We start from the raw sequence: 115,343 nt of genomic DNA on the forward strand, positions 1-115,343 counted from the left end.
CGGTCCACGGCGAGCACCTGGAGGTGCGCACCACCGCCCCCGACGACGTCGCCCGCCTCCTGCTGACCACCACCCCCGCCGCCCACCTGGGCATCACGGCGCTCAGCCTGGAGGAGATCTTCGCCGAACTCGTCGGCGAGGAGCACGACGGCGCCGGCCCCGCCCGCGCCGCCTGAGCCGCCGCCGGCCGCTCCCGCCCCGGGCCGCCGGCCCGGACCGTCCGCCCCGCGCCCCCGTCCACCCGTCACCAGAATCGAGGAACCAGCCATGGCCACCACCGCCTTCGCCGCTCGCGACAATGCCCGCCCCGCCCGCGACCCTGAGCGCCCCGCTCCGGCCGGTCGTCCCGCCCCGGCCGGGCGCCGCCCGCGCCCGTGGGTCTACACGCGCATCGACGCCCTGACCACCCTGCTCCGCCCCGACATGCTCTTCTTCACCCTCATCATGCCGCTGGGCATGTACCTGTTCTGGGGCGCCATGCAGGACTTCTCCGCCCACGACGCCGGCCGGGGCAATGTCGCCTCCACGATCATGATCAACATGTCGGTCTTCTCCGTGGCCATCGCCGCCACCTGCACGGCCGCCGGCGCCGCCGTCGAGCAGGCCGGCGGGTGGGGCCGCCAGCTGGCGCTCACGGCGGGCGGCCTGCGCGCCTACATCACCACCAAGCTGCTGACCGCCCTCATCGTCTCGGTCTTCCCGGTCACCGTCATCTTCATCGCCGGGGCCCTCACGGGCGCGCAGATGGACGCCCCCTGGGTGTGGGCCACCAGCTACGCCCTGGCCCTGCTGACCGCCGTCCCCTTCGCCTGCTACGGCCTGGCCGTGGGGCTGTGGGTCCCGGCGCAGGCGGCGGTCGGCATCGCGGGCGCCTCGATCAGCATCTTCGCCTTCCTCGGCAACCTGTTCATGCCGCTGAGCGGGAGCCTGTTCGACTTCGCCCACTTCACCCCCATGTACGGGGTCGGCAACCTGGCCCTGCGCGCCCTCCAGGGCGACGTCGTGGCCACCATGAGCGCCACCGGCGAGAACAGGATCGTCCACGAGGCCCTGTGGCTGCCCCTCACTAGTATCGCGCTGTGGACTCTCATCTTCGTCATCGCGTGCCTGACCGCGCGGCGCCGGACGACGCGCCGCTGACCGCCGGCCCCGCAGCGACTGCCGGTGAGTGCCACGTGAGCGCAGGCAGCACCCGGGCTGCGGCCGCGTCGAACGCAGCAGACGCGGCCGCGACCCGCCCCTGGTACCGGCGGATCGAGCCGAACTCCGTCTGGACCCTCCTCCTTCTCGTCCCCCTCTTCTTCGTCCTCACCGCCGACATGCCGGTGCCCCTCAAGACGCTGGGCGTCGCCGGGATCGTCGGGTTCGCCTGCCTCTACAGCTGGGCCGTCTCCACCATGCCGACCTGGCTCGCCCTCCCGGCGGGGGCGGGCGCCGTCGGGCAGCTGCGCCCCATCGCCGGCAGGCTCGCCCTGCTGGCCGGCGCCGCCGCCGTCTCCGGCCCGGGTCTGGACTGGTGGTACACGGTCTTCTACCTGCCCTACTTCTGCGCGATCATCATGTACGCGACGACGCTGCGCGTGGGCCTGACCGTCTCCGGGTGCCTGTGCGTCCTAACCGCCCTCTTCTTCCTCCTCCTCGCCCCGAGGGCGAACATCGCGGGGATGGCCGCCGGCTGCTCCTTCTCCTCCGTCGCCATTGCGCTCGGCCGCATCGGGGCCGATGTCCAGGAGCGCCGTCAGGTCAAGGAGCGCGAGCTCGCCGCCGCTGCGGAGCGCGAGGAGATCGGCCGCGACGTCCACGACCTGCTCGGGCACTCCCTGACCGTCCTGACCCTCAAGGCGGAGGTGGCCCACCGGCTCGTGCGCCGCAGCCCCGAGGCGGCCGAGCGCGAGATGGCCGAGATCGTCGAGCTCTCCCGCGCCGCCCTGGCGGACGTGCGCGCCACCGTCACCCGCCTGCGGGCGCCCGACCTGGCCGGCCAGATGGAGGCCTCCCGCGCCGCCTTCGCCGCCGCCGACGTCGCCGCGGTCTTCTCGGGGCGGGCCGCCGACGTCCCCCTGCCCCAGCGCGAGCTGCTCGCCTGGGCCCTGCGGGAGGCGACGACGAACGTCCTGCGCCACGCCGGCGCCACCCGCGTGAGCGTCGAGCTCGCCCGGGGCCGGGTGCGCGTGGAGGACGACGGCGCCGGCACCGCCGGGCGACCTCCCGGCAACGGGCTGACCGGCCTGCGCGAGCGCGTCGAGGCCACCGGCGGCGCCCTGACACTGACCAGCCCCGCACCGGGCGGCACCGCGGCGCGCCCGGGCACCGTCCTGGAGGTCGTCCTGTGAGCACCCCGATCCGCGTCCTCATCGCCGACGACCAGGCCCTCGTCCGCGGGGCGCTGGCCACGCTGCTGGGCCTGGAGCCGGACATTGACGTCGTCGCCCAGGCGGGCACCGGCCGCCAGGCGCTGTCCCTGGCCCGGGAGCGCGCCGTCGACGTCGCCCTGCTGGACATCGACATGCCGGACATGGACGGCCTGGCCGCCGCGGCGGCGCTGACCGCCGCGGGCACGGGCTGCCGCAGCCTCATTGTCACCACCTTCGGGCGCCCCGGCTACCTGTCCCGCGCCCTGGAGGCCGGCGCCTCGGGGTTCCTGGTCAAGGACACCCCGCCCGAGGAGCTAGCGGAGGCGATCCGCAAGATCGCGGCGGGGCTGCGCGTCATCGACCCCACCCTCGCCCAGGAGTCGGTGATCGTGGGGCCCAACCCGCTGACGGACCGGGAGAAGGACGTGCTGCGGCTGGCGGCGCGCGGCGCGGACGCCCGCGATATCGCCGACTGTCTGCACCTGGGCTCCGGGACGGTGCGCAACTACCTGTCCAGCGCGATCAGCAAGACGCACGCGCGCAACCGCACCGAGGCGGCGCGCACCGCCGAGACCAACGGCTGGCTGTGACCGGCTGGCCCTCAGGGGCGAAGGGCCCGACGGATCCGGATGGGCCCGCCCGGTGCGTCCTGCTCCGCCGCCCGACTCTGACATGATCGGCACAACCGAGAGGAGCCCAGACACCATGCCCACCACCGAGAGCCCCGCCGAGTTCCTGTCCGCCTGCACCGTGGATCCCGCGGTGCTCGAGCTGCGACCGGACTACCGCACCATGCTGGTCGTGATCGACGGCCTCGCCCCCGCGACGGGCCCTGAGACCGGCAGCAGAGCCGACGAGCTCATCGCGGCGGCAGAGGCTCATGCCCGGGCCCTGCTCGCCGAGTCGCCGGTGGCCGAGCTGGCGCACATCGCGGCGTGGCGGGAGGCGTACCGGGCCTTCGGCGCGAAGCCACAGCGCACCCGCAACAGTCTCGAGGCCCTCACCCGGCGCGCGGAGAAGGGACTACCGCGGGTCAACACGCTCACCGACATCTACAACGCGATCTCGGTGCTGCACCAGATCCCCCTGGGCGGGGAAGACCTCCACCGCTACAGGGGCCCTGCCCGCCTGGTCCGCGCGACCGGGGACGAGCCGTTCGACACCACCGCCAACGGTGAACCGGTGATCGAGCACCCGGAGCCCGGCGAGGTCGTCTGGTGCGACGGGGCGGGGGTGACCTGCCGGCGGTGGAACTGGCGGCAGGGTCGGCGCACCGGCCTGTCCGAGCAGACGCGCGCGGCGCTGTTCATTCTTGACGCGCTGGCCCCGGTCGGCGACGAGCAGCTGACGGCCGCCGCCGACGCGCTCGTCGGCGCGTGCACCGGGCTGGGCGCCGAGGTGAGCGCGTCGACGCGCCTGATCAGCGCGCCGTGATCGGCCGGCGCACCGGCCCGCTGCCCGACCCGCCCCGTCGGGTCCCCCTATCTCCATGCGCAAGCCGCCTCCACGTCCCGTCCGTCGGGCAGGGACCGCTCCTTGCGGATCGGCCGGGGGCTCGCGGCGTGAACCGGACGGAGACGAGCACCCCCGAGCCGGTCATCCAGAGGGCGATGAGTCACCCGCCGGGTCTCATGAACTGATCTCGATGAGCAAGGGGAGGGGGAGACGGTCACCGGGTGGGCCCCGCCCCCTGCCACCGCAGATCGCCGTTCTGGTGTGCGGGCCGGAGCCGGTCGGTTCGCAGGAGGTCGCCCGCACTGACGCCAGACTCCCCCAGTGCGACACGGCCGGCTCCGTCCAGGGGGCCGACACGCGTGCCGTTGCCGGTGGCCCGCACCGCGAAGAGCTCCGAGGGCGCCACGCCCCCGTCGAGAAGATCGGGGCTGTGGGTGATGACGAAGACCTGGCGGCGCTCGGAGGCGTCGTGAACCGCGTCGAGAAGAACTCCGGCCGCAGCCGGGTGCAGGGCCGTCTCCGGTTCCTCGATGCAGACGGGCCAGGATGCGCCATTGATCTCTGAGGGGAACAGAGCGGTAAGCACACCGAGGGCCCGGAGTGTGCCGTCGCTCATGACCGCGGCGGAGAATGATCGATTCCTATCGCCCTTGACGGGCTCCTGCTCGAACTCAAGAACCTCCCAGTCCTCAACGCGCCGCACCACCGTTGAGGCGATCCCGGGGACGATCAGCCGGAGATACTCGTCAATCCTCTCCTTGAGGGCGGGGTCCAGTGACTGGAGCCGGGCGAGGACCGAGGCGATGTTCGCCGCGTCCTGCCACAGAACGGCTCGAGACTGGTGGATACCGATGGAACGCATCGCGTCAGCGTCGGGGCTGCTCGCCGAGATCGAGGTCAGGGCCCTGCGAGCCGCCGAGAAGGGCTCGTACCCCGACAGCACCGCGAGGAGGGAGGAGGGCTCATGCGGCGCGGGCAGCGGAAAAGCCAGTGCTCCCACCTCCGCATACCTCAGCTTTGAGTCGAAGCGCGCCACAATGTCTCCGTCGCGGGAGCGCACCGCACAAGCCTCTTCCGAGTGCAGGTGCAGATTGTCGGAGCCGCCCGTGAAGGACAGCTCGTACTCGCAGCTCCGTCCACCCGTCAAGCCATCGACGTCAAGCCTCACGCTGACGGCCGGGTGCGACGACTTCGACGACCCCTGAAATACGATCTGCTCGCCTCCCCGCGATTCCACCGCATCGGCGAGGCCGCCCGTAATCGCCTCCCGGACGAACAGCAGCGCATCAACGATATTCGACTTCCCGGAGCCATTGGGGCCCACGAGCACCACGAGGTCGCCGAACGCCAGGTCACAGAGGGCGACGCTGCGGTAGTTCGTCAGCCGGAGGCGCCGGATCCGGATACCGTTGGAGGGATCCATATCAGGAGCCTAACGCCACGGGGAAGACTGTGGTGCCAGAAGAGACGCCGCAGGACGCGCGACCGGGCGCTCACAGCCCGAGCCGGCGCTTCAGGTCCTCGGGCAGGGCGCTCATGGCGTCGGCGACCTCGTCGCCGCTCCCGGAGCCGGCAGGCCTCGCGGCCGCATCCCGGCCGGGCGTCACGCCGTAACCGCGTGAGCGGTCCGCAGCGGGCGCGTCCGCGCCCCCGCCCAGGCCGAAGGCGGAGCCCGGGGCGGGCGCGGCCCCCCCGGCCCCGGGCGCACCGTCGTCGGCCCCGGCCTGGGCGGCGGCCCTCCTCTCCCTGGCCTGCCGGGCGGCCTTGGCGGGGTTGCCGGAGCGCCCCTTCTTGCCGCCCTTGCGCCGTTTGCCCTTGGGGGCCTGCCGGGCCTTGGAACGCCTGCCCACGGACGGCAGCGAGCCCATGCCGGGCATGCCGCCCGCCCCGCCGTCGGGACCTCCGGCGGCCATGGCCTCCATCATCTTCTTGGCCTGACCGAAACGGTCCACCAGCTCGTTGACCGCGCGCACGGTGGTGCCCGAGCCCTTGGCGATGCGCGAGCGGCGCGAGCCGTTGAGGATGGACAGGTCCCGTCGCTCCGCCGGCGTCATGGAGCAGACGATCGCCTCAATACGATCCACCTCGCGCTCGTCGAAGGCCTCCAGGGCCTCGCGCATCTGCCCCATGCCCGGCATCATGCCCAGGAGCTTCTTCATCGATCCCATCTTGCGGATCTGCCGCAGCTGGTTCAGGAAGTCGTCGAGGGTGAACTCGCCGGAGGCGAGCTTGGCGGCGGCGTCCTCGGCCTCCTTCTCGTCGAGGGCCTTCTGCGCCTGCTCGATGAGGGTGAGCAGGTCGCCCATGTCCAGGATGCGGCTGGCCATGCGGTCGGCGTGGAAGCGCTCGAAGTCCCCCAGGCCCTCGCCGGTGGAGGAGAACAGGACCGGGGCGCCGGTGACCCCGCGCACGGACAGGGCGGCGCCGCCGCGGGCGTCGCCGTCGAGCTTGGAGAGCACGACGCCGGTGAAGCCGACGCCGTCGCGGAAGGCCACCGAGGTGTTGACGGCGTCCTGACCGACCATGGCGTCCAGGACGAAGAGGATCTCGTGGGGGCTCACGGCGTCGCGGATGCGGATCGCCTGGTCCATCATCTCGGCGTCCACGCCCAGGCGGCCGGCGGTGTCGACGACGACGACGTCGTAGCCGTGGGTGCGCGCCTGCTCCACGCCGGTGCGGGCGACCTGGACGGGGTCGCCGACGCCGTTGCCGGGCTCGGGGGCCCACACGTCCACCCCGGCGCGCTCGGCGACGACGCTCAGCTGGGTGACGGCGTTGGGGCGCTGCAGGTCGGAGGCGACCAGCAGGACGCGCTTGTTCTCCTCGCGCAGCCAGCGGCCGAGCTTGCCGGCCAGCGTCGTCTTGCCGGCGCCCTGGAGGCCGGCGAGCATAATGATGGTGGGGCCTTGGGGGGCCCAGCTGATCTCGCGGGACTGGCCGCCGAGGATCTCGATGAGCTCGTCGTTGACGATTCCCACCACCTGCTGGGCGGGGTTGAGGGCCTGGGAGCGGGCGGCGTCCTTGGCCTTCTCGCGCACTGCCGCGGTGAAGGCGCGGACCACCGGCAGGGCGACGTCGGCCTCCAGCAGGGCGCGACGGATCTCGGAGACGGTGGCGTCGATGTCCGCCTCGGTCAGGCGGCCCTTGCCGCGCAGGGAGCTGAACGAGGCTGTGAGCCGGTCGGAGAGGTTGCCGAACACGCGAAGGTCCTTCCTGGCGCTGGTGGGCGCGTCGTACGGGCAGTACGGGCAGTACGGGCAGCACGGGCACTGCGCAGACCGCGGGTAGAGCCTGCGCGGCTGCTCGGGCTGCATGGCTGGGCCCCACGATACCGGCAAGGGCGGCCCGGCCTCTCCCCCCGAGCCCGGACTCGGCCCCGCACGCGCCCGACGTTCGTCACGGGCGGGTCATGGCCGATCGCCTGGGAGCCGCGGCGGGGCGGGGCTTCGAGCACCCGCCGATCACGCCGCCGGAACGTGATCTTGGCTGAAGGCCGCCATGGTGGGTCCGAGCAGCACGATGGAACGACGTCAGAAGGTCGGACCTTGCTCGTGCGGCGGCGCATACGGGTTAATGAGGGCGGAAGAGCGAGTCGGACTAGCCGATCGCCACTCGCGCTCCCAGGCCCAGCAGCACGCCGCCGAGGAGCCGCTGCGTCCAGGCGGCGGCCCGGCCGCGCGCGAGGACCCGCCTCGCGCAGGACGCGAGTGCGGCGTACGCGGACAGACAGACGATCGCGATGGCGAACTCGATCGTCATCAGCGCCATCGACCAGGCGAGCACCGGCCCGCCCCTGGGGATGAACTGCGGGATCACCGCGAGGTAGAAGACCCCCATCTTCGGGTTCAGGAGGTCGGCGGCCAGCCCGGTCCAGAACGCTGTCGACACCGGCGTCGTCGCCCCCTCGGGGCCCGCCGGGACGTCCCATGTGCCGGCCGTGACGATCGACTGCACGCCGAGGACTCCCAGGTAGATCGCGCCCGCCCAGCGCAGGATCTCGAAGGCCGCCGGGACCCGGGCGACGAAGGCGGCCACGCCCACGGCCGCCGCGATCCCCCAGGCGAGCGAGCCCGTCGCCGCCCCCAGCGCCACGACGGTCCCGTGCCGGACGCCGTGGGCCAGCGAGCTGCGCAGCGCGAGCGCGGCATCGGGCCCGGGGGTGATGCCGAAGACGAGAGCCACCGGAACGTACGCCCAGATCGTGGTCATGCCACGACGCTACAGCCGGAGTAGCATTAAATGAAATCGTTTCTGCTTCTCTACTATAAGGAGTCCTGATGTTCAAGACCTCGCACCTCGAGGCTCTGAGCGCCGTCTGCGAGTCGGGGTCCTTCGAGATCGCGGCATCGACGCTGGGGATCACCCAGTCCGCCTTGAGCCAACGGATCGGAGCGCTGGAGCGCGAGGCGGGCCTGGTCCTCGTGGAGCGGTCGCGTCCCGTCAGGCCGACACGACCCGGCGCGATCGTCTTGGGTCTCGCCCGCCAGGTCATGCTCCTGAGCTCGGACGCCCAGCGCCTCCTGGCGGCGGACGGCTCGTCGCCCGATGCCTCCGGGATGACTCGCGTCTCACTGGCCATCAACGCGGACTCCATCTCCACGTGGTTCCAGCCCGTGATCGCCCGGATCGCGGCGGAGCGATCGGTCCTCCTCGACCTCCACATCGAGGATCAGGACCACACCGCCGCCCTGCTCGGGGAGGGCCGCGTGATGGCGGCGGTCACGACCTCCAGCGCACCCGCCCCTGGCTGCACGGTCGAGAGGCTCGGGACGATGGTGTACTGGCCGGCCTGCGCCCCGTCCCTGATCAAGGGCCTCAAGGAGGAAGATGTCGATCCGGGGAGGCTGCCGATGCTGCGCTTCGACCTCAAGGACGACCTCCAGCACTCCTACCTGCGGCAGACCGCGGTGAAGAGCCGGCCCCCTGTCCACTACATCCCGTCGAACCGCGAGTTCCTCATGGCCGCCCGACTCGGGCTCGGATGGGGCGTGCTCCCGGAGGGCCAGATCGCCGGAGACCTCGAGACCGGCAGACTGGTCAAGCTGCACCCGGGTCGCAGCGTGCGGGTGCCGCTGTACTGGCAGCGGTGGAGGCTCGACTCCCCGACCCTCGACTCGCTGACGACGATCGTGCAGCGCGCGGCGGCGCTCGAGCTCGCCCCCTGAGCCGCCGGCGGTGCCGGCGCGGGACCGTGCGGGTGCAGGCCCGGACGCGGCCGGCCCCCGCCGACCTCCGCGAGCCGCCGCGGCCCAGGGCGGGAAGGCGGCCGGTCAGCCGAGCAGGGCGTCCACGAAGCCCTCGGGGTCGAAGGGCGCCAGGTCGTCCGCCCCCTCCCCGAGCCCGACGAGCTTGACGGGCACGCCCAGCTCCTTCTGGACGGTGACCACGATGCCGCCCTTGGCGGTGCCGTCCATCTTGGTCAGCACGATCCCGGTGATGCCCACAGCCTCGGAGAAGACCTGCGCCTGACGCATGCCGTTCTGGCCGGTGGTGGCGTCCAGGACCAGCAGGACCTCGCCCACGGGGGCGATCTTGCCCATGACGCGCTTGATCTTGCCCAGCTCGTCCATGAGCCCGGCCTTGTTCTGCAGGCGCCCGGCGGTGTCCACCAGGACGACGTCGACGCCGGTGCGCGCGGCCTCCTGGGCGGCGTCGTAGGCCACCGAGGCCGGGTCGGCGCCCTCCTTGTCGGAGCGCACCACCTCCACGCCCACGCGCCGGCCCCAGGTGGTCAGCTGGTCGGCGGCCGCGGCGCGGAAGGTGTCGGCCGCGCCCATGAGGACCGTGCGGTCCTGGGCGAGCAGGACGCGGGCGAGCTTGCCGCAGGTGGTGGTCTTGCCGGTCCCGTTGACGCCCACCATGAGGACGGCGGCGGCCGGCTCGCCCCTGGCCGCGTCCCAGCCCTCGGCGGGGGCGGGGCGGGTCAGGGTCAGGGTGCGGTCCATGTCCGGGTCGACCAGGGCGAGCAGCTCGGCGCGCAGGACGGCGCGGACGGCGGCGGGGTCGGAGGTGTCCAGGACCTTGGCCTGGGTGCGCAGCTCGTCCATGAGGGCGGTGGTGACCTCGATGCCGAGGTCCGAGGTCAGCAGGGTGTCCTCGATCTCCTCCCAGTCGGCCTCGGTCAGGTCGCCGCGCGACAGGACCGACAGGACAGCGCGCCCGAAGCCGCCGGAGCCGGCCAGGCGCGCCCGCAGGCGCTGCATGCGCCCGGGGATGGACTCGGGCCGCTCGAGCGTCGCCACCCGGGGGGCCTCGACGCCCTCCTCCTGCTCGTCCGGCGGGGCGGGGAGGACATCGTCGACCGTGGTGGGCTTGTGGGCGCTGATCTCGGGGGGCGCCGGCTCGTCGCCACGGCGGCCCGCGACGAACCAGATGCCGCCTATCACGGCGACCACGACGATGACGGCGAGAACGATCATCCAGGGTTCCATGGCCCCATCATGCCCGATCGCGTCGGCGCGGGCAGCGACTTGCGCCCCGTGAGCCCGCCGGCAGGACGCCGCCGGGCCGGCGGCGGCAGACAGCCGGTACGCACGGCGCTGCGCCGGTCCGGGTGCTCCGGACCGGCGCAGCGCCGGCCCTCAGGACACCGAGAGCCGCCCGTTGGGCGCGGTCGATGACGCGGGCTTGTGGCCGGCGGACGCCTCGGCGCGCGCACGGCGCACCACCGCGGTGGTCCCCTCGGCCTTGGTCATCGCCTTCTCAACGGCGCCGACCAGGCCGGGGAAGGCGTCGGTGCGGGTGTAGACCGAGGGCCCGTCACGAGTCATGAGGTCGTCCAGGTGCACGTCCTGGGGGACGATCTCGACGGGCTCCTCCTTCTCGCGGGCCACCTCGCTGAGGTCACGAAGTCCGGCCCGCCAGGTGGACACGGGGTAGCGACTGACAATGAAGAATCCGATAACCGCCAAGGCGGCGATGACGACGACGAGTAGAGGAACGATCAGGTCACCCATGCGTTTAATTGTCCCCTACATACGTCGTACCTACACTGAGGTACCCGACACGTGTCGCGGGCCGGCGCGGCCGCGAGCGCCGCCGGGGCGCGGGATGGCGCCGGGTAGCGGCCGCGCCGCGCGTTTGTTCTGACTTTCGTCACACGCTCAGGCCGGCTCCGCCTCGTGGGCGAGCCGCTGGGAGACGGCCTTGGTGATGCCGTCGCGCATGCTGATGCCGTACAGGGCGTCGGCCACCTCCATGGTGCGCTTCTGGTGGGTGATGATGATGAGCTGGCTGGAGGCCCGCAGCTCGGTGAAGATCTCCAGCAGGCGCCCCAGGTTCGTGTCGTCCAGGGCCGCCTCGACCTCGTCCATGACGTAGAACGGCGAGGGCCTCGCCTTGAAGATCGCGATGAGCAGCGCCACCGCGGCCAGCGACCGCTCGCCGCCGGACAGCAGCGAGAGCCGCTTGACCTTCTTGCCCGCGGGCCGCGCCTCGATCTCGATGCCCGTGGTCAGCATGTCGCCGGGGTCGGTGAGCACCAGGCGCCCCTCGCCCCCGGGGAAGAGGCGGTCGAAGACCTCGGCGAACTGGCGGGCCGTGTCCTCGTAGGCCCGGGCGAAGACCTCCTGGACTCGGGCGTCGATCTCCTCGACGATGCGCAGCAGGTCGTTGCGCGACGCCTTGAGGTCCGCCAGCTGCTCAGCCAGGAACTTGTGGCGCTGCTCCAGGGCGGCGTGCTCCTCCAGGGCCAGCGGGTTGACCCTGCCCAGGCGCTTCAGGTCCCGGCCGGCCCGCGCCAGCCGCCTCTCCTGCTCGGCGCGCACGTACGGGCGGCCCCGGGCGGCGGCCCCCTCCCCCGCGGCGGCGCCGTCCTCGCCGGCCCCGCCCGCGCCCTCCTCGGTCACGGCGGGCACGAGCACGTGCGGACCGTAGTCCTCCACGAGCGGCTCCAGCTCCAGCCCGAGCTCGTTCATGGCCCGCTCGGCCAGGGACTGCAGGCGCATGCGCTGCTCGGCGCGGGCGACCTCGTCGCGGTGGGCGGCGTCGGTCAGGCGGGTCATCTGCGCGCCCAGGTCGTCCAGCTCGGCGCGGACCTCGCCGGTCGCCGCGCTCGCCTCCGCCCGCTCGGCCTCGATGCGGGTGCGCTCGCCCTGGGCCTCGCCGATCCAGGCGCGGGCGGTCTCGACCGCGGCGCGCGCCTGGTCGCGCACGTGGGCCGCAATGGTCAGCTGGGCGGCGCGGCGCGCCCGGGCCCGCTCGGCGGCGGCGCGCGCCTCGCGCTCGCGGCGGGCGGCGGCGCGCAGGGAGTCCGCGCGCCCTCGCCCCGAGCGCTCGCGCTCCTCGGCGGTGCGCAGCGCCAGACGGGCCTCGGTCTCGTCGGCGCGCGCCCGCCGGGCCGCGGCGACCGCCTCCTCTCTCCGCCCCCGGGCCGTCTCCACGGCGGCGTCGAGGTCGTCCCCCTCGCCCCCGCCCGACCGACCGGGCTCGATCTCGGCCAGGGCGGCGGCGGCCGCGGCGAGCTCGGTGGTGCGCCGGGCCGACTCGTCCTCGGCGCGCTCCAGCACGCGGCGGGCGCGCCCGGCCTCCTCCTCCGCGGCGTGGGCGGCGGAGGTCAGGCGGGCCAGCGCCTCGGCGGCGCGGGCGGCCTCGGCATCGGCCGCGCGCAGGGCCGACAGGGCCTCGCCGACGGCCCGGCGGGCGGCCTCCTCGCGGACGCGGGCCGCCTCCAGGGCGGCGTCGGCCCCGGTCTCGGCCTGCGCGGCGGCGTCGGCCTCGGCGGAGGCCTCCTCGTGGGCGGCCGCCAGCTCCAGGACGGAGGAGGTGCCGCGCCCGGCCGACGTCGCCCAGGCGGGTGCGAGGACCTCCCCGCCCCGGGTGGCGACGACGGCGCCCGGCAGCGCCTCGCGCACGGCGCGGGCCGTCTCCAGGTCCGGGGCGACCCGGGCGCCGGCGAGGATCCGTCCCAGCGCGGCGCCGAGTCCCGGCCCGTCGGCGGACACCAGGTCCGTGGCGGCGCGCACGCCGTCCAGGGGCGGGGCCGGGTCCTCAGCGCCTCCGGAGCGCCCGGCGCTCCCGGAGCCCTCGACAGCGTCCCCGCCCGCCTCCGGGTCCTGGAGGAGCACCAGGCGCAGGGCGCCGCCGTCGGTCTCGCGCACGTGGGTCATGGCGGCCAGGGCAGCCTCGGTCCCCTCCACCAGGGCGGCCCCGGCCAGCTCCCCGAGGAGGGCGGCGACGGCGTTCTCCCAGCCGCGCTCAATGCTCACGGCCTCGCTGAGGGGGCCGAGCACGCCGGGCAGGCCCGCCTCGCTCAGGGCGTCGGTGGCGTCCTGAGCGCTCAGGGACAGGGCCAGGGTGTCGCGGCGCGCCGTCCAGGTGGCGCGGTCGGAGGCGGCCTCGCGGCGGGCGTCGGTGGCAGCGGCGACGGCGTGGCGGGCGTCGGCCAGAGCGGCGGTGGCCCTCTCGTGGGCCGCGGCGGCCCGGGCCTGCCGCTCGTCCAGCCTCCCGGCGGCGGCGCCGGGCCCGTCGGGGCGGGCGCACCCGGCGGACTCGGCCGACTCAGGGGACTCGGCCAGGGCGGCCCTCGCGGCGTCGGCGCGCTTCTCGGCGGCCGCCAGCGCGGCGCGGGCCTGCTCGCGGGCGGCCAGGGCGGCCTCGTGGCGGGAGCGGGCGGAGGCCACCCGGCCGCCGGCGCGGGCCAGGGACTCGCGGCGGTCGGCGGCGCGGCGCTGGAGATGGGACAGGGCCCGCTCGGCGGTGGTCTCGGCGGCCTCGGCGTCGGCGCGCCCCCGGGTCGCCTCGTCCAGGGCGGAGCGGGCGGCCTCAATGGCGGCGGCCAGCTCGGCCTCCTCGACCGCGGCGGTCTCGGCGCGGCGGTCGAGCTCGTCGGGGTCGGCGCCCCGGGCGGGCTCGGGGGCGGAGGCGAGGCCGCGGACGCGCTCGGCGGCGACGTCGGCCAGTGCGCTCAGCGACTGGGCGGCGGCGGTGAGCTCCTCCCAGACGTCGGTGGCGCGCGCCAGGCGCTGGGCGGAGGTGGTCTCCACGGCGGCGAGCTCGGCCGCTCGGGCGCGGGCGGCGCGCTCGGCCTCCTCCACGGCTGCCCGGCGGCGCTCCAGGAGGGCCTTGTCCTCGTCGCCGGCCTGGAGGAGGGCCTGGGTCTGGACGACGTCGTCGGCCAGGAGGCGGGCGGTGGCGTCGCGGACCTCGACCTGGATGGTGCGGGCGCGGCGCGCCACGGCGGCCTGGCGGGCGAGCGGCCCGAGCTGGCGGCGCAGCTCGGTTGTCAGGTCCGTCAGGCGGGCGAGGTCGGCGGCCATGGAGTCGAGCTTGCGCAGGGCGCGCTCCTTGCGGCGGCGGTGCTTGAGGACCCCGGCGGCCTCCTCGATGAACCCGCGCCGGTCCTCCGGGGTGGCGCTCAGGACGGCGTCGAGCCGGCCCTGCCCGACGATGACGTGCATCTGGCGGCCCAGGCCGGTGTCGGAGAGCAGCTCCTGGACGTCCAGGAGGCGGCAGGCGGTGCCGTTGATCCGGTACTCCGAGCCGCCGCCGCGGAACAGGGTTCGGGAGATGGTGACCTCGGTGTAGTCGATGGGCAGGGCGCCGTCGGCGTTGTCAATGGTCAGGGAGACCTCGGCGCGCCCCAGGGCCGGGCGGGAGCCGGCCCCGGCGAAGATGACGTCGGCCATGGAGCCGCCGCGCAGGTTCTTGGCGCCCTGCTCCCCCATGACCCAGGTCAGGGCGTCCACCACGTTGGACTTGCCGCTGCCGTTGGGGCCGACCACCGCGGTGATGCCGGGCTCCAGGCGCAGGGTCGTCGACGAGGCGAAGGACTTGAAGCCCTTGAGCGTCAACGTCTTGAGGTGCACGGCGCCCACGATAGCGCCGCCGCCGGGCCCACCGGGGGCGGCGCACCCGCGCCGGCGGTGGGTGTGGCGGGCCCGGTCAGCCGAACAGCCGCCGGTAGGCGCGCTCGGCCGTGCCGCGGCCCCCGGTGACGTCGACGGTCTCGACCATGCGGCCGCGATCGAGCAGGACGACCCGGCTGCAGGACTCGTCGACCAGGTCGAGGACGTGGCTGGACAGCAGGACGGCGGCGCCGCGCTCCCGGCACCTGCGCAGCTCCTCCTTCAGGGTGATGACGGTGGCGACATCCAGGGCGTTGAGGGGCTCGTCGAGGACGACGACGTCCGGCTCGCCCAGCAGGGCCCGGGCGATGGCGGAGCGCTTGGCCATGCCCTGGGACAGGCGGCGGGTGGGCGTGTCGGCGAAGCCCGCCGCGCCCAGGCGCCCGAGCTGGGCGTCGATCTGGGCGTCGGTGAGCTCCAGGCCCCTCAGGGCGGCGTCGAGGCGGCAGGCCTGGCGGGGCGTGAGGCGGGGCAGGTCGGCGGCCTCCTCGGGCAGGAAGCCGAGGTCGGCGGCGGGCACGCGGCCGCCCACGGCCCCGCCCACGCGCACCGTCCCCGCCTGGGGGCGCTCCAGGCCGGCCAGGACGCGGAAGAGGGTCGTCTTGCCTGCGCCGTTGGGGCCGACGACGGCGACCGCCTCGCCGGCCCCGACGCCGAGGTCGACCGGCCCGACGCCGCCGCGGCCGCGGTAGCGGCGGGTCAGGCCCGTGATCTGGAGCAGCTCACGCACGCCGGGCCCTCCTGTCGGGGCGCCACGAGGGCAGGGCCGGCATGATGAGGCCGACCAGCGGCGCAATGGGGACGAAGGCGAGGAGGGCCAGGAGGATCTCCTCGGCCGCGAGCAGCCGGCGGGTCCCGGTCAGGCGCACGACCACGGCCTCGACGGCGACCTGGAGGACGGCGGCGTACAGGGCCGCGGCACCGGCCGCGAGCGCCTGCGCGCCGCTGGGCCGCTGCGCGGCTCCCAGCGCAAGAAGCGTCAGAACCAGCAGGCACGCCGCGAGAATGCCGGTGGCGACGACGGTCCTGGCCCGCAGGCGGTCCGCCCGGCCCACCTGGCCGACGGCGGCGATCCGCGCCCAGCCGGGCCCCTCCTCCACGCGGCACAGCTCCAGGGCGACGCCTGCCGCGAGCCAGCAGCCGGTGAGCCAGACGGCGGGGGCGGGGCCCGCGCCGGCCCGGACGAGGGCCGCGCCGCAGAAGGTGATCGCCGCCGTCCCGCCCCACAGGCGCAGCGGGCTCGACCCGGCCGCGTAGGCGAAGGCGAGGGCGCCGGTGCGGCCGGTCGGGCAGCGAAGCCGAGCGGCAGACAGCACCGTGAGGGCCGCGGAAGCCCTGCCCGAGCGCCCGACGCGCACCAGCGCGCCGCCGCTACGGCGCACGGTCTCCAGCAGGACCGCGAGGGCGGGCACAAGCAGCAGCTGGGCCGCCGCGCAGGCCGTGACGGGTCCGCCCAGGACGGCAGCCGTGCAGGCGGCGCCGCTGATCGCGGTGGGCGCCGCGGCCAGGGCCAGCATCCCGGCCTCGCCGGCGCGCGTGAGCCCCAGGACCCGCAGGTGCTCGCGCTCGCCCGTCGGGTGGTCGCGCCCGAACGCCTCCAGGACCGCCAGCGCGAGCGCGACGCCGGTCAGGACAAGGGCCGGGACCGTCAGCGACGCCGGGACCGCTGGCAGGCGCCCGGTCAGGACCGTGGCGCCGAGAAGGCCGAGCGGCAGGGCGGCCGCGATCACCAGGCTCCGGCGGCCCAGCAGGTCGAGCGCCAGACCCTGCCCGAGCGTCCCGCGCAGGTAGGCGGGCCACCAGCGCCCCTCGCGGCGAGGGCGGGGCGGGGCCGCCGCGTCCTGCGAGCCCCGCAGTGACCGGTGCGCCGCGGGCATCCGCCCACCCCCGTTTCCTCAAGCTCCTGCCACAGTCCGGGACGAACGCGCCCCAGGCGCCCCCCGGGGCGCCGGAGAACCGCTGGAATCGCACGGCTCCTCCAGGGGCGCGAGCGCGCCGGCCTCGTTCGTCCCGGATTGTGGCACAGTCTCCCTACACTTGGGGCCGGAAGTGCGCAGGCGGCCGGACAGGAGGCAGAGTCATGACGGACGACCGCAGCGGACCGTCCGCCGCGCGCACGGCCGGGGCCCGGATCACGGCCGCGGCGACCGACTGGCGCGCGGCCGCCCGGATGCTCGGCCCGCGCGACGCCGCCTGGTCCCTGCCGCTGACCGACGTCCTGCTGGGCGCCGCCTGCCTCCTCATCGCCTGGTCGGACCTGTCCTTCATCGACCGTTTCGGACTCCACGCGGTCTACGTCGCGAACCTCGCCCTGGCGCTCGTCGTCACCGCGGCCCAGCCGCTGCGGCGGCGCATGGTGCGCGTCTCCTTCACCGTCACCGCCGTCGCACTGGCCCTCTACGCGCTGCTGACCTGCCTGTCCCCCGTGCTGCTCGGCCTCTCGCCCCTGACACTGACCGCCCTGACGAGCCTGCACGCCGTCGCCCGCTGGTGCCCGGACCGCCGCTGGGGGCGGGCGGCCCTGGGCGCGGCCCTCGTGGGAGCAGTCGTCAACCCCGTCACCATGACCATGATCGGCCGCAGCCGCTCCGCCTGGGAGGTGGTCGTGCAGCCCCGGGACCCCATGGCGGCCCTGGCCGTGTGCACCGCGATCACGGCCCTCATCGTGCTCGCCGTGCTGCTGGTGGTCGGCGACGCGTGGCGCCGCCGCCGCCTGGCCGAGGAGCGTCTGCGCCAGCTCGCCCGGGAGCGGGCGGCCGCGGCGGCGTCCGAGCGACTCGAGCTGGCGCGCGAGCTCCACGATCTCCTGGGCCACAGCCTGACGTCGATCAAGGTGCAGGCCGCCACCGCCCTGGCTGTGGGACAGGCGCAGGCGCTGGCCGCGACGCTCTGCGCGATCGAGCGGACGGCCGCGGCCAGCCTGGAGGAGGTGCGCGACCTGGTGCGGGCGCTGCGGGGCAGCACCGGCGACGCCGTGCCGCCCGCCGACCTGGACGGCATCGACCGGGCCGTGGGCGCGGCCGTGGCCGCCGGACTGGCCCTGGAGGCCGACCTCCCGAACCCCACCGAACTGGCGCGCGCCAACGGCTCCTGGTCCCTCCTCCAGCGGCTGACCGTGCTGCGCGCCGTCCAGGAGGGGCTGACCAACGCCCTGCGCCACGGGGCCGGCGCCGCCGCCCTGCGCATGGAGATTGCCCGCGGCCGGTGCACCGTCCTCATCACCAACCCGGTGGCGCGCTCCGGCCGGGAGGAGGCCGCCGGCAGCGGGCTGGCGGGCCTGGGCGAGCGCATCCGCCTGACGGGCGGCACCATGGAGGCCGGGTCGCGCGAGCTCGACGGCGCCCCCGGCTTCCGCCTGGCGGTGAGCCTGCCGGTCGCCGCCAGCAGTGACGTTGATGCCGCGAACGCCGCTGATGCCGCTGAGAGCGAGAGGCAGGAGGACCGCCGTGAGCACCTCTGACCCGGGCGGGCGGGCCCCGTGGCGCGCCGTCGTCGTGGACGACCAGGCGCTGCTCGTCTCCGCCTTCGAGATGCTCCTGGGCGCTCAGCCGGACCTGGAGGTCACCGGGACCGCCGCCGACGGCGCCGCAGCCCTGGAGCTGCTGCGCTCGCGGGCGCGCGGCGGCGCACCCGCTGACGTCGTCCTGATGGACATCCGCATGCCGGTCATGGACGGCGTCGCCGCCATCCGCGCCATGCGCGGCCAGGAGGCGCTGCGGCGCATCCCGGTGCTGGTGCTGACCACCTTCGACGACGACGAGCTCGTCCTGGCCGCGCTGCGAGCGGGCGCCAACGGCTTCCTCCTCAAGGACGCCTCGCCCCGGGTCCTGCTCGAGGCCGTGCGCACGGTGGCGCGCGGAGGGGCCTGGCTCGACCCGGCCGTCACCGGCACGGTCCTGTCGCATCTCAGCGCCGCCGAGGAACAGGCCACGCCCAGTACCACAGTCGCTCCCGCGACGGGCCGGGAGCCGGAGGCGGGCGCCCCCGACGACGGCGGGGGACGGACGAGCGGCCTGTTCGAGCCGCTGACCGGCCGCGAGCGCGACGTGCTGTCGCTGGTGTGCGACGGTCTGCCCAACGCCGAGATCGGCAAGCGGCTGCACCTGGCGGAGTCGACCGTCAAGACCCACGTCAAGGCGCTCCTGGCCAAGACCGGCTGCCGCAACCGGGTCGAGCTCATCGTCCACGCCTTCCGCCACCGCCTGGCGGCACCGCGCTGAGCCCTGGTCGTTCCCTGCAGCCCGGCCGGCCTGGCTCCCCCCTGGGGAGGAGGGACGTCCTGAGGGGGCCCGGAGAGTCGGCCCGGCGGTGTCCCTGCGGGGGAAGCGCCGCGCGCCGCCGCCGCGAATGCTGAGACCATGACACGCACAGTCTCAGCTGCTACCCCTGCTCCACCCGCCGCGTCTCCGACCGGCCTGCGCATGACGGGCATCGTCAAGTCCTTCGGCCCCCAGAGGGTCCTGAACGGCCTGAGCCTGGCCGCCCGCCCGGGGCGCGTCTACGCCCTGCTGGGCCCCAACGGCGCCGGCAAGTCCACCACGCTGGCGATCGCGCTCGGCCTGACGCGCCCGGACGCCGGCGACGTCCAGATCCTGGACCGGCCGTGGACGCGCCAGTCCCTGGAGCACGTGGGCGCCTCGCTCAACGGCCCGGCGCTCTTCCCCCATCTGTCGGCCCGCCGCAACCTGCTCGTGCACGCCCGCCTGACCGGCACCGACCCGACCGCGATCGCCCAGCTCCTGGAACGCGTGGGCCTGGGCGGGGCCGGGCGCAAGCGCGCCGGGTCCTTCTCGACCGGCATGAAGGTGCGCCTGGCCCTGGCGATGGCGCTGCTGACCGACCCGGAGGTCCTCATCCTCGACGAGCCGCACAGCGGCCTGGACCCCCAGGGCATTGTCGAGCTGCGCGACCTGCTGCGAGCGCTGGCCGACGCCGGGCGCACGGTCGTCGTCTCCAGCCACCAGCTGGGCGAGATGGCGCGCATGGCCGACGACGTCGGCGTCCTGGTGGCGGGGCGCCTGGCCTACGAGGGGCCGCTGTCCGGGCTCGCGCACCCCGACGACGGCCCCGGTCTTGAGGCCGCCTACCTGGCGCTGGTCACCGGGCGGAGGGCCGTCGCATGAGCCCCGCGAGCAGCATGGGCACCGCAGCCTCCCCCGCCGCGCCCTGGGCCCGCCGCGCGGGCCGCCGCCCCCAGGCCGCCCGGCCCGCCCTCCTGCGCGCCGAGCTGCTCCGGTCGCGCCGGACCTTCACCTGGGGCGCCACCGGCGTCACCCTGTTCATCGCGGCCTGGTCGATCAACCTGTCCCACTCCCTGACGTCCGCCGGGCTGGTCACGGACGACGGGAGGTGGGCCGGCAACATCCTGGCCTGGCTCTCCTTCTACCCGGACTTCCTCGCCCTGACCCTCGGGGCGCTCGTCGGCGCCATGGCGCAGTGGCGCGAGCAGCGCCTCCGCGAGGGCGGGACCGCCTGGCGCGCGGTGTCCCCGCGCCGGGTGGCGGCGGCGCGCGCTGCGGTGGCGGCCCTGTCGGCGCTGGCGTGCCAGGCGGGCCTGCTCGTGCCCGTCGTCGGCTACGGGCTGGCCTCCGGGGCGGGCTGGGGACCGGTCGCGGACTACCTCCGCTTCGCAGTCCTCATGTGGGTCTCGGTGACCGGGGCGAGCCTGTGGGGGCTGGCGCTGGCCCGCCTGGCCGGCGGGGCCGCCGTCGGCCTGGCCCCGGTGGCCGGCGTCATCTGGTCGGTCGCCGGCGCTGTGCGCGCCGAGGCGCCGACATGGCTGGTCGAGCCCTGGACCTGGATGATCCGCACGACGCTCCCGCTGCTCGGCGTCCACGGCAACTCCGTCAACCTGGAGCCGGGCGACGCCGCCTGGTCCTACCCCTTCTGGCCCGGGATGGTCCTGCAGACCCTCATCGCGGCCGCCGGGCTCGCCGTCGTCCTCGCCACGGCCGGCGTGCGCCCCCGCCTGGCCCGGTCCACCCGGCGCGCAGGCGCCGGGCACCGGGCCCCCGACGACGTCACCGGCACGCGCACCGGGACCGCCGCATCCCCCGAGGCGCTCCCGGCGGCGGCCCGGCAGGCTCCGGGCCAGACCGCCGCACCGGCACGGCCCGCCCCCGGCCGCGCCGTCCCCCGGCCGGCGCAGGTGACCGCGGCCGGGGGCGGGCTCCGCAGCGCCGCGGGCGCCCTGGCGTCCGTCCTGCCGTGGAGGCTCTGGGCGGCGCTGACTCTTCCGCTGCTGGCCCTGGTCGCCCTGACCCGGGCCGCGTACTCCCCGTCCGCCGCCGTCTGGCTGGTCGCTCTGGCCGGGGTGCCGGTCACGGCCACCGTCGTCGGCGTGGCCGCCTGGACGAGCCTGCGCGGGGCGTGGCGGGGCCTGCTGATGCGCACCACGCCGGCCCGGGCGACGTGCGCGGCGCTCCTGCCCGCCTGGGGGTTCCTGACCGGGGTGCTCCTTCTCGCCTGGGGCGCGGCCGCCGCCGGGTCGGAGCTGTTCCCCGCCGGGGCTGATTCGGACCTGCCGGCCGTGGCCGGGGAGGTCTACGTCGCCGCGACCATTCCGTTCGTGGCCCTCATGCTCATGGCCGCCGCCTACGCCCTCGCCCAGGTCGTCGGCGTGGCCGCCTCGATCGCCGTGGCGGCGATCGGCCTGCTCGCGGGCCTGACGATCGCGGGCAACGAGATTCTCGTGAGCGCGCCCGGGCTGTGGCTGTCCGCCCCCTGGGGGTGGGCCTCGGTCGCCGGCTCGTGCCCCGGCCGGTGGGTGGGCGTCGTCGGGCTCAGCATGGTCCTCGCGCTCGCGGCGCTGGGGGCGGGCGCCGCAATGGGGCGACGGGTGGCCGTGCGCGAGTGAGCCGTCACCCCGGTCGTCGCCACGTCCCCTCGACGCCCTGGGCGCCGAGGGGACGTGCGGCGTGGCGGTGGACCTGCGGGGGAACAACGGCGACGGCACTGGCCCGACGCTCGCCGGGCTGTCCCCGCCGCTGCCCGACGAAGTGGTCACCTCCTTCGTGACCCCGGGCGCACCGGCGACGTCACCGTCAAGGACAGTGCGGTCGAGGGCGGCGGCACACCCACCTCGGCGGGGGCCCGCGACAGGCTCGACGCGGCCGCGTGGATCGCCTCCCGGTTCTGAGGCACTCGCCGGGAGCGGCTCCGACGCACACATGGAAAGTCTGCTTGACAAGGATGGGGCAGTCAAGCAGACTTTCCATGTCAGGGGAGCCTCGCTCCCGCCCGTCGCCCCCGGAGCCACTCATGCTGGAGATCAGTCGCCTGTCCAAACGCTTCGGGAGCCTGCAGGCTCTCGACTCCCTGTCCTTCGCCGTCGGCGACCGCGAGCTCGTCGGCTTCGTGGGGGTCAATGGCGCGGGCAAGTCGACCGCCATGCGCATCATTATGGGCGTGCTCGCCCCCGACGCGGGCGCGGTGCGCTGGGACGGGGTGCCGCTCGATGCCGACATGCGCCGCCGCATCGGGTACATGCCCGAGGAGCGCGGCCTGTACCCCAGGATGAGGGTCGGCGAGCAGCTGACCTACCTCGCCCGCCTGCACGGCATCGAGGCCGACGCCGCCCGCCGGGCCGGCCGGGAGTGGACCGAGCGCCTGGGCATCGCCGAGCGTCGCGGGGAGGAGGTCCTCAGGCTCTCCCTGGGCAACCAGCAGCGCGTCCAGCTCGCCGCCGCCCTCGTCGGCTCCCCCGACCTGCTCATCCTCGACGAGCCCTTCTCCGGGCTGGACCCGGTGGCGGTCGACGTCATGAGCGAGGTGCTGCGCGAGCGCGCCGCCGCGGGGGTCTCGACGCTCTTCTCCTCCCACCAGCTCGACGTCGTCGAGCGCCTGTGCGACCGCGTCGTCATTATCCGCTCCGGGCGGCTCGTCGCCGCCGGCACCATCGAAGAGCTGCGGGCCACCGCCGAGCCGCGCTGGCGGGCCGTGGTCGAGGTGGACGGCTCCCCCGGCGCCGCCGCCGGCGCAGCCCGCGCCATGCTCGCCGGGGTCCTCGGCCTGCGGGCCACCGCCGAGCCACGGGCCGCGGGGACCCGTCTGGAGCTCGTGGCCGGCGGCGCGGACGAGCAGCGCCTGCTCGAGGCCGCCGGACGCCTGGGCCGTCTGCGCGAGCTGGGGCCGGTGCGCCGCCCGCTGACCGAGATCTTCCGGGAGGCCCTCGCCGCCCCCGCCGAAGCCCCCGGGGCCGAGACGGCCGCCGGGACGGCCGAGCCGACCGGGGGTCCCGCCGAGGCCGCCCGGACCGCCGTGACCGGGCGGGAGGCCTGAGACATGCCGAAGATGTCAGAGACGCCGGCGGCACCGAAGGCGCCGGCCCGCGCCGCCCTGTCCCGCGGCGCCGAGATCCGCCTGGTCGCCGCACGCGAGCTGCGCGCCCAGCTGCTGAAGAAGTCCTCGCTCATCGCCACGGCCGTCCTGCTTGTCATCGCCGTCGTCGGGATCCTCGCCTACGGTCACTTCACCAGGGGCAGGGACGCCCCCTACCGCCTGGGCGTGCTGGCAGCCGATGCGGCCACCGCGACCGCGCTGGTCCCTGCCCTGGAGCAGGTCAGGGGCTCCAACAACGTGCCCGTCGAGGTTGTCGATCTTTCGGGCGAGGAGGCCGCCACGGCCCTGGGCGCGGCCGGCAGCTCCTCCAAGACTTCTGAAACACCCGAAGCCAGGGCCGACATGGTGCTCGATCTGACCGCGGGCTCCCCCAGGCTCCTCGTGTCCGAGTCCAGGAAGGCCGACACCGCCGTCGTGACCGCCGTCACCGGCATTCTGCAGCAGGCGGCGCTGTCCGACCAGATCGCCGCGCTCGGCGGCGACCCGTCCGCGGCGGCCGAGGCACTGGACCGGGCGGCGCCCCGGGTCGTGGCGCTCGACCCGCTCCAGCACGACGCCGCGGAGCTCGGCGCCCGCTACACGATCCTGGCGTTCATCGACATCCTGCTGATGATCGCCATTATGGGCGGCGGCCAGGCCATCGCCATGGGCGTGGTCGAGGAGAAGGCGAGCCGCATTGTGGAGATCCTCCTGGCCTGCGTGCGCCCCACCTCACTCCTGGCGGGCAAGGTCCTGGGCACGGGCACCGCCGTCATCCTCAGCTACGGGCTCATCGGGGTCGTCGCGGCCGCGACCGCCGAGCTGGCCGGCGTCCTGCCGCAGACGTCGATCCGTATCGACGCCGTGGTCGTCGCCATGATCGTGTGGATGATCGTGGGCTACGCGATCGCGGCGGCGGCCTACGGGGCGGCCGGGTCGCTGGTGAGCCGGCAGGAGGACACCGCCAGCGTCACCGTGCCGCTGACCGCGATCCTCATGATCCCCTACATGCTGTCCTTCGTCATGGTCACCGACCCCACCGGACCGGTGTTCCGGGTGCTGGCCTACTTCCCGCCCTTCTCGCCCTTCCTCATGCCGGCCCGCCTCGTGCTGGGCGTCTCCGGCTGGGTCGAGCAGCTGGTGGCGCTGGCGCTCGCACTGGCCTTCATCCCGCTGCTGGTGCGCCTGGCGGCCATTGTCTACACTCGGGCCGTCACCCGCACCGGCAGCCGGGTGCCCCTGAGGGAGGTCCTGGCCCGCCGGGCCGCCTGAGCCCCCGCCACCCGAGCCCCTTTTCGCCGAGATCGGTCGTATTCCGGCCCGAGATCGGTTCACTTCCGCGCCGAGATCGATTCGGACCGGCCGGGGCCGGCCAGGCGGAGAGCCGGGCGGGCCACCCGTAATCACGTGCGGGCGGCCCGCCGGCACGGTGTGAGCCGGGCAGGCCTACGGCCGGGCTCAGGAGGCGAGGTGGGGGAACCAGATGGAGATCTCGCGCTCGGCGGACTCCGGTGAGTCCGAGCCGTGGACGAGGTTCATCATCGACTCCCCGCCCCAGTCACGGCCCAGGTCGCCGCGGATGGTCCCGGGGGCCGCGGCGGTCGGGTCGGTGGCCCCGATGAGGGAGCGCAGCCCCTCGACCACCCGGTGCCCCTCGACGACGACGGAGACCAGCGGCCCGCTGGTCATGTACTCCACGACACTGGGGTAGAAGGGCTTGCCGACATGCTCGGCGTAGTGCTCGGCGAGCACGTCGGGGGTGGCCACCAGGCGGTCGAGCGCGACGATGTCGTAGCCCTTGGCCTCGATCCGGCGCAGGATCTCGCCGGTCAGGCGGCGTCGGACGGCGTCGGGCTTGATGAGGATGAGAATGCGGCCGGGGGCGTCGGTCATGGCGGGTCCTTTCGGCGGATCATGCAGAGGGCACGGCTGCTCGCACGGGCCCAGAACGCCAGCGTGACGGGGATCGCCTCAATTGGCAACCCCCGGCGCCCTCCGTCGTCTCCGCCCCGCCCAGGCGGCTAGCCGGCCGCCCCGCCGCCGGCGGCCAGCACGGCGGCCCCGAGGATGAGGGCGGTCGAGCGCGCACCGGGATCGCAGTGGCTCACCGAGCGCGCGCCGAGGTAGGAGGCGCGGCCCCTGCGCGCCCGCATCGGGCAGGTCGAGTCGGCGCCGTCGGCGGCGGCGACGGCCGCGGCCTGCAGGACCGCCATGGGGCTCGCCCCGGCGTCGGCGGCCTCGCGGGCGGCCCGGGCGGCCGGGTGCCAGGCGTCCAGCATCGTCTTGTCGCCGATCTCGGCCCGGCCGCGCCCCTGCACGCCCGCCGCCGCCGCGCTCAGGAGCGTGGCGACGTCCTGGGAGGACAGCACGGGGACGTCGCAGACCCGCGACGCCTTCAGGAAAGCCGTTCCCAGCAGCGGGCCGGCCGCACCGCCGACCGTGGCCAGCAGGGTGGTCGCCGTCGCCTTGAGCACGCCCGCGAGCGCCAGCGACACGTCACCGGCGTTCTCCTGGACATCGAGCTTGGCCACCACCGCATGCATGCCGCGGTCGAGATTAATGCCATGGTCGCCATCACCAATGGCGGTGTCCAGCGCCGTGAGCTCGTCACGGTGCTCAGCAACAACCGCGGCCGCACCGCGAATCCAGGCGGTGCTCCACGCGGCGTCAAGCGGCTTCTCGTGAGTCACGGTCCTCCTCGTCATCGTGCGCCTGATCCTGTGCCGGTCAGCGCCCGTCAGCGCCGGCCCGGGCGCCGTATCAATTCTCGCACCCCGCGCGCCGGCACGCCTGTCAGACGCCCCGGGGCCGGTCGTCGCGAGACCCGTCACAGGGCCTCAGGCCCGGCCGAACAGGGCGCGGGCCTCGGCCGCCAGCACCACCGAGCCGACAATGAGGACGCCTGAGGCGGTCAGGGGGTCCTCGAAGCCCTCGGAGAGGGCGACGGCCGTCTCAACGCCGAGCGCCAGGGTGTCGGCCGCCTCGACGCGGTCGGCCCCGAAGACCTCGCGCGCGGTGACGGCCAGGTCCTCGGCCTCCAGCGCGCGCGGGGAATCGATGGGCACGCACACCACGGCGTCGCAGGCCGGCTCGAGGACCGACAGGATCCCCTCGGCGTCCTTGTCCGCCATGACGCCGACGACGGCCACCAGGTGGCGGAAGCCGAAGGTCTCCTCCACGGCGGGCACGAGCGCGGCCAGCCCGTGGGGGTTGTGCCCGGCGTCGAGGACCACGGTGGGGCTGGAGCGAAGCACCTCCAGGCGGCCGGGGCTGGTGACCGAGGCGAAGCCGTCCTCGACGATCTTGGCCGGCAGGGCCCTCCCCCCGAAGACGGCCTCGACGGCGGCCAGCGCCAGCAGGGCGTTGCGGACCTGGTAGGCGCCGTGCAGCGGGATGAAGACGTCCTCGTAGACGGCGGCGGCGGTGCGCAGCGTCGCCATCTGCCCGCCGACCGCCAGGGTGCGGTCGACCACGCGCAGCACCCCCGCGTCCGGGGAGTCCGGGTCGTCCTCCGGGTCCAGCTCGCGGCGCCAGACGACGCCGTGGGCCGCCGCGGCTGCGGCGATGACCTCCTGCGCCGCCGGGGGCTGGACGGCCGTGATAAGGGTGGCGCCGTCCTTGATGATGCCGGCCTTGTTGGCGGCGACCTCCTCGATCGTGTCCCCCAGCCAGGCGGCGTGGTCCAGGCCGATGGGCGCGATCACCTCGACGTCGCCGGGCACGACGTTGGTGCAGTCCCAGGTCCCGCCCATGCCGACCTCCAGGACGGCGACGTCGACGGGGTGGTCGGCGAAAGCGGCCAGGGCCATGACGGTGAGGACCTCGAAGAAGCTCATGCGCGGCCCGCCGGCGGCCGCCGAGCGCTCGTCGACGAGGCCGACGTAGGGGGCGACGTCCTCCCAGGCGGCGATGAAGCCCGCCTCGCTGATGGGCTCGCCGTCCAGGGCGATGCGCTCGCGGATGGTGGCCAGGTGGGGGCTGGTGAAGCGGCCGGTGCGCATGCCGGTGGCGGCCAGGAGCCGCTCGGCCATGCGGGCGGTGGAGGTCTTGCCGTTGGTGCCGGTGATGTGGACGGTCCGGTAGGCGCGCTCGGGGTTGCCGAGCAGGTCGAGGACGGCCTCCACGCGCTCCAGGCTCGGCTGGACGCGGTGCTCGGGGGCGCGCGAGAGGATCTCGGCCTCCACCTCGCGCATGCGCCCGGAGACCTCGACGGAGCGGGCGGCGGCGAGCAGGTCGGCCCGGTGGCGCTCGGCCTCGTCGCCCGAGCCGGCGTCCGGTACGACGGCGGGCGAGTCGGGCAGCCGGGGCTCCCACTCCTCCCAGTCGTCGGTCTCGTCCTCGTCGACCTCGGACAGGAGGGCGTCGAGGCGCTCCAGGTCGCCCTCCGGGATCATGCTGGCGGCCACGAGCTCGCGCAGGGCCTCCAGGTCCTCCTCCTCGGCGGCCCGGCGCGCGGCCTCGGCAGCCTCGGCGGCCTCGGCGGAGCGGGCGTCGGCCGGCGTACTGCCGGTGCCGCCGGCCTCGTCAGGCCCGCCGTCGGCGGCCTCCAGGTAGGGCAGCAGCCCGGGGTCGATACCGCCCGGGCCGGCAGCGCCGGTGCCGTCGGCGCCCATGACGGCGTCGACGACGTCCTCCCCCGTGGCGCCCTCGGGAATCCCGAAGGCCGCCCCGGGGCGGTCGTCCTCACTCTTGGAGCGAGGCCTGTTTCCGCTCATGACAACGCCTTTCTGCACGTTCGACCGGGCAACCGCAGCAGACCTTACCGCAACTGTCAATAGGCAGGAGCGAAGTTATCAGGATCACCTATCGAAGCGTCGTCCACCACCGAGGAGCGACTGACGCCGCGAACGCGCTCATGCTCGCCGTCCTCGCCGCCAACGGCTGCGCAATCGAGTGAGGCGGGTCCAGGATCGTCCCGCCCGGTCGCCCCGGGTCGCAGCCCACCGGCGCGCTGGCGCCAGTGCTGGAAGAGCTCACAGGCACGACATATCCTGATTCCGATCGCTTTCGTCCGCTGAGTCGAGGAGACTGGCCCGCTCTGGTCTCCGACGCGTCGGCCCACCGATCCCCAGGTGATGAAAGTGACGAGAAGAAGACCGATCCTCTACGTCACGGCGGCCGGGACGCTCGTCTTCAGCGTCCTGGCCATCATCCTCGGTTTAAGAGGCATCATTGTCTCACTCGAAGGAAGTTCTTCCAGAACGTGGACCTCGTTCGGCTGCACCGCGGCTACGTGCGGCCTCATCTGCCTGGGCTTTCACATCCGCCTGCGCAGGCCGCGGCGCGACGGCGACTTCTCGAGACGCGGTAGAAAACGCTGACCGGACCGATCCCCGCCCAAGCTCAGCGCGACCCCCTCCACGTGCGCGCCCGCTCGGGCCCGGGCGCGCCCTCGCGACTCGACGACATATCCTTGGAGGTCGCTGACAGTCGCCCTGAAATGGCCTCATAAATAGCGAAAAAGCCTTGACCCCGCCCTTGGCGGTCACCATACTTGTCAATGGCTAGCCGTAGTCGGCAAGCCGGTCGGCACTCGTACCGAGGCATCACGCAACGAGGAGGAGACCGATATGAGCATGTGCACCAGGCTCAAGGCCGGGTCGCTGGGAGCGAGCCTCGCGCTGCTCCTGTCGGCAGCGGCTCCGGCAGCATTCGCCGCGTCCGCACCACAAGGCCGGCCGACCTCCCACGCAACCCGCATCCACACAGGCCGCCCCCACTCCGGACGCATCCTCGCAGGTTGAGTCCGACCCTGAGATGCAGGCGCTGGAGAATCACATCGCTGACGGCACTCTGGACTACCAGGCGGCCAAGGCCGATCCGGCAATCACAGATGCCGCGCTCGACGACTTCACCGCGGGTTACATCGCCGCAGGGGGCCGGCTGTCAGCCCCGGACTCAGCACCTCCGGAAGTTCGGGATCGAGCAGCGGACCTTGCACCTTATGCGGAGGAATTCGCCTCCTGTGAGGGGAGATCGGGATGGCGTGCAGTCTGGCCGACCATCTTCCTGGACAGCTGCCAAGCAAACGCACTATCAGCGACCCTTGAAACTGGCGCAGGAGTCGCAGTCCTCGCAGGACTGATCACCGCAGAGACAGGAGCGGGCCCGGCAGTCGCAGGAGCCATTGCCGCAGCACTGACCGTTTATGGAGGACTGACTGGCCTATGCAATTCATGGGGTAATGGGATCCAGATTATTTATGTTCCCAATGTTCCCGGTTCGTTGATCTGCTGGTCCCAATGATGCGAAGAAGACCGATCCTCTACGTCACGGCGGCCGGGACGCTCGTCTTCAGCGTCCTGGCCATCATCCTCAGTTTAAGAGGCATCATTGTCTCACTCGAAGGAAGTTCTTCCAGAACGTGGACCTCGTTCGGCTGCACCGCGGCTACGTGCGGCCTCATCTGCCTGGGCTTTCACATCCGCCTGCGCAGGCCCCAGCGCAACGGTGATTCCTCGAGACGCGGCAGAAAACGCTGACCGGATCGCTCCGCAGACCGGTGCCGGGGGTCAGGGGCGGCCGTTCTCACTCGGCGGCCAGCGTCGGGCCGATCGGCGCCCGGTAGGCGTGGCGCACGGGTGCCAGGAGCACCGCGGTCAGAGCCGCGAAGGACGCCAGCGCCACGAGTGCCAGCGTCCCGACGGCCGGCCTGGGAAGGAACGGCAGCCCGGCCCTGGCGAGGAAGAGCGCCTCGCCGACCGCGGTGACCGCGGCCGGGACGATGGAGATGATCAGCGCCGTCCCGACGTACAGGCCCGCCTCAATGACGACCTGGGCGCGCACGCGGCCGATAGTGGTCCCGGCGCAGCGGAGCACCGCGAGCTCGCGCTGCCTGGAGCGGGAGGCCATGGCCACGACGGCGATGGCGCCGAGCAGCGCCATGGCCCCCAGGATCGAGGCCAGCACCAGGGAGTCGGTCTGGTTGAGCACGGCGTGCAGGTGCGCCGCCCTGATCACCGCCCACTCCACCTCGAGATTGGTCACCAGGACCGCGGCGAAGGAGAAGGCGAGGGACAGCAGGGCGATGGCGCTCGCCGCCAGCGAGCTGCGCCAGAGCGCGGAGCGGCGGGCGATCAGCCATGATCCGCCGAGTCCCCCGAGGCTCCCGATCCGTCCCAGCGGCGCCGACCACGCCCGCAGCAGCCCGGGGACCAGCACGGGCGCGACCAGCACGGCAAGGACCGCCAGCAGGAAGGACGCCAGCGCCGCCTGCCCGCCGCCGGTCGGCAGCCCGTCGATGATCTCCCCGGGACGGACCAGCAGCGCCACGAGCAGCTGGCCGGCGCACATCAGCGCCCACGCTCCGGCCAGGACCCACCGGACGACGCCCATGCGTCGTCGGACCGGCACCGGGGAGGTGGTGCGGACCGCCTCGGTCGCCGGGGTGCGCACGGCGCTGCGCGCCGGCCCGATCGCCCCGATGACGGCGATGCCGACGACGGAGACGACGGTGAGCGCCACGGTCGCCGGCGTCTGGGCCACCTCGATCCGCCCCATGCGCTGCGCGGCCATGCGGGTGAGCACCTCGGCGAAGGGCTGGTCCACCGCCAGCCCGACCAGGATGCCGGGCACACAGGCCACCGCCCCGAGCACGGCGACGGTCGCAACCACGCTCGCCAGCACCTGACGGGGCAGCGCCCCGGCCAGGCGCCACCTGGCCCAGCTCGTGCGCAGGGCCTGCACGCAGGACTGCCCGACGACGGCCACCACCGGGATCGCCACCATCGCCGAGTAGACGTACACCGAGACGCCGGGTACGGCCAGCTCCCGCGGGCTGACGCCCGCATCCCGGGCCGCGGCCACGACGTCCGGGCGGGTGACGGTCATCCGGTGCGCCAGGCACACATCGACCAGCACCGCCGCGAAGGCCAGCACCACCACGGTTCCCGACCAGGCCCGCCACTGGGCGGCGAGGGCCCGCAGCGTGTAGCGCGTCATGACTCCTCCCCCGTCCGGTTCACCACAGCCAGCAGCTCGTCGGGGCCGGCCCCGCGGCGGCGGCCGATGATCACCCCGTCGCGCATAATGAGCACCGTCTCCGCCAGCGCCGCGGCCCCCAGGTCGTGCGTGACGAGCACGACGGCGGCGCCCGCGTCCGCGAGCCCGCGCAGCTCGGCCAGGACGAAGGATGCCGAGCGCGTGTCCAGGGCCCCGGTGGGCTCGTCGGCGAACACCACCGGCGGGCGCCGGTAGAGCACCCTCCCCAGGGCGGCCCGCTGCTGCTCTCCGCCGGAGAGCGTCGCCGTGACCGCGTCGGCGCGCGCCTCAAGGCCGAGCCCGGCCAGGATCTGCCGCGCGCGCGCCCGGTCGGGCCTGCGGCCCGCCAGGGTGTCGGAGATCGTCAGGTTCTCCCGCACACTCAGGTAGGGCACGAGGTTGTAGGCCTGGAAGACGAAGCCGACCTGGTCGCGGTACAGCTCCGCGACGCGCGCCGGGGGCAGCGCCCCCAGGTCGCGCCCCATGAGGACCACCCGGCCCGAGGTCGCCGGCTCGAGCCCGGCCAGGCACAGCAGGGCGGTGGACTTGCCCGACCCGCTGGGGCCGACCAGGGCCGTCATCCTGCCCGCCTCAATGGCGCAGGTGACGCCGTGCAGGATCTCGATCGGCCTCCCGCCGGGAGTTGGGAAGGATTTGCGCAGCTCATGGGCCTCGATCGCCCGGGTCGGTCTCATGCCCCCATGTCAGCCCAGTGCGTCCGCGAGCGCAGTGGGCCTGACGGCCGGATCGTGGTGGGGAAAACCCCACCGCCGGCTCCGCCTCGCGTTGCGCGTCTCCGGTACCGGCCGGGTTCAGGGCGTCCGGGTCAGGGATGGTCGAGGAAGGCCAGTACCGCCAGGACCCGCCGGTTGCCCTCGCGCCGGGACAGGCCCAGCTTGTCGAAGATGGCGCCGATGTGCTTGACGACCGCGCCGTCGGACAGGTGCAGCGCCTCGGCGATCCCGTGGTTGGTCTCCCCCGCCGAGACGTGCCGGAGCACCTCCCGCTCCCGCGGCGTCAGGCGCTCCAGGCGGTCCTCGCGGCGGCGCATGAGCGCGGTGATGACCTTGCGGTCGACGACGACCCCGCCGCAGGCCACGGTCTGCAGCGCCTGAGTGAGCTCCTGGACGTGGGCCACCCGGTCCTTGAGCAGGTAGCCGACGCCGCCCGAGCGCGGGTCGTCCTCGGCGGAGTCCAGGAGCCGCCGCAGGTACTCGTTGCCCAGGTACTGGGACAGGAGCAGGATCGGCAGGCGCGGGTGGTCGCGACGCAGCTCGATGGCGGCGCGCAGCCCGTCGTCGCTCCGCCCCGGGGGCATGCGCACGTCGGTGATGACAATGTCGGGCGGCGCCGCGGGGTCGGCTCGCCGCACCGCGTGAAGCAGCTCGGTGGCGGTCGAGACCGAGGCGACGACGTCGTGCCCGGCGTGCTCGAGCAGCACGCGCAGCCCCTCGCGCAGGAGCGCCTCGTCCTCTGCCAGGACTATTCTCATCGCCGTCCTCCCGTCGGAATGCGGACCGTGATGGCGGTCGGGCCGCCGGCGGGGCTGTCCGCCTCGAAGTCGCCTCCCAGACGGCGGGTGCGGGCCTCCATCGCGAGGATACCCTGCCCGCTCGGGACGGCCCCGCCCGCACCGTCGTCGCGCACCGCCAGCACGACGGCGTCGTCCTCCGCATCGTCCCCCGCGTCGGCGTGCTCCACGCGCACCTCGATGCGGCTGCAGCCGCTGTGCCGGATCGCGTTGGTGATCGCCTCGGAGGCGATGAGGTACAGGTTCTCGGCGACCTCGCCGCGGGGCGACGGCGCCCGCGCGCCCGTCCCGCCGCCCCAGACCACCTCGGTGGTGACGGGCAGGCCCGCGGCGAGCTCCTCCAGGGCGGCCCGCAGCCCCCGCTCGGCGAGGGTCCTCGGGGCGAGCCCGTGAGCGGCCTCCCGCACCGCGTCGGCGGCGGCGTCGATCTGGTCCCGCAGCTCGCCGAGGGCCTCGCGCGCGGCGGCGCCCTCGGGCCCCTCGACGTCGGCGAGCCGCAGCTCCAGGAGCCCCAGGCGGACCCCGGCCGCGCTCAGGTGCAGCTGGGCGCCGTCGTGGAGGCGCTGCTCCAGGAGCCTGCGCTCCAGGATGAGGCGGTCCTCGGCGTTCACCGCCCTGTCGACGAGGGCGTCGACCTGCTCCGCCAGCTGCTCGGGCCGTGGGGAGAGCAGTGCCGTGGACAGGCGCGCCAGGCCCGACGCCGCCATGACGGCGAGCCGCGGGAGCAGGCACGCGCCGAGGACGCCGACGAGGAGGGCCAGGCAGCGCCCCGCCGTCGATGCCGGTGAGCCGCCGTCCGCGCCGGCCTGCGCCCTGAGCGGCTCGACGAGCGTGATCCGCGCCCCGGCGTACAGCATGCCCGCCGCGACCGTTCCCAGGACCGCCACCACGGCGAGGACCAGGGCGAAGGCCGTCTCGCGCGCGCGGCCGGTCCAGCCCGCCGCCCGCGACCGGATCGGCGGAAGTCCGGTCAGCGCCACCAGGCGCCGCTCGGCGCCCGCCCACGCCGCCGCCCACACCGGCAGCAGCACGAGGGTGCTCGCGAACAGCCAGGTGAGCCAGCCCGCGGCGATCTCCGCCGCCAGGTAGGCCGCCGACGCCCCGGAGCGGCGCACCCAGAGCGACCACGGCGCCCGCTGCCTCGTCACCATCACTTCATCGCGTTGATCGCCCTGAGCGAGGCCCTGAGCGGTTTGAGATTGAGAGCCAGCACGGCGGCCGACACGGCGCACATGACAAGCGCCGCGACCGCCGGAGCCGGCAGGCCGAGGGTCACCAGGCCCCACCGCAGCCCATAGCCCGCCGCGGCCGCCGCGAGCGTGGTGAGGGTGTACGTGCCGACCGCCCTGGGGTCGAAGGCCGTCGCCAGGTCGCCGTCTATCTCCCTCAGGCTGAGCCGCACGAGGACCGCCGCCATGCCGACGTTGACCACGACCGACGCCAGCGCCGGGCCGACGAACCCGATGAGCGAGTACAGGACGATGCACAGGACCGCGTTGACCGCCACGGCCGCGAGGGAGACGACCATGAGGGCCTTCGTCCGACCCGACGCGCTCAGGATGAGGGACAGGCTCGCGAACCTGACCATGGCCGTGACCAGGTAGAGGCAGAAGACGGTGTATCCCGGAAGGTAGCGCGCGCCGTAGAGCACCTGGATGACCTCGGGGGCCACGACGAGGCAGGCCACTGAGAAGGTGACGGTCGTGAGGTACCCCACCGCGAGGTAGTGCTTGAAGACGACGCGCACCTGCTCCTTCTGCCCGGCGCCGATGTGCCGCGTCACGATCGGGATGATGACCGTCAGGAAGGACATGGAGACGACGTCGAGGGGGAGCACGGTCGCGCTGTTGGCGTAGATCGCGTACCTGTCTGTGCTCTCGTTCATGCCGATGACCAGCTGGCCGACCTGTCTCATCAGGGAGGCCGTCAGGACGTAGACGGCCATGGGCAGGGAGAATCCCAGGATCTCCCGGATCCTCCCCCAGCGCGGCCGGGTGAGGCGGATCATGTACTTCCACCGGCGGAAGCAGTCCCAGAACCACAGGACGGACAGGAGGTCGAGCACGAGCAGCATGGCGAACAGCGTCGCAATGCTGGAGGTCAGCAGCGCCGTCACGAGGACGGCCATGAGCTTCAGGGCCGAGAAGACGACGTTCCTGACCGCGATGGCCCGTGCGCGGCCGATGGAGACGATCAGCACCTGGAGCACGCTCGTCATATTGGTCAGCATCGGCCTGAAGGCCAGGAAGACCACGAGGGCCGTGAGCGCGGGGTTGGAGAAGTAGTCGCCGATCGCGCCCCGCAGCGCCACAAGCGCCGCGGCCGTCGCCACGCCGATGACGATCTGCAGGACGAAGACCGAGTTCACGTACTCCCGGGTGGCGGACTCCCTGCTGTCCCGGTTGAAGAAGAAGTTGACGGCGTCCGCCAGACCGAGGATGGTCGCGTCCGCGCACAGGGTCACCAGTAGGACCCCCTGGGCGTAGGTGCCGTAGGCCTCCAGCGACAGGCTGTGGGAGAGGATCATGGTGTTGGCCATGGTCGAGCCGAGCGTCACGAGCTTGACGCTGGCCAGCAGGAGGGAGTCGACGGCGCTTCCCGACCTCGGCCTGAGTCCCCTCATCACCGGAGCCGCTTGACCGTCTTCGCCGGGTTCCCGGCCGCGATCGTGTACGGCGGGACGTCCTTGGTCACCACGGAGTGCGCCGCGACCACGGACCCCTCCCCCACCGTCACGCCCTTGAGGATCATGCAGAACTCGCCGATCCAGACATTGTCCTCGACCACGACCGGCGCCGAGGCCGCCTCGGTCCACTCCCACAGCGGCCCGGCGAGCTCGCCCCGGGTCATGCGCCGCCGCGCGTCGGGGTCGGTCGGGTGGTTGTTGTTGTCGTAGATGTGCACGTGGTTGGAGATAATGACGCCGGAGCCGATCGTGACCGACTCGATGGCGCCGATCGCCGTCGAGCCCGCTCCTCCGAACCAGCAGTCGGAGCCGATCGCTATGCGCCCGCCACCCCTGGTGATGAGCGAGCAGTCGAGGAACACGTGGGAGCCGATCACGATCGAGGGCGCCGCCGTGGAGCGCGCCGAGCACCGTGCGAAAGGTCCGATGGAGAACCTGTCGCCGGTTCGCAGCTGCCCGTCCTTCCTCGCCCGGCCGTACTCGTACCTGCTCATGGACATGCGCACGGCATTGACCAGTCGCGAGGGAATGCTCATTGCTCCTCACTCTTTCTGCGCTCGTCGTCGCCCACCAGCTCATCGGCCCTGCTCGCCAGGAACGGGATGAGATAGAAGAGCGCCATGTTGTAGACGTAGATCTCACTGATGGCCATGACCGACATGGCGGCGTAGACGGAGACGAAGGCGGCCCTCGCACGAGGGTTGCAGCGTGAGGCGTCGGCGCGGGTGCTCGCCGTCCACAGCAGGGCGATGAACAGGCCGACGGCCGCCAGGCCGCCGTCGTAGGCGATCTGAAGGTACTGGTTGTGGGCCTGCCACAGCAGTCCCTCGGGGCCGGGGATGAAGTTGCCGAAGTCGGAGTTGATGCCGTAGCCGAACAGCGGCGAGTCCGCCAGGATCGGGAAGGCGGCGTCCCACAGGTCGGTGCGCCCCGTCAGGCTGACCGACTTGCCGAGGAGTTCCTCGATCTGTTCGGCGAAGAAGACCTGCACCCGCGCGAAGACGACGAGCAGCGTGGCGGCCGCGCCCATGACGGTTGCCCCCCGCATGGAGAACAGGCCGCCCCTGTGCGGGCGCAGGGTGACGGCGAGGTAGAAGGCCGCGGTCACCGCGAGGCCGACCCATGCCGTGGCGACCTGCAGCGTGGCGATCTGCACGATCCCGCTGGCGACCGCCACCACTGTTCGCCAGCCCCAGCGCCGGTGCGAGCCGGAGTCGTACAGGAGGGCGAGGAGGATCGCCGGGAAGATGCAGTCGGTCACGCGGGTGCGGATGCCCAGGAGGTAGGAGGGCTGGGCGAAGGCGCCGTCCCCCCAGGCCGCCACCCTTCCCCAGTCCATGAGGATCATGACGTAGTTGATCAGCAGGTAGATGAGCAGCAGGTCCGTCATGACCCGCAGGAGCCTTCTGCGCTCCTCCTGCCCGGCCGTGGCGTGCAGCTCGATGAGCATGAGGACGGAGAGCAGGCTGAGCGTGACGTAGCCCCAGTTGAGGAGGTCGCCATCCCGGTAGACCGTCGGCAGCAGAGAGGACACCCGGTAGAGGACGAAGAGGATGACGGTTGCGGACAGCGTCACCCGCCGCAGGAAGTAGAGGTTCACCAGCCATGCGAAGATCGCGGCCGTGAGGACCTTCATAATGGGTGCCAGGGACTCGGTCTGGCCGACCATGATGGGCCTCATGAGCACGAAGCACACCGCCATGAGCCGCAGGTAGCGCAGCGGGTAGCTCCTTCTGAGGACCTCCCGGTCCAGTGCGGCGGGCAGCGTTCTGCGCATCCCGCCCATGGCGTGCTCAGCGATAGAGGTCAACGTAGTTCTCCATCATCGCTCTGGCCGAGTGGGCCGCCGACGCCTTCACCGCAGCGGCGCTCAGCCGCTGATAGAGGGCATGGTCGTCGCAGATGGCGGCGATGGCCGCGGCGGCCGCGCCCGCATCGGCCTTGACGAGAGCGCCGTTGACGCCGTCCTTCACGATCTCGGGGACGCCCCCGGCGCGGGTGGCCACCACGGGCAGCCCGGCAGCCATCGCCTCGAGAATGCTCATCGGCATGCCCTCGTAGGTCGACAGCAGCACGAAGATGTCGGCCCGCCGGTAGAAGGCGGCGGTATCCCTCTGCCGGCCGGCGAAGCGGACGCAGTCCGACACGCCCAGTGCCTGGGCGTGCTCGACCAGCTGGCTTCTGAGGGGCCCGTCGCCGACCAGGGTCAGCGAGACCTCCCGTCCCGCCCCTCTCAGCCGCGCCATCGCCTCAAGCAGCAGAGCGTGGTTCTTGACCACGGCCAGGCGAGCAACGCACAGGAGGCGCACCGGCCTGTCGCGCAGGTCCTCCGGGTCCCGGCGACAGAGGAAGGCGTCGAGATCGATGCCATTGCCGACGACGGGGACCGCGGAGGCGGGGAGGGCGTACTTGCGGCAGACCGAGGCCCTCACCTCCTCGTTGAGGGCGACGGGAACGATGCCGTGGGAGAAGGCGTAGCGGTTGAGGCTCCTCAGGACGGAGCGCTGCGTCTCCTTGTGCGCGAGGTTGTGGACCGTGTGGATGATCTTGACCCGCTTGCCGTAGAGCCGTGCCGCGGGCAGCACGTACTCCAGCACGGGCAGGTGCGTGTGCAGGACTGTCGGGCAGAAGCTTCTCATCGCCGTGCGCAGCCGGAGCACCGTGCGAGGATCGGGGCCCTTCGCCTTGTTGAGGGCCACGACGTCAATGCCGGCCCGCCTCATGAGCTCCGCCACGTCCGTCTGATCGCCATGGAGGGAGACCACCTGGACCGGGTGGCCGGCCCCGGCGAGCTCGCGGGCGAGGTTGAGCACCATCATCTCGGCGCCGCCGGTCCCCAGCCCGTGGATGACGATCATGACGCGCGGTCCGCGCTGCGCAGGCGCCGCGGCGCGGCGGGTGAGCGTGCGGGCGATCTCGCCGAAGACGGCCTGGGGCGAGTAGGCGCGCGAGCGCGCGAAGACCGCGCGTCTCATCGACTCGACCTCCGCCTCAGGCAGTGCGATGAGCCGGCGGATCGTGCCCTCCAGGAGCGCAGGGGAATCGAAGTCGTAGCTCAGCCCGGTGACCCCGTCCTCAAGCATCTCGGAGTAGTGGCGCCACCTGCTCGCCACCACCGGAAGGCTCGCGTGCATGGCGTCGATGATCGTTCCCGGCACGCCCTCCGTGGTGAACTCGGTCGGGAAGAGGAGCGCGAAGTAGCCGGTGATCGTGGCCGCGGCCCGCTCGGGGGGCACACGGCCCGCGTAGCGCACCTCCGGGACGGAGCCGATGAGGCGGCGGAAGCGTTCCTCGTAGGAGTCCTCGATCGGACCGAAGACGTCGAGTGTCACGGTCGGTGCGGCTGCGCCCTCGTTGATCGCCGCGACTGCCCGCACCGCGTTGTCAATTCCCTTCTCCGGCATGACCCGGCTGAAGGTGCACAGGCGCCAGGGAGGGCCCGACGGGACGCTCGGACTGACCACGGCCTCGCCCATGTCCTTGAAGTTCGGCAGGTAGGAGGCGTTGCGCACGCCCAGAGCCCTGAGTCTGTCCTCCAGGCTGCGGGTCTCCACCCAGTTGACCTCGAAGGAGTTGAGGTACTTCAGGAGGCGGCCCGAGGAGTCCTCCACGACATCATCAGCCAGGGTTCCTCCGATGAGATCGTGGTAGACGCGCACGTGGAGCACCGTGGACGCGAGCCACAGGACGGGGAAGAGCGCCCTGCGGCCGCCGTTGGACAGGAGCACGACGACGACGTCGCAGGCGTGCAGGCACCTGATCAGCTCCCGGGTCACCCGGGCCGCCTCATGATGGTAGTTCAGCGTGTCCACGGCGCAGATATTGGCCGCGCCGAAGCACTCGACCATGTAGCGGTACAGGGTTCTGGTCTTGACGGTCTGACCATCGACCATCGTCTCTCCGAGATCGATCCGGCCGATGAACCCGATTCTTCCTCTGCGCCCCCTCACGGCACGTCCCCTTCGCTCATATCCCATACCTCAATGACCCGACATCACCCGACCAGCCCGCCGCACCTCCTCACAGCCGCCAGTACCGGTAGGAGGAGAAGTCCTCCTTGGACAGGATGCTCTTGACGTCAATGAGGACCCGCTCCTCGTCCCGGGAGGGGCGGAAGAGCCGCTTGTAGTCCGCGCTGGTCATCCGCTGGAACTGGTCGTGGGCCACGGCCACGACCAGGCAGTCCAGGTCGCCGAGGTCCTCCAGGGCGACAAGATCGACACCGTAGACGCGCCTGGCGTCCGCGGCGTCGGCCGCCGGGTCGCAGACCCGCGGCACGATCCCGTACTGCCCCAGGCGGCGGATGATGTCGGCGACCTTGGAGTTGCGCACGTCCGGGCAGTTCTCCTTGAAGGTGATGCCGAGGATCGCGACATTGGCCCGGCTCGGGGCGTGCCCGGCGCGGACCATCTCCCTGATGGCGGCGTCGGCGACGAACTCCCCCATGGCGTCGTTGACCTTGCGCCCGGACAGAATGATCTGGCTGTGGTAGCCGAGCTTCTCCGCCTCGTAGGTGAAGTAGTACGGGTCGACACCGATGCAGTGCCCGCCCACGAGTCCCGGCCGGAATCCCAGGGCGTTCCACTTGGTGTTCATGGCCTCGACCACCTCGCTGGTGTCGATCCCCATGAGGTCGAAGACGACGGCGAGCTCGTTCATGAAGGCGATGTTGATGTCCCGCTGGCTGTTCTCGACCACCTTCGCGGCCTCGGCGACCTTGATGGAGGACGCGCGGTGAATGCCGGCGTCGATGACCAGCGAGTAGACGTCCGCGATCTCGTCCAGGGCCCGGGAGTCGATTCCGGACACGATCTTCTTAATGCTCTCCAGACGGTGCACCCTGTCCCCCGGGTTGATCCGCTCGGGGGAGTAGCCGACCTTGAAGTCCTGCGGGCACCGCAGGCCCGAGACCCGCTCGAGGATCGGGATGCACACGTCCTCGGTGACCCCCGGGTAGACGGTTGACTCGTAGACGACCGTGTCGCCCTCCTTGAGATGCCGGCCCACTGTCTCGCTGACCGAGGTGACGGGCGTCAGGTCCGGGGTCTTGTCGAGGTTGACCGGGGTGGGGACGGCGACCACGAAGAAGGACGCCTCGTCCAGGCGCGCCGCGTCGGAGGTGAAGTCTACCGCGCACGCCCGCAGCGCCTCGTCGCCGACCTCCGCGGTGGGGTCAAGTCCGGACCGGTAGGCGCTCACCTTCGCCTCGTTCGAGTCGTACCCGATCACACGGGCCCTCCGGGAGAAGGCGACGGCCAGGGGCAGCCCCACGTAGCCGAGGCCGACGACGGCCAGCGCGGCCCCGCCGTCGAGCAGGCGGTCCGCCCGACTCCGTACCATCATGCGTTCCTTCTCCTTTTCAAAGCGGCGTGGAACAGCTGCCAGAACAGGCAGTAGGCGGCGTAGGGACGAGACAGCCCCTCGACATTGCGGTAGAGGTTCCAGGTCCGGCGGATGGCCTTGACCTTGCTGCTGGACAGCGAGCCCGACGTCTTGCGGTACTTGGCGAGGCACTCGTCCAGGCCGTACAGGAGGTGCCCGGCCTTCATGACCCCCAGCCAGGTAGCCGCGTCCTGGCCCCGCCTGAGATCCGGCATCCTGAGAAGGGCGCGGTCGACGACCTGCGTGTCGAACAGCAGCGTGTGGCTGCACGTCACCGTGTTCTTCAGGAAGTCCTTGTACCCGATTGAGGCGGGAACCCGCACGAAGTTGCGGTGGGCGCCGTTCTCCTCGATGGTCTCGTAGGAGGTGAAGCAGGCCCCCGCCCCCTTCTCGGTCATAAAGGCGATCTGGCGCTCGAGCTTCTGGGGCATCCACAGGTCGTCGGAGTCGAGGTAGGCGACGTACCGGCCCCTGGCGTGCGCGAGCCCCCGGTTCCTGGCCAGGGCGACTCCCTGGTTGGTGGGCTGCACGAGCACCCGCACCCGCGGGTCCCGCTCCGCGAGCGCCTGGATGAGCGAGCGCGTCCGGTCCTGCGAGGCGTCGTCCACCGCGAGCACCTCCAGGTCGCGCATCGTCTGGGACAGCACGCTCTGAAGCGTCTGGAGAACATGCGTCTCGCTGTTGTAGGAGGGGACGATCACGGATACGAGGGGGCGGTCGCCGGGCGTCTGCTGGTCGGGCCCTGCTTCGGTCACCACCTGCCCGCCTTCCGGGACGGAGCCGGATCATTCCAGGGCGGGCCGCCCTTCCAGGGCCGGCCGGCCGCCGCTCGGCGCGCCGAGGGGAGCGCGCAGACAGACAGCCATCGATGTGGATTCATGTAAACCATCGCTATTCCCCATGAGGAAGTACGATCTCGACCAAGGGAAGTCCTGTCAAGCGCAAGGGACTCATACGGTCATACAGGACGTCGAGCTGAGGAGACCCCAGAGTCAAGCTCTCTTCCGCGCCACCTTTCTTCGATGCATTCTGCTCGTCGGTCAGACGCTACATCACCGGGGCCGCGCTGACCAGCGGGACGCTCCGAGGACGCGCCCTGCCGCGCGCGCCGCCCGGCGCCTCAGCCCTCCGCCCTGACGACGACGGCTCCGGCCTGCTCGGCGGCCGGGTCGGCCACGACACTGGCGGACACGCACCCGGTCTCGCTCTTGATCAGGTCCAGGTGCGCCCCCGTCCAGGCGCCCTTGTCGGCTGGAACCGTGAGGGTCAGCTCGATGCGGTCGCCCACGTGCAGCCCGGCGGCCTTGCGCTCGTCCTGGACGAGCCGGATCAGGTCGCGGGCCCAGCCCTCGGCCTCCAGGGCGTCGTCCAGCGCCGTGTCCAGGACGACGAAGGCGCCCGAGCCGATCATGGTGGCGGCCAGGGAGTCGTCGGCGACCTCGATGCGGCTGGTCAGGGTGAACGACCCCTCCTCGGCCTCGAGCACCACGGGCGCGCCGCCGACCAGGACGCCGTCGAAGCGCACGTCCCCGTCCTCGGTCAGCTCCCACTCCCCCGCCTTGACGGCGGCGAAGAGCCTGCTCGTCACCCGGCGGATCTCGGGGTCCAGGGCGCGGGGGTTGAGGGTCAGCTGCTCGGTCACCTCGTAGCCGGCGTCGGCGGCGTCGAGGACCCGAACCTCCTTGACGTTGACCTCCTCGGCGATCAGGGCGCGGAAGGGCGCCAGGGCGGCGGGGTCGATCGTGGCGACGGTGAGCGAGCGCAGCGGCTGGCGCACGCGCAGCTTCTCGGCCTTGCGCAGGCTCAGCGCCGCCGAGACGGCGTCGCGGGCCTCGTCCATGGCGGCCACGAGGGCGGAGTCGGCCGCGTGCGCGGGCAGGACGGGCCAGTCGGTCAGGTGCACGGATCGCTCCCCCGTCAGGCCGCGGTAGATCTCCTCGCTGGTCAGCGGCGCCAGCGGCGCCATCACCTGGGTGAGGACCCGCAGCACTGTGGCCAGGGTGTCGAAGGCCGGGCGGCAGTCCGAGGCGGTGGCGCCGTCGGTGAAGCGGCTCCGCGAGGTGCGCAGGTACCAGTTGGTGAGCACGTCGAGGAACTCGCGCACGGCGGCGGTGGCGCCGGTGACGTCGTAGGCGCTCATCTGCGCGCCCACCGTGGCGGCCAGGTCCTTGGTGCGGGCCAGGATGTAGCGGTCCATGACGTGCAGGGAGCCCTTCCGCCCGAACAGGCCCGCGTCGCCGAGGTCCACCCCGCCGGTGACGTAGCCGCGCCCGTCGTCGGCCTGCCCGGCGTACAGGGCGAAGAAGTACCAGACGTTCCACAGCGGCAGCAGCACCTGGCGCACCGTGTCGCGGATGGCCCTGTCGGTGACCACGAGGTTCCCGCCGCGCACCACGGGGCTGGACAGCAGGAACCAGCGCATGGCGTCGGCGCCGTCGCGGTTGAAGACCATGGACACGTCGGGGTAGTTGCGCCGGGACTTGCTCATCTTCGCCCCGTCGTTGCCCAGGAGGATCCCGTGGGACACGCAGCTGGTGAAGGCGGGCCGGTCGAACAGGGCCGTGGCCAGCACGTGGAGGGTGTAGAACCAGCCGCGGGTCTGGCCGATGTACTCCACGATGAAGTCCCCCGGGTAGTGGGACTCGAACCACTCGACGTTCTCGAAGGGGTAGTGCACCTGGGCGAAGGGCATGGAGCCGGACTCGAACCAGCAGTCCAGGACGTCGGGGATGCGCCGCATCATGGACCGCCCCGTGGGGTCGTCCGGGTTGGGCCGCACCAGGGAGTCGATGAAGGGCCGGTGCAGGTCGGTGACCCTCACCCCGAAGTCGCGCTCGAGCTCGGCGAAGGACCCGTAGACGTCCTCGCGCGGCCAGCGGGGGTCGTCCGAGCGCCACACCGGGATGGGGGCGCCCCAGAAGCGGTTGCGGGAGATGGACCAGTCGCGGGCGCCGGCCAGCCACTTGCCGAAGATGCCGTCCTTGATGTGGCCGGGGAACCACTCGATGTCCCGGTTGAGCTCCACCATGCGGTCGCGGATGGCGGTCACGCGCACGAACCAGGAGGAGACGGCCTTGTAGATGAGCGGGTTGCGGCAGCGCCAGCAGTGCGGGTAGGAGTGCACGTAGGAGGCCTGGCGCACCAGGACCGCCCGCTGAGAGGCGTCCCGGCGGGCGAGCGGCCCGGCGGCGTCGCGCAGGTCGGCCACGATCGGCTTGTTGGCCTCGAAGACCTGCATGCCGGCGTAGTCGCCGACCTCCTCGGTCAGGCGGCCGCCGTCGTCCACCGGCACGACGGTCTCGATGCCGGCCTCGGTGCAGGCGACCATGTCGTCCTCGCCGAAGGCCGGGGCCAGGTGGACCAGGCCGGTGCCGTCGGAGGTGGTGACGAAGTCGGCGGTGATGACGCTCCACGCCTTCGGCCCGGGGGCGGCGCCGGCGGCCCGGTGGGCGTCGTCGTCGAAGTAGTCGAAGATGGGGTGGTAGCGCGCCCCCGCCAGGTCGGCCCCGGTGCATGTGGCCACGACCCGTGGGGCCTCGCCGAGCTCGCGGGCGTAGGCGCCCAGGAGGTCGGCGGCGATGACGACGTCCTCGCCCGCTACCGGGGAGTCGAGGCCCTCATCGACGTGCACGGTGACGTACTCGACGTCGGCGCCCACGGCGATGGCCAGGTTGGAGGGCAGGGTCCACGGCGTCGTCGTCCAGATGAGCAGCAGCTCGGGCCGCTCCGCCCCGGTCCGCAGCGGCTCCTGAAGACGCAGGCCCACTGTGACGGTGTTGTCCTGGCGGTCCTGGTAGATGTCGTCGTCCATCTTGAGCTCGTGGTTGCTCAAGGGGGTGCGGTCGTGCCAGCAGTAGGGCAGGACGCGGTAGCCCTGGTAGGCCAGGCCCTTGTCGTACAGGGACTTGAAGGCCCAGATGACGGACTCCATGTAGGTGGGGTCGAGGGTCTTGTAGTCGCCCTCGAAGTCCACCCAGCGGGCCTGACGGGTGACGTAGTCCTCCCACTCCTTGGTGTAGCGCAGCACGGAGGAGCGGCACTCGGCGTTGAAGGCCTCGATGCCGATGCCGCCGGGTCGGGTGATCTCGGTGACGTCGTCGATGCCGAGCAGGCGCTGGGCCTCGAGCTCGGCGGGCAGGCCGTGGGTGTCCCAGCCGAAGCGGCGCTCGACGCGCTTGCCCATCTGGGTCTGGAAGCGCCCGACGGCGTCCTTGACGTAGCCGGTCAGCAGGTGCCCGTAGTGGGGCAGGCCGTTGGCGAAGGGCGGGCCGTCGTAGAAGACGAACTCGTCGCAGGGCTCGGCGCGGTTGTCGACGGAGGCGGCGAAGGTGCCGTCGGCCTTCCAGTAGGCGAGGACGTCCTCCTCGATGGCGGGGAAGGACGGCGAGGGGACGACCTCCTGCCCCGGCCGGTGCAGGGGGTAGAAGGCGGCGCCCGTGCGGGCGGTGGTCTGGTCGGCGGTGTCAGCCATCGGGGTGCCTCGCGTCTCGCTCGTGAACGTCTGCGTCTTACGAGGACGACGCCGGTCCCGCCCGCGGCTCATGGCCGACGGCGTGGGGAGCGGCACCGCGGTACCACCTCGCTTGCCGCGCCCGCCGCCCCGGGGGCGGCGGGCGCGACCGCTCGCGCGGGGCTGTGCGGGCCCCTCCCGCCCGGGTCTAGTGGGGCGCGCGCCGACCTGGGCCGGCTGGGGCCGTCCGGGCCGGACTGGGCCGGACTGGGCCGGTCAGCAAGCGCCTGTTCTTCCGGGAGGCTCGCCGGTGATGCCCGGGGCGCCGCGCGGGCGACGTCCCGGCCGGGTCAGTGCCTGGATGCGGTGGAGTGTAGCCACAGGCGCCCGGCCCGGGCCAGCCGGCATCGGCGCAGCACCCCGTTGCGCTCGCCACAGCGACGCGTCGCCGGGATCGGTCCAGCTCCGCACCGGGATCGGTCCGAGGCACCGGTCTGATGCCGGCCTGACGCCAACCTGACCCCGCTGCGCGCCGGACGGTGGTCACTGATCGCCCTTCTCGTCCTCGCCTCCCCGCGCCGCCCGGCCCGCACCGCAGAACCGCGGGATCGCGCCGATCCCCGTGGCGCCCCGGGGCCGTTGAGCGCCGCCCTCCTGATCGTCGTGTCCGTGCGTGGCGGCTCCGGCGCCAGACCCCCTCGCCGCGGCGCCGACGGCATGAGCCCCGTGACCGCCCCCGGTCTCCCGATGACCGTCACGACACGTGAGCCGGTTCCGGTCGCCGCCCACCGCTACCGTGCGGCGACCGGCCGGTCGTCCCTGACCGCCTCTCTCAAACGATAAACTCGGCCCCGAATGGTCCACCGGTCCGCCGACGGCTGACCGCCCGATGAGGACCGGACGGGAGGGACGAGGCACGTGGCGAAGTACGAGGAGATCTACTCCGCGCTGCGCACAGGGATCGAGCGGGGCGACTACCCCTTCCTGTCCTTCCTGCCCTCGGAGAACTCCCTGGCCGGCGACTTCGGGATCTCGCGCAACACGGTGCGCAAGGCGCTGCAGTACCTGGCGAGCCAGGGGTACGTCCAGGCGATGCAGGGCAAGGGCATCCAGGTCATCTTCCGCCAGCACCGCAACTCCCACTTCCTGCTGGCGGGCATCGAGTCGCTGGCCGAGGCCGGGCGGCGCCTGGGCATTGAGGTGCGCACCCGGTTGCTGGACTCCCGCACGGTGAGCGTCGACGCGGGCCTGGCCGAGCACTCCGGCCTCCCCGAGGGCGCGAGTGCGCTCGCCCTGACGCGTCTGCGCTTCCTGGACGGGCGCGCCGCCATCGTGGACCACAACATGTTCCTCACCGGGGTCGTCCCGCAGATACCCGCGGAGGCCGCCGAGTCCTCGATCTACGACTACCTGGAGAACGAGCTCGGGGTGAGCATCGTCTCCTCCTCCCGCCTGGCCACCATTGAGCCGGCCGACGAGGAGGACCTGCGCTACCTGGACCTGGGGGGGCAGAACTGCGTGGGCGTGGTCGAGTCCTTCTCCTTCGACTCCGCGGGCGTCCCCTTCGAGTACACCCGGTCCCATCACGCGGCCAGGACCTTCAGCTTCATCTCCACCGCCCAGCGCCTGCCGTCGCAGCGCTGAGGAGCGCGTCGGAGGACCCTGAGGCCCTCGCACTCCCCCGGACACGGCGGTCGGGGGGGCACGAGGGCCTGGCGGGCGGGGACCGTCCGGACGGCTCCCGCCCGGGGTCACGCGCCGGCGGGCTCCCGGCGCCCCAGCCGGACCTTCTTGACGGTCCTGCCGCCCTCGAAGTCGGCTTCCTTGAAGCCGAAGAAGTAGGTGCAGGCGAAGGAGACCGCCAGGGCCGCGGCGGAGGCGATCCAGTAGCCGGTGAAGCCCGCGTCGATGCCGTCGGGGTTGACGAACGAGGGGAAGCCGACGAAGGCGCCGGTGAAGCCGTACATGTTGACGTCGAGCAGGCCGGTGAGGAGCCCGCCCACGGCGCCGCCGATCGAGGCGGTGATGAAGATGCGGCCGTACTTGAGGTTGAGGCCGTACATGGCGGGCTCGGTCACTCCGCAGAAGGCGGAGATGGTGGCGGGCGCGGCCATGCTCCTGATGCGGGCGGCCCTGACCTTGAGCCACACGGCCAGGGCGCCGCCGCCCTGGGCGATCATGGTGGCCGAGACGATGGCGTTCAGGTGCGAGCTCCCGGCCGAGGCCAGCTCGGAGGAGATGAGCGGGATGACGGCCCAGTGCAGGCCGAAGATGACCAGGCACTGGTAGAGGCCGCCGATAGCCAGGCCTGCGATCGGGTAGTTGAAGCCCAGGACCGCGTTGATGAGCGAGGCGAGGCCTCCGGAGACGAACATGACCGCGGGGCCGAACACCAGCAGGATGAGGGCGGAGACCACGAAGATCTCGATGAGGGGGCCGAAGATGGGGCGGATGACCGCGGGCAGGGCCTTCTTGAGCCAGGGCTCGATCTTGGCCGCCAGCCAGGCGCCCACGATGATGGGGAAGATCGAGTAGGCGTAGGCGTTGCCCTGCGGCAGGGTGACGGGGATGCCGAAGAAGTCGGCGTTGAAGACCGTCTGCCCGACCTGCGCGACGACGTGGTAGGTCGACTCGTATCCTGCGGCGTTGTCAGCCTTGACGACGTGGTCCGGGTTGGACAGGGCCGTGATGGAGGGGTAGCACAGGACGCCGCCGATAATGGCCACGACGATGGGGTTCGCGCCCAGGCGCCGGGCAGCGGTGAAGCCGACGATGATCGGCAGGAAGTAGAACATCGACGAGCTCATGGCGTCGATGATCTGGTAGGTGTCCGAGGCCTCGGCGACCACCTTGAACTGGGCCAGCAGGGCCAGCAGGCCCTTGAGGATTCCGGAGGCGGCCAGCATGCCGACGATCGGGATCATGGAGCCGGTGATGACGCCGATGAGCGAGGAGAAGCCGAACTTGACCCAGCCGATCAGGGTGGTGGGCCTGTCGACCTCCTCGACCTCGCCGTCCGCCTCGCCCTGGGAGGATCCGGGCAGCAGCTTGACGACGGCGTCGTAGACGTCCTCCACCTCGGGGCCGATGATGACCTGGTACTGGCCGCCGGCCTTGGCCACGTCGATGACCCCCTCGGTGTCGGCCACGGCCGCGTCGTCGGCCAGCGACTGGTCCTTGAGGTAGAAGCGCACGCGGGTGATGCAGTGGAGCACCGAGCGGACGTTGTCGGGGCCGCCGATGTTCTTGACGATGTCGGCGGCGGTGGCGTCGAAGCCGGTCAGGCCGTCGGCGCGCTCACCGGTCGTGGGGGCCGCGCCGGAGCCGGCGGCCGAGCCGGTCTCGCTCCCGGAGTCCTCGCTCTTGAGGGCGGCGACGGCGACGGCGGCGCCCGCCTCGGCCCGGCCGGTGGTCACGGACAGGGACTCCAGGCGGGTGGCGGTGTTGGTGAGGACCACGATGGCGGTGGCGGCCTTGCCCGCGGCGCGGATGGCCTCCAGGTCCATGGTGCCCAGCGCGTCGCCGGCCTCGACGGTGTCGCCGACGCTGACGGTGAGGTCGAAGGGCCTGCCCTCCAGCTCCACGGTGTCCACGCCCAGGTGGAGGAGGACCTCCAGGCCGGTGCCGGTCTTGAAGCCGATGGCGTGCCCGGTGCCGGCCACCAGGGTGACGGTCGCGTCCACCGGGGAGACGAGAGCGCCGTCGTCGGGCTCGACGCCGAGGCCGTCGCCGACGGCCTTGGAGGAGAAGACGGGGTCGGGGACATCGGCGAGGTCCATGACCCTCCCCGCCACCGGGGAGGCGATCTGCATCTCGCGATCTGTTGCCGGTTGGGACATGAGGGATTCCTTTCGGAGCGTTGGGATGACAGCGGGTCGGGGAGAGGCCGCGCGGGTGGCGGTACTCCGGGGCGGACAGGGTTGTGAACCGGGTCTGGGCGGCGGGCCGATGGCCCTCCTCTCTCGGGGCGATCCGCCGCCTCAGGCGAGCAGGGCGAAGGCCTCGTAGGGGCGCAGGCTCGCCCACGGGCGCAGCGGCCGGGCCGGGTAGTTGGAGACGAGCGCCTCGCCGCCCAGGAGACTCACTGGCAGGTCGATGCTGGTCTCATGGCCGCGGAAGCTGCAGACGACCAGCAGGCGGCGGTCCCCGTGGCGGCGGATGTAGGCCAGGACGTCCGGGTGGTCGGGCGCGTAGGGCTCGTAGGTTCCCTCGGAGACGACCGGCATGTCCTTGCGCAGGGCGATGAGCCGCCTGTAGTAGGGCAGGATGCGCCCGGCCGCCTCCTCACAGGCGACATTGATCTCGGCCTGGTTGGTGGGCCGCAGCCACGGGGTGCCGTCGGTGAACCCGGCGCCCGCGCCGGCGTCCCACTGCATGGGGGTGCGGGAGTTGTCGCGCGCCTTGGAGCGGACGATCCGGAACGCCTCCGCCGGGTCGCGCCCGGCCTCGACGAGCTCGGCGAAGGCGTTGCGCGCCTCGACGTCCGCATAGTCCTCGATGGTCGTGTAGCCGGGGTCGCTCATGCCGATCTCCTCACCCATGTAGATGTAGGGGGTTCCGCGCATGAGGTGGATGGCGGTGGCGAGCATGGTGGCCGACTCGTAGCGGAAGCGCTCGGCGTCACCGAATCGGTCCAGGGCGCGGGGCTGGTCGTGGTTGTTCCAGAACAGGGCGCCCCAGCCGCCGCCGGCCTGGAGCCCGAGGGCCCAGTCGTTGAGGATCCGCTTGAGGGCGAGGATGTCGGGGGCCATGAGCGTCCACTTGCGGCCCCGGGCGTAGTCGACCTTGAGGTGGTGGAAGTTGAACACCATGGACAGCTCGTGGTTCTCCGGCCGCGTGTACTCCACGCACGCACCGATGCTGGTGGAGGACATCTCCCCCACGGTCACCGAGTCGGGGTCGCGCCCGAAGCTGGCCTCGTTGAACTCGCGCAGGTAGGCGTGGACCAGGGGCCCGTCGGTGTAGGTGGGCCGGTCATCGACCCCCACCGGCGCGTCGTGGAGCGGCTCGGTCTTGCCGATGAGGTTGACGACGTCGAAGCGGAAGGCCCGCACGCCCCGGTCGCGCCAGAAGTTGACGACCTCGGCGGCGCGGGCGCGCACCTCGGGGTTGTGCCAGTCGAGGTCCGCCTGCCCGGGGTCGAACAGGTGGAGGTAGTACTCGCCCGAGCGCGGGCGCCCGTCCCGCCCGACCGGGCCGAAGGGGGCCCAGGCGGGCCCGCCGAACTTGGAGACCCAGTTGGTGGGCAGGGAGCCGTCCGGCCTGGGAGGGCGGATGTAGAAGTAGTCGCGGTAGCGCCGCTGGCCGGCCAGGGCCCGCTGGAACCACTCGTGCTCGGTGGAGACGTGGTTGAGGACCATGTCGAGCATGACCCCGACGCCGTGGGCGTCCAGAGCGGCGACGAGGTCGTCGAAGTCCTCCAGGGTGCCCATGGCGGGATCGACGGCGCAGTAGTCGGACACGTCGTAGCCGTTGTCCCGCCCCGGCGAGGGGAAGAAGGGGTTGAGCCAGACGTAGTCGACGCCGAGGGAGGCGATGTAGGGGACCTTCTCGACAATGCCGCGCAGGTCGCCGACGCCGTCGCCCGTGGAGTCGCGGAAGGAGCGCGGGTAGATCTGATAGACGACAGCGTCTTTGAAGGACATGGCTTCCTAGGGATCGGGCGGCGCCGGGGCAGCGCCGGCAACTTGTGCACATGAGTACTTGTGCATATAAGTAGACCCCGGAGAGGACCTTGATGGCAAGGAGAGCCGCCTCACACGTCTCCCGGCGCCTGGCGGGCGGCCCCTCCCCCGCCGACGCGCAGCGCTCGGCGCCCGCCCCGGCCGCTGGCGGCGCGCAGGCGGGCACGGCGATACTGGGTGGCCGCTGCCTGCCGGCGGCGCGGGCGGCTCGCGTCGCAGGCAGGCAGCGGCTCGCCGGAAGCACAGGAGCACAGCCATGACAGTCGAACCGCGTCGTCGCACGGCACCGGTCGAGGAGTCCGCCGTGGAGGCCGCCGTGGAGTCCGGCGCCGGGGCCGCGGAGTCCGGCGAGGAGCTCGACATCGGACTCGTCAATGCGCTCATCGACCTGCTGACCGACCTGCGCCTGCTCAGGCCCCCGGCGGAGGAGCAGCTGGACCGGGTCGGCGCCCTGCTGGCCGCCGCCGGGCCGCGCTGGAGACGCGAGAACGCCGTCAGCGCCCGGGCGGCGAGCGTCCTGTCCGACGTCGAGGCCTGGGTCCTCGGCTCGCAGAACCTCTATCCGCCGGGCCGGCTCGCCCCCCTGCGCACCCGGCTGCGCGACGAGGCGCTCAGCGCCCTGACGGGCGCTCCGACGACGCTGGAGAGCACCTGCAGCCGGCTCATCCACTGCGACCCGCGAGAGGCGGGGCACGGACCGCTGCGGGGGCCGCTCATCTGCCTCCTGCGGCACCTGGAGGACCCCGGGAGAAACCCGGATCCCGGCGGCCTCCTGCTCGCCGAGCTCCTCGTCGGCATGGTCCGCGAGCACGCGGGGCGGTGGAGCCGCACCGGCACGGTGCCGCCGGAGCACGTGGTCCGGCTCATCTGCGTGCGCAGTCGGCTGGCCGAGTCCGTGACGGAGGAGGGCGCCCGCCGCCGGGCCGCCGTCGACGACCTGCTCGACGCGCTCCTGGACGACGGCGAACCGGCATGAGGAAGCCCGCGGGCGAGCTCATCACCATCGGCGCCCCGGGCCCCGCCGGGAGCGCTCATCGAGGCCTACGACCCGGTGCGCGGCAAGCGCACCGGCGCTGCCGGCAACGACCCCGAGGGGCGCCGGCTCGGCCTCCTGGTCGATCCTGGCCGAGGCACTGCGACGGCGCGGTCCCTGAGCGGCTCAGTCGTCGTCATCGCTGTCATCGCTGTCATCGCTGTCATCGTCATACGCAGGGGGAAAGTCGTAGCCGGGGTCGTCGTCGGCACCCGCCCGGGAGACGGACGGCGCCGGCCGGGAGCGGGGGTCGTCCTGCTGGGAGCCTGACCGGTCGAGCCGCGGGGAGCGACGGCCGTCATCGCGACCGCCGTCCTGCCGCGCCGAGCCGTCGCCGTCGGACTGCGGAGCACTGTCGCCCGGGCCGGCGGTCGCCCGCTGCGCGGTCGCCTGCGGCGCAGGGGCCGGCGCCGCGGTGGCGTCCGCAGCCGGCGCCGCGGTGGTGTCCGCGGCCGGGGCATGCGACGCCGTCGGCACGGTCGTGGCGGCGCCGCCCTGGCCGAGCCGTCCGGTGATCGCGCCTGCCCCGAAGGCGACGGCGGCCAGGGCAACCGCTCCCACGGCCAGTGCGGCGGCTCGTCTCCCGCCGCGCGAAGGCCTCCCGCCTCCCGGGGCCGAGCCGGCGGCCGCGGGAGGGATGGCGACCGCGGGCGCCTCCGGCGCCAGCATGGGGGTCGAGGCGGTCGGCGGCCCGCCCGTCGGAGCGGAGGCGCTCGGCGGCACGGCGGCGGGCAGGGCGGCCGTCCTCATCGGGTCGCCGGCAGCGATCTCGGCGGTCGCGGCAGAGGGCGCGGGAGCGGTGGCGGCTGGGAAGACGGCGGTCGCCGACACCGGGGCGGGGAGCACCGAGGTGTTGACGGCTTCGGCGGTGCCGGCCGGGCCCGAGGCCCCGTCGGCCGGCCGGCCGACGGGGCGCCCGCGGTACGGGCCGATCGGAAGCGGGCCGGACTCGTCCATGGATGTTCCTTTCAACGACTCGGCCGGGCGCAGCGCCGCGGAGGATGACCGCGCAACGGATCGGGCGGGGGGGTCGGCGCTCCGACCGGGAGGGCGCGGCCGCGCCCGGGGTCAGGACGCGCGGAGAGGGTACTCGACGGCGTCCAGGCTACCGCAGGAGGGGGCGGTCCGTCAGGACGGACCGCCGTCGGGGCGCCCGTCCTCGCCCGCGGCCTCAGCCGCGCGCGACCACCGTGTTGGAGGCCTGGGCGCGCGGGCGCACGATCATGGAGTCGATATTGACGTGGGCGGGGCGCTGAAGGGCCCAGGCGATGCACTCGGCGATGTCCTCGGCGCGCAGCGGGGCCTCGACCCCGGCGTAGACGGCCTCGGCCCGGGACTGGTCCCCGTGGAAGCGGTTGAGTGAGAACTCGCTGGTGGCGACCATGCCCGGCGCGATCTCGATGACGCGCACCGGCTCCCCGACGAGCTCCAGGCGCAGGGTGTTCGCGATGATCCGCTCGCCGTGCTTGGCCGCCACGTAGCCGGCTCCGCCGGGGTAGGTGTCGTGGGCCGCGGTGGAGGTCAGGAAGACGACGTCGCCGCCGCGCTCGCGCATGCCGGGCAGGAAGGCCTGGGTGACGCGCAGCGCCGCCAGGACATTGCGCTCGTACATGGTCAGCCACTCCCGGGGGCTGCCGTCGGCGACCGGGTCGGCGCCGAGCGCGCCGCCGGCGTTGTTGACCACAGCGTCCACGTGTCCGGTGTCGAGCACCTCGGCGGCGAGCCGCTCGACGTCGTCGTGGCGCTGAAGGTCCGCGGCGGCCCAGGCGCAGCCGGTCCCGGCGGCGAGGGCCTTGAGGCGCTCGGTCCGGCGCGCGGTGGCGACCACGTCCCACCCGTGGGACCGGAGAAGACGGACGGTGGCCTCGCCGATGCCGGTGGAGGCCCCGGTGACGAGGGCTCGACGGGCGACGGGGGACGCGGGCGACTGGCTCTGCGACTGGCTCATGGCGCCATCCTCCCCCGAGCGCCCGGGACGCTCCCGGTCCCGGGCCGGGAGTGTCGGCCCGCGGGCGCCCGTCGAACTCCCAGCGATCACGCCGCCGCCGCGGTAGGTTTGTGCCATGCACGCCGACGCCGCTGCACCTGACACCTCCGCCCTCAAGCCGGCCGGCCCGGGCGAGCCGGACTGGGTCCGTCACGCCATCGCCTGGCACGTCTTCCCCCTCGGGGCCGCGGGCGCCCCGGCGCTGTGCCCTCCCGGGGACCCCGACGACCCCTCCTCGCCCGCCGGGGCGATGGCGGCCGAGCACCGCCTGCGACGCCTCATCCCCTGGCTCGACCGCCTGATCGAGCTCGGTTGCAACGTGCTCATGCTCGGCCCCGTCTTCCACTCCATGTCGCACGGCTACGACACGATCGACCACATGCGGCTCGATCCCCGCCTGGGTGCGAACGAGGACCTGCTCGCCCTCATCGACGCCGCCCACGCCCGGGGCGTGCGCGTCATGCTCGACGGCGTCTTCAACCACGTCGGCATCGACCACCCGGTCTTCGCGGCCCTGCCGCAGGCCGGCCCCCGCTCCCGCGAGGCCTCCATGTTCCGCCTGACATGGCCAGGCGGGCCGGAGGCGTGGACCCCGGGCACCGCACCGGACTATGAGCGCTTCGAGGGCCAGGACTGGCTGCCCGAGCTCAACCACTCCTGCGAGGCGGTGGCCGACCTGGTCACCGATGTCATGAGCCACTGGTGCGAGTGCGGCGTGGACGGCTGGCGGCTGGACGCGGCCTACGCCGTCGAGCCCTCCTTCTGGACGCGGGTGCTGCCCCGGGTGCGCCGCGCCCACCCGGGGGTCTACGTCGTCGGCGAGGTCATCCACGGGGACTACGCCGCCATCGTGGCCGCCTCGGGCATGGACTCCGTGACCCAGTACGAGTTGTGGCAGGCGACCTGGCACTCCCTGGCCGAGGCCAACTTCTACGAGCTGAGCTGGACCCTGGGGCGCAACGCCGAGCTGCTGAAGACCTTCGTGCCGTGGACCTTCGTCGGCAACCACGACACCACCAGGATCGCCTCCCAGCTGCCCGACGCGCGCCGCCTGCCCCACGCGCTGGCCCTGCTCATGACCCTGCCGGGCACGCCGGCGATCTACTACGGCGACGAGGACGGCCTGCGCGCCGTCAAGGAGGACCGGCTCGGCGGGGACGACGCCATCCGCCCCGAGCTGCCCGCCTCGCCCGAGGACAGGCCCGCCGGGCCGGTGCGCGCCCTGCACCAGGAGCTCATCGGCGTGCGCCGCCGCCTGCCCTGGCTGCACGACGCCGAGGTGGAGGCGCTGCACCTGGACAACACGGTGCTGTCGCTGCGCATGCGCGCACGCTCGTCCGAGAGCGCCGAGGCGGTGCTCGTCCTCAGCCTGGAGGACAGCGAGGTCTGGCTGCCCACGGCCAGCCGCAGCCACGTCCTGGCCTCGACCCACGACGCCCCGCCCCCGCGACCCGAGCGCGACGGCGTCGTCCTGCCGCCGCTGGGCTGGGCCGTCCTGACCTGAGGTGCGGCCCCGCCCCTACCGCGCCGAGATCGGTCCAGCTCCGCACCGAGATCGGTCCATGCGGGGCCGCGGAGCGCGGATAGGGTGGGGGCATGAGGACCTACGGATTCATCGGTGCGGGCAACATGGCGGGAGCGATCGTGGACGGCCTGGTCGCCTCCGGGCGCGGCGCCGACACGACGGTGTGGAGCGCGCACGGCTCGGCCGCGGCACTGGCGGCGCGCACCGGTGTGCGCCTCGCCTCCGGCCCCGAGGAGCTCGTGCGCGCCGGCGACGTCGTCGTCCTGGCGGTCAAGCCTCACGTCATCCCCGTCGCGCTGGCACCGCTGCATGAGGTCCTGGCCGAGCGGGCGCCCCTGGTCGTCTCCATCGCGGCGGGACTGACGACGGCGGACCTGGAGGCCCTGCTGCCGGACGGCGCCCGGGTGGTGCGGGCCATGCCCAACATGGCGGCGTCCGTGCGCGAGTCCATGACAGCGCTGACGGCGGGCGCGGCGGCGAGCGAGAACGACCTGGAGGCCGCCGCCTCCCTCATGGGCCTGGTCGGGCGCACGGTGGTCCTGGCGGAGAGGGACTTCCCGGCCTTCACGGCCCTGGCCGGCTCCTCCCCCGCCTTCATCCTCACCTTCGTCGAGGCGCTCGCCCGGGGCGGGGTGGAGGCGGGGCTGCCCAAGGCGCAGGCGCTCGAGATCATCACCCAGGCGCTGCTCGGCTCTGCGGCCATGGTCCGCCGCGAGGCGGGGCGCCGGGCTGCGGGCGGGACCGGCCGCACGCCGGCGGACCTGATCGACGCCGTGTGCTCCCCCGGCGGGACGACGGTGGCGGGCCTGGTCGCCATGGAGCGGCACGGCTTCTCGCCCGCCGTCGTCGAGGCGGTGCGGGCCACCGTCGCCCGCGACCGCACGCTCGGGGCCTGAGCGCGCCCCGGGCCGCGCGGCCGGTCGGGCCGCCTGCGCAGCACCCACCGTCGTCCGGTATCAGCCCCGGGCGAGGTGCCAGCGGGAGGCGGCCGTGGACGCCTCGACGAAGTCGCGGAAGGGGCCGGGGGCGGCGGCCAGGTCGGCCGGCGCGCCCCGCTGCGCCACCCGCGCGCCGCCGTCGGCGGGCTCCAGGAAGACGACCTCGTCGGCCCGCCGGACCGTGGACAGGCGGTGGGCCACCACGATGACGGTGCGCCCGTGGGACAGCTCGCGCACGACCTCGGTGATCGCCGACTCATTCTCCCCGTCCAGGGCGGAGGTGATCTCGTCGAGCAGGAGGATCGGGGCGTCCTTGACGAAGGCGCGGGCGATGGCCACGCGCTGGCGCTCGCCGCCGGACAGGCTCAGGCCGCCGGGGCCCACCCTCGTGTCCCACCCGTGCGGGAGCGCCTCAATGACCCGGTCCAGGCGGGCGCGGCGGGCCGCCTCAGCCAGCTCGGCGTCGGTGGCCCCGGGCCGGGCGACGCGCAGGTTCTCCCGGATGGTCGTGTCGAAGAGGTAGACGTCCTGGAAGACCATGGAGGTCAAGGCCATGACCTCGGCGGTGGGCAGGGCGCGCACGTCGGCGCCGCCGATGGTCACGGCCCCGGAGCCGACGTCCCAGAAGCGGGCGGCCAGGCGCAGGATCGTGGACTTGCCGGCGCCGGAGGGGCCCACCAGCGCGGTGACGCGCCCCTGCGGTGCGGTCAGGGACACGTCCTTCAGGACGGGGCGGCCCTCGTCGTAGGAGAAGGAGACGCTCTCCAGGGCGATCGTGGTGCCCTCGGGGCGGGCCCGCTCCTCAGGGGCGGGCTCGGGCAGGGGCTCGGCGTCGAGGATGGAGCTCATGGCGGTCAGGGCGACCCGGGCGCCATCGGCCTCGGTGGAGAACAGGGCGGCCCTGGTCAGCGGCATGAGCATGCGCGAGGTGACGGCCATGATCGCCAGGTAGGCGACCACGTCGAGCCGGTGGCCGCTGACCAGCGACAGGCCGGTGGCCATGACCAGGGCGAAGGCCGTATTGACCACGAGGTTGAAGGCCTGGGCGGGCCGGCTCTTGATGCGCAGGCTGTTCAGGGTGGCCTCGGAGTCGGCCTCGAGGACCGCGCGCACCGGCTCCCAGCCGGTCTCGGTGACACCGCTGGCGCGCAGCACCGGCTGGAGGCGGGCGAACTCGACCAGGCGGCCGGCCGCCGCCGCCGAGGCGGAGTCCTCCAGCTCGTTGGCGCGGGTGGTCGCCGCGGCCATGCGCCGCCAGATGAGGGCCAGGGGGATGATCGTGAGCGCCATGATCAGGGCCAGCGGCCACTCGACGAAGGCCGTGGCCACGAGCATGACCACCGGCACGATGAAGGCGTTGCACAGGTGGGGGATGACCAGGGAGGTCAGGTGCGACAGGGTGTTGACCTCCTTGGAGGTCGCGTTGACCACGGCGGCCTGCCGCTGGGCGCTGAACCAGCCCAGCGGCAGGGCGAGGACGTGCTCGGCGACCCGGTCGATCATGGTGTCGCAGACCTCGTAGACGCTCACCCGGTAGGAGCGGAACATGGCGAAGGCGTCCACGGCGAAGGTGATGACCCCCAGCGCCACGACGGCGGCGAGCCAGGGGGCCAGGGAGCTCGAGCGCCCGTAGAGGGCGCGCAGGAAGGGGACCATGAGCGCCAGGGTCACTCCCTGGAGGACCGCCGAGGCGACGAACCAGGCGAGCACCATCCGCATCTCGCGCGCGTTGACCAGGCGCAGCAGCATCGTCCACATCGTCCGCACGGTCATTCCCCCTCTCCGGCGGTGGCCGCGGCGGCTCCGGCGCGATCGCGGCCCTCGGGGTCGTCATCGCCGTCATCATCATCTGAGCCGCCGGGGCCGCCGGGGTCCAGGTCCTGGCTGCGCCACATGGAGGCGTAGCGGCCGTCCGCCACCACGAGCTCGTCATGGCGGCCGCGCTCGACGATCCGCCCGTCGTCGACGACGAGGATCTGGTCGGCGTCGCGCACGGTGGACAGGCGGTGGGCGATGACGATGACGGTGCGGCCGGCGGTCAGGCGGGACAGGGCCAGGTGGATGTCGCGCTCGGAGGCGGGGTCGGCCTGGGCGGTGGCCTCGTCCAGGACGAGGACGGGGGCGTCCTGGAGGTAGGCGCGGGCGAGAGTCACCCGCTGGCGCTCGCCGCCCGACAGGAAGCCGCCCTCCTCACCCAGGACGGTGTCGTAGCCGCGGGGCAGGCGCATGATGCGTTCGTGGATGCAGGCGGCCCGCGCCGCGGCCTCGATCTGCTCGCGGGTGGCCCCGGGGCGGCCCAGGGCGATGTTGTCGGCCACGGAGTCGTGCGACAGGTCCACGTCCTGCAGCACGATCGCGACCCTGGAGAGCAGCCAGGGGAAGGTCGCCTCGCGCACGTCGATGCCGGCCACGCGCACGGCGCCGTCGTCGACGTCGTAGAAGCGGGCGATGAGGCGGGCCAGGGTGGACTTCCCGCCGCCGGAGGGGCCGACGAGGGCGGTGACGGTGCCCGGCTCGGCGGTGAAGGACACGCCCCGCAGCACCGGGGAGCCGGCCTCGTAGGAGAAGGTGACGCCGTCGGCCTCGACGCGCCCCGGGGCCGGCCCCTCCCCCTCGTTGCGGGCGCCCTCGGGCATGGGCGCCTGGGACAGGAGCTCGGCGGTGGTCTGGGCGGCCATGCGGGACTCGTACATCTGCTGCATCATGCCGACCAGCGTCTGCAGCCCCTCGGGCAGGCCCAGCGCCAGGAGGAAGAAGGGCAGGGTGGCGGACGGCTGCGTCCATCCCCGGGCCACGAAGAGGACCGCCAGGGGCGCGACGGTGGCGAAGACGGTGGCGGGGCGCAGGAAGGCGCCCATGAGACTGATGGTCCTCCCGGAGGCGGAGACCCACTCGTAGGAGATGTCGGAGAAGTGCTCGCGGGCGGCGTTGAAGCGGGTGCGGGTGGCGTCGGCGGCCTGGAAGCTCTTGATCTCCTTGACGCCCTCGAGCATCTCGACGGTGGCGGCCGCCAGCCGGGTCTGGGCGACGCCGAAGCGGTCGGTGATGTCACCGAAGCCGCGCACGACAGGGACCGCGGCGGCGACCAGCACCAGGCACCACACGCCGAGCAGCGCCAGGGCGAGCCGCCAGTCCGCCCACAGGAGGTAGGCCATGCCCGCAACCGTGCCGACCGCGGCGTTGGTGACGTCCCCGGGCACGTGGGCCACCAGGGTGTGGATGGAGGAGGTGTCGTCGGCGACCATCTTGCGTATGGCGCCGTGGGGGATGGCGGCCACGCGCCCCAGCGGCAGGTGGCCGAGGGCGTCGACCACCTGCGTGCGCAGCAGGTGGCGCAGCCTGGCCTCGGCCAGGTGAGTGACGCCCAGGCCCATGAGGTAGAGCACCTGCGCGGCGAGCAGGGAGACGACGGCGACGGCCGCCCATGCCCACGGGCTGGCGGCCCATCCGCCCCGCTCCGACTCGCCCAGCCAGATGGCCGCCATATTGTGCAGCGCCGCGTACGGCACGACGCCGAGAACGGCCCCGGCGGCCGTGAGCAGGCCGGAGGCGACCATGGCTCTGCGCGCGGGACTGATGAGCGTGCCGATGGTGACCGCCATCCTGTTCCTCCTCATCTACCAGCGCAGTCGGCCCGGAGCGGGGATGCACCGCGCTAGATCAGGCGATCCTAATTCTCAATAGGGGCAGGGGCCAGGGCCCTTGTTCCCAGTTCCCGGGGGCGGCCGGAGCGCTCGGCGTCGGCTCCCGGACGGGCATGACGGCGGCCGCAGCCGCTGCGCGGAGTACTACCGGTCGCGCGGTCAGGGGGTGGTGGCGGAATCGGACGGCTGCGCGGGCGCCGTCGGCTGCGGAACGCCGGTCTCGGAGGCCAAGGAGTGCTGAGAGTGCTGCGGGTGGGGCGGCGCGGGGTCCTCGGACTGCTTCTCCGTCTCTGCGTCGGGCCGCTCGTCCGGCTCACCGGACCTGTCGGAGTCCGCAGCCTCGGGCGCGTCAGCACCACCGTAATCACGGTCATCGGCGTCGTACTGGCCGGCGTCGGGCTGGGCCGCGTCCGACGCGGAGGCCTCGGGTGTCGGCAGGCCGGCCCCGGAGGCGCCCGGAGCGGCGGGTCGGGCCGTCCTGGCGGGGGCGGTCCTGGTGGTCTGCGCCGTCGGCGACGGCTGCCCGGCCTCGGCGGTGCTGGTGACCGTAGGACGAGCGGCCCCCTGGCCGCTCTCCCGCCCCCCGGAGCCGGGCACGATGATGGCCAGGGCGGCGACGACCCCGAGACCGGCGACCACGGCGACGCCGATCTGGGCGCGGGCCAGCGAGGACAGCCGCTTGGTCGTCGAGGCCTTCACCGCGGGAATCGGAGCGACGGGCGTGCTCGGCGCCCGCTCGTCGGCCAGCGAGCCGGCCGGCCTGGCAATATCGGCGCTGACGGGCTCGACGGAGCCGGTATCCTCCTGCAGGCGCCGCTGCGCCTCCAGCTCGGCGGCGCCCGCGGGCGCAGAGGACGCCGAAGATGAAGCATGTACACGACCGGGTGCCGGGCGGGGGTCAGGGGATGTCCCGGACGGAGCCGTCTGAGAGCGCTCGTCCACGGGCTCTCCTCTCAGTGGTTTCGGGAAGTCGGGTGCTGGGCGGGTTGCTGGTCAGTGGGTTGCCTGCAACAGAACGATAAACGTCCGTGGGCTCAGTTTCATCCCGTCCCCGCATCCGCGTGCGCGGCACGTGCCCCGCACGCACCGCCCGGACCGCCCCGTAGCCCACTTCACACAGCGGTGCAGGGCGCCCGTTCAAGGCGCGCCTGCGCCCCGTGACAGAATCGGGCTCATGTCTGGTTCCCCCGCCGAGCGCTCCCCCCGCCTCCTGCCCTCCGAACCGCACAGCCCCCGCGTTCCCGCCAGGGTGAGCGCCGACGGCCTGGAGGCCGCGTGGGGCGAGCGCTGGCAGGCCGAGGGCACCTACGCCTTCGACCGCGGTGCTGAGCGGGCCGAGGTCTTCTCCATCGACACCCCGCCGCCCACGGTCTCCGGCTCTCTCCACGTGGGGCACGTCTTCTCCTACACCCACACCGACGCCGTCGCCCGCTTCCAGCGCATGCGCGGGAGGGCCGTGTTCTACCCCATGGGCTGGGACGACAACGGCCTGCCCACCGAGCGCCGCGTCCAGAACTACTTCGGCGTGCGCTGCGACCCGACCCTGCCCTACGACCCCGGCTTCGAGCCGCCCTTCGCCGGCGGGCAGGGCAGGTCGGACAGGGCCAGGGACCAGGTGCCGATCTCGCGGCGCAACTTCGTCGAGCTGTGCGAGCGCCTGACCGTGGAGGACGAGGCCCAGTTCGAGGCCCTGTGGCGCCGCCTGGGCCTGAGCGTGGACTGGTCGCAGACCTACCAGACCATCGGGAAGCGGGCCCGCAGGGTCGCCCAGGCCGCCTTCCTGCGCAACCTGGCGCGCGGGGAGGCCTACCAGAGCGCCGCCCCGGGCCTGTGGGACGTGACATTCCAGACGGCGGTCGCCCAGGCGGAGCTGGAGTCCCGGGAGTACCCGGGCTTCTACCACCGCATCGCCTTCCACATCGTCGACGCCGATGCCGCCGCGGCGGCCCGGGCGGCCGGCGCCCCGGTCGAGACGGGGCCGGCCGGCACCGCCGACATCTGCGTGGAGACCACCCGCCCCGAGCTGCTGCCCGCCTGCGCGGCTCTGGTGGCCCACCCTGACGACGAGCGCTTCAAGCCGCTGTTCGGCATGACGGTCGCCTCCCCCGCCTTCGGCGTCGAGGTGCCTGTGCTGCCCCACCCCGAGGCCGAGATGGGCAAGGGCGCGGGCATCGCCATGTGCTGCACCTTCGGCGACACCACCGACATCGCCTGGTGGCGCGACCTCGACCTGCCGCTGCGCGCGGTGCTGCGCAAGGACGGGCGCCTGGAGACCCAGACCCCCGGGTGGATCACCGACGCCCACGGCCGCGAGGTCTACGGGGCCATGGCCGGCAAGACCACCTACTCCGCCCGCGAGGCGGTCGTGAGCGAGCTGACCGCCACCGGCGAGATGCGCGGCGAGCCCGTCAGGACGGTGCGCCAGACCAGCTTCTTCGAGAAGGGCGACAAGCCCCTGGAGATCGTCACCTCCCGCCAGTGGTACATCCGCAACGGCGGCAGGGAGTGGACCAACCCGGCGAGCGGCGCCGACCTGCGCGCCGAGCTGCTTCAGCGGGGCCGCGAGCTGGCCTTCCACCCCGACTTCATGCGGGTGCGCTACGAGAACTGGGTGGGGGGCCTGAACAACGACTGGCTCGTCTCCCGCCAGCGCTTCTTCGGCGTGCCCTTCCCCCTGTGGTACCGGGTCGGCGCCGACGGCGAGGTCGACTACGACGCGGTCATCACCCCCGACGAGTCGGACCTGCCGGTCGACCCCTCCTCGGACGCGCCCGCCGGCTACACCGAGGCCCAGCGCGGGGCGCCCGGCGGCTTCGTCGGCGAGCTGGACATTATGGACACCTGGGCGACATCCTCCCTGTCCCCCGAGCTGGCCTGCGGGTGGCTGACCGACGACGACCTGTTCGCCCGCACCTACCCCATGGACCTGCGGCCCCAGGGCCAGGACATCATCCGCACCTGGCTGTTCTCCACCGTGGTGCGCGCCGACCTGGAGTTCGGCGCGCTGCCGTGGGCGCACGCGGGCATCTCCGGGTGGATCCTGGACCCGGACCACAAGAAGATGTCCAAGTCCAAGGGGAACGTCGTCACCCCCATGGACCTGCTGGAGAAGTACGGCTCCGACGCCGTGCGCTACTGGGCGGTCTCGGCCCGCCTGGGCCTGGACGCAACCTTCGACGAGGCGCAGATCAAGGTCGGGCGGCGCCTGGCCATCAAGGTCCTCAACGCCTCCAAGTTCGCCCTGTCCATGGGCCTCCCCTTCAACGCCGATGAGGCGGCCCTGGCCGCGGCACCGCCGCCGAGCCTGGAGGCGGGCGCCGTCACCGAGCCCATCGACCGCGCGGTGCTGGCCGCCCTCGCCGACGTCGTGGACACCGCGACGACCGCCCTGGACGGCTACGAGCACGCCCGCGCGCTGGAGGTCACCGAGTCGCTGTTCTGGACCTTCTGCGACGACTACATCGAGCTCGTCAAGGACCGCGCCAACGACTTCGAGGGCATCCACGACGCCGCCGCGGTCCGCAGCGCCCGCACCGCGCTGGCGATCGCGGTGGACACCTTCGTGCGCCTGCTGGCCCCGTTCCTGCCCTTCGTCACTGAGGAGGTGTGGAGCTGGTACCGCACCGGCAGCGTCCACCGCTCCGCCTGGCCCGAGGCGGCGGGCCTGCGAGCGGCCGCGGGCGACGCCGACGCCGGTCTGGTCGAGCGCGCGGGAACGGCCCTGGCGGCCCTGCGCAAGGTGAAGTCGGAGGCCAGGACGAGCCAGAAGACGCCGATCCTGTCGGTCGCCCTGGCGGTGGCGCCAGAGACCGCACCCGCCATCGAGGCCGTGCGCGCGGACCTGCTGGAGGCCGCCAAGGTCACCGGTCCCTTCACGGTCGAGATCGCGGAGCCTGCGGCCGGACGCGCCGACGACGGCGCCGAGGCGGCTGGCGCCCCGGTGAGCGTGACCGCCGTCGAGCTCGGCCAGGCCCCGCCCAGGCGCAAGAGGCCCTGACGCCGTCGGCCGGTGCGGGCTCGGGCCCCGGCGGCGTGGCGCGCGTAGAACGCCGGAAGCCTGCGCGTCCCGACGGGCCCGCCGGCGCAGCCGTGAAGCGTGCTCCAGGCCACGAGGCGCAGCGTGTCCGCCCGCCCGGGGCTGACGAGCCCCAGGGCCCCGATGAGGACGGCACGACGGCGAGCGGGACGGTGCTGACCTTCGCCGGCCGCCCCAGGGCGCAGAAGGCGCAAGACCCCGCCAGGTGAGGACCTGCGGCCACTCCGCGCGCCACGCGCCCTCCTGCCCGGCCATCAGGCGGTCGACGCAGGGCTGCGCGAGATCGGCGCCGTGAATGGGATTGATCCGGGCCTCCGGGCGGAGGAGGGGGCTCGCCTTCTGCCTGGTGACGCCCGGGCCCTGTTGTAAAAGCCGTCGGGGCCGGCGCCGGTGGTGTGCGGTGGCCTGGCCGAAAGGTGGGGGCTGCACGTGGGAGCGGGGGAGCCCGCCGGGGCTGGGGGGCATGGGCGGAGTAAGGCGGAGGGCATGGGCGGGGTAAGGCGGGCGGGAAGTCTCGCGGGGTGAGACGGGCGGTGCGCCCGCGGCGATGCCGGTGTTCCATGCCGGCCGCCGGCCCGCAACGCCGACGGCGCCGGCGCGGGAGGAGGGACAATGCCGTCATGGCGAACCCGTCCTCCCCCTCCCCGTCCCCCTCCTCCGGCGCCCCCGCCGGGCGCGGCGCGCTGGAGTGGCACGCCCCCACCCTGGTGCGCACCGACGAGCGGACGACGATCCCCGCACTGCTGCGGGCGCGCGTCTCCCGCTCGGCGGACCGCCCGCTCATCGCCCGCAAGCAGGAGATGAGCGAGGTGTGGCGCACCGTGACCGCCCGCGACTTCTCCGAGGAGGTCGAGGCCGTCGCCTCCGGACTTATCGGCATGGGGCTGGGCCCCGGCGAGCGGGTCGCCATCATGTCGCGCACCCGGTACGAGTGGACGCTGCTCGACTTCGCCTGCTGGGCCGCGGCCCTGGTCCCGGTCCCCATCTACGAGACGAGCTCGGCCGAGCAGATCGCCCACGTCCTGACCGACGCCGATGTCAGCCTCGTCGTCACCGAGACGATCACCATGGCCGAGCTAGTCCGCGCGGCCGCCGCCTCGGCGGGGCGGGAGAGCACCCGGGTGCTGTCCCTGGACACCGAGGCGATCCGCGCCATCACCGAGGCCGGCCGCAGCGCGCCCGGCTCCTCCCTGGCCGAGCGCGCCGACTCCCTGACGACGTCCTCCATCGCCACCATCGTCTACACCTCGGGCACCACCGGCGCGCCCAAGGGCACCGTCCTGTCCCACGGCAACTTCACCGACCTGTGCGTCAACTCCCACCAGTGGATGCCGGAGATCGCCATGGGGCGGGGCTCCAGGCTCCTGCTCTTCCTGCCCCTGGCCCACGTGTTCGCGCGCTTCCTGGAGCTGTTCCAGATCTCCGGGGAGGGCGTCATCGGCCATGCGCCCGACACGAAGAACCTCCTGTCCGACCTCGCCTCATTCCGCCCGTCCTACCTGCTGGTGGTGCCGCGGGTGCTTGAGAAGATCTACAACTCCGCCGACGCCCGGGCCGGCTCAGCCAGCGCCCGGAGGGTGTTCCGCTGGGCCGCCAGGATCGCCGTCGCCTACTCCCGGGCGCTGGACACCCCGGCCGGACCGTCCCGCGCGCTGCGCGCCCAGCGGGCCGTGGCCGACCGCCTGGTCTACCAGCGCATCCGCACCCTCGTGGGCGGGAGGGCGGACTGGATCATCTCCGGCGGAGCGCCCCTGTCCCAGCGCCTGGCCCACTTCTACCGGGGGCTCGGCATCCCCGTCCTGGAGGGCTACGGCCTGACCGAGACCGTGGGCCCGGTCTCGGTCAACACGCCGCAGCTGACGAAGATCGGCACCGTGGGGCCGCCCCTGCCGCCCATGGCCGTGCGCGTGGCAGAGGACGGCGAGATCCTCCTCAAGGGCCCCTCGGTCTTCCAGGGATATCACAACGACCCCGAGACGACGGCGGCCTCCTTCACGCCGGACGGCTGGTTCCGCACCGGGGACATCGGCTCCCTGGACCGGGACGGCTACGTGAGCATCACGGGCAGGGCCAAGGAGATCATTGTGACCGCCGGCGGCAAGAACGTCGCCCCGGCCGCCCTCGAGGACGCCCTGCGCGGGCACCCGCTCATCAGCCAGATCATCGTCGTCGGCGAGCAGCGGCCCTTCATCGCCGCGCTCATCACGCTCGACGCCGAGATGCTGCCCGGCTGGCTGCGCTCCCACGGCCTGCCCCCGATGACCGCCTCCGAGGCCGCATCCGACCCCCAGGTCCTGGCCGCCCTCGACAGGGCGGTGGCACGGGCCAACAAGCACGTCTCGCGGGCGGAGTCGATCCGCAAGATCGCGGTCCTCAGCGGGGACTTCACGGAGGCCAACGGGCTGCTCACTCCCTCGCTCAAGGTCAAGCGCGCCGTGGCGGTGGAGCGCTTCTCCGTCCGGATCGACGAGATCTACGGCGGCCCGGTGCGCGCCGAGCACTCCTGAGCCCGCACCTGTGAGAGCGCACGATCAGCAGAGGCCTCTTTAGCGGATTTCTCCAAGACAGAGTGTCAGATCTTGCGCTCCACGCGGGCCGCCGGCACTGACCGGCCTGACACAATGAGGCGGTGAATCCTCGCCCCACCTCCGGCCAGCCCACTGTGTCCGTCGCAGGCAAGCCCTACATCCGAGACGGCGCCGCCACCAGCGACGCCATCACCGAGCCGGACTCGTCCTGGACGGTCCCGTGGCTGCTGGCCGACCGCATCGCCCGCACCCCGGACTCGACGCTCATCGAGCGCAAGGCCGCGCTGGGCCACGCCTGGGTCAAGGTCACGGCGCACAGCTTCGGGGAGGACGTCGCCCGGGTCGCCTCCGGCCTGGTGGGGATGGGTCTGGAGCCCGGCCAGAGCGTGAGCATCATGGCTCACACCTCGTACGAGTGGACGCTGCTCGACATGGCCATCGCCCGCGCGGGCCTGGTCTCGGTGCCGATCTACGAGACCGACTCCGCCTCCCAGGTGCAGTGGATCCTCCAGGACGCCGACGTGCGGCTGGTGGTCACCGAGTCGGCCGCGCTGGCCGAGCTGGTGCGGGGCGCCGCGGCGGCGCGGGCCGCTGCCCACCCCGACGCCGCCGAGGTGCAGGTGCTGTCCCTGGACCGCGATGCCATCACGACCATCTCCGCCAAGGGCAGGACGGTCTCCCGCGCCGCCCTGGACGAGCGCTCCGAGGCGCTGCGGGCCGACGACGTCTTCTCGATCATCTACACCTCGGGGACCACCGGCAACCCCAAGGGCGTCGAGGTCACCCACCGCATGGCAGCGGGTCTGGCCTGGAACGGCGTGAGGTGGATCCCCGACCTGCTCTTCTCCCCCGACACGCGCCTGCTGCTGTTCCTGCCGCTGGCCCACTCCTACGCCCGGTGCCTGGAGCCGCTGTCCATCGCCGGCAACGGCGTGCTCGGGCACACCCCTGACGTCGCCACCCTGCTGCCCGACCTCAAGGGCTTCGGCCCCTCCTACGTCCTGGCCGTGCCCCGCGTCCTGGAGAAGATCTACAACGCGGCGGACGCGAGGGCCGGCGGCGGCTTCAGGCTCAAGACCTTCCGCTGGGCCGCGAAGGTCGCCATCGAGTACTCCCGCGCCCTGGACGCCCCTGAGGGCCCCTCCCGCGGGCTGACCGCCGCGCACGCCGTGGCGGACCGGCTCGTCTACCGCACCATCCGCGACCTGCTGGGCCCCAACGCCCGCTACGCGATCTCCGGCGGCGGGCCGCTGGGCGCGCGCCTGGGCCACTTCTACCGCGGCCTGGGCCTGGTCATCCTCGAGGGCTACGGCCTTACCGAGACGATCGGTCCCCTGAGCGTCAACCTCGACTGGTGCAACAAGATCGACACCGTGGGCCCGCCGGTGTGCGGCGCCCAGGCCCGAGTGGGCGCCGACGGCGAGATCGAGGTCCGCGGAATGAGCGTCTTCTCCCGCTACCACAACAATCCCGATGCCGACGCCGAGGCCTTCACGCCCGACGGCTGGTTCCGCACCGGGGACATCGGCTCGATCGACTCCGAGGGCTGGATCAGGATCACGGGCCGCAAGAAGGAGCTCATTGTGACCGCCGGCGGCAAGAACGTCGCCCCCGCCGTCCTGGAGGACCGGCTGCGCGGGCACCCGCTGGTCAGCCAGGTCCTGGTCATCGGTGACGGCGAGCCCTTCGTCTCCGCCCTGATCACCCTGGACCGCGAGATGCTGCCCGGCTGGCTGCGCAACCACGGCCTGCCGGAGATGGACGTCGTCGAGGCCTCGACCAACCCGCGGGTCCTGGCGGCCCTCGACCGGGCGGTGGCGCGCACGAACCGGGCGGTCTCGCGGGCCGAGTCCATCCGCACCTACCGGGTGCTGACCACCGACTTCACGGAGGCCAACGGCCTGCTGACCCCCTCGCTGAAGGTCAAGCGCAACCGGGTGATGCAGGAGTACGCCGACACGATCGCCGGCATCTACTCCACCACGAGGAAGGGCCCCCGGGAGTGAGCGCCGCCCGCGAGATCTCGACCCCGCTGCTCACGCCCGTCCACGACGGCATGACGTGCCCGTGGGCGCTGGCCGAGCGCGTGCGGACCAATCCCGACGCCCCGCTGATCGCGCGCAAGTCCTCCGTGGGCGGGCGCTGGCGGGAGATGTCCGCCCGGGCCTTCCGCGACCAGGTCCGCCAGGTCGCCTCCGGGCTCGCTGCTCACGGCCTGGGGCCCGGGGACGCCCTCGCCATTATGGCGCACACGAGCTATGAGTGGACGCTGCTCGACTTCGCCGCCTGGGAGGCGGGCCTGGTCGTCGTGCCCATCTACGAGACCTCCTCGGCCGAGCAGGCACGGTGGATCCTCACCGACGCCGCCGTGCGCCTGGCCGTCGTCGAGGACGCGGCCATGGAGACCATGCTGACCTCGCTCACGGCCACCGCCCCCGAGCTGGGCGGGCTGCGGGTGCTGTCCATCGCCGGGGGCGCGGTCACCGACCTCATGGCGGCGGGCCGGCACGCCGTCGCCGATCTCGACGCCCGCTCCACGGGCCTGAGGAGCACCGACCTGGCCACGATCGTCTACACCTCGGGCACGACGGGCCGCCCCAAGGGCGTCGAGCTCACCCACGGCAACCTCATCCACCTGAGCGTCAACACGGTCGCCCACGTCCCGGAGGTGCTCCAGGCCCCCGAGGTGCGCGCACTGCTGTTCCTCCCCCTGGCGCACGTGCTGGGCCGCTTCGTCGAGATCGCGATCATCTGCTCGCCGGCAGGCATTCTGGGGCACACGCCGGACGTGAGGAACCTGGTGACCGACCTGGCCTCATTCCGCCCGACCTTCGTCATCGCCGTGCCGCGCGTGTTCGAGAAGATCTACAACGCCGCCGACGCCCGCTCCGCAGGCGCCAGGCAGAAGGTCTTCCGCCTGGCCGCCAAGACCGCGATCGCCTACTCGCGGGCCCTGGACACCCCGGACGGACCGAGCCGGGGCCTGCGGGCGCAGCGGGCCGTCTTCGACCGCCTGGTCTTCTCCACCCTGCGGGGCCTGCTGGGGGGCCGCGTCGCCCACGTCATCTCCGGCGGCGGACCGCTGGGCGAGCGCCTGGGGCACTTCTACCGCGGCGCCGGGGTCACGGTCCTGGAGGGCTACGGCCTGACCGAGACGGCCGCCCCGTGCACGGTCAACCTGCCGGCGGCCGCGCGCATCGGCTCGGTCGGGCGGCCCCTGCCGGGCACCTCGGTGAGGCTGGGCGAGGACGGCGAGATCCTCATCAGGGGCATCGGCCTGTTCCGCGGCTACCGCAACAACCCGGCGGCCACCGCAGAGGCGCTCGACGACGGGTGGCTGCGCAGCGGGGACCTCGGCTCGCTCGACGACGACGGCTTCCTGCGGATCACGGGACGCAAGAAGGAGCTCATTGTGACCGCCGGCGGCAAGAACGTCGCCCCCGCCGTCCTGGAGGACCGGCTGCGCGGGCACCCGCTGGTCAGCCAGGTCCTCGTGGTGGGTGACGGGCGCCCCTGCATCGGCGCCCTGATCACCCTGGACGCGGAGATGCTGCCGCTGTGGCTGGCCGGCCACGGCCTGGAGGACATGGACCCGGTCCAGGCCGCGTCCGACCCGCGGGTGCGGGCCGCCCTGGAGCGGGCGGTGGCCCGGGCGAACGAGGCGGTCTCGCGGGCCGAGTCCATCCGGACCTTCACGGTGCTGCCCGGGGACTTCACGGTCGCCAACGGGCTGCTCACGCCCTCGCTGAAGGTGCGGCGGGCGCAGGCCCAGGAGCGCTTCGCCAAGGAGATCGACGCGCTCTACACGCGCACCCTCAGGTGAGCCGGGTCCGGCCTCTCAGGCCCGGCCACCACTCAGCCGGCCAGCTCGTCGCGGATCGCCTCGTGGTGGCGGATCACCTCGGCGACGATGAAGGCGAAGAACTTCTCGGCGAAGACCGGGTCGAGGCCGGAGTCCTGGGCGAGGGCCCGCAGCCGCGCCACCTGGCGCCTCTCCCGGGCGGGGTCCGACGGCGGCAGGTCGAGCTCGGCCTTGAGGACGCCGACCTGCTGGGTGCAGCGAAAGCGCTCGGCCAGCAGGTGGACCAGGGCGGCGTCCAGGTTGTCGATGGTCGCCCGGTAGGCCGCCAGCCGGGGCGGGACGCCCGGCAGGCTCCGCTCGACGGCCTCCGGCCCCGTCGTCGGGGCGGCGCCGGCCGTGCCGGCGCTCCCGGCGGCGGAGGCGCTCATGCCGTCCGGCTCCGCTCCCCCTTGTAGGCGGCCGCCAGGGTCCCCGACCCCACCTCGTAGCGGGGGCGCCCCGTGCCGTGCACGGCGTCGGCGTCGACGACGACCCGGCCGACCTCCGGCATGGAGGGCACCTCGAACATGGCGTTGCCCAGGACCTCCTCGGCGATGCTGGTCAGGCCCCGGGCGCCGGTCTTGCGCTCCAGGGCGAGGGTGGCGATAGCCTTGATGGCCTCGTCGGTGAAGACGAGCTCGACGCCGTCGAGGCTGAAGAGGTACTCGTACTGGGACACGAGCGCGTTCTTGGGCTCGGTCATCACCCGCACCAGCTCGGGCACGCCCAGGTCCTGGACGGTGGCGATGACGGGCAGGCGCCCGATGAACTCGGGGATGAGGCCGAACTTGTGGAGGTCCTCGGGGCGCACCGGCGAGGCGAACACGTCCCGGGCGGAGTCCCTGGCCAGGGTCGCGCCGAAGCCGACCAGCTGGGCGCCGACCTCCTTGCGCTGGCGCTGGCGGACGATCTCCTCGATGCCCGCGAAGGCCCCGGCCGCGATGAACAGGATGTTGGTGGTGTCGATCTCCAGGAACTCCTGGTGGGGGTGCTTGCGCCCCCCGCCGGGCGGGACCGAGGCGGTGGTGCCCTCGATGATCTTCAGGAGGGCCTGCTGGACGCCCTCGCCGGAGACGTCGCGCGTGATCGACGGGTTCTCGGCCTTGCGCCCGATCTTGTCGATCTCGTCGATGTAGATGATGCCCTTCTCGGCGCGCTTGACGTCGCCGTCGGCGGCCTGGATGAGCTTGAGCAGGATATTCTCCACGTCCTCGCCCACGTACCCGGCCTCGGTCAGGGCGGTGGCGTCCACAATGGCGAAGGGGACGTCGAGGAGACGAGCCAGGGTGCGGGCCAGGTGGGTCTTGCCGGTGCCGGTGGGGCCGAGCAGGAGGATGTTCGACTTGCCGAGCTCCAGCCCGTCGCCCTCGGCGACCGCGCGCTCGCGCACCTGGACGCGCTTGTAGTGGTTGTAGACGGCCACGCTCATGGCGCGCTTGGCGCCCTCCTGGCCGATGACGTACTGGTTGAGGAAGTCGAAGATCTCCTGCGGCTTGGGCAGCTCCAGGGGAACACCCGCGCCGGAGTCGCCGAGCTCCTCATCGACGATCTCATTGCACAGCTCGATGCACTCGTCGCAGATGTAGACGCCCGGGCCTGCGATTAACTTCTTGACCTGCTTCTGGCTCTTGCCGCAGAAAGAGCACTTGAGAAGATCGACACTCTCGGCGCTGCGTGCCACGTTGGGGGTCCTCCGTCTTGTCAAGCCGCTGCGGGCGCGAGGCCCGACTCTTGCGCCAGCCTACGATGAAGGCCTCTCAGCGCGGTCGGACCGGTCGGCGTGTCCGCACAGCAGCGGGATGGGCGTTGGGGTGGGGGGTTGTCTTTCTCGTAGGCTAACGCGCCCACCCCGCGCTCGTCCGCTGATTCGTCGGATTTCAGAGCGAACTCAGGACATTCTCAGGCTGAGTGCGGTGAGGGGCGCGACTTCCGGGACGACAGGACCTGGTCGACGATGCCGTACTCCAGGGCCTGGGTGGCCGTGAGGATCTTGTCGCGCTCCAGGTCGGCGTGCACGAGGTCGCGGTCGCGGCCGGTGTGCGAGGCCAGCGTGTCCTCGAGCCAGGCGCGCATGCGGTCGATCTCGTCGGCGACGATCTCGATGTCGCTGGCCTGCCCCTGCACGCCCTCCATGGCGGGCTGGTGGATGAGGACCCGCACGTTGGGCAGGGCCAGGCGCTTGCCGGGGCTGCCCGCGGCCAGCAGCACCGCGGCGGCGGAGGCGGCCTGCCCCAGGCAGACCGTCTGCACCTGCGGCTTGATGTACTGCATGGTGTCGTAGATGGCCGTCAGGGCGGTGAAGGAGCCGCCGGGGCTGTTGATGTACATGGTGATCTGCCCGTCGGGGTCCTGGGACTCCAGGACGAGCAGCTGGGCCATGATGTCGTCGGCGCTGGCGTCGTCGATCTGCACGCCCATGAAGACGATGCGGTCCTCGAAGAGCTTGGCGTAGGGGTCCTGGCGCTTGAAGCCGTAGGCGGTGCGCTCCTCGAACTGGGGCAGCACGTAGCGGGACTGCGGCAGGGGGCCCGCCTGGGCCGCGGCGCCCATCTGGCGGGCGGCGGCGTCGAAGTAGGGACGAGAGCTCGTCATGTCAGTTCTCTCCGTTCTGGGCGCCGATCTCACGGCTCGAGGTCACGATGTGGTCGATGAAGCCGTAGTCGAGGGCCTCGGACGCGCTGAACCAGTGGTCGCGGTCGGAGTCGGCGATGATCTCCTCCACCGTGTGGCCGGTGTTGGACGCCGTGATCTGGGCCAGCTCCTGCTTCATTTTGATAATGAGGTCGGCGTTGATGCGGATGTCCGTGGCCGACCCGCCCGCCCCGCCGGAGGGCTGGTGCATGAGGACCCGGGCGTGCGGGGTGATGTAGCGCTTGTCCTTGGCGCCGGCGGTCAGCAGGAACTGCCCCATGGAGGCGGCCAGGCCCGTGGCGACCGTCGCGACGTCGGGGGCGACGTACTGCATGGTGTCGTAGATGGCCATGCCCGCGGTCACCGAGCCGCCGGGGCTGTTGATGTACAGGTAGATGTCCCGATCCGGGTCCTCGGCCGCCAGGAGCAGCATCTGGGCGCAGATGGCGTTGGCGTTGTCGTCGCGCACCTCGGAGCCCAGCCAGATGATCCGCTCCTTCAGGAGCCGGTTGTAGATGGAGTCGGTCAGGCCCAGCCCCGCGCCGGGCCCCTCGGCCGCCGCGGGCGTCACGGGTGAAGTCAGCTCGCTCACGTCAGTCCTCTCGTGTTCGGTATTGCCAACGCTAACGCGGGCCGAGGGCCCCTCATGCCCGTGATCGGGCGCTTTCGCTCACGGCACAGGGTCCGACGGCGGGCTGCGCCGACCGCACCGTGAGGCAGCGCACCCGCCCGAACGCGTACGGGTGCGTTAGGGTACCCTCAACTCATTTATAACGGTCCAGGGAGGGAAAATTGTTGCTCGCTTCCGGCCCCGCGCCGCAGGCCCATGGTGTCCGCCCCGCGGCCGTGCACCGGAGCCTCCGCCCCCAGGGAGAGATGCTCACCGCCGTCGGCGTCGTGGCGCGGAAGCCACCCGCATGAGCACTCAACCGCAGGATGCCGCCGCCCCGAGCACGGCCGCTGACCTCGTCCTGGAGCGCGTCACCATGGTGCGCCGGGGCCTCACGCTCGTGGAGGACCTCTCGCTCACGGTCCGCCCCGGCCAGACCCTGGCCGTCACCGGTCCTTCGGGCGCGGGCAAGACGACGCTCCTGCGCGCCGTCTCCGGCCTGTCCCCCACCGACGGCGGCGCCGTGGCGCGCCCCGACGGCCGCCTGTCCCAGGTGTTCCAGGAGCCCCGCCTGCTGCCCTGGTACTCCGCGCACCGCAACATCTCGCTCATCGTGGACGGGCCTGCCCCGGACCCGGTCGCCGCGCAGTGGCTGGAGCGCGTCGGGCTCGCGACCGCGGGCCGCCTGCCCCCGGCACGGCTGTCCGGCGGCATGCGCCAGCGCGTCGCCATCGCCCGGGCGCTGGCCGCCTCCCCGAGCCTGCTGCTCGTCGACGAGCCCTTCTCGGCTCTGGACCGCCCGCTGGCCGCCTCCCTGCGGGCCGACCTCATTGCGCTCCTCGCCGACCAGAACGTGGTGACCGTGTGGGTGACCCACGATCCGCAGGAGGCCGAGGAGGTCTCCCACCTCCACCTGCACCTGGACGGCCCGCCGGGCACCTGGCGGCTGGCCACCTGACCCGCAGCGTCACCGCCACGTCCCGCCGGCTACCGCGACATCCCCACCAGTACCCGTGAAAGGAACCGCACAATGAAGCGCCGCTCCCTCCTGACCCTGGCCGGACTCGGCCTGCTGGCCCCGGCGGCCCTGCCCGCCTGCTCCTCGAGGACCGGCTCGAAGGGCTCGGGCGGCACGGTCCTCGACGTCCTGCGCGTCCACACCCCCACCACCCTCGCCTACGCCGCCCCCATGACCTCCTTCGGCACCTACGGCAACCTCGACGGCGTCGTCGGGGACGTCCAGAAGGACAGCTGGGCGAGCGCCGACGCCCTCAAGTCGCTCCTCATCAACGGGGAGACGGACCTGGCGGCCGCCCCCTCCTACGCGGCCGCCAACCTGTTCACCAAGAGCGTGGCGCTGCGGCTGATCGCCATGCAGGTGTGGGGCATGCTCTACGTCATCGGCCCCGCCGGCTCCTCCGGCAAGGGCCTGGAGGCGCTGCGCGGCAGGAGCGTCGGCGTGCCCATGCCGAACAACATGCCCGACCTGGTCTTCCGCTATCTGCTGGGGCAGAAGGGGTGGAACGCCGAGACCGACCTGAGCATCACGCCCTACACCGACGGGCCGGGAGCAGCGCTCAACGCCCTGCTGACCGGGGATGTCGAGTACGCCGTCCTGCCCGAGCACCCGGCGAGCGTCTCCCTGGCCAGGGGCGAGCAGCAGGGGCTGAGCCTGGAGCGCACGGTCAACCTCCAGGAGCTGTGGGCCGAGGTCACCGGCGGCGAGGCGCGCTTCCCCATGGCGGGCCTGGTCATGCCGCAGGCCCTCACCGACGACCGCCCCGAGCTCGTCGGCGCCGTGCTGAACGAGCTCGAGGCCGCCGTCGCCGACGTCAACGGCGCGTCCGATGCGACGGTGCAGAAGGTCTCCGAGGCCAACGACGTGCCCGTCCCTGTGGTCAAGGAGGTCATCCCGCGTCTGCAGCTCGAGATCGTCCCCGCCAGGGCCGCCAAGGACGCGCTGGAGGACTTCTACACGAGAATGTCCACGCTCAACCCGGACATCGTCGGCGGGTCCCTGCCGGCCGACGACTTCTACGTCGCCGACCCGCGCTAATGCACGAGACGCGGTCCCGTGCCGAACGGCTGCGCTCGACCGTCCTGTGGTGGGTGGGCATCGCCCTGGCGGTCCTCATCTGGCACGCGGCCGCCCGCTCCCAGCCCGCCTACGTGCTGCCGAGCCCGCAGGCCACCTGGGCGGCCCTCCTCGACCTCATCCGCGGCGGGAGGCTCGGGGGCGCGCTCCTGCTGACCATCGGGCGCGGCGCCACCGGGCTCGCTATCTCCTGCCTGATCGGAATGCCGCTGGGCTGGGCGATGGGCACGTGGGCGTGGCTGCGCGAGCTGCTGGACTCGTGGGTGCAGGTGCTCCTGTCCGTACCGCCGATTGTCATCGTCGTGGTCGGCATGATCTGGCTGGGCCCGACCGCCGGGGTCGTCGTCCTCGTGGTCGCCCTGGTGACCCTGCCCCTGCTGACCACCACCGTGCGCGACGCCGTGGCGGGCGTGGACCCCGACCTGCTGGACATGGCGAGGGTGTTCGCCAGGGGCCGGACGTGGACGGTCCGCAGGATCATTCTGCCCGCGGTCGCTCCCCCGGTACTGTCGGCCCTGACCGTGGCCGTCGGCCAGAGCGTACGGGTCACCGTCATGTCCGAGCTGCTGAGCACCACCACGGGCCTGGGCGCCATGGTCCAGCTGGCGCGCACCAACCTGGACACCGACGACGTCTTCGCCCTGTCCGCCGTCATGGCGGCGCTCACGCTCGTCCTGGAGCTGTGCGTCCTGGGGCCGGCGCGCCGCAGACTCGCCCGCCCCTCGGGCTGAGGCCGCCCTCCGGCGCCCGCGCCCCCGCCCCGGCCATCGAGACCTCAACACAACACACGAAAGGAACATCATGGCCGTCACACCCGTGACCGAGTCCCTCTTCCGCCTGGGCCTGAACGAGGCCCTGCCCATCAGCGAGGAGGCCACCACCTCCCGCGTGGTCGTCAACAACGACGTGCTGCGCACCGTCGTCTTCACCTTCGACGCCGGCCAGCAGCTCACCGAGCACGCCTCGCCGCGGGCCGTGGTCGTCACCCTGCTGGAGGGCGAGATGGACTTCTCCATCGGCGGGCGCACCGAGCGAATGGGTGCCGGCGACGTCATCTACCTGGCGCCGGGGGACCGCCACGCCCTGGCCGCGGTGACCCCCTGCCGCATGCAGCTCGTCATGGTCGACGTCGACAACGACGCCGTCGGCGCGCACCAGGGCTGACCCGCCGCCGGGCCCGGCCGGCGGGGTGGGGGAACCGTCGCGGCCCCCGCCCCGCTCGCACGGCTCATGCGGCTGCTCGGGCGCCCCCCGGGCGCGCGGCGCCGCGCCCGACGCCTGCGACGGCGGCGCCCATGACCAGTAGGTTGACGACGATCGAGCCGAGCACGAGCAGGGGCCAGTGGAGACCATGGGCAGCGCAGCCCGTGCAGCCTCCGCCGCCCGCACCGCCCATGGCCTCCACCGCCCGCAGGACCCACCAGCTGGGCACGAGCACCAGCAGGTCCCGCCACGGAGCCGTCAGGGCGGGCGCGGCCGCGGGCAGGACCAGGACGACGAGGAGCAGCTTGACCGCGGCGAAGCCCTGGATCGTGTCCCGCGCCCATGCGGCCAGTCCCAGCGCCACCGCCCCGGCCAGGGGCGCGGCGCCCGCGGCCGCCCAGGCCGTCCGCCCGACGCCCAGCCCGGCCGGCCCGGCGATCCGCAGGCAGGCGAAGGTCACCAGCGCCGCCGCGGTCAGGCAGGTGGCCGCCCGCCACGCCAGGTAGCGCCGCAGGGACATCTCGGTGACCGCCAGGGCCGCCCAGACCCGGTCCTGCTTCTCCTCCAGGAGCATAAAGCCCACCACGACGCCGATCATGAGGGGCACGACGACGGCGAAGGCCACGGCCCGCAGCTGCGGGAGCCAGGGCCCGGCCACAATGCCGTGGCCTTCCAGCGCATCGGCCAGCCGCGGCAGGCCCGCCCGCACGGCCACGGCCATGACCAGTGGAAGAGCCGCCACCCACGCCAGGAGCCGGTCGCGCCCCAGCCGGCGGCGGTCGGCGTCCGTCAGGGCCAGTACGGTCCGCAGTGGCACTAGCGCCCTCCCCGGGTGATCATGCCCGTCAGCCGGCGGCGGGCCACGAGCAGGCCCCCGCACGCCCAGGCGCCCGACGCCGCGACGGCGGGAGCAGCCTCCCAGGCCGGGGCCTGGTCGAAGCCGATCTGGACCAGGGTGAAGGCGCCCTGAAGCGGGTGGAGCCAGAGCCACCACCCCTGCAGCCCCACCAGGGGCGCCACCGGGATGATGAGCACCAGCGTCCACACCCCCGACGGCAGCAGGAAGCCGCTCATGGAGTCGTACCCGGCCACCGCGATGACCCCGTAGAGCACCTCCAGACCGGCCAGGCAGGCGACGCCGGTCAAAAAGGGGCCCCACTGCATCTGAGTCCCGCGACCGATGAGCACCAGGACCGCGCTCTCGACGAGCGCCAGGAGCACCAGGGAGGCGACCAGGGCGGCCAGGTACTCCCCGCCCCACATGGGCGTGACCGCGCGCGCCACCAGAGTGCCCTCGCCGTGCTCGAGCAGGACGTGGACGGCGGCGAAGTAGAACCCGGTGACGGCCAGCTCGCCCAGGATGACGACGGGCCACCACTGGCCGGGCCCCTCCGGCCGGGGCAGTGCGCGCACCAGCGCAGCGACAAGGGCGCCCGCAATGAGGGCGACCAGCCAGAACCCGCTCCGGGCCTGGCGTCCCAGGTTCAGTCCCAGCGTGGCGGCCGTGCGCCTGAGGGCGGGCGTCATCCCAGGCTCCGTCCGGTGACCGCCAGGAACACGTCGGCCAGGTCGGCCTCCTGGCTGTGGAGGGCCTGGATGCGGTGGGTGCGCAGCGCGGTGCGGAAGTCCTCGTCGTCGGCGAGCCCGGCCAGGGGGAAGCGGGCGCTGCCGCTCTCCCACGTGACCAGGACCTCGGGGGTGCCGTGGCGGCGGCGCATGCCGGCGGGGTCCCCCGTCTCCAGCAGGCGCCCGTCGACGATGAAGCCGACGCGGTCGCAGGCGCGCTGGGCCAGGACCATGTCGTGGGTGGTCACCACGACGGTGCGTCCCCGCCGGCGCTGGTGGTCGATGATCTCCTCGACCTGCACCACCCTGGCCGGGTCTAGTCCCGAGGTCGGCTCGTCGAGGAAGAGGAGCTCGGGGTCGGGCAGCAGCGCCCTGGCGAGGTTGAGGCGCACCCCCATGCCCTTGCTCATGTGGGCTCCGGGCACGTCGGCGTCGCCGGACAGGCCCACGGCCTCCAGAAGCTCGTCGGCGTCGCGAGTGGCGCGGGTGTACATGGCCGCGAAGTAGCGCAGGTTCTCCCGCGCCGTGAGCCGTCCGAAGGAGATGGGTGTCTCGAAGGCGACCCCGATGCGCTCATACAGCGCCCGGCCCCAGGCCGAGACCTCTGCGCCCAGGACCCGGGCGGAGCCCCGGTAGCCCGGCAGGAGGCCGGTGAGGACGCGCTGCAGGGTGGACTTCCCGGCGCCGCTGGGGCCCAGCAGCCCCAGGACCTGGCCGGCGGGGACCTCCAGGCCGATGCCTTCGAGGGCGGGTGTCGCGGCTCCCCGGTAGGTGAATCCGAGCGCGCGCAGGCGCAGTGCCGGGGTGCTCATGACCGCTCCGGGGACAGGGCGGCGACGAGCAGGGCGACGACGTCGTCGACCATGCTGGCGACCTCGGGCCGGTCCATGGCCGAGCCGTCGGCAGCGACCCGCTCGGGGTCGATCCCGAAGCGGGCCATAATGCGCTGGGGCAGTCCCAGCAGCACGCGCTCGACCATCCAGGCCGCGGTGCCGGCATCGACGTCGTCGCGCAGCTCGCCGGCCTCCTGCCCGGCGGCGATGGCGGCCGCGGCCCAGCTGTGGACGGCGTCGGAGACCGACTCGCCGGAGCCGATGACCGGCGGGGCGTCGTCGGCGCAGGCGCGCGCCAGGACGGCCCACGCGAGCGGGTCGCGGATACGGAAGTCGTGGCTGCCGCGGACGACGGCGGTGAGCACCTCGGCGAAGGAGGCCTCCGGTACGGGGGTGCCCGCCAGGCCGATGCGCGCGCTCATGAGCTCGCCCACCAGGTGGGTGTAGGCGTCCCGCTTGTCCTGGAAGTACTGGTAGAAGCTCCCCTTGGAGACGCCGGCGGCGGCCGTGACGCGGTCCACGGAGGCCCGGGCGTAGGGGCGGGCGGCGAACTCGGCCTTGAGGGCGTCCATGAGCCGGGCGCGCTTGGCCTCGGGGAGGTTGAGGAAGGTCTGTCTGGGCACGGCACTCCGTATGACTCGTCGGTCATATGACTGGTGAGTCATACGGTAGCGCCGGCCTGCGACCCCCGCAAGACGAGGGCCCCGCACCGGCGAGGCGGTGCGGGGCCCGACACTATTGAGTGGACGACGGGTGAGGGGCCGAGGCGCGTGGGCGCTCAGCGGGCCCGGCTCACTCGGCGCTCGCAGCAGACGGCGCGGAGGCGGCCGACGGGGAGGAGGCGGAGGCCGCAGAGCCCCCGGAGGCGGCCGAGCCGGTCTCGGCATCGGCCGGGGAGGCGACGTCCTCGTCCTCGACCTCCGAGACCACGGCGGCCTCGTCGAGCTCGTCGGAGCCGATGAACTCGGTCAGGTCGACGACCTGGCCGTCGGAGTCCCTGACGGTCACCTGGCGCAGGGCCACGGCCAGGGACTTGTTGCGGCTGATCTCGGAGACGAAGGCCGGGATCTGGCCGGCCTTCTGGGCGCCCTGCATGAACTGGGCGGGCTCCATGCCGTACTGCTGGGCAGTCTGGACGAGGTAGTCGATGAGCTCGTCCTGGCCCACTCCCACCTCGAGGCTCTCCGCCAGGACGTCCAGGAGGATCTGGTCGCGCACGCTGGCGGTGACGTCCTCACGGATCTCCTCGGCGTGCTCGTCGTCCTCCTCCTTGCCCTCGGCGGTCAGGTGCTGCTTGATCTCGTTGTCGACGACGTCGGCGGGAACGTCGAAGGAGACCTGCGCGCGCAGGTTCTCCAGGAGGGCGTCGCGGGCGGCGATGGCCTGGTCGCCGGCCCTGCGCTCGGCGACCTGCCTCCTCAGGTCCTCGCGCAGCTCGTCAATGGTGTCGAACTCCGAGGCCTCCATGGCGAAGTCGTCGTCGGCCTCCGGCAGCTCGCGCTCCTTGACGGCCGTGGCGGTGACCGTGACCTCGGCCTCCTCGCCGGCGTGCTCACCGCCGGCGAGCCTGGTGGTGAAGGTGGTGGACTCGCCGGACCTCAGGCCGCTCAGGGCGTCGTCCAGGCCCTCGAGCATATTGCCCTTGCCGATCTCGTAGGAGACGCCGGAGACCGAGTCGACCTCCTCGTCGTCGATGACGGCCTTGAGGTCGATGGTGACGAAGTCGCCGGCGCCGGCCTCGCGCTCCACGGACTTCAGGGAGCCGAAACGGGCTCGGAGGCTGTCCAGCTCGCTGTTGATGTCCTCGTCGCCGACCTCGACGGCGTCGACGACGACCTCGGTGCCGCCCAGATCGGGCAGGTCGAACTCGGGGCGGACGGTGACCTCGGCGGTGAAGCCGAGCAGGCCGCCCTGGGCGCCGGTGACGTTGGGCAGGTCGGTGACCTCGACCTCGGGCTGGGCCATGGGCACGCGGGCGGCCTCGCTAATGGCGTCTCTGTAGAAGTCCGAGAGCTTGTTGTTGACCGCCTCCTGAATGACCGAGGCGCGCCCCACACGCTGGTCGATGACCTGGGCGGGGACGTGGCCGCGGCGGAAGCCGGGCACCTGGACCTGAGAGCCGATCTCCTTGTAGGCGGCGTCGAGGCTGGGCTTGAGCTCCTCGTAGGGGACCTCCACGATCAGCTTGATGCGCGTGGGGTCAAGGTTCTCGACAGTGCTCTTCACGAGGGTCTACTCCGATGCGGGGGTGCTGGTGGTGCGCGCGAGGGCGGAAGCGCCTCGTCACGGACGCCGATGGACGGCGTCAATCCGTGCCATCCTAGGGCACGGGCCGCGCCGGGCGAAAAATGACGCCGCCCACAGGCGCGCGGGGCGGACGCGGCCTGGGCACCGGGCGGGCGAGGCCGAGGCGCCGGGCGGGCGCTCACGGCGCCGCCGGCACTCGGCGTCGTCGGCGCCACCTCAGGCGACCGGGACGCTGCGGCCGGCCACGACCCTGGCCAGCAGGGCCCGGGGCGCGGTCGCGACGGCGCCGACCGCCTCGACAGTGCGGGCATGGACGGTGCGCGCCTCGGCGTCGTCGGCGCCCGTGAAGCGGACGGTGACGCGGGGCTCGCCGCGCACGACACCGACCTGGAAGGCCTCCAGCACGGTGGTCCTCCCGACGGCGGCGCGGGCGGCCGCCTCGACGTCGTCGGGGCCGCGGCCGGGGCGCAGGGCGGTGACGGTCAGGATCGTCCGGTAGGAGGGCACAGTCCGAAAGACTGCCAAAGACCTCGCGACGAAAACCAGCCGATGTGACGCAGTACGAGTACCATCGCAGTGACGCGCTGCACACACTCCGGCGCGGAACCGGCTTCCGCCTCGCCGGAACAGATCCACGGAGACTCCATGACGGCCCCGACAGCAACCAAAGACAAAGACACAGAATCCACCGACCCGCCCGCCGCATCCAAGCCCAAGATCCTCTTCCCCGGCACCGCCATGCTCCTGGTCGCGGTCATCGGGTGCTTCACCGCCTGGGGCATTGCCGCAGACCTGACGACTCCCATGGTCTCGGGCTTCAAGCGCATCTTCGACATGTCCTCGTTCCAGGCGTCCCTGGTCCAGATGGCGTACTACGGCGCATACTTCCTCCTCGCCATTCCCGCCGCCTTCATCAACTCCCGGTGGGGCTACAAGGCGGGAATGGTCTCCGGCCTCGCCCTGGCGGCGCTGGGCGCCTTCGGCTTCTGGCCCGCCTCCCAGGTGATGACCTACGGGGCGTTCCTGGCCGCCCTGTTCGCCATCGCCGCCGGCTGCTCCCTGCTGGAGACCTCCGCCAGCCCCTACGTGATCTCCCTGGGCCCGGAGGAGACCGCCACGCGGCGCCTGAATCTCGCCCAGGCGTTCAACCCGCTGGGGACCAACATCGGCGTCCTGATCGCCTCGACCCTCATCCTGCCCAAGCTCGACACCCCGGTGAACCTCGCCGACGTCACCCCCGAGGTGGAGCGGCAGATCCGCGCCGAGCAGCTGCGCGCCGTCACCGGCCCCTACATCGGGCTCGGGATCCTGCTGGCCGTCATCCTCGTGATCATCTTCGTCCAGAAGGCGCCGCCGTCGGCCCCGGCCGATGAGGCCGAGGCCGCGAAGCCCGCCAACCCGGCGGCCACCCTGTGGCGCTCGACGAGATACAGGTACGGCGTCGTCGCCCAGTTCTTCAACGTGGCCGCCCAGGTGTGCTGCTGGACGTACATCATCCAGTACACCCAGCAGGCGATCAACGGCTCCCTCCAGCTGGGCTCGCAGATGCTGCAGATCAGCCTCATCGTCTTCCTCATCGCCCGTTTCGTCATGACCGCCATCATCGCGCGCATCCGGGCGACCAAGGTCATGGCGGCCCTGGGCGCGCTCGCCGTCGCCCTGTGCATCTACGCCGCGCTCCGCCCGGACATCACCGGAGTCATCGCCGTCATCGCGATCTCCCTGTGCCTGTCCCTCATGTTCCCCACGATCTACGGCGTCGCCCTCGCGGGCCTCGGCGAGGCGACCAAGTTCGGCGCCGCGGGCCTCGTCATGGCGATCGTCGGCGGGGCGATCATGCCGATGATCCAGGGGAAGGTGATGGACTCTACGAGCGCGGCGACCTCGTTCATCGTCCCGGCGATCTGCTTCGCCATGGTCACGCTCTACGCGATCTACGACCTGCGCACGCCCACCCCGCGAGTAATCGCCACAACCTCGTCAGAGAGGAAGGCCAAGTGATGACCACTCTGAGACAACGCCTCGTCGCACTTCTCACCGCCGCGACAACCGCCCTCGCCCTGGCCGCCTGCTCGCCGCACCACTCGGCGAGCGGGTCCATCGACGTCCTGTCGTGGTGGACATCCGCCTCCGAGTCCTCCGCCCTCGACACCCTCATCGCCCAGCACAAGGAGCGCAACCCCGGAGCCTCCGTTGACGAGATCGCGGTCGTCGGCGGCGGGGGCTCCCAGGCCCACGTCACCCTGGCGACGCGCATCGCGCACGGGGACGCGCCCGACGTCTGGCAGAGCCTCGTGGGCGGGAACATTACCGCCTGGCACAACGCCAACGCCGTCGGCGACGTCTCCTCCCTGTTCACCGACGACGTCAAGGCCCAGCTCCCCGAGGACATCCTCTCCTCGGTCACGGCCGACGGGAAGCAGTACGCGGCCCCCCTGTCGGTGCACCGCGCGAACGTCCTCATGTACAACCGCGACGTCCTCCAGAGGGCCGGGGTCGCCGAGCCGGGCGAGGGCTACACCCTCACCCAGTTCCTCGCCGACCTGGACGCCCTGAAGGCCAAGGGGACGACGCCGATGTGCATCGGCGCGGCCGACTCCATCACCACGGCGGGGCTCTTCGAGTCCGTCCTGCTGGCCACCGTCGGCCAGGACGGCTGGGAGAAGATCGAGGCCGACCGCTTCGACTGGAACGGCCAGGAGGTCAAGACCGCCCTCGGCACATTCGGCCAGCTCATTGACCACAGCGACTACGCCGACCAGACCGACAAGCCCCGCACCTGGGACGAGGCCTCCGGCCGCCTGGCGGCTGGCGACTGCGGCTTCTACCAGATGAACGACAGCGCCCTCGGCGAGTCCCTCACCGTCGGCGACTCGATGGCCGGCTCCGCGACCAGCACAGCGGCCAGTACGGCAACCGGCACGGCCGGCGCCACGGGCGCGGCCGGCGCAACCGGCGGCTCCACCGCCAGTGCAACAGCGGCCTCGACCGACGGGCCGACGGCGGCCTCCACCGGTGAGGCCGCTGACGCCTCGCCGGTGTCCTCGACCGTCTTCCCGGGGACCGAGGGAAGCTTCCTCATGGTCGTCGACGCATTCGTCACCTCCTCCTCGACGGACAACCGCGAGGGCGCGGACGCCTTCCTGACCTCGGCCCTGGACCCGGGGGTGCAGACCGCCTTCTGCAAGGTCAAGGGGTGCGTCCCGACGCGCAACGACGCCGATGTCTCCTCCTTGTCCTCCTACCAGCAGCAGGCTGCGGGGGACCTGCGCAGCCAGAAGGTCCTCAGCTCGATCTCCTACGGGGAGGTGATCTCCCCGGCGATGCAGGACGGCTTCTTCCAGGCCGTCAAGAGCTACATCTCCACCCGGGACGCCTCGTCCTTCGGACGGGTTCTCACCGAACGCGTCAATGAGGGGGCGGGCGGGCCCGCCGACCGCTGACCGGGCCGGCCGCTGACCGGGCCGGCCGCTGACCGGGCCGACGACGGCGCGGCAGCGGGCACGGTCAGGGGCGGGGCCCGCCGACATGGTGACATGATCGGCGGGCCCCGCCCCTGCGCTCGATCAGGCGCCTGCGGCGGATGCCGTCAGGCGATCTGGTCGAGGAAGGTGAGGATCGAGTGGGGCTCCTCGATGATCTCCTCCAGGCGCGCGTTGAAGGGCCCGCCGTAGGGCATGCCCAGGTGGGTCTGGAAGGCGTCCTCGTCGACGTAGGCCTCCATGACGAAGAACTTCGCGGGGTTGTCGCTGTGGCGGTAGACGTCGAAGACGCGGTTGCCCGGCTCGGCGCGGACCTTGTCGGCAAAGCCGCAGATCATCTTGGCGACCTCGTCCTCGAAGCCGGGCTTGGCGGTGAACTGCGAGTGCAGGATCTTCATGGTTCCTCCTCCTGGCGTCACGTGCGACGCCGCCCCCATCTTATGGCGCGCATCACTGGCAGGTGCGGAGAACGGCGGCTGTTTACGGGGCCGCCGGGCGGGCCGGGGAGCGGTCCCCCGTCCCGGGGCCGACGCCGGCGGAACAGCGTGGGCCGGACGGCTGGTTCCGGACTGGTACCGGCGGGAGGCGCGGGCCGCACCCCGGCCGTCAACATGGGTTGACGGCAGTCGGCAACGTCAACGGAGGTTCGTTGATGCGGGAAAGGTACGTTCACGATTCAGTCGAGACCGTCGACGAGGTCGGTCAGTTCCTCCCCTTCGCCGAGATCAGTCCAGGCCGTATGAGAGCAGGGTCCGATGGCTTGCGGGCCGGGGTGAGGCGGGGCCGCACTCCTTCAGCCGGCAGATGCCCGAGGAGATCAACCGGGTCCCGACCGACCACGCCGCCGACCTGCTGCTCGCCCCTGCGCAGGTGGCCGCCGGGCTGGGCCTGGAAGCGGGCTCCTACTCGCCGGCCACGATCCACCGGGCGGAGAACACCGACGACGCCGACCGCCTGCGCCTGGTCCGGGACTCCCCGGCCGGGGTCAACCACCCGGTGGCGCTGCTGGCGCACCCGCGGCTGGTGGCCAGGTGCGCCGAGCACGAGAGCGAGCCGGCCGACCGCGGGGCGCTGCGCGCCCACCCGCTGCCGGCCTACCCGGGGTGGCGTCGTCTCGTGCTCATGCTGGCGGCAGGGCCATTGTGGGCGTAGAGTGTGACAGGTCACCCCGCTGTGGTGCGGGTGACTCTCGTCCTGTCCTGGTCTGGTCCCTGGGGGTTGTTGTGGGTTCGTGCAAGGATGATCTGGGGGCGTATAACGAGCCGGTGGTGTTTGACGACGCGACGGCCGATGCTCTGGTTACGGCGGCGTCGGGCTTGTCGTCGACGATCTCGACGATGGGGACGGATGTGGGGGTGTGGGCGTCGACGGCGTCGGCCGATTTCGAGGGTCATTACGGGGACGTGTTCGACTCTGGCGCCAAGGCGGGCCAGGAGGACTGTACGAATATCTCGGCCGCTCTGGATGACCTGGTCAGTGAGGTGCGGGCGCTGAAGAGTGCGGCCGCGACTGAGCGGAGGCGTCGGGCGGTGGCCAAGGAGTGGGCGGACCGTCAGGACGAGGAGAACCTGTTCAAGCAGGGGTGGGACTGGTTGACCGACGGGGACAAGGCGCCTGCCGGCCCGGCTCCGGTACCGTTGCCCGAGCCTCATGAGCCGGTGGTCTCGACGTGGACGGAGCCGGCGCCGGGGGCGGCTGGTGCGGTGTCGTCGGCCAGGCCGTCGGACCTGCGCACGTACGCCTCGAACCTGTCGGGGGCCAGCGAGAACGTGTCCACGGGCAAGGGGAGGCTGGAGTCGGCGCTGGACTCGTTCGCGTCGTTGTGCTCGTGGTGCTCCGTGGACGCCTCGGGGATCACCAGCGCCCTGGCGTCATTCATCTCGAACAACTCTGGCGAGGTGACGTGGGTGGGGGCGGTCGCCTCCGCCTTCGAGGCCGCTGGTGGCGATGGGATCGTGAGCGTGTCGGACGCCGCGATGGAGGCCTCCCTGACGGCCCAGGGGGTCGTGGGTGGTCGCAGGCCGCTGGATGTGGCGTCCCCGCGGATCGCGGGGGACCCGCAGACCTCGGGGTACGCCGATGACCCGGTGAACACCACGACGGGCAACTTCGTGGAGCGTGAGGTGGACCTGGGCTTCACCGGCGGCCTGGCCTCGCTGGGGTTTGCGCGCACCTACAACTCGGTGCTGGACAGTGTGGGGGCCCTGGGGCCGGGGTGGGCCTCGTGCGCTGACGAGCGCCTGGTCCTGGACGAGGAGGGGGCGAGGTAGGTGCGCCCCTCAGGGCGGCACGTGGTCTTCCCCCGCCTGGGAACAGGCTGGGAGCGGGCCACGGGTGACGCCCTGTGGCTCGAGCACCTGAAGCCGGCCGACGACGGCACCAGCGACGCCGGCCGCGCCGGCACCGGCACCGCTGCCGGCGCCGGCGGTGACGACGGCGGGCCAGGCGACGCCGCTGGGCCGGCCGGCGACGAGTGGCTGGTGGTGTCGGACAACGCCGGCGGCCGGTGGGTGTTCGACGCCTCGGGGCGCCTGGCATGGACGTGCACGGGGGCCGGGAGCCGGGTGGACTACGTCTGGCAGGCGGGGCGGCTGGTGGGCCTGGCCCATGAGCGCGGCGGGCGCGTCACCGTGGTGTGGGACCAGGAGGCCGACCGGATCGCGGGCCTGGAGACCTCCGACGGGCGGCAGGTGTCGTACCGTTATGACGCCTCGGGGCGGCTGGTGGGCGTGGAGCGCGAGGGCGGGCGCCGCAGCTATGAGTGGGACGAGGGCGGGCGGGTGCGCCGGGTGGTGGACGCCGACGGCGTGGTGGAGGTGGATAACACCTACAACCAGGCCGGCCAGGTCCTCACACAGCGCTCCCCCTTCGGGCGGGTCAGCCACTACACCTACCTGCCCGGCGGGGTCACGCAGGTCGCCGATGAGGACGGGGGCCGGGCCAACACGTGGATCTACGACCGGTGGGGCCGTCTGGTCGGCATGGTCGACGCCGACGGGGCACGCCAGTCGGTCATCTGGGACCGGTGGGGCAACAAGGTCATGGTCACCGCCCGCGACAAGCAGCGCACCATCAACCAGTACGACCAGCGGTCCCGCCTGACCATGCGGGTCGAGCCCACCGAGGCTCGGACCACCTATGACTACGACCAGGCCGACAGGGTCGTGCGAGTGACTGTCGCCCCCGAGCCGGACGCCGCCCCCAGCGTCACGACATTCGCCTACCAGGGGGCTGACCGCAACCCCACAACCATCACGGACCCGTGCGGCGGCCTGACCCACCTGGAATGGGACCACGGGCTGCTGGTGCGGGTCGTCGACCCGGTGGGCGTGAGCCTGGACCTGACCTACGACCACCACGGCGACCTGATCGCCACCACCAACGCCGACGGGGCTACCGCGCGCCTGGAACGCGACGCCCGGGGACGGATCACCGCCGCCACCACCCCCCTGGGCCACCGTACGCAGTACCGCTACGACCAGGCGGGCAACCTCACCCACCGCCGCGACCCCGACGGCGCCCTGTGGCGGTGGGAGTACACGCCCGGTGGGCGCCTGTGCACGCTGGTGGACCCGGCCGGGGGCCGTACCGAGGTCGCCTATGGAGACCACGGGGCCGAGGAGTCCACGACTGACGCGGTGGGCCGGGTGATCTCAACGGTCTATGACGACCTGGGGCTCAAGGCCGGTGCGACACTGCCGGACGGGTCGTCCTGGCAGTTCGGGTGGGACGCGCTGTCGCGGTTGCGTTCCGTGACGGACCCGACAGGAGCGCGGGCGGTCCTGGAGTACACGGCCAATGGGGACCTGGCCCGGACGGTGGACCCCACGGGTGTGGTCCAGGACTTCGAGTCCGGGCCGTTGGGCCTGCCCACGCTGGCGCGCGACGCCGACTCGCAGGTCGGTACCACCTGGGACGCCCTGGGTCGCATGGTGGGGGCGGTCAACGCGGACGGCACCACCTCGACGCTGGTGCATGACGCGTGCGGTCGTGTGGTCGAGCGCGTCGATGAGCACGGCGGGTGCACGCGCCTGGAGCGCGACGCCGCGGGTCGCGTGGTGCGCGTGACCCAGCCGTCGGGGGCGTCGTTCTCCTACGAGTACGACCACCTGGGCCGGTGGGTGGCGACGATCTCCACGGGTGGGCGCCGCTACGAGATGCATTACGACTCCGACTCCCGCCTGGTGGGTGAGACCTGGCCCGATGGGCAGGAGGTGTCCACGACCTTCGACGTGTGCGGGCGGATCACCCGCAGGGTGGAACCGGGCCGGGGCACCACCTGGTTCACCTACGACAAGTGCGGGCGCATCTCCTCGGTGCGCGACGCCTGGTACGGGCTGCGCAGGTTCACCTACGACGACGCCGGACAGCTCGTGTCGGTGACCAACGCCCTGGGGGCGGTCACGCGCTTCGAGTACGACCGGATGGGCCACCGGGTGGCGATGGTCGACGCGGCCGGGGGCAGGCGCACCTGCACCTATGACTCCATGGGCCGTGTGAGGGCGATGACGGACCAGGTGGGGCGCACCACCCGCTACACGTACGACGCGGCCGGCCGCGTGACCAGCCGCGCGGACGCCACCGGGATCCTGGGCTGGGCCTACGGGAGCGCCGGACGCCTGGAACGAGTCATCAGCAGACCAGCCGGCGGGCTGGAGGACCGGGGAGGCGACGCCGTCGGGCAGGACGCTGGGGCGGAGACCATCGCCAGCATCGTGCGGGACATAGCCGGGCGGACCTGGAGCGCCACGGGCCCCGGCGGCCGCACGGACACCCTGACCTGGGACGCCATGGGACACCTGGTCTCCCGCAGCCGCGGGGACCAGACCATCAGGTGGACCTATGACGCGGACGGGCTGCGCACGTCCATGACCCACCCGGACGGGTCCGTGACCCGCTACGTCTACGACGCCGACGAGATGCTGGCGGCGGTCGAGCACCCGGCCCTGGGGCGCCTGGACCTTCAGCGGGACTGGCTGGGGCGTGTGACGCGGGCGGTCGCGCCCGGGGTGGAGGCCACCTGGACCTGGGGGCCCCACGGCGTGGTCGCTCACAAGGTGGTGCGGGACGGGTTCGTGCGCACCACCGCCCTGGAGTACGACGAGCAGGGGCGCGTGACCGCCCAGAGCGTGGACGGGATCCGCACCGCCTTCGCCTACGACGCGGCCGGCCAGCTGACCCGTGCCGTCACCGACGAGGGCATCACCACCACCTACACCTGGGACGCCCTGGGCCGCCTGGAGGCCGGCGACAGCGACGGGATCGTCACCACCTACACCTATGACGCGGCCGGCCAGCTGCTGACCACCACGACCACCGACACCAAGAACCCCACCACCGACGCTGGGAACGACCCGGCGCACAATGCCGGCGCCACCGGTCGCGCCGGTGCGGGCGCCGACGGCGGTGGGGCGCGTCGACAGGTCCTGACCTACGACGCCGCGGGGCGACGGGTCAGCCAGGACGACGGGACCAGCAGGCGAGAGTTCACCTGGGACCCGCGCGGGTTCCTGGCCGCCTACACCGACACGACCGACGACGGCGGGGCGCCCGGGTCGACCCACACCCTGGACGTCGACACCCTGGGTGAGCTGGCCGGCGTCGATGGGCAGGGCGTCATGTGGGACACCGCCTGGGGTGAGTTGGCGCAGGTCGGGCACGTGCCCGTCACTGCCGTCGCCGGGGTCGGCACCGGCACCGGTGGGCCCGGCGGCGGGTGGCTGCTGCCCGAGCGCGCCGGTCACGACGCCGCCGCCTCCCCGTGGGGCACCGGTGCGCCGGGCCCCGGCCTGGGCGGCCTGGGGGTCACCAGTACCGGGACCCTGACCCTGCCCGGGGAGCCGGGCCCCGGCGGAGCTGGCGGCGGCCAGCCCGGTGGCGGGGCCGGCCTGTCGTGGCTGGGCGCACGCGTCTACGACCCGTCCACACACTCCCTGCTCTCGCCCGACCCGCTCGAGCCGGTCCTGGGGGCCGGCTGGGCGGGCAACCCGTACTCCTACGCCGGCAACGACCCGGTCAACCTGTCCGACCCCACCGGCCTGAGGCCGCTGAGCGACGCGGACCTGCAGGCGTGGAACGAGGCGCACACCACCGGCCTGGCCGCAGCCGGCAGCTGGCTGGCCAATAACTGGAAGTATGTCGCCGCCGGCATCGTCATCGGGAGCCTGGCGACTGCGTTCCTGGGACCGGTGGCGGGCGGGGCCATCGCCGGGGCCGTCATCGGCGCCTGGCAGAACTACGACCAGCAGGCCGCCTCCGGCCAGGGCGTCAACCCCTGGCAGGTCCTGGGAGCCGGGCTGGTGGGAGGCGCCGCAGGCGCCATCGGGGGCGGGATGGCCTCGTGGCTGGGAGGCGCTAACGGTGCCGGCGCCTACGCGTGGTTGCAGAACATGCCCGCCATAGGTCGTAACACTCTCATCGGCGGGGCCTCCGGGGCGGCCGGCGGGGCCTTCGATGGCGGCGCCGGCTACGTGCTGGGACCAGGCCCCCACACCGTCGACGGCCTCCTGGACGCCACCGGCCGGGGAGCCGCCATGGGCGGGACCATGGGAGCCGGCGTCGGAGTCGTCTCCTCAGTGGGCCGCGACCCGTGCTTCCCCGCCGGCACACCCGTCCTCATGGCCGACGGCACCACCAGGCCCATCGAGGACGTGGCCGTCGGCGACCACGTCGCCTGCACCGACCCCGACACCGGCCAACCCACCACCTCCACGGTCACCAGGACCTTCACCCACGAGCACGCGCCCACCATCCGGATCCGCACCGGCAATGGTGACCTGGAGACCACACCAGCCCACCCCCTGTACGTCCGCGGCAAGGGCTTCACCCCCGCCGGACACATCCAATCCGGCGACCGCCTGCGCGACAACCACGGGCACTCCGTCACCGTCCACACCGTTACCGCCACCGGCCAGGCGCCCACCGTCCACAACATCGAGGTCAACAACACCCACACCTACCACACCACCACAACCACCGGCACCCACATCCTGGCCCACAACGGATGCACCACGGACTTCGCTGAACCCGTCCTGGCGGAGCAGTACGTGCCACGCTCGAACTGGAGCCTCATGACCCCGAGGAATCGCCTTGACATGGCCCGCGACATGCGGGACCAGGCGGCACTGGAGGCCAAGCCCGGACCTTATGCCACGGTGACCTCCGGGTACACCAGCAGAGGACACATCGCCGTCGCCGGGAACCAGAGCGGAGTATGCGCCGAGCGCAACGCCCAGATACAGCTCGACGTCCCCGATTACCAGATGCACTTCACCGAGGCCGTGAGACCAAGACTCGTCCAAAAAGTCGCGAAAGGAGAACCCGTGCCGAATGGCGTCAATGTCAATATATGTCATACGTGCCAGCATGATTTTGGAAGATGGCAGTTCCCGCGGGGGACTGAGCAGAAACTAGGAGGTGAATGGGGTGAGTGAGATGAGGCTCGACTGGGGCGGTGTGCGCACCTTGGACGGGGTGGGGCTGGATCCCGGGCTTGTGGAGGCGGTGGTCTCGGCGCACGACATGGAGCAGGGGCATAGGGACCTGATGACCCTGGAAGGTGTCGTGTACTACAACCGCTGCCTGTCAGAGGCGGCGCTTCTGGTCACGAGCGAGCTGGTGGAGGCAGTGTGCACGGGGCGCTGTACCGTCCCTTGTGGGCTGACCATGGCCACCGACGCCCTGTACGAGATCAGCCTCGGCGAGACAGCCTCATCCGAGACGGCGCTGGGCAGCACGGGCGTGGCGGACAGGTGCCGCAGCATCATCCGCGACAACCTCCCCCGCCTCTACCAGACCGCCCAGAGCGTCACCGACGACGACACCCTGGCAAGCTTCGTGAGCATCACGGGTATGACCGACTCCGACGAGAACCGCTGGAACACCTTCACCCAGAAGCTCCTCGACCACGACCCCGAAGTACTGACTGTGAAAGAGGTGAAGGACACCCGGGACTGGCGCACGAAGATAGGAGGGCCCCTGTACGAAGGCTTCGACTGGTGGAAGTAGACACCACGGTCCTGCCTTGAAAGCAAATGGCAAATGGGGTGAGTGAGATGAGGCTCGACTGGGGCAGTGTGCGCACGAGGGACGGGGTGAAGCCGGACGCGGCGGTCCTTGATGTCTTTGTCACCAGCGAGGACATCGATACCGTCTACGATGCGTACTGCCGTATCGAGCACGCCGCGTTCTACAACCGGGACCTGGAGGAGGCGGCCCTGCCGCTGACGTCCGCGCTCATCGAGATGGTGTGCTCAGGACGCTGCACCCACTGGGGACTGACCATGGCCACCGACGCCCTGTACGAGATCAGCCTCGGCCAGACCATGCGGGAGGAAGAGACCGACGGCACGAGCCTGGCGGACCGGTGCCGTGAGGTGATTCGCGACAACCTCCCCCGCCTCTACCAGGCCGCCGGGAGCATCACCGACGACGACACCCTGGCAAGCTTCGTGAGCATCACGGGTATGACCGACCCCGACGAGAACCGCTGGAACACCTTCACCCAGAAGCTCCTCGACCACAACCCCGAAGTACTGACAGCCGACGAGGTGAAGAACACCCGGGCCTGGCGCACGAGGATAGGAGGGCCCCTGTACGAGGGCTTCGACTGGTGGAAGTAGACACAACGTCCTGGAACACGGCCAGACGGCCCCGGCGCTTCGCAGAGACAAAATGCTTCCACAGTGATCAGGGAGGCGCTCTCCCATCCTGCGCCGGCCCCCGCCCCGGAAGAGACCCCACTCCTTAGGCTGTCCCACGTGCGGTCATCCTGGCCGGCGGCGCCTCCGGGGCGGCCGACGGCACCATTAGGCCCATCGAGGACGTCTGGGCCGGCGACCAGTATGTACGAGCGCCCATAGTGAGGATCACCGCGATGACAGAGATTCCCTTCCTGGGGCTGCCCGATCTTGAGGGCCTGGACCATGCCGACCTCGCCGCGGCGGCTCTGGCCTGTGCGACGCGCCTGTCGCCGTTGTTCGCGGGGTTGGCGACGCGCAGCGACCCGCGGGGCTACGCCGACCTGCTGGCCGACATGTGGCAGCTGGTGGGGCAGGGTGCCCGGGATCTTCCCGAGCGGGCGGTCAACGACCTCGACTACTGCCTGGCCGCTTGCCCGGAGGCCTTCTGCGACAGCTCCTACCTTCTGGACTACGAGGCCTGCAGCGTCCTGGGAGTCGGGTACGCGGCGCTACAGGTCCTGACGACGGCGGGCCGGAAGCCGCCCTGGAGTGCTGAGAGACGGCGCTGGAGCTGCTGGGCGGCCTGGGCGAGGAGCTCGACGACGAGGAGGCGCGGCTGGTCCCAGAGGCCCAGGAGCAGCGCCAGGTCCTGGCGCAGACTCGCGCGGGCAGGCGCCCGACGATGGGCTCATCCCTGGCCTCACCGACCGTTGAAGCGTTCCGTCAGGCCCTACCCGAGCTCGTCGCCAGGTGTCGTGCGCGCCAGGAGGAGCACCTGGCGGGCCCGGCCAGGGCCGGCATCGTCCCCGGCCGACTCACCGTCCCGTGCCCTGGTGGGGCCGATATCGGTCCTGGGCTGCCCGGTGGCCGGCGGGCGCCACAGCGCCCACCTGGCGGCGGCACCGGTCCTGGTGGAGGTAGGCTGCGTGTTCGACGGTGAGGTCGAGACCGTGCCTCTGGGGGCGCCCACCAACCGGTTCGGGGCGGCACCCCGGGCGCGGGCGCTGCAGGCCGGGTCACCGGCCCAGGCGATCCAGGACGCGGCAGAGCGCGGGCTCGAAGTGGTCACAGCGTGGTACCCGGCCCGAGGTCCTCGGGCAGGTGCAAGTCACGACCGTGGACGCGCCGGAGGCGCGCGTTCTTCAGACCAGCGTAGAGGGCTTCCTCTGAAGCGCCCCCTCAACGCTCCCGGCCGCGACGACCGGGCCCGGGTCGAGCGCGCGCTGACGGCGGCCGAGGAGGTGGCGGTCGCCGTCAGGCAGGGCCTGGGTGCGCCGTACTGCACGCTGGGATCGGAGGCGCCGTCACCCACTCCGGGCGAGTACGCGCTGAGCACCAAGGAGGAGACCCGACTGCGGGACGCGGACACGCTCAGCTCAAAGGCAGCGGGCCCAGGGCTGTGGGGTGCGTACCTGGGACGTGCGAACGGGTCAGAGCGCCCCACCCCCGGTAGGCGGCGCCCAGATGTCCTCCAGCACCCGGGCGAGCATCGCCCCGTCGCCCCGCACGGAACGAGAGTATGACACCGAACGCCGACTCCCCACCGCAGAGCACGAGCTCACACACGCCGTCCACAACGCCCTCCAAGCCCTGCGCACCAGCCCGAACACAGCCAGACACGACCCCGAGTCGTCCGCTCCGTACGCACTCTCAAAGCCCCACAGGACGCGATCCGCATGTGCACAAAGACCAGCCCAGTGCGCAGCGGGAGGAGCCCCCATCATGTTTCAACCCGACCTCATCACCCTATGGAACAACTTTCTGGGATTTATAGAGTCGATCACCGGAGTCGACGGACTCTTCAAGATCCTCGCCTGCATAGGCCTTGTGGCCATCATCGCAGCGGTCGCAAAATGGGGACGGAACAAGAAGCGCGGTGGCCGCCTCATGACTGCTGGCCGCCATGTACGACCTCACGGATCTCACCGGGATGAGGGCCGAGAAGCCCAGGTCGACGTCCATGCCGACCTTCCAGATCCCCGCCGCATGGGTCGCACCTATCGGTGGGATCATCGCAGGAGCGTTCCTCGGGCTTGCCGCGTGACCACCGACGGGACCCATCTCCCTCCTGGTCACCCCGGCCATCGCCGTGCGACTGAGCTTAGCGCAGCGCGAGAGGAGGACGAGGCAGCGCTGGCCACCGCCAGGCTGCTCTATACGCTCCACCCCACCCACTGGGACCCGAGTCTCCTGCGCCCCCTCCGTCACCAGCTGTGCGCCCGGTTCTACGACTGGGCTGGGCAGTACCGGACCGTGGAGATCAGCAAGGGCACCTCACGCTTCGCCGCCGCCCAGCGCATCACCCAGCCTGGCCGAGGGAGGACCTACTCCCCCGGCGCCGGTAGTTCCCGCGCATTCACGTCGAGCTCCTCGGCGATGCGTTCCAGGGTTTGCAGGGTAAGGTTGCGTTCGCTGCGCTCGACGCTGCCCGTGTAGGTGCGGTGCACGCCCAGGACGTCGGCGGCGGGCCAGGCCAGCGTCGCGGCGCCGAGGGGCGGATCCTGGTCTAGGAGGCGGGGAAGACTGTGGTGGCGAAATCCTCCTTGCCCTGGTCATCGGTGACGACGGAGGTGACGGAGACCGCCTCATCGGCGGGGATCGTCACGCTGGCCCGAGTCCCGCTCAGCACCTCCTCAGTGCCATCGGCACGCTCGATGTACCAGTCGACGCCGACCACGGCCCCGTCGGAGTCGGTGGAGGCGGAGGCGTCCAGGGTGAGCTGGTCGCCGTCGCGAGTAATGACCGGGTCGGCCTCGGGTCGGGCATTGTCGGCTTGGGCGGTAGCGGCGGCGGCCATGACCGGGAGCGCGAACGCCCCCTGGGCCGCCCCTGTTCCCAGGGCGTCGACGACGGTGCCGGCCAGGGCTGTCTGCCCGTCGGCCGTGGGGTGGAAACGGCCATCGGAGAACAGCCCGTAGAACCAGGAGCCGCTTGGGCCGCACAGCTCGTGCCCGGCGAAGGAGCCGGCGGGGTCGGCGAAGGTATAGCCGTGGCGCAGGGCGGCGGCCTTGAGGGCGGTGTTGAGCTCGTTGGTCTTGGCTGTGATCCAGCGCTGGTCGACTTTCTTGACGCCCTCGCAGCGTCCGGGGATGATCCCGCCAACCCTTCCTTGGGAGGAGTAGAAGCTCGGGTAGCCCACGGCCACCACTGTCGCGTTGGAGGCGCGCGAGGCGATATCGCCCATGATCTGCTCGTAGCTGTGGATGCCGTCCTGCTCGCCGGTGCCGCCCAGGGCGTCGATGGCGGAATCAACCCGATCAGTTATCTGCTTGTCCCCGCTGCAGGTGATAAAGGGCAGGATCCTCCAACCGCCGATGCAGTCGCCGAGTACCTGGGCGAAACCGGCGTCGTTGCCGCCGATGGACAGGGTCACCACGCCAGTGGACTGGCTGAGGGCATCGAGCTGGGCGGGTTCGTCCCAGGCGGTCTTGGCCTGGTAGAGGTCACCCGTGCGGGCCCCGGAGCAGGCGTGGAAGGCCGGGGTGCGGCCGATTCTCTGGCCCACCAGCTGGGGGTAGGCGGCGGTGGAGCGCTTGCATTCGTTGCCGCCGTCGACGTCGGTGCCCGACTCATACGGGGAGACCCCGAAACCCGAGGCGTAGGAGTCCCCCAGCGCCACGTACTCACCACCGGGAAGCTCCGCCGAATACGCAGCAGGGCCCACATACAACGCGACCAGCAACACCATGATACTGCTCAGAAGTTTGATGCGGAGAGCTCGATGACACCGCAGTGGGCGGGAGCAGAGACGGGATAGACAGCTGAGCAGGTGGAGTGAACGAGACATACAGGGCTCCTCGGTGCTTCCTGGTTGTGCAGATATACGAATGAACTGCGTGGTGTTTCGCGGACAGGTCTGAAAGCCTGGTTGTCAGGCTGCTTGTCTTGTGCGGTGGTACTCCTCCTCGACCTCGTCGGGCGTTTTGCGCCCCAGGGCGAAGTGGGATCGTTTCTGATCGTGTGCCGGGCTCGATCCTGGGGGCGGCGTCGTTGATGGCCTTGCCTCTTGCGGTGGTGGAGCATCGGCGTGCGCCCTACTCGTTCTCGTTCCTTGAGGGCGGGCGCCCACGACTCGGCCCGGGTGCCCGCTCGGCACATCGCGGTTCTTCCCTCCTGGAGTGCGGATGCTGTGGTTCGCCAGGTGGTCGGCGGGACTGGGTGGAGGTGTGCTGGGGCGCCGTGGCCCGGGGGCGGGATGGATCGTCTTCTCTGTCGTGTGGGGGCGGTTGCGGGCTGCCATGTCGATTGCCTCGCGGATCAGGGATGTGCGCATGTTGTCCGCCATAGCATAACCCGCGACCTTCCTGGATGTGGAGCAGCCCGGGGACGGTGGCCAGACAGGTCGGGCCCCTTCCCGGGTGCGGGTGCAGGCGCAGGGTCGGTCGGCGGTGCTCTGCCTGTTGGGTGGGGTGGGTCTCCGCCGGCCGTCCTCCGAGCCTGGCGTGCCCGTTCCTGAGCGTCCGGCTCTCCGTCCGGTTCATGCTGTTGTGCTCGGCCCTCAGGGGCTGGGGAGGCGGGTCCCTCGGCAGCGGTAGCGGATCACGGGGGCACGTCTGGCTCGGAAGGGCCCGATCCCGTCGTCGCGGATCGCCGGCCGGGGAGGAACCGGCGTACGACGGTGCGTTTGTTCGCCCTGGGTGGGGCGTGCTCGCCCAGCCACGATCCGCCGGAAGACGAAGTGGGCGACGTAGGAGAACGTGCGCTTGGACGCCCCGTGGTGGAAGCAGGGCGCACCATTGGCTGATCGCGGGGTTGACCTGCTTGAGCAGGTCTGCTGATTGCGCGGTGCCGTGTTCTGCGGTTCAGTGTCCGGATCTTGTCCTTGATCGAGGACAGCGACTTCCTCGATGGGTGAGTGTGGACCCGGGTTCTGCCGCCGGTCCCCGTTCTTCTTACGGCGCCGGACGCGCCATCCGAGGAAGTCTCCCACCCCTCATCGATGCGGGTCGGACGGGTCTTCTCCTGCCGGCGGGCGCAGCCCCGTGGGGAAGAGCACCTGCGGCCTCGCAGCCGCAGTGCCCGGGCATCGCCGCGCAGCCCGTGCACGAGAATGACGAAGTCGTCCGCATGTCCGCATACGGACGAGCTTCATCACCGCGCCTGCGGCGCGCCGGTGCTCGGCGCGCTTCCAGTGCGGGCCCAGCGCGTCCCACCTGCGTTGGAAGTGCCGGGAGCCCTGGACTGCCGGGCTGCATGGGGTCACGAGGTCGCATGCACCAGCCCCGCCACGCAGCCACCGAGCCGACCTCATGACCCCAAACCACCAAAAACAGTCCAGAACAAGCCGTTTTCAACCCAAAAACCCACGTCCGAGGTCTCTCAGGACGTGGGTTTGAGTGTCGAGTGTTTGGTCGGCCTGGCCGTCGCCCGCCACCTGCAGGACACCACCGGCATGTCCATCAAGCGCATCATCCACGCGCTCCAGCCGCTGCAGAGCGTGGAGGTCACCATCGCCGGGCACACCATCACCGCCCAACCCCAGATCACCGCCGAAGCCGCCGACATCATCACAGCCGTCCAGCTCCCAGGGCACTAAAGTGGCACGAGTCAGGTATGTGGGTGGGCTTGACGGGCGTCATAAATATGCATATAGTTATGACCATGCCCAGTAGAAACGTGTATGTCGCGGAAGACGACGTGAGCCTGTTCACCGAAGCTAGCGAGATCGCTGGTGGGCTGTCGGCGGCTGTCGCGGAGGCGCTCCGCGACTACGTGAAGAAGCACCAACGAGCGGGCGCGGGCTACGAGGAGATCGAACTCGCGCTGCGCACTGACGGCGTAGACCACAGGGTCACCTTCATGGGGCGACGCCTGGTCCGCGTCAGTCAACCAGCCCCCGAGGGGACCCGCATCGACACCGTCTACCAGACCGCCAAGAACCAGCTGGCTGTCGCCACCAAGATCCAGCGGAAGCTGCCCGACTGGGCCGCAGGCCAGGAGAACCTGTGGTCCCACCCCGAGACGTGGGATCGTGACTTCTGGGTCGCGGGCGACAAGACGATGGTCGTGTACCCCGACATTGAGCACTTGGGCCAGGTCGATGGCGCCTTGGCTGAACGCGTCGAATCAGCCCTCGCCATTCCCCCCTTCGAAGTCCTGGACATCTGACATGCCATCGGCCATCCCAGAGCGCGTTCTACCAAGACCTGCACTGTCGATCGCACAGCTCACGAAGAAGTACGTCGTCCATGGCGGGTACGAGGTCCCGGCACTACGAGGGGTTTCCTTGGATCTCTACCCCGGCGAGATGGTGGGCCTGTTCGGACCAAATGGCGCCGGGAAGACCACTCTCGTCAGGATTTTAGCGGGTCTCTTGTCCGCCGACTCCGGTGACGTCGCATGGGGATCACCCGAAGGGCGTTCCTGTTTGGGATATGTGTCCCAGAAGGGCGGACTCCAGTACGGCCTGACCTGCCGGGAGGAGATGACCTTCCATGCCCAGTGTTTCGGCCAGTCAGCCCGTCAGGCACGGTCGGGGTGGCGGGATTTGAACCCACGATCTCCTGCACCCAAAGCAGGCGCGCTACCAAACTGCGCCACACCCCGTGAGAAACGAGCCGGGCCGCCGGAAGCCGGAGGCGGCCCGGCTCGATCAACGAGCGGGTGACGGGAATCGAACCCGCGCAATCTGCTTGGAAGGCAGAGGCTCTACCATTGAGCTACACCCGCATGAACAGGCCGACGACGGCTGACCGCGTCGGCCCGGTTAAAGGACCCCGGTAACCTCAGTACTCCAGGAGCCCGCTCTTGTAGGCCCTCACCAGCCGGCGGGGCACGGAGATCTCGCGCCCCGCGACGCGGATGGTGTTGAGCTCGGGCAGCTTGGCCTTCCACTGCGAGCGGCGGTTGCGGGTGTTGCTGCGGGACATCTTCCGCTTCGGCACTGCCATGAGCCCGCTCCTCTCAAAAGTCTGGGATCATCGGATCCGTCCAAAACTGGGCCAGAGGACACAATAACGGCATCGCCCGAGCCTGTTCCAGCCCGGGCGACCCGGCAGACGTGTGAGATCAGTCCCGGCCGCCCTCATCGGCCACGGGCGCCTCACGCGGCGCCCTGCGCGCCCCGTCCGCCCCGCATGTCAGGATGTCCTCATGCCCGCCACCACGCCCGCGGCCGACGGCGCCTCCGCAGGCGCCTCGGACTCGTCCCGCTCGTCCGGCTCGCCGCTCACCCTGGCTCGGGGCGAGCAGCCCGAGATCGACCTGGAGGTCAAGCGCTCCCACTTCCTGGCCCGCGCCCTGCGCGCGGACGACGAGGAGGAGGCGCGGGCCCTCATCGCCGCGGTGCGCAGCCGCTACCCGGACGCCCGGCACCACTGCTCGGCCTACACCGTCCCCAGCCCGGGCGCCCTGCCGGTCGAGCGGTCCAACGACGACGGCGAGCCCCCGGGCACGGCCGGCCGGCCCATGCTCGAGGCGCTGCGGGCCACGGGCCTGACCGCGACCGCCGTCGTCGTCACCAGGTACTTCGGCGGGACCCTCCTGGGCACCGGCGGCCTCGTGCGCGCCTACTCGGAGGCGACCGCGCGCGCCCTGGCCGCGGCCAGGCGGGTCCGCCTGGCGACCCGCCACCTGTGGGACGTGCGGATCCCGGTGGCCGACGCCGGTCGGATCGAGGCGGAGCTGCGCGCGGCCAGCACGCGCGGGGGGCACGACCTCACCGTCGAGGAGACCGTCTGGGGCGCGACTCACGCGGTCCTCCTCCTGGCCACCGGCTCCCCCGACTCCACCGGCCTCGCCGAGCTCCTGGCCGCGACGACGGCGGGGGCCGCCGCGCCCCACAGCGCCGGGGTCCGCGTCGTCGAGCTGCCCGCGTGACCCGCGCGGCCCGGGTCGCGCGCAGTGACGCCCGGACACCTTGACACCCATGGGCACCACCGCGATACTGTCTGCGCCGCAGGCGGCGAGCCCCTTGAGGCGGCCGGCCGGACACGAGAGGAGGACCCCATGATGGCCAACGGCATCATGCGCGAGATGTCCTCCTGCTGTCAGTGCTCCCAGTGTCTTCAGTGTCGATAGGGCGCCTGGCCACGACACTGTGCGCGCGTCGCTGCGCGCATGCCCGGCGCTATGAGGCGGCACCCCGGCGAGGCTCTTCGCGTGACCGGCGCGCCTGACGGGTCCCCCTCCTCCACCGACGGCCGCGAACCGTCAATCGACCTCGCGCCCCATCCGGCGCCCCGGGCCCGCCGGCCCGTCCACCAGTCTTATCGGCCGCAGCGCTCGCACACGGCCGGGCCCGCCCCGGCGGGACACCACGAGAAAGAAGCACCATGGCTTACCTGTCCAACATCACCGAGGCCGTCGGCGGCACCCCGCTGGTGCGCATCAACCGCGTCGTCTCCGGCCCCGCCACGGTTGTGGCCAAGGTCGAGGCCTTCGAGCCGGCCGGCAGCGTCAAGGACCGCATCGCCCTGTCGATCGTGCGCGCCGCCGAGGCCTCCGGCGACCTCAAGCCGGGCGGCACGATCATCGAGGCGACCAGCGGCAACACGGGCGTCGGCCTGGCCATGGTCGGCGCGGCCCTGGGCTACAAGGTCATCATCACCATGCCGGAGACCATGTCGAAGGAGCGCCGGGCGATTATGCGCGCCTTCGGCGCCGAGCTGGTGCTCACCACCGAGGGCGGCGTCGCCGGCGCGGTCAAGCGCGCCGAGGAGATCCAGGCCGCCACCCCCAACTCAGTCCTGGCCTCCCAGTTCACCAACCCGGCCAACCCCCGGGTCCACCGCGAGACCACGGCGCGCGAGCTCCTGGAGCAGGCCGGCGACTTCGACGCCTTCGTGGCCGGCATCGGCACCGGCGGCACCCTCACCGGCGTCGGCCAGGTCCTGCGCGAGGAGCGCCCCGGCGTCAAGATCTTCGGCGTGGAGCCCGCGGAGTCCCCGCTGCTGGGCGAGGGCCGCGCCGCCCCGCACAAGATCCAGGGGCTGGGCCCGAACGTCGTCCCCGAGGTTCTCGACCAGGGCATCTGGGACGAGCTGCTGCACGTCCCGTCGGACGACGCCATCGTCTACGCCCGCCGCGCCGCCGCCGAGGAGGGCCTCCTGGTGGGCATCTCCTCGGGCGCGGCCCTGGCCGCCGCGGACATCCTCGCCCGGCGCCCCGAGCTCGAGGGCAAGACGATCGTCGTCGTGCTGCCCGACACCGGTGAGCGCTACCTGTCGACCCCGCTGTACTCCGAGTACCTCAACTGAGCCTGCTGGGCCGACCGGCTGCGCGACGCGAGTCCCCGCCCGTCGGCCTCCGCCACCCCCTGAGGCGGGCCGACCGACGGCGGCGCCCCGGGAACAGGGGCGCCGCCGTCGGCGTTGCCCCGCCGGCGACGCCCGGGCCGCCGGCTCTCGACCGACTTCCGGGCAGTGCCGCCCGGCGCCGAGCCCAACACTGAGGAGCACCATGCACAAACCGAACCGTTCGCTGTGGACGCTGGCCAAGGAGGACCTGGCCACGGCCCGCAGACGAGACCCCGCCGCGCGCTCCAGCCTCGAGGTGGCTGTGCTCTACCCCGGCGTGCACGCCCTGTGGGCGCACCGCGCGGCGCACAGGCTGTGGCACTCGGGCCACAAGTTCGCCGCCCGCGCCCTGTCCCAGGCGGCGCGCAACGTCACCGGGATCGAGATCCACCCCGCGGCCAGGATCGGCAACCGGTTCTTCATCGACCACGGCATGGGCGTGGTCATCGGGGAGACCGCCGAGGTCGGCGACGACGTCCTCATGTTCCACGGGGTCACCCTGGGCGGGGTCTCGATGAACCCCGGCAAGCGGCACCCCACCATCGGCAACAACGTGCAGATCGGCGCGGGCGCCAAGGTGCTCGGCCCGGTGACGGTGCAGGACAACGCCAAGATCGGCGCCAACGCGGTCCTGGTGAAGAACCTGCCGGCCGATCACGTGGGCGTGGGCGTGCCCGCCCGCGTGCGCGACCCGCGCACCGACCCCGAGCTCATGATGGACCCGACCATCTACATCTGAGCCGGTCGGGCCCGCAGGGGGCCGCGAGGGGTCCCGGAGGGCTCAGCGCACGACGACGCCGTCGGCGAGGTCCCGCAGCCTGCGGAAGACGGCTCCCCCGCTGGCGCGCGAGCCGTCGTGCTCGTACTCGCTGGTCACCCAGGTCCGCAGCCGCGGCATGAGGGCGGCGGTGGCCAGTGAGGTCTCCATGGGGACGTAGACGTCGTGGACGTAGACGGCCGCGGCCCCGGGGACGTCCGCGGCGCGCAGGGCGTCGGCGTCGTAGAGGCTCCCCCACTCGTGGGCGGCGAGCGCCTCGGCGACCTCGAGCCACGGCCGCAGGGTGGGGTCCTCCTCGAAGACGGCGCGCCCGACGTGCTCGCCGGTCAGCAGGGTCGGGTCGTCGAAGTCCGCGGGGCGCGCCCGGTCCGCGGCCCAGGCGGTGACGCCGCCGTCGGCCCAGCAGGACTCGTGGACGACGGCGTACAGCGGGTTGCGGCCGCCGAACGGCAGGGCGTCGGCGAGGTCGCAGCAAAAGGCCCAGGAGCCCGGCTCGCGCTCCAGGAGGTGGTGCAGGCGGTCCAGTCCCCCGCCGGCCCCCAGCATCGAGCCGAGCCCGCGCAGCCGCTCGGGGCCGACGGCGTCGCCGCGGCTGGTGCGCACCTCGCCGCGCCCGGCGGCCCGCATGAGCGCGGCCATGCGATCGCGGTCGGCCGGGTAGCGGGCGTAGAAGTCCTCGCTGCGCCTCCTCATGGCCGCGTAGGTCAGGGCGTAGACCTCGTCGATGCTGCGGCCGACGGCGGGCAGGCCCCCGGTGAGGAAGGCGGTGTCGACCGACTCGGGGTGGGCGGACAGGTAGCGCGTGACGCAGAAGCCGCCGAAGGACTGCCCCAGCAGGCTCCACCGCTCAATGCCCAGTCCCCGGCGCAGGTCCTCGCAGTCCTCGACGATCTCGTCGGCGCGCACGTGCGTGAGCAGGCGGGCCGTGGCCGCCGGCCCTCCCCCGGCGTCGGGACGGTCGATGGGCGTGGACAGGCCCGTGCCGCGCTGGTCCACCAGAAGGACCCGGTGGTGCTCCAGGAGCGCGCCGAGCCAGCCCAGGCCGGCGTCGGCCGACGGGCGCGGGGCCTCACAGCCCGGTCCTCCCTGAAGGAAGACCAGCGGCGGCTTGGCCAGCGGGTCGACGGCGGCGGACTCGGCCAGGCAGATCTCCCGGGTGTAGACGGTGATGGCGGCGGCGCCGCCCGGCAGACGGTCGCCGGCGCCGGAGCGGTCGAGCGGGACCTCGAGGCGGTGGTCACGGGTGAGCAGCCCCGCGGTCGCGCGGGACCAGTGGCCGGAGACGAGGCAGGATCGGGCGGCGGCAGTCACGAGCACCACTCTAAGGTCATTCCCGCCCGCGCGGGGCGGCAGTGGAGCGGTTGGGCGCCGAGGCGGGCAGGGTCTGGGTCATTCCCTCTCGCGCGGGGCGGCAGTGCGAGCGGCGGTGGCGGCGCGGACCCCGCGCGCCCGGGACGACCGCGGCCCGTGGGCCGGGGTGGCATCCCGGCCCACGGGCCCTCGTCAGCGAGACCGCCGAGCCGGGTTCCCACTCCCGGCCGGTCGAGCCCCCTTCGCCGGAACGACCCACCAGGGCTCCCTTAGACCCCGGCGGCTCTCGCAAGCAGGCCCCTCACCGGGTTCCCCAACCCTCATGACCCGCCCCGTCCGGCGGCAGCAACCATGTAACCCGACCACCCTGGAGACTCACCCCCACCACACCTGGCAAAACCCTGAGAGCACCCCACCGCGCCGCACCGGCACAACCGACCCCACACCGGAGGCGAACCGATCCCGACAAGAGACGGCGGCGCAGGAAGCGCAGGAGGACGAGAAGCAGCGGGAGGGACGTCAGCGGGCCTGGCAGGTCGGGCACCAGAAGAGCCGCCGTCCGGCCGTCTCCCGCTCGCGCACCGGGGCGCCGCACCGCAGGCAGGGCCGCCCCGTGCGGTGGTAGACGTACCAGCGTCCGGCCTCCTGGTCGTCGTCGGGCAGCGGCTCGGGGACGTCGTCGGCCTCCACGGTGGTGATGAAGCCGGTGGCGACGCCGTGCTCCATGAGCGGGACGAGGTCGTCCCACACGGCCCGCAGGCGCGCCTCGCTGAGCCGGTTGCCGGCCCGGAAGGGGCTGATCGCGCAGCGCAGCAGCGTCTCGGCGCGGAAGATGTTGCCCACCCCCGAGATGACCGACTGGTCCATGAGCAGCTCTCCGACCGCCTTGCGGCGCCGACGCGCGCCCGCGACGAACTCCTGAGGGTCGGCGTCGGCGCGCAGCGGGTCGGGGCCCAGGCGCCGGTGCACGGCGGCGGCGCCTTCGGCGTCGAGGAGCTCGCAGGCGGCCGGGCCGGTCAGGTCGGCCACGCCGTGCTCGCCGAGCAGGCGCAGCCGCACTGCGCCGCGGGGCGCGGGAGGGCTCCACAGCCCCGGCGCGGGCGCGTCCTCGGCGCCGGGGCTCGCGCCGGACCCGCCGCCGCTCAGGCCCGCGAGCGCCGAGCCGCCCCCGCGGCGCAGCGCGTGCTCCCCGCGCTCGCCCACGCGCCGGCGCGGGGCGCCGATGGCGTGCGGCGCGGTGAAGGCGGAGTCGCCGTCGAAGGTCCACGAGCCGTACAGCCCCAGGTGGATGCGCAGCCAGGTCACGGCCTCGGCGTCCATCGGCATGTCGGGCTCCGGCCCGAAGGCCAGGAAGAGGTGCTTGCCGTGCGCCTCGGCCCCCAGGAGGACCTGGTTGTCGAGTCGGGCGGCGCCGTCGGCGAAGCGCCCCTGCGGGGAGCTCGTCCGCAGGCGCCGTCCGCCGTAGAGCTCCGTCAGGGCGCCGGCGAGCCGGTGGATGGTGTGTCCTTCTGGCATGAGCCGGACGTTACCCGAGCGGCCCGGGCCGCCGGCTCCGCGGCTCAGGCCCCCTCGCGGCGGGTGCGCTCGTAGTCGCGCACCTGGTCGATCCGTCCCTGGTGGCGCGCGTCCCCGGAGAAGGACTCGGCGATAAAGGCGTCCAGGATCGTCATCGCCTCCTCGGCGGAGTGCTGGCGCACGCCGAAGCCGGCGACATTGGCGTCATTGTGCTGGCGGGCCAGGCGCGCGGTCTCCACGGACCACACGAGGGCGGCTCGCACGCCGTCGACCTTGTTGGCGGCGATCTGCTCGCCGTTGCCGGAGCCGCCCAGGACGACGCCGAGGCTGCCGGGGTCGGCGACGACTCCCTCGGCGCAGGCGAAGCAGAAGCCGGGGTAGTCGTCAGCGGGGTCGTACTCGTAGGAGCCGTGATCGACGACCTCGTGACCGGCCCGCCTCCAGTGGTCCCTCAGGAGGTTCTTGAGCTCGAATCCGGCGTGGTCGGTACCAATGTGAATACGCATACCCGGATTGTGCCTCACGCGAACAGCAGCGGACAGCGGGCTGACCGCACAGATGTGCGGGTAGCGCCCACGTTAGCGTGAGCTCATGACGACTGACTCCTCTCACTCCTCCGCACCGGCGACGCGCGCCCCCTCCGAGATCCCTGCGGCCCCCGAGGCCCCCGAGGGCTCCGAGGGCACCGAGGCCCCCGAGGGCTCTGTGCGCGGCGGCGTGCTGGAGACCGCGGCCGTCGACCCCGCCGTCCGCCCGCAGGACGACCTCTTCCGCCACGTCAACGGCGCCTGGCTCGCCACGGCGCAGATCCCCGCCGACCGCCCGGGCACCGGGGCCTTCCTGGTCCTGCGCGACGCGGCGGAGGCGGCCTGCCGGGACATCCTCGACGAGCTCGTCGCCCGGGCCGACTCGACGCCCGCCACCCCGGCAGGGCCGACCGGCTCAGCCGAGCCCGCTGCCCAGGCCGGGTCCGCGGCCAAGATCGCCTCCCTGTACACATCCTTCCTCGACGAGGAGCACATCGAGGAGCTGGGCGCTTCCCCGCTGGAGGTCGAGCTCGCCCCCGTCCTGGAGGCGGGCGACAAGGCGGCCCTGGCCCGCGCCCTGGGAGCGGGGATCGCCGCCGGCTTCTCAGGCCCGGTCGCCGTCGCCGTCGAGGTCGACCTCAACGACCCCGACCACTACACGACCTGGATGGGACAGTCCGGGCTCGGCCTGCCCGACGAGTCGTACTACCGTCAGGAGGAGCGCGCGAGCATCCGCGAGGCCTACACGACGCACGTCGCGCGCATGCTGGAGCTGGCGGGGCTGCCGCAGCGGCTCGGGGCGGACGCGTCCGGGCTGGCCGCCCGCGTCATGGGGGTGGAGACCGCCCTGGCCGCCGGGCACTGGGACCGCGTCGCCTGCCGCGACGTGGAGAAGATGAACAACCCGCGCACCTGGGCCGAGCTCGCCGGCTCGGCGCCGGCCTTCGAGTGGGAGGCCTGGCGCTCCGGGATCAACCGGGCCGCCGCGGGCGCGGGGGCGGACTCCACGGCGCTGCTGGAGCGCACGATCGTCAAGCAGCCCGACTACCTGGCCCACCTGGCGCGGGTGTGGCGGGACGCGGACCTGGAGGACCTGCGCGCGTGGGCGGCGTGGCACGTCGTCCACGGCCGCGCGCCCCTGCTCTCGCGGGCCTTCGTGGAGGAGAGCTTCGCCTTCTACTCGCGCACCCTCCAGGGCGTCGACCAGCTGCGGGCGCGGTGGAAGCGCGCCGTCGGCCTGGTCGAGAGCACCATGGGCGAGGCCCTGGGGGAGCTGTACGCGGCCAGGCACTTCCCGCCCGCCCACAAGGAGCGGATGGAGGCCCTGGTGGGCCGCCTCATCGAGGCCTACCGGGAGTCGATCTCCTCCCTGGAGTGGATGAGCCGGGCCACGCGCGAGCGCGCCCTGGACAAGCTCGCCATGTTCACCCCCAAGATCGGCTACCCGGACACCTGGCGCGACTACTCCGCGGTCGTCGTCACCCCCGGGGACGTCATCGCCTCGGTGCGCTCGGTCGAGGACTTCGAGCTGGCCCGCGCCCTGCGCAAGCTGGACGGCCCCGTGGACCGGGGCGAGTGGCACATGACGCCGCAGACGGTCAACGCCTACTACAGCCCGACGATGAACGAGATCGTCTTCCCCGCGGCGATCCTCCAGCCCCCCTTCTTCGACCCGGCCGCCGACGACGCCGTCAACTACGGCGGCATCGGCGCGGTGATCGGTCACGAGATCGGGCACGGCTTCGACGACCAGGGCTCGACCTTCGACGGCACCGGCAAGGTCGTCGACTGGTGGACCTCCGCGGACCGCGAGGCCTTCACGGCGCGGACCAGGGCGCTGATCGACCAGTTCGACGCCTACCGGCCGGCCCTGCTCGTGGCTCGGGCCGAGGCCGCGGGCAAGGACGCCTCCGAGGTCCCGCACGTCAACGGCGCGCTGACGATCGGGGAGAACATCGGGGACCTGGGGGGCCTGGGGATCGCGCTCAAGGCCTACCGGCTGGCGCTGTCCGAGGCGGGCATCGACTCCTTCGAGGACGCCCCCGTCATCGACTCCCTGAGCGCGCTGGAGCGCTTCTTCTTCTCCTGGGCGCGCATCTGGCGGGGCCGGAACCGCGACGACTACGCCGAGCTGCTGCTCGCCATCGACCCGCACTCGCCGGGCGAGTTCCGCTGCAACGGCATCGTGCGCAACGTGGACGCCTTCTACGAGGCCTTCGGCGTGGGCAGCGACGACGCCCTCTGGCTCGCCCCCGAGGAGCGAGTCAACATTTGGTGACTATTATCACAACTGCCCCACATTTCTGTTGTCTCTGTTGCCAATGTGACTACTGAGGCGTCCGTCTGTCTCGCATCGTGGACATTGTGGCCTTGTGCCCGCATTGCGGGTGCGAGAGAGTTGATTCCAGATCGGTGCGATGCACCGTGATGGACAACCCGACCCGACCACCCTCTGGAGGACTCATGCGTCTCGGACGCTTCGTCGCCACCATCGGTGCTACTGCCACCCTCGCGGTCGTCGGTACTGCCGTTTCCGCCCCCGCCCTCGCCGCCGAGGAGGACGGTTTTGTCACGGACGGCAAGTACACGGGCGTCGCCGACCCGAGCTCGACCCTGACCGTCTCCGGCACCGGCTGCACCGACCCCGCCGGCCACCCGACCAGCCTGACCTGGGCCATCGGCAACGAGGACTCCACGGCCGCCGGCACCGGCGAGGTCAAGGAGGACGGCTCGTGGACCGCGACCATCGACCTGGCGCAGGCGGTCCCCGCCGCCGGGCTGAAGGACCAGCAGAGGACCGGCCTCTCCTTCGCCTGCGTCGACTACAACACGAACACCCTCAAGACGCTCTCGCTGTCGCTCCAGCTGGACTCCTCCAAGCTCAGCGGCGAGTACAAGCTGATCAATCAGGCCGACGGCACCCAGACCATTGCGCTCGACGTCAAGGGCTTCGCCCCCGGCGAGGAGGTCACCTTCCGCGTCGCGCCGGAGAGCGCCTACCAGAGCGAGCAGGGCCCGGTCGAGGGCGACTTCCACGCCCTGGGCACTTTCAACGCCGACGACGGCGGCGCCGTCGCCCAGAGCTTCACCCCCCCGACCGATCTGCCCGACGGGAGGTACAAGGCGGGTGTCTTCGGCGCCGCCTACGGCGAGCACGCCTGGTTCGAGAACATCCTGGTCAAGGACGGCAAGATCTACACCGTCGACAAGGGCGACGGCGGCCAGGGAGACGGCGGCCAGGGAGACGGCGACCAGGACAACAACGGGGGCGGCTTGCCCGAGCCGACCGAGGCCGCTGAGGCCCCCTCGCAGACCGCCGCCCCCGCAGCCGGCGGAGACCCGGCCGACCCGCCGGCTGCGGGCAACCCCGCCCCGGCCAGTCCCGCCCCGGCCAAGCCCGCGGCGCCCGCGGCCCAGACTCCTTCGAGTTCGAGGCAGCTCGCCAAGACCGGGGCCGACCTCGGCGCCGCGCTCGTCGGCGCCGGCCTCCTGGCCAGCGGCGCCGTCCTCCTGGCCTCCCGCCGCAAGGCCTGAGTGCCGCTAGTGTGCAGGCGATGACGCGCTCCGACTCACCTGCACACCGCACAGCCCCCGCCCGGGTGCGCGCAGCCCTCGCCGCTGCGCGCACCCGGGCGTCCGCGTTCGGGCGGCGCCGCCCGCTGGCGGCCGCCACCGCCCTGGTGCTCACCCTGACGCTGGTCCTCGTCCTGGGCGACATCGGCCTCATGAGCGCCAGGCTCCGCAGCACCGACATCCGCATGCCGCGCGCGACCGCCGAGGCAGGCGCTCCCGACGCGGAGACCTGGCTGCTCATCGGCACCGACTCGCGCGAGGACCTTCCCGAGGGCCCCGACCGCTACGGCACCGTGGAGGACACCGGAGAAGGCTCTCGCGCCGACGTGCTGGCCCTCGTGCAGCCCGGCAAGGCCGGGCTCACCGTCCTCACCCTGCCCCGGGACCTCACCATCGGCCCGACCTTCTTCACCAGCCAGAGGCTCGCCACCTCCTACCTCGACGGCGCGCAGAACACGATCGACCTGCTGTGCACCCAGCTCGGCATCACCACCACCCACCTGGTCACGGTCGACATGGCCCAGTTCGCCTCCATCATCGACTCCCTGGGGGGCCTGGAGGTCACGATCGACGAGCCCTTCCGGGACACCAACGCGGGCCTCGACATCGCCCAGGCGGGCCCTCAGACCCTGTCCGGCGTCGACGCGCTCGCCCTGGTCCGCTCCCGCCACCCCGAGGTCTACCGCGACGGCGCCTGGGTCGCCCTGTCCGAGACCGAGGGCGCGCACCGCCGCACCCGGTACTCCGGCGTCGTCATGAAGGCCCTGATCGACGCCGTGCGCGAGCGCGCCGGCAGCCCCCTGGCCGCGCACCAGCTGGTCTGGACGCTGACCGGCAACCTCGGGGTCGACGACCGCACCGGCCTGCTCGACCTCGCATCCCTGGGCGCCACCGCCGCCCGGAGCGGCGCCGACGCCGTCACGCTCGTCGATGTGCCCGCGCCCACGCGGGGGAGCTCCTTTATCGCCTTCCCCACCGAGGACACCTACGCAGTCCTCGCCGAGCACGGCTACGCGCCCGGCGCCTGCGCCCCGGCGGGCTGAGGGGCCCGGGCCCGGATCACCCCGGCGGGGCCGGCGGAGACCGTGGACGCGAACAGGGTGGGGAGCAGTCCCCATACAACCCGGTGCAGTCGTGACCAGGGATATCTGAAGTGACGCATGGGAGTCATGTGACAGCAAAATTCAGGGCACGGTCCTGGCAGGCGCTGTTAAAGCCTTGTAAATACCCTGCGTCAGGTGAAACACTGCGTAGCGGGCAGACAACATCCCCGACGCCCTCACTGACTCCCAGCTATTTGGAGGACTCCATGCGTTTTGGACGCTCCCTTGCCACCGTCGGCGCCACCGCCCTGGTCGCGGTCGGCGCCCTCGCAAGCCCCGCCGCTGCCGACGACGGGTCGGGCTTCGGCATCGACGACAGCTACGCCGGCCGCTACGCCTCCGGCCAGTCCGCGGCCGTCTCCGGCGTCGGCTGCAACCCGGTCAACGGCAACCGCTCCGCCCTCGTCTGGGGCCTCACCCGGGACGGCGTCGCCATCGAGGGCGCCAACGGCGCCGAGGCCGCCAATGCCGACGGCACCTGGAAGACCACCATCGACCTGCCGGCCATTGCCGCCGGCGCCGGCCTGAAGGACCCGTCGGCGCTCCGCCTGGGCGTTGCGTGCGTGGACTACAACGGCAACGTGGCGGGCACCGCCGAGGTGCCCCTGTACATCGACTCCACCGCCGTGGACGGCACCGCCACGATCGTCTCCTCGGACACCGACAGCGACGGCAAGTACGACACCCAGACCTTCGAGATCAACCTCACCGGCTTCACCCCGGGTGAGACCGTGAAGTTCTTCGTGACCGACGAGAACGGCAGCTCCGTCAAGGACATTCGAGAGGTCACCGCCGACGCCGAGGGCCGCTTCACCTACAACGGCCCCGTCCCCACCGACCTTCCTGACGGCAAGTACCGCATCGTGATCTGGAACGCCACCTACGACGAGGGCTTCATCAGCGAGGCCATCCAGGTGACGGGCGGCTGGTGGCAGGTCAAGGACGGGGCCATCCCCTCCGACCCGAACAACCCGACCCCCACCGCCGACCCGAGCGCCGCCGCTGACCCGGCGACCGACGGCGACCCGGGTGCCACCGCCCCGACCGCCCCGAAGTCCGGCCTGGCCAAGACCGGTGCGGGCCTCGGCGCCGCCGTCGTCGCCGCCGGCCTGCTCGCCGCGGGCGGCGTCCTCCTGGCCTACCGCCGCCGGGCCTGACCGGCGCCCCCTCTCCCGGCGGTGCTGCGGGCGGTCCCGCCCGCGGACACCCCGCTGAGGACCCGATCATCGAACCGCCCGGGTGCCCACGAGACCGTGCGCACCCGGGCGGCCGCATCCACCGCCCGCCCCCGCCGTCGCTCACAGCTCGGCGCGGCGCAGGAGGAGCACGGCCCCCGCCACGAGGAGCACCACGGCTGCGCCTCCCGTCCACACGGGCCCCCAGGACAGAGCGTCCCAGGAGGAGGCCAGCGAGGAGGCCATGGGGGCCAGGCCCAGGGGGCTCCAGCGGGCCAGGGGCTCCCACACGGCGGCGGTCGGCCCCAGCAGCGAGAGCACCACCCCCACGGCGGCGGGCAGCACGGTGGCCCGCGAGCAGGCCGAGACCAGGAGGGTCAGGCCGAGGGTGACCAGCGCGCCCAGGCCCCACAGGGCGGCGGCCGCGGCGCCGCGTCCCGCCTCCGGCCCGGTGACCCCCTCGAAGAGGGCCGCTGTCACCGCCGCGCAGGCGAGCGCGCTCAGCAGGACCGCCAGCGCTGCGCTCAGGCTCACCGCCACCGCCTTGGCCAGGACGTAGACGCTGCGGCCCCGCGGGCCCTGCCCGGCCAGCTCGGCCGGCGCCACGCCGCTGCCTCGCTCCCCCGCGATCGCCGAGGCGGCCACGACGACCAGGGCCACGAGCAGGAGCGAGGAGGCGTTCTTGACCCACTGGGCCCAGGCGTCGGCCACGACCGGGGGCGGGACGGCGCCCGCGGCGACCTCGCCCAGGGTGCCGGCCAGGAGCTCGGGCATGAGCCGGGCCACCACGGGAGAGCCGACCCCGGTCACCAGGGCCGCTCCGAGCAGGACCGGGCCGCGCCAGGTCCGCCTCACGCCGGTCAGCTCGATGCGGACGAGCTCGGTGAAGGCGTCGAGGAGACCCGCGCCACGGCCCCGGGCCCGCCCACTCATGTCACTCATGGTCCGCTCCCCGCCTCGCGCCGTCCGTCCTGGTGCCGTCCGTCTCGGCGGGGCGCTCGGGCGGCGCGCTCCCCACGGCTCGCAGGAAGGCCTCCTCCAGGCCGTGGCGGGTGGAGCCCAGGCGGACCAGCCCGCACCCCGCCCGGTCCACGACGCCCGCGAGCGCGTGGTGCGCGGCCTGCGGGTCCCGCGTGCGGATGCGGACACGGGTGTCCGCGCACTCGACGGCCTGCACCCAGGGCTGCCGCTCCAGGAGCGCGGCCAGGGGCGCGGCGTCGTCCACGGCCTCGATCTCCATGCTGGTGGCCCGCGCCCCGGCGACGAGCTCCGCCGTCGTCCCGGTCAGGAGCAGGCGCCCGCGGTCGATGATGGCGACGTCGTCGCAGACCCGCTCGGCGTCGTCGAGCAGGTGGGTGGACAGGAGGATGGTGGTGCGCCCGCGCAGGGCGGCGATGAGATCGAGGACCTCTTTGCGCCCCACGGGGTCGAGGGCGGAGGTCGGCTCGTCCAGAATGAGCAGGCGCGGGGCGGTCACGAGGGCCCGGGCCAGGCCGAGGCGCTGACGCATGCCGCGGGAGTAGGCGCCGACCGGCTGGTCCACGCCCCGCAGGCCCGCCAGCTCCAGGAGGGTGGCGCTGCGGCGCCGCAGCGCCGCGCCCCGCAGGCCCATCATGCGTCCGGCGTGGGCGAGGACCTCGTCGGCCCTCATCCAGGGGCGGAAGCCGGGGACGTCGGGCAGGTAGCCGACCAGACCGGGGGCGAGGGCCCCGCCGGCGTCGCGGCCCAGGATCCGCACGCTCCCGCCGGTGGGGCGGGCCAGGCCCAGGATCATGCGGATGGTCGTGGTCTTGCCCGCGCCGTTGCGGCCCAGGAAGCCGAAGACTCCGCCCTCGGGGACGCGCAGGTCCAGGTGGTCCACGACTGCGCGGTCCTTGTAGCGCTTGGTCAGGCCCCGGGTGGCCAGGGCCGTGAAGACGGCGGGGCTCACCGCCGGTCGTCTCCGTAGAGGGCGGCGACGACGTCGGCCGTCCCCGCGCCCGCTGCCGGGCGCTCACCCGGCGGGGGCTCCGTGACGGGAGCGGGACGGCGCCCGGCGGCGAGGAAGGCGACCGGGCCGATGAAGGAGAGCGCGACGACGAGGACCAGCCAGACCCAGCGGTTGGCGCTCAGGCGCTCGGCGGGCGTGCGCCACCAGCGCCACAGGGCTACGGCCGCCAGCCCCAGCTCGACGACGGCGAGGGCGGCGAGCACTACGAGCACAGGGCCGCTCGGCGGGTCTGCGACGGCGGACGGGAACGCGGATGACATGAGGGCTCCTCTCGGGTCAGTGGACGGTTGGCTGAGTGCGGTTCTGCGCGCGCACGGCGCGGCGCACGGCGACGCGCAGGGCCAGGACGGCGGCCCCTCCCGCCAGGACGGCGCTGGCCGCCACCGCGCCCGCCTGCGCGAGGCGGGAGACGGGCGCCGAGGGGCCCGGGCTGCGCTGGAGCGCCCCGGCGGCGCCGACGCCGGTCAGGAGCAGGGAGGTGACGGCGTGCCCGAGGCGCTGGGGCAGGGGCGCGCCGCGCAGGACGTCGGTCGCGCCCAGGGCGGTGGCGACGAGCACGGGCGGCAGGAG

At 72.6% G+C, this 115,343-nt stretch carries 89 protein-coding genes, 2 tRNA genes and 3 pseudogenes (2 of these 94 cut by a window edge); 42 read left to right on the top strand and 52 right to left on the bottom strand.

Translation table 11 applies throughout. The features are described from left to right. The 5 genes from AIF0345_RS10705 to AIF0345_RS10725 form a co-directional block, all read left to right on the top strand. On the top strand, window positions 1-176 hold the end of the coding sequence (locus tag AIF0345_RS10705) for an ABC transporter ATP-binding protein (RefSeq protein WP_285296149.1). 817 nt of this gene lie to the left of the window's left edge; only the last 176 of its 993 coding nucleotides appear in the window; the start codon falls outside the window, past its left edge; it ends in the stop codon at window positions 174-176. Between the two features lie 91 nt (window positions 177-267). Continuing rightward, window positions 268-1,140, top strand: coding sequence for an ABC transporter (locus AIF0345_RS10710; RefSeq protein WP_285296150.1), 873 nt, complete (start codon window positions 268-270; stop codon window positions 1,138-1,140). Window positions 1,141-1,175: 35 nt separating this feature from the next. Next, window positions 1,176-2,333 (top strand): sensor histidine kinase, encoded by a 1,158-nt coding sequence (locus tag AIF0345_RS10715; RefSeq protein WP_285296151.1) that lies wholly within the window; start codon window positions 1,176-1,178, stop codon window positions 2,331-2,333. Next, window positions 2,330-2,944: a response regulator transcription factor gene (locus tag AIF0345_RS10720; RefSeq protein ID WP_268918639.1), complete on the top strand. Its 615-nt coding sequence runs from the start codon at window positions 2,330-2,332 to the stop codon at window positions 2,942-2,944. The genes AIF0345_RS10715 and AIF0345_RS10720 overlap by 4 nt, the downstream gene beginning before the upstream one ends. Before the next feature lie 115 nt (window positions 2,945-3,059). Then, entirely contained in the window at window positions 3,060-3,788 is a 729-nt protein-coding gene (locus AIF0345_RS10725; protein WP_268918638.1) for a B3/B4 domain-containing protein, read from the top strand. Window positions 3,789-4,023: 235 nt separating this feature from the next. Here AIF0345_RS10725 and AIF0345_RS10730 read toward each other — a convergent pair whose 3' ends face one another. The 3 genes from AIF0345_RS10730 to AIF0345_RS10740 form a co-directional block, all read right to left on the bottom strand. Then, window positions 4,024-5,232 carry an AAA family ATPase gene (locus AIF0345_RS10730; RefSeq protein WP_268918637.1) on the bottom strand — a complete coding sequence of 403 codons (1,209 nt, stop codon included), beginning with the start codon at window positions 5,230-5,232 and terminating at the stop codon, window positions 4,024-4,026. A gap of 70 nt (window positions 5,233-5,302) precedes the next feature. Then, window positions 5,303-7,009 carry a signal recognition particle protein gene (gene ffh, locus AIF0345_RS10735; protein ID WP_268918636.1) on the bottom strand — a complete coding sequence of 569 codons (1,707 nt, stop codon included), beginning with the start codon at window positions 7,007-7,009 and terminating at the stop codon, window positions 5,303-5,305. Window positions 7,010-7,406: 397 nt separating this feature from the next. Next, window positions 7,407-8,018: a LysE family translocator gene (locus AIF0345_RS10740; RefSeq protein ID WP_268918635.1), complete on the bottom strand. Its 612-nt coding sequence runs from the start codon at window positions 8,016-8,018 to the stop codon at window positions 7,407-7,409. Between the two features lie 68 nt (window positions 8,019-8,086). On the opposite strand from AIF0345_RS10740, the gene AIF0345_RS10745 reads away from it, so the two are divergent. Next, complete coding sequence (locus AIF0345_RS10745) at window positions 8,087-8,974, top strand: LysR family transcriptional regulator ArgP (protein WP_268918634.1); 888 nt, start codon at window positions 8,087-8,089, stop codon at window positions 8,972-8,974. A 105-nt stretch (window positions 8,975-9,079) separates the two neighbouring features. Here the strand turns inward: AIF0345_RS10745 and ftsY are convergent, their stop codons facing one another. The 5 genes from ftsY to AIF0345_RS10770 all read right to left on the bottom strand — a co-directional run bounded on the left by ftsY (window position 9,080) and on the right by AIF0345_RS10770 (window position 16,530). Beyond that, entirely contained in the window at window positions 9,080-10,240 is a 1,161-nt protein-coding gene (gene ftsY / locus AIF0345_RS10750) for a signal recognition particle-docking protein FtsY (RefSeq protein ID WP_268918633.1), read from the bottom strand. 150 nt (window positions 10,241-10,390) lie between these two features. Further along, window positions 10,391-10,765 carry a hypothetical protein gene (locus tag AIF0345_RS10755; protein ID WP_043561486.1) on the bottom strand — a complete coding sequence of 125 codons (375 nt, stop codon included), beginning with the start codon at window positions 10,763-10,765 and terminating at the stop codon, window positions 10,391-10,393. Between the two features lie 147 nt (window positions 10,766-10,912). Next, window positions 10,913-14,614: a chromosome segregation protein SMC gene (smc, locus tag AIF0345_RS10760; RefSeq protein WP_285296152.1), complete on the bottom strand. Its 3,702-nt coding sequence runs from the start codon at window positions 14,612-14,614 to the stop codon at window positions 10,913-10,915. Between the two features lie 76 nt (window positions 14,615-14,690). Beyond that, on the bottom strand, window positions 14,691-15,383 hold the full coding sequence (locus AIF0345_RS10765) for an ABC transporter ATP-binding protein (RefSeq protein WP_285296153.1): 693 nt from the start codon (window positions 15,381-15,383) through the stop codon (window positions 14,691-14,693). Further along, window positions 15,376-16,530 (bottom strand): hypothetical protein, encoded by a 1,155-nt coding sequence (locus AIF0345_RS10770; protein ID WP_285296154.1) that lies wholly within the window; start codon window positions 16,528-16,530, stop codon window positions 15,376-15,378. The genes AIF0345_RS10765 and AIF0345_RS10770 overlap by 8 nt, the downstream gene beginning before the upstream one ends. 203 nt (window positions 16,531-16,733) lie before the next feature. On the opposite strand from AIF0345_RS10770, the gene AIF0345_RS10775 reads away from it, so the two are divergent. From AIF0345_RS10775 to AIF0345_RS10800, 6 genes are all read left to right on the top strand, one after another. Further along, window positions 16,734-18,113: a sensor histidine kinase gene (locus AIF0345_RS10775; RefSeq protein ID WP_268917449.1), complete on the top strand. Its 1,380-nt coding sequence runs from the start codon at window positions 16,734-16,736 to the stop codon at window positions 18,111-18,113. Further along, on the top strand, window positions 18,100-18,873 hold the full coding sequence (locus AIF0345_RS10780; RefSeq protein ID WP_268917448.1) for a response regulator: 774 nt from the start codon (window positions 18,100-18,102) through the stop codon (window positions 18,871-18,873). The genes AIF0345_RS10775 and AIF0345_RS10780 overlap by 14 nt, the downstream gene beginning before the upstream one ends. A 138-nt stretch (window positions 18,874-19,011) precedes the next feature. Beyond that, window positions 19,012-19,776 carry an ABC transporter ATP-binding protein gene (locus AIF0345_RS10785; protein ID WP_268917447.1) on the top strand — a complete coding sequence of 255 codons (765 nt, stop codon included), beginning with the start codon at window positions 19,012-19,014 and terminating at the stop codon, window positions 19,774-19,776. After that, the gene (locus AIF0345_RS10790; RefSeq protein ID WP_285296155.1) at window positions 19,773-21,509 is read left to right on the top strand and encodes a hypothetical protein; all 1,737 of its coding nucleotides are present in this window, start codon (window positions 19,773-19,775) and stop codon (window positions 21,507-21,509) included. The genes AIF0345_RS10785 and AIF0345_RS10790 overlap by 4 nt, the downstream gene beginning before the upstream one ends. Before the next feature lie 404 nt (window positions 21,510-21,913). Beyond that, the gene (locus AIF0345_RS10795; protein ID WP_285296156.1) at window positions 21,914-22,933 is read left to right on the top strand and encodes an ABC transporter ATP-binding protein; all 1,020 of its coding nucleotides are present in this window, start codon (window positions 21,914-21,916) and stop codon (window positions 22,931-22,933) included. Between the two features lie 3 nt (window positions 22,934-22,936). Further along, entirely contained in the window at window positions 22,937-24,244 is a 1,308-nt protein-coding gene (locus tag AIF0345_RS10800) for an ABC transporter permease (RefSeq protein WP_285296157.1), read from the top strand. 186 nt (window positions 24,245-24,430) lie between these two features. Here AIF0345_RS10800 and ndk read toward each other — a convergent pair whose 3' ends face one another. The 3 genes from ndk to AIF0345_RS10815 all read right to left on the bottom strand — a co-directional run bounded on the left by ndk (window position 24,431) and on the right by AIF0345_RS10815 (window position 27,687). Next, window positions 24,431-24,865, bottom strand: coding sequence for a nucleoside-diphosphate kinase (ndk, locus tag AIF0345_RS10805; RefSeq protein ID WP_268917443.1), 435 nt, complete (start codon window positions 24,863-24,865; stop codon window positions 24,431-24,433). A 128-nt stretch (window positions 24,866-24,993) separates the two neighbouring features. Continuing rightward, on the bottom strand, window positions 24,994-25,677 hold the full coding sequence (gene dhaL, locus AIF0345_RS10810) for a dihydroxyacetone kinase subunit DhaL (protein ID WP_268917442.1): 684 nt from the start codon (window positions 25,675-25,677) through the stop codon (window positions 24,994-24,996). A 132-nt stretch (window positions 25,678-25,809) separates the two neighbouring features. Continuing rightward, window positions 25,810-27,687, bottom strand: coding sequence for a bifunctional folylpolyglutamate synthase/dihydrofolate synthase (locus tag AIF0345_RS10815; RefSeq protein WP_285296158.1), 1,878 nt, complete (start codon window positions 27,685-27,687; stop codon window positions 25,810-25,812). A gap of 855 nt (window positions 27,688-28,542) precedes the next feature. On the opposite strand from AIF0345_RS10815, the gene AIF0345_RS10820 reads away from it, so the two are divergent. Then, window positions 28,543-28,716 carry a hypothetical protein gene (locus AIF0345_RS10820; RefSeq protein WP_285296159.1) on the top strand — a complete coding sequence of 58 codons (174 nt, stop codon included), beginning with the start codon at window positions 28,543-28,545 and terminating at the stop codon, window positions 28,714-28,716. 784 nt (window positions 28,717-29,500) lie between these two features. On the opposite strand, the gene AIF0345_RS10825 is transcribed toward AIF0345_RS10820, so the two are convergent. The 11 genes and pseudogenes from AIF0345_RS10825 to ileS form a co-directional block, all read right to left on the bottom strand. After that, on the bottom strand, window positions 29,501-30,913 hold the full coding sequence (locus AIF0345_RS10825; protein WP_285296160.1) for an FtsX-like permease family protein: 1,413 nt from the start codon (window positions 30,911-30,913) through the stop codon (window positions 29,501-29,503). Further along, entirely contained in the window at window positions 30,910-31,647 is a 738-nt protein-coding gene (locus tag AIF0345_RS10830; RefSeq protein ID WP_285296161.1) for an ABC transporter ATP-binding protein, read from the bottom strand. Before AIF0345_RS10830 ends, AIF0345_RS10825 begins: the two co-directional genes overlap by 4 nt. Before the next feature lie 131 nt (window positions 31,648-31,778). After that, window positions 31,779-32,444 carry a response regulator transcription factor gene (locus AIF0345_RS10835; protein ID WP_043561511.1) on the bottom strand — a complete coding sequence of 222 codons (666 nt, stop codon included), beginning with the start codon at window positions 32,442-32,444 and terminating at the stop codon, window positions 31,779-31,781. Further along, complete coding sequence (locus AIF0345_RS10840) at window positions 32,441-33,634, bottom strand: sensor histidine kinase (RefSeq protein WP_285296162.1); 1,194 nt, start codon at window positions 33,632-33,634, stop codon at window positions 32,441-32,443. Before AIF0345_RS10840 ends, AIF0345_RS10835 begins: the two co-directional genes overlap by 4 nt. Continuing rightward, a complete protein-coding gene (locus tag AIF0345_RS10845; protein WP_285296163.1) occupies window positions 33,634-35,106 on the bottom strand; it encodes a lipopolysaccharide biosynthesis protein in 1,473 nt (490 codons plus the stop codon). The genes AIF0345_RS10840 and AIF0345_RS10845 overlap by 1 nt, the downstream gene beginning before the upstream one ends. Then, complete coding sequence (locus AIF0345_RS10850) at window positions 35,106-35,705, bottom strand: acyltransferase (RefSeq protein WP_285296164.1); 600 nt, start codon at window positions 35,703-35,705, stop codon at window positions 35,106-35,108. Before AIF0345_RS10850 ends, AIF0345_RS10845 begins: the two co-directional genes overlap by 1 nt. Then, the gene (locus AIF0345_RS10855) at window positions 35,702-36,979 is read right to left on the bottom strand and encodes an O-antigen ligase family protein (RefSeq protein WP_285296165.1); all 1,278 of its coding nucleotides are present in this window, start codon (window positions 36,977-36,979) and stop codon (window positions 35,702-35,704) included. The genes AIF0345_RS10850 and AIF0345_RS10855 overlap by 4 nt, the downstream gene beginning before the upstream one ends. Next, complete coding sequence (locus AIF0345_RS10860) at window positions 36,963-39,062, bottom strand: glycosyltransferase family 4 protein (RefSeq protein ID WP_285296166.1); 2,100 nt, start codon at window positions 39,060-39,062, stop codon at window positions 36,963-36,965. The genes AIF0345_RS10855 and AIF0345_RS10860 overlap by 17 nt, the downstream gene beginning before the upstream one ends. A gap of 226 nt (window positions 39,063-39,288) precedes the next feature. Beyond that, window positions 39,289-40,512, bottom strand: a pseudogene (locus AIF0345_RS10865) (nucleotide sugar dehydrogenase); the annotation flags it as partial. Next, a complete protein-coding gene (locus AIF0345_RS10870) occupies window positions 40,509-41,309 on the bottom strand; it encodes a glycosyltransferase family 2 protein (RefSeq protein ID WP_285296168.1) in 801 nt (266 codons plus the stop codon). The pseudogene AIF0345_RS10865 and the gene AIF0345_RS10870, both read right to left, overlap by 4 nt. A gap of 362 nt (window positions 41,310-41,671) precedes the next feature. Next, a complete protein-coding gene (gene ileS / locus AIF0345_RS10875) occupies window positions 41,672-45,022 on the bottom strand; it encodes an isoleucine--tRNA ligase (protein ID WP_285296169.1) in 3,351 nt (1,116 codons plus the stop codon). 897 nt (window positions 45,023-45,919) lie between these two features. On the opposite strand from ileS, the gene AIF0345_RS10880 reads away from it, so the two are divergent. After that, window positions 45,920-46,645, top strand: a complete 726-nt coding sequence (locus AIF0345_RS10880; RefSeq protein ID WP_268917429.1) for a UTRA domain-containing protein — start codon at window positions 45,920-45,922, stop codon at window positions 46,643-46,645. A gap of 107 nt (window positions 46,646-46,752) precedes the next feature. On the opposite strand, the gene AIF0345_RS10885 is transcribed toward AIF0345_RS10880, so the two are convergent. Then, window positions 46,753-48,840 (bottom strand): glucose PTS transporter subunit IIA, encoded by a 2,088-nt coding sequence (locus tag AIF0345_RS10885; protein ID WP_285296170.1) that lies wholly within the window; start codon window positions 48,838-48,840, stop codon window positions 46,753-46,755. 141 nt (window positions 48,841-48,981) lie between these two features. Continuing rightward, window positions 48,982-50,646, bottom strand: coding sequence for an alpha,alpha-phosphotrehalase (locus tag AIF0345_RS10890; protein ID WP_285296171.1), 1,665 nt, complete (start codon window positions 50,644-50,646; stop codon window positions 48,982-48,984). Window positions 50,647-50,941: 295 nt separating this feature from the next. Between AIF0345_RS10890 and AIF0345_RS10895 the strand changes: the two genes are divergently transcribed. After that, window positions 50,942-51,661, top strand: coding sequence for a hypothetical protein (locus AIF0345_RS10895; RefSeq protein WP_268917426.1), 720 nt, complete (start codon window positions 50,942-50,944; stop codon window positions 51,659-51,661). A 183-nt stretch (window positions 51,662-51,844) separates the two neighbouring features. Here AIF0345_RS10895 and AIF0345_RS10900 read toward each other — a convergent pair whose 3' ends face one another. Further along, the gene (locus AIF0345_RS10900) at window positions 51,845-52,675 is read right to left on the bottom strand and encodes a hypothetical protein (protein WP_268917425.1); all 831 of its coding nucleotides are present in this window, start codon (window positions 52,673-52,675) and stop codon (window positions 51,845-51,847) included. A 214-nt stretch (window positions 52,676-52,889) separates the two neighbouring features. Further along, window positions 52,890-53,666, bottom strand: coding sequence for an SDR family NAD(P)-dependent oxidoreductase (locus AIF0345_RS10905; protein ID WP_268917424.1), 777 nt, complete (start codon window positions 53,664-53,666; stop codon window positions 52,890-52,892). 115 nt (window positions 53,667-53,781) lie between these two features. Between AIF0345_RS10905 and AIF0345_RS10910 the strand changes: the two genes are divergently transcribed. Both AIF0345_RS10910 and proC read left to right on the top strand, forming a co-directional pair. Then, window positions 53,782-55,209, top strand: a complete 1,428-nt coding sequence (locus AIF0345_RS10910; protein ID WP_268917423.1) for an alpha-amylase family protein — start codon at window positions 53,782-53,784, stop codon at window positions 55,207-55,209. Between the two features lie 92 nt (window positions 55,210-55,301). Further along, entirely contained in the window at window positions 55,302-56,126 is an 825-nt protein-coding gene (proC, locus tag AIF0345_RS10915) for a pyrroline-5-carboxylate reductase (RefSeq protein WP_268917422.1), read from the top strand. A 60-nt stretch (window positions 56,127-56,186) separates the two neighbouring features. On the opposite strand, the gene AIF0345_RS10920 is transcribed toward proC, so the two are convergent. The 3 genes from AIF0345_RS10920 to AIF0345_RS10930 all read right to left on the bottom strand — a co-directional run bounded on the left by AIF0345_RS10920 (window position 56,187) and on the right by AIF0345_RS10930 (window position 60,511). After that, entirely contained in the window at window positions 56,187-57,926 is a 1,740-nt protein-coding gene (locus tag AIF0345_RS10920; protein ID WP_268917457.1) for an ABC transporter ATP-binding protein, read from the bottom strand. A gap of 11 nt (window positions 57,927-57,937) precedes the next feature. After that, entirely contained in the window at window positions 57,938-59,770 is a 1,833-nt protein-coding gene (locus AIF0345_RS10925; RefSeq protein WP_268917421.1) for an ABC transporter ATP-binding protein, read from the bottom strand. 201 nt (window positions 59,771-59,971) lie between these two features. Beyond that, a complete protein-coding gene (locus tag AIF0345_RS10930; protein ID WP_268917420.1) occupies window positions 59,972-60,511 on the bottom strand; it encodes a hypothetical protein in 540 nt (179 codons plus the stop codon). 475 nt (window positions 60,512-60,986) lie between these two features. On the opposite strand from AIF0345_RS10930, the gene valS reads away from it, so the two are divergent. From valS to AIF0345_RS10950, 4 genes are all read left to right on the top strand, one after another. Next, window positions 60,987-63,809 (top strand): valine--tRNA ligase, encoded by a 2,823-nt coding sequence (gene valS / locus AIF0345_RS10935; protein WP_285296172.1) that lies wholly within the window; start codon window positions 60,987-60,989, stop codon window positions 63,807-63,809. A gap of 659 nt (window positions 63,810-64,468) precedes the next feature. Beyond that, a complete protein-coding gene (locus tag AIF0345_RS10940; protein WP_268917418.1) occupies window positions 64,469-66,355 on the top strand; it encodes an AMP-dependent synthetase/ligase in 1,887 nt (628 codons plus the stop codon). A 122-nt stretch (window positions 66,356-66,477) separates the two neighbouring features. Further along, window positions 66,478-68,382: an AMP-dependent synthetase/ligase gene (locus AIF0345_RS10945; protein ID WP_404975925.1), complete on the top strand. Its 1,905-nt coding sequence runs from the start codon at window positions 66,478-66,480 to the stop codon at window positions 68,380-68,382. A gap of 50 nt (window positions 68,383-68,432) precedes the next feature. Beyond that, on the top strand, window positions 68,433-70,199 hold the full coding sequence (locus tag AIF0345_RS10950; protein ID WP_285297933.1) for an AMP-dependent synthetase/ligase: 1,767 nt from the start codon (window positions 68,433-68,435) through the stop codon (window positions 70,197-70,199). Between the two features lie 32 nt (window positions 70,200-70,231). Here the strand turns inward: AIF0345_RS10950 and AIF0345_RS10955 are convergent, their stop codons facing one another. The 4 genes from AIF0345_RS10955 to AIF0345_RS10970 all read right to left on the bottom strand — a co-directional run bounded on the left by AIF0345_RS10955 (window position 70,232) and on the right by AIF0345_RS10970 (window position 73,440). Continuing rightward, entirely contained in the window at window positions 70,232-70,606 is a 375-nt protein-coding gene (locus AIF0345_RS10955; protein WP_052374791.1) for a chorismate mutase, read from the bottom strand. Beyond that, window positions 70,603-71,898, bottom strand: coding sequence for an ATP-dependent Clp protease ATP-binding subunit ClpX (clpX, locus tag AIF0345_RS10960; protein ID WP_043561567.1), 1,296 nt, complete (start codon window positions 71,896-71,898; stop codon window positions 70,603-70,605). Before clpX ends, AIF0345_RS10955 begins: the two co-directional genes overlap by 4 nt. 218 nt (window positions 71,899-72,116) lie before the next feature. Beyond that, window positions 72,117-72,809 carry an ATP-dependent Clp protease proteolytic subunit gene (locus AIF0345_RS10965; RefSeq protein WP_043561570.1) on the bottom strand — a complete coding sequence of 231 codons (693 nt, stop codon included), beginning with the start codon at window positions 72,807-72,809 and terminating at the stop codon, window positions 72,117-72,119. 1 nt (window position 72,810) lies between these two features. Beyond that, window positions 72,811-73,440, bottom strand: a complete 630-nt coding sequence (locus tag AIF0345_RS10970; RefSeq protein WP_043561573.1) for an ATP-dependent Clp protease proteolytic subunit — start codon at window positions 73,438-73,440, stop codon at window positions 72,811-72,813. A 325-nt stretch (window positions 73,441-73,765) separates the two neighbouring features. Between AIF0345_RS10970 and AIF0345_RS10975 the strand changes: the two genes are divergently transcribed. From AIF0345_RS10975 to AIF0345_RS10990, 4 genes are all read left to right on the top strand, one after another. Next, entirely contained in the window at window positions 73,766-74,416 is a 651-nt protein-coding gene (locus AIF0345_RS10975; RefSeq protein ID WP_268917416.1) for an ATP-binding cassette domain-containing protein, read from the top strand. A gap of 72 nt (window positions 74,417-74,488) precedes the next feature. Beyond that, window positions 74,489-75,514: an ABC transporter substrate-binding protein gene (locus AIF0345_RS10980; RefSeq protein ID WP_273167892.1), complete on the top strand. Its 1,026-nt coding sequence runs from the start codon at window positions 74,489-74,491 to the stop codon at window positions 75,512-75,514. After that, window positions 75,514-76,284, top strand: coding sequence for an ABC transporter permease (locus tag AIF0345_RS10985; protein WP_285296173.1), 771 nt, complete (start codon window positions 75,514-75,516; stop codon window positions 76,282-76,284). Before AIF0345_RS10980 ends, AIF0345_RS10985 begins: the two co-directional genes overlap by 1 nt. 70 nt (window positions 76,285-76,354) lie before the next feature. Further along, the gene (locus tag AIF0345_RS10990; protein WP_268917413.1) at window positions 76,355-76,717 is read left to right on the top strand and encodes a cupin domain-containing protein; all 363 of its coding nucleotides are present in this window, start codon (window positions 76,355-76,357) and stop codon (window positions 76,715-76,717) included. A gap of 64 nt (window positions 76,718-76,781) precedes the next feature. Here AIF0345_RS10990 and AIF0345_RS10995 read toward each other — a convergent pair whose 3' ends face one another. The 6 genes from AIF0345_RS10995 to AIF0345_RS11020 all read right to left on the bottom strand — a co-directional run bounded on the left by AIF0345_RS10995 (window position 76,782) and on the right by AIF0345_RS11020 (window position 81,909). Continuing rightward, window positions 76,782-77,573 carry an ABC transporter gene (locus AIF0345_RS10995; protein WP_285296174.1) on the bottom strand — a complete coding sequence of 264 codons (792 nt, stop codon included), beginning with the start codon at window positions 77,571-77,573 and terminating at the stop codon, window positions 76,782-76,784. Then, window positions 77,573-78,283 (bottom strand): fluoroquinolone export ABC transporter permease subunit, encoded by a 711-nt coding sequence (locus AIF0345_RS11000; RefSeq protein WP_285296175.1) that lies wholly within the window; start codon window positions 78,281-78,283, stop codon window positions 77,573-77,575. Before AIF0345_RS11000 ends, AIF0345_RS10995 begins: the two co-directional genes overlap by 1 nt. Beyond that, on the bottom strand, window positions 78,280-79,134 hold the full coding sequence (locus tag AIF0345_RS11005) for an ABC transporter ATP-binding protein (protein WP_285296176.1): 855 nt from the start codon (window positions 79,132-79,134) through the stop codon (window positions 78,280-78,282). The genes AIF0345_RS11000 and AIF0345_RS11005 overlap by 4 nt, the downstream gene beginning before the upstream one ends. After that, window positions 79,131-79,778: a TetR/AcrR family transcriptional regulator gene (locus tag AIF0345_RS11010; RefSeq protein WP_229118408.1), complete on the bottom strand. Its 648-nt coding sequence runs from the start codon at window positions 79,776-79,778 to the stop codon at window positions 79,131-79,133. The genes AIF0345_RS11005 and AIF0345_RS11010 overlap by 4 nt, the downstream gene beginning before the upstream one ends. Before the next feature lie 169 nt (window positions 79,779-79,947). Beyond that, window positions 79,948-81,381 (bottom strand): trigger factor, encoded by a 1,434-nt coding sequence (tig, locus tag AIF0345_RS11015; protein WP_285296177.1) that lies wholly within the window; start codon window positions 81,379-81,381, stop codon window positions 79,948-79,950. A gap of 237 nt (window positions 81,382-81,618) precedes the next feature. Then, window positions 81,619-81,909, bottom strand: a complete 291-nt coding sequence (locus AIF0345_RS11020) for an FMN-dependent dehydrogenase (RefSeq protein ID WP_268917408.1) — start codon at window positions 81,907-81,909, stop codon at window positions 81,619-81,621. A 138-nt stretch (window positions 81,910-82,047) separates the two neighbouring features. Between AIF0345_RS11020 and fucP the strand changes: the two genes are divergently transcribed. Then, window positions 82,048-83,403 carry an L-fucose:H+ symporter permease gene (gene fucP / locus AIF0345_RS11025; protein ID WP_268917407.1) on the top strand — a complete coding sequence of 452 codons (1,356 nt, stop codon included), beginning with the start codon at window positions 82,048-82,050 and terminating at the stop codon, window positions 83,401-83,403. After that, complete coding sequence (locus tag AIF0345_RS11030) at window positions 83,403-84,845, top strand: ABC transporter substrate-binding protein (RefSeq protein WP_285297934.1); 1,443 nt, start codon at window positions 83,403-83,405, stop codon at window positions 84,843-84,845. Before fucP ends, AIF0345_RS11030 begins: the two co-directional genes overlap by 1 nt. Window positions 84,846-84,991: 146 nt before the next feature. Here AIF0345_RS11030 and AIF0345_RS11035 read toward each other — a convergent pair whose 3' ends face one another. Beyond that, on the bottom strand, window positions 84,992-85,282 hold the full coding sequence (locus AIF0345_RS11035; RefSeq protein ID WP_043561606.1) for a putative quinol monooxygenase: 291 nt from the start codon (window positions 85,280-85,282) through the stop codon (window positions 84,992-84,994). A 376-nt stretch (window positions 85,283-85,658) separates the two neighbouring features. On the opposite strand from AIF0345_RS11035, the pseudogene AIF0345_RS11040 reads away from it, so the two are divergent. From AIF0345_RS11040 to AIF0345_RS11060, 5 genes and pseudogenes are all read left to right on the top strand, one after another. After that, window positions 85,659-85,985: pseudogene (locus AIF0345_RS11040) on the top strand (non-hydrolyzing UDP-N-acetylglucosamine 2-epimerase); the annotation flags it as partial. A 164-nt stretch (window positions 85,986-86,149) separates the two neighbouring features. Beyond that, complete coding sequence (locus AIF0345_RS11045) at window positions 86,150-87,154, top strand: DUF6531 domain-containing protein (protein ID WP_285296178.1); 1,005 nt, start codon at window positions 86,150-86,152, stop codon at window positions 87,152-87,154. Further along, window positions 87,155-92,317 (top strand): polymorphic toxin-type HINT domain-containing protein, encoded by a 5,163-nt coding sequence (locus AIF0345_RS11050; RefSeq protein WP_285296179.1) that lies wholly within the window; start codon window positions 87,155-87,157, stop codon window positions 92,315-92,317. After that, entirely contained in the window at window positions 92,310-92,891 is a 582-nt protein-coding gene (locus AIF0345_RS11055; protein ID WP_285296180.1) for a hypothetical protein, read from the top strand. The genes AIF0345_RS11050 and AIF0345_RS11055 overlap by 8 nt, the downstream gene beginning before the upstream one ends. Before the next feature lie 38 nt (window positions 92,892-92,929). Beyond that, on the top strand, window positions 92,930-93,505 hold the full coding sequence (locus AIF0345_RS11060; protein ID WP_285296181.1) for a hypothetical protein: 576 nt from the start codon (window positions 92,930-92,932) through the stop codon (window positions 93,503-93,505). Window positions 93,506-95,889: 2,384 nt separating this feature from the next. On the opposite strand, the gene AIF0345_RS11065 is transcribed toward AIF0345_RS11060, so the two are convergent. Next, window positions 95,890-96,042 (bottom strand): helix-turn-helix domain-containing protein, encoded by a 153-nt coding sequence (locus AIF0345_RS11065; protein WP_311136113.1) that lies wholly within the window; start codon window positions 96,040-96,042, stop codon window positions 95,890-95,892. A gap of 29 nt (window positions 96,043-96,071) precedes the next feature. Then, window positions 96,072-97,253 (bottom strand): SGNH/GDSL hydrolase family protein, encoded by a 1,182-nt coding sequence (locus AIF0345_RS11070; protein WP_285296182.1) that lies wholly within the window; start codon window positions 97,251-97,253, stop codon window positions 96,072-96,074. A 1,644-nt stretch (window positions 97,254-98,897) separates the two neighbouring features. Here AIF0345_RS11070 and AIF0345_RS11075 point away from each other — a divergent pair. The 3 genes and pseudogenes from AIF0345_RS11075 to AIF0345_RS16710 all read left to right on the top strand — a co-directional run. Beyond that, window positions 98,898-99,101 carry a hypothetical protein gene (locus AIF0345_RS11075; RefSeq protein ID WP_285296183.1) on the top strand — a complete coding sequence of 68 codons (204 nt, stop codon included), beginning with the start codon at window positions 98,898-98,900 and terminating at the stop codon, window positions 99,099-99,101. A gap of 65 nt (window positions 99,102-99,166) precedes the next feature. Beyond that, window positions 99,167-99,673: an EXLDI protein gene (locus tag AIF0345_RS11080; protein WP_229118607.1), complete on the top strand. Its 507-nt coding sequence runs from the start codon at window positions 99,167-99,169 to the stop codon at window positions 99,671-99,673. A gap of 1 nt (window position 99,674) precedes the next feature. Further along, window positions 99,675-100,007 (top strand): annotated as a pseudogene (locus AIF0345_RS16710) (ATP-binding cassette domain-containing protein); the annotation flags it as partial. Window positions 100,008-100,037: 30 nt separating this feature from the next. Here AIF0345_RS16710 and AIF0345_RS11085 read toward each other — a convergent pair. The 3 genes from AIF0345_RS11085 to rpmF all read right to left on the bottom strand — a co-directional run bounded on the left by AIF0345_RS11085 (window position 100,038) and on the right by rpmF (window position 100,455). After that, window positions 100,038-100,111, bottom strand: a tRNA-Pro gene (locus tag AIF0345_RS11085). Window positions 100,112-100,163: 52 nt separating this feature from the next. Beyond that, window positions 100,164-100,234: transfer RNA gene (locus tag AIF0345_RS11090), tRNA-Gly, on the bottom strand. A gap of 56 nt (window positions 100,235-100,290) precedes the next feature. Then, window positions 100,291-100,455 (bottom strand): 50S ribosomal protein L32, encoded by a 165-nt coding sequence (rpmF, locus tag AIF0345_RS11095; protein WP_043564254.1) that lies wholly within the window; start codon window positions 100,453-100,455, stop codon window positions 100,291-100,293. Window positions 100,456-100,657: 202 nt separating this feature from the next. Here rpmF and AIF0345_RS11100 point away from each other — a divergent pair, with 202 nt between their 5' ends. The 3 genes from AIF0345_RS11100 to cysE all read left to right on the top strand — a co-directional run bounded on the left by AIF0345_RS11100 (window position 100,658) and on the right by cysE (window position 103,540). Continuing rightward, window positions 100,658-101,383, top strand: coding sequence for an IMPACT family protein (locus AIF0345_RS11100; RefSeq protein ID WP_043564253.1), 726 nt, complete (start codon window positions 100,658-100,660; stop codon window positions 101,381-101,383). A 455-nt stretch (window positions 101,384-101,838) separates the two neighbouring features. After that, entirely contained in the window at window positions 101,839-102,762 is a 924-nt protein-coding gene (gene cysK / locus AIF0345_RS11105) for a cysteine synthase A (protein WP_043564260.1), read from the top strand. Window positions 102,763-102,964: 202 nt separating this feature from the next. Continuing rightward, entirely contained in the window at window positions 102,965-103,540 is a 576-nt protein-coding gene (gene cysE, locus AIF0345_RS11110; protein ID WP_043564251.1) for a serine O-acetyltransferase, read from the top strand. Window positions 103,541-103,582: 42 nt separating this feature from the next. Here the strand turns inward: cysE and AIF0345_RS11115 are convergent, their stop codons facing one another. The 3 genes from AIF0345_RS11115 to AIF0345_RS11125 all read right to left on the bottom strand — a co-directional run bounded on the left by AIF0345_RS11115 (window position 103,583) and on the right by AIF0345_RS11125 (window position 106,911). After that, window positions 103,583-104,899, bottom strand: coding sequence for an alpha/beta fold hydrolase (locus AIF0345_RS11115; protein ID WP_404975927.1), 1,317 nt, complete (start codon window positions 104,897-104,899; stop codon window positions 103,583-103,585). A 510-nt stretch (window positions 104,900-105,409) separates the two neighbouring features. Continuing rightward, a complete protein-coding gene (locus AIF0345_RS11120) occupies window positions 105,410-106,405 on the bottom strand; it encodes an Fpg/Nei family DNA glycosylase (RefSeq protein ID WP_285296185.1) in 996 nt (331 codons plus the stop codon). Between the two features lie 44 nt (window positions 106,406-106,449). Continuing rightward, window positions 106,450-106,911: a ribose-5-phosphate isomerase gene (locus AIF0345_RS11125; protein ID WP_043562198.1), complete on the bottom strand. Its 462-nt coding sequence runs from the start codon at window positions 106,909-106,911 to the stop codon at window positions 106,450-106,452. A gap of 85 nt (window positions 106,912-106,996) precedes the next feature. On the opposite strand from AIF0345_RS11125, the gene AIF0345_RS11130 reads away from it, so the two are divergent. The 4 genes from AIF0345_RS11130 (at window position 106,997) to AIF0345_RS11145 (ending at window position 112,765) form a co-directional block, all read left to right on the top strand. Beyond that, window positions 106,997-109,210, top strand: coding sequence for a M13 family metallopeptidase (locus AIF0345_RS11130; protein WP_285296186.1), 2,214 nt, complete (start codon window positions 106,997-106,999; stop codon window positions 109,208-109,210). A 185-nt stretch (window positions 109,211-109,395) separates the two neighbouring features. Next, window positions 109,396-110,466 carry a hypothetical protein gene (locus tag AIF0345_RS11135; RefSeq protein ID WP_285296187.1) on the top strand — a complete coding sequence of 357 codons (1,071 nt, stop codon included), beginning with the start codon at window positions 109,396-109,398 and terminating at the stop codon, window positions 110,464-110,466. 20 nt (window positions 110,467-110,486) lie between these two features. Then, on the top strand, window positions 110,487-111,548 hold the full coding sequence (locus AIF0345_RS11140) for an LCP family protein (protein WP_285296188.1): 1,062 nt from the start codon (window positions 110,487-110,489) through the stop codon (window positions 111,546-111,548). Between the two features lie 266 nt (window positions 111,549-111,814). After that, window positions 111,815-112,765, top strand: coding sequence for a hypothetical protein (locus AIF0345_RS11145; RefSeq protein ID WP_285296189.1), 951 nt, complete (start codon window positions 111,815-111,817; stop codon window positions 112,763-112,765). A 141-nt stretch (window positions 112,766-112,906) separates the two neighbouring features. On the opposite strand, the gene AIF0345_RS11150 is transcribed toward AIF0345_RS11145, so the two are convergent. The 4 genes in view from AIF0345_RS11150 to AIF0345_RS11165 are tightly spaced (at most 16 nt apart) and all read right to left on the bottom strand, a layout consistent with a single transcriptional unit that may run on beyond the window. Further along, window positions 112,907-113,725 carry a hypothetical protein gene (locus AIF0345_RS11150; protein ID WP_285296190.1) on the bottom strand — a complete coding sequence of 273 codons (819 nt, stop codon included), beginning with the start codon at window positions 113,723-113,725 and terminating at the stop codon, window positions 112,907-112,909. Beyond that, complete coding sequence (locus tag AIF0345_RS11155) at window positions 113,718-114,713, bottom strand: ABC transporter ATP-binding protein (RefSeq protein ID WP_285296191.1); 996 nt, start codon at window positions 114,711-114,713, stop codon at window positions 113,718-113,720. The genes AIF0345_RS11150 and AIF0345_RS11155 overlap by 8 nt, the downstream gene beginning before the upstream one ends. Further along, complete coding sequence (locus tag AIF0345_RS11160) at window positions 114,710-115,033, bottom strand: PLD nuclease N-terminal domain-containing protein (protein ID WP_285296192.1); 324 nt, start codon at window positions 115,031-115,033, stop codon at window positions 114,710-114,712. Before AIF0345_RS11160 ends, AIF0345_RS11155 begins: the two co-directional genes overlap by 4 nt. Before the next feature lie 16 nt (window positions 115,034-115,049). Then, window positions 115,050-115,343 carry the 3' portion of a hypothetical protein gene (locus AIF0345_RS11165; RefSeq protein ID WP_285296193.1) on the bottom strand. 633 nt of this gene lie beyond the right edge of the window, so the window shows 294 of its 927 coding nt (coding positions 634-927); its start codon lies beyond the right edge, outside the window; its stop codon occupies window positions 115,050-115,052.

The organism is Actinomyces israelii (genome assembly GCF_030253495.1).
GTDB lineage: Bacteria > Actinomycetota > Actinomycetes > Actinomycetales > Actinomycetaceae > Actinomyces > Actinomyces israelii.

Bases quoted from the DNA above. Each gene is read 5' to 3' on its own strand.
- AIF0345_RS10745 (WP_268918634.1), top strand. From the start codon at position 8,087: ATGTTCAAGACCTCGCACCTCGAGGCTCTGAGCGCCGTCTGCGAGTCG.
- fucP (WP_268917407.1), top strand. From the start codon at position 82,048: ATGACGGCCCCGACAGCAACCAAAGACAAAGACACAGAATCCACCGAC.
- AIF0345_RS11100 (WP_043564253.1), top strand. From the start codon at position 100,658: ATGCCCGCCACCACGCCCGCGGCCGACGGCGCCTCCGCAGGCGCCTCG.
- AIF0345_RS10955 (WP_052374791.1), bottom strand. From the start codon at position 70,606: ATGAGCGCCTCCGCCGCCGGGAGCGCCGGCACGGCCGGCGCCGCCCCG.
- ndk (WP_268917443.1), bottom strand. From the start codon at position 24,865: ATGACCGACGCCCCCGGCCGCATTCTCATCCTCATCAAGCCCGACGCC.
- cysK (WP_043564260.1), top strand. From the start codon at position 101,839: ATGGCTTACCTGTCCAACATCACCGAGGCCGTCGGCGGCACCCCGCTG.
- AIF0345_RS10950 (WP_285297933.1), top strand. From the start codon at position 68,433: ATGACGTGCCCGTGGGCGCTGGCCGAGCGCGTGCGGACCAATCCCGAC.
- AIF0345_RS11160 (WP_285296192.1), bottom strand. From the start codon at position 115,033: ATGTCATCCGCGTTCCCGTCCGCCGTCGCAGACCCGCCGAGCGGCCCT.
- AIF0345_RS11125 (WP_043562198.1), bottom strand. From the start codon at position 106,911: ATGCGTATTCACATTGGTACCGACCACGCCGGATTCGAGCTCAAGAAC.
- AIF0345_RS11070 (WP_285296182.1), bottom strand. From the start codon at position 97,253: ATGGTGTTGCTGGTCGCGTTGTATGTGGGCCCTGCTGCGTATTCGGCG.
- AIF0345_RS10845 (WP_285296163.1), bottom strand. From the start codon at position 35,106: ATGAGGGGACTCAGGCCGAGGTCGGGAAGCGCCGTCGACTCCCTCCTG.
- AIF0345_RS10985 (WP_285296173.1), top strand. From the start codon at position 75,514: ATGCACGAGACGCGGTCCCGTGCCGAACGGCTGCGCTCGACCGTCCTG.
- proC (WP_268917422.1), top strand. From the start codon at position 55,302: ATGAGGACCTACGGATTCATCGGTGCGGGCAACATGGCGGGAGCGATC.
- AIF0345_RS10860 (WP_285296166.1), bottom strand. From the start codon at position 39,062: ATGGTCGATGGTCAGACCGTCAAGACCAGAACCCTGTACCGCTACATG.
- AIF0345_RS10885 (WP_285296170.1), bottom strand. From the start codon at position 48,840: ATGTCCCAACCGGCAACAGATCGCGAGATGCAGATCGCCTCCCCGGTG.
- AIF0345_RS10820 (WP_285296159.1), top strand. From the start codon at position 28,543: ATGAGCATGTGCACCAGGCTCAAGGCCGGGTCGCTGGGAGCGAGCCTC.
- AIF0345_RS10755 (WP_043561486.1), bottom strand. From the start codon at position 10,765: ATGGGTGACCTGATCGTTCCTCTACTCGTCGTCGTCATCGCCGCCTTG.
- AIF0345_RS10830 (WP_285296161.1), bottom strand. From the start codon at position 31,647: ATGAGACCGACCCGGGCGATCGAGGCCCATGAGCTGCGCAAATCCTTC.
- AIF0345_RS11000 (WP_285296175.1), bottom strand. From the start codon at position 78,283: ATGACGCCCGCCCTCAGGCGCACGGCCGCCACGCTGGGACTGAACCTG.
- AIF0345_RS10890 (WP_285296171.1), bottom strand. From the start codon at position 50,646: ATGTCCTTCAAAGACGCTGTCGTCTATCAGATCTACCCGCGCTCCTTC.
- AIF0345_RS10925 (WP_268917421.1), bottom strand. From the start codon at position 59,770: ATGGCGGTCACCATCGGCACGCTCATCAGTCCCGCGCGCAGAGCCATG.
- AIF0345_RS10990 (WP_268917413.1), top strand. From the start codon at position 76,355: ATGGCCGTCACACCCGTGACCGAGTCCCTCTTCCGCCTGGGCCTGAAC.
- AIF0345_RS10900 (WP_268917425.1), bottom strand. From the start codon at position 52,675: ATGGACGAGTCCGGCCCGCTTCCGATCGGCCCGTACCGCGGGCGCCCC.
- AIF0345_RS10825 (WP_285296160.1), bottom strand. From the start codon at position 30,913: ATGACGCGCTACACGCTGCGGGCCCTCGCCGCCCAGTGGCGGGCCTGG.
- AIF0345_RS10795 (WP_285296156.1), top strand. From the start codon at position 21,914: ATGCTGGAGATCAGTCGCCTGTCCAAACGCTTCGGGAGCCTGCAGGCT.
- AIF0345_RS10730 (WP_268918637.1), bottom strand. From the start codon at position 5,232: ATGGATCCCTCCAACGGTATCCGGATCCGGCGCCTCCGGCTGACGAAC.
- AIF0345_RS11145 (WP_285296189.1), top strand. From the start codon at position 111,815: ATGCGTTTTGGACGCTCCCTTGCCACCGTCGGCGCCACCGCCCTGGTC.
- AIF0345_RS11150 (WP_285296190.1), bottom strand. From the start codon at position 113,725: ATGAGTGACATGAGTGGGCGGGCCCGGGGCCGTGGCGCGGGTCTCCTC.
- AIF0345_RS10980 (WP_273167892.1), top strand. From the start codon at position 74,489: ATGAAGCGCCGCTCCCTCCTGACCCTGGCCGGACTCGGCCTGCTGGCC.
- AIF0345_RS11135 (WP_285296187.1), top strand. From the start codon at position 109,396: ATGCGTCTCGGACGCTTCGTCGCCACCATCGGTGCTACTGCCACCCTC.
- AIF0345_RS11140 (WP_285296188.1), top strand. From the start codon at position 110,487: ATGACGCGCTCCGACTCACCTGCACACCGCACAGCCCCCGCCCGGGTG.
- AIF0345_RS10815 (WP_285296158.1), bottom strand. From the start codon at position 27,687: ATGAGCGGAAACAGGCCTCGCTCCAAGAGTGAGGACGACCGCCCCGGG.
- AIF0345_RS11130 (WP_285296186.1), top strand. From the start codon at position 106,997: ATGACGACTGACTCCTCTCACTCCTCCGCACCGGCGACGCGCGCCCCC.
- AIF0345_RS10835 (WP_043561511.1), bottom strand. From the start codon at position 32,444: ATGAGAATAGTCCTGGCAGAGGACGAGGCGCTCCTGCGCGAGGGGCTG.
- AIF0345_RS10775 (WP_268917449.1), top strand. From the start codon at position 16,734: ATGACGGACGACCGCAGCGGACCGTCCGCCGCGCGCACGGCCGGGGCC.
- AIF0345_RS10920 (WP_268917457.1), bottom strand. From the start codon at position 57,926: ATGTGGACGATGCTGCTGCGCCTGGTCAACGCGCGCGAGATGCGGATG.
- AIF0345_RS10800 (WP_285296157.1), top strand. From the start codon at position 22,937: ATGCCGAAGATGTCAGAGACGCCGGCGGCACCGAAGGCGCCGGCCCGC.
- AIF0345_RS10975 (WP_268917416.1), top strand. From the start codon at position 73,766: ATGAGCACTCAACCGCAGGATGCCGCCGCCCCGAGCACGGCCGCTGAC.
- valS (WP_285296172.1), top strand. From the start codon at position 60,987: ATGTCTGGTTCCCCCGCCGAGCGCTCCCCCCGCCTCCTGCCCTCCGAA.
- AIF0345_RS10790 (WP_285296155.1), top strand. From the start codon at position 19,773: ATGAGCCCCGCGAGCAGCATGGGCACCGCAGCCTCCCCCGCCGCGCCC.
- AIF0345_RS10710 (WP_285296150.1), top strand. From the start codon at position 268: ATGGCCACCACCGCCTTCGCCGCTCGCGACAATGCCCGCCCCGCCCGC.
- AIF0345_RS10850 (WP_285296164.1), bottom strand. From the start codon at position 35,705: ATGAGCATTCCCTCGCGACTGGTCAATGCCGTGCGCATGTCCATGAGC.
- AIF0345_RS10905 (WP_268917424.1), bottom strand. From the start codon at position 53,666: ATGAGCCAGTCGCAGAGCCAGTCGCCCGCGTCCCCCGTCGCCCGTCGA.
- cysE (WP_043564251.1), top strand. From the start codon at position 102,965: ATGCACAAACCGAACCGTTCGCTGTGGACGCTGGCCAAGGAGGACCTG.
- AIF0345_RS10840 (WP_285296162.1), bottom strand. From the start codon at position 33,634: ATGGTGACGAGGCAGCGGGCGCCGTGGTCGCTCTGGGTGCGCCGCTCC.
- AIF0345_RS11120 (WP_285296185.1), bottom strand. From the start codon at position 106,405: ATGCCAGAAGGACACACCATCCACCGGCTCGCCGGCGCCCTGACGGAG.
- AIF0345_RS11080 (WP_229118607.1), top strand. From the start codon at position 99,167: ATGCCCAGTAGAAACGTGTATGTCGCGGAAGACGACGTGAGCCTGTTC.
- ileS (WP_285296169.1), bottom strand. From the start codon at position 45,022: ATGGCTGACACCGCCGACCAGACCACCGCCCGCACGGGCGCCGCCTTC.
- AIF0345_RS11035 (WP_043561606.1), bottom strand. From the start codon at position 85,282: ATGAAGATCCTGCACTCGCAGTTCACCGCCAAGCCCGGCTTCGAGGAC.
- AIF0345_RS10965 (WP_043561570.1), bottom strand. From the start codon at position 72,809: ATGACGAGCTCTCGTCCCTACTTCGACGCCGCCGCCCGCCAGATGGGC.
- AIF0345_RS11005 (WP_285296176.1), bottom strand. From the start codon at position 79,134: ATGAGCACCCCGGCACTGCGCCTGCGCGCGCTCGGATTCACCTACCGG.
- ftsY (WP_268918633.1), bottom strand. From the start codon at position 10,240: ATGGAACCCTGGATGATCGTTCTCGCCGTCATCGTCGTGGTCGCCGTG.
- AIF0345_RS10910 (WP_268917423.1), top strand. From the start codon at position 53,782: ATGCACGCCGACGCCGCTGCACCTGACACCTCCGCCCTCAAGCCGGCC.
- AIF0345_RS10785 (WP_268917447.1), top strand. From the start codon at position 19,012: ATGACACGCACAGTCTCAGCTGCTACCCCTGCTCCACCCGCCGCGTCT.
- AIF0345_RS10940 (WP_268917418.1), top strand. From the start codon at position 64,469: ATGGCGAACCCGTCCTCCCCCTCCCCGTCCCCCTCCTCCGGCGCCCCC.
- rpmF (WP_043564254.1), bottom strand. From the start codon at position 100,455: ATGGCAGTGCCGAAGCGGAAGATGTCCCGCAGCAACACCCGCAACCGC.
- AIF0345_RS10725 (WP_268918638.1), top strand. From the start codon at position 3,060: ATGCCCACCACCGAGAGCCCCGCCGAGTTCCTGTCCGCCTGCACCGTG.
- AIF0345_RS10770 (WP_285296154.1), bottom strand. From the start codon at position 16,530: ATGCCCGCGGCGCACCGGTCACTGCGGGGCTCGCAGGACGCGGCGGCC.
- dhaL (WP_268917442.1), bottom strand. From the start codon at position 25,677: ATGACGAGGAGGACCGTGACTCACGAGAAGCCGCTTGACGCCGCGTGG.
- AIF0345_RS10895 (WP_268917426.1), top strand. From the start codon at position 50,942: ATGACAGTCGAACCGCGTCGTCGCACGGCACCGGTCGAGGAGTCCGCC.
- AIF0345_RS10740 (WP_268918635.1), bottom strand. From the start codon at position 8,018: ATGACCACGATCTGGGCGTACGTTCCGGTGGCTCTCGTCTTCGGCATC.
- AIF0345_RS11030 (WP_285297934.1), top strand. From the start codon at position 83,403: ATGACCACTCTGAGACAACGCCTCGTCGCACTTCTCACCGCCGCGACA.